Annotated in this window: 88 protein-coding genes, 3 tRNA genes and 5 pseudogenes; 19 read left to right on the top strand and 77 right to left on the bottom strand. The window is 50.5% G+C overall.

What is annotated here, in order from left to right:
- Positions 1–308 precede the first annotated feature (308 nt).
- The 3 genes from ACTQ1N_RS08475 to ACTQ1N_RS08465 are packed head-to-tail and all read left to right on the top strand — an operon-like array spanning position 309 to position 2055.
- Complete coding sequence (locus tag ACTQ1N_RS08475; protein ID WP_441956333.1) at positions 309–1043, top strand: S24 family peptidase; 735 nt, start codon at positions 309–311, stop codon at positions 1041–1043.
- Positions 1044–1088: 45 nt separating this feature from the next.
- The gene (locus ACTQ1N_RS08470; RefSeq protein WP_441956332.1) at positions 1089–1298 is read left to right on the top strand and encodes a helix-turn-helix transcriptional regulator; all 210 of its coding nucleotides are present in this window, start codon (positions 1089–1091) and stop codon (positions 1296–1298) included.
- A gap of 19 nt (positions 1299–1317) precedes the next feature.
- Complete coding sequence (locus ACTQ1N_RS08465; protein ID WP_441956331.1) at positions 1318–2055, top strand: DUF5131 family protein; 738 nt, start codon at positions 1318–1320, stop codon at positions 2053–2055.
- A 114-nt stretch (positions 2056–2169) separates the two neighbouring features.
- On the opposite strand, the gene ACTQ1N_RS08460 is transcribed toward ACTQ1N_RS08465, so the two are convergent.
- From ACTQ1N_RS08460 to ACTQ1N_RS08280, 37 genes and pseudogenes are all read right to left on the bottom strand, one after another.
- Positions 2170–2484 carry a hypothetical protein gene (locus ACTQ1N_RS08460; protein ID WP_441956330.1) on the bottom strand — a complete coding sequence of 105 codons (315 nt, stop codon included), beginning with the start codon at positions 2482–2484 and terminating at the stop codon, positions 2170–2172.
- Positions 2485–2530: 46 nt separating this feature from the next.
- Complete coding sequence (locus tag ACTQ1N_RS08455) at positions 2531–2917, bottom strand: iron chaperone (RefSeq protein ID WP_441956329.1); 387 nt, start codon at positions 2915–2917, stop codon at positions 2531–2533.
- A 38-nt stretch (positions 2918–2955) separates the two neighbouring features.
- Entirely contained in the window at positions 2956–3162 is a 207-nt protein-coding gene (locus ACTQ1N_RS08450) for a hypothetical protein (RefSeq protein WP_441956328.1), read from the bottom strand.
- Between the two features lie 326 nt (positions 3163–3488).
- Positions 3489–4478, bottom strand: a complete 990-nt coding sequence (locus ACTQ1N_RS08445) for a helix-turn-helix transcriptional regulator (protein WP_441956327.1) — start codon at positions 4476–4478, stop codon at positions 3489–3491.
- Between the two features lie 305 nt (positions 4479–4783).
- Complete coding sequence (locus ACTQ1N_RS08440; RefSeq protein WP_441956326.1) at positions 4784–7891, bottom strand: type III restriction-modification system endonuclease; 3108 nt, start codon at positions 7889–7891, stop codon at positions 4784–4786.
- Positions 7888–8949 carry a PDDEXK nuclease domain-containing protein gene (locus ACTQ1N_RS08435; RefSeq protein WP_441956325.1) on the bottom strand — a complete coding sequence of 354 codons (1062 nt, stop codon included), beginning with the start codon at positions 8947–8949 and terminating at the stop codon, positions 7888–7890. Before ACTQ1N_RS08435 ends, ACTQ1N_RS08440 begins: the two co-directional genes overlap by 4 nt.
- Positions 8950–8962: 13 nt before the next feature.
- Positions 8963–10972 (bottom strand): site-specific DNA-methyltransferase, encoded by a 2010-nt coding sequence (locus ACTQ1N_RS08430; RefSeq protein ID WP_441956324.1) that lies wholly within the window; start codon positions 10970–10972, stop codon positions 8963–8965.
- A gap of 2 nt (positions 10973–10974) precedes the next feature.
- On the bottom strand, positions 10975–11838 hold the full coding sequence (locus ACTQ1N_RS08425) for a toll/interleukin-1 receptor domain-containing protein (RefSeq protein WP_441956323.1): 864 nt from the start codon (positions 11836–11838) through the stop codon (positions 10975–10977).
- Between the two features lie 3 nt (positions 11839–11841).
- A complete protein-coding gene (locus ACTQ1N_RS08420) occupies positions 11842–12495 on the bottom strand; it encodes a DUF4391 domain-containing protein (protein WP_441956322.1) in 654 nt (217 codons plus the stop codon).
- Between the two features lie 11 nt (positions 12496–12506).
- A complete protein-coding gene (locus tag ACTQ1N_RS08415; RefSeq protein WP_441956321.1) occupies positions 12507–15740 on the bottom strand; it encodes a helicase-related protein in 3234 nt (1077 codons plus the stop codon).
- A gap of 378 nt (positions 15741–16118) precedes the next feature.
- Positions 16119–16418, bottom strand: coding sequence for a hypothetical protein (locus ACTQ1N_RS08410; RefSeq protein WP_441956320.1), 300 nt, complete (start codon positions 16416–16418; stop codon positions 16119–16121).
- Positions 16419–16449: 31 nt separating this feature from the next.
- The gene (locus tag ACTQ1N_RS08405) at positions 16450–16803 is read right to left on the bottom strand and encodes a DNA topoisomerase (protein ID WP_441956319.1); all 354 of its coding nucleotides are present in this window, start codon (positions 16801–16803) and stop codon (positions 16450–16452) included.
- 177 nt (positions 16804–16980) lie between these two features.
- A complete protein-coding gene (locus tag ACTQ1N_RS08400; protein WP_441956318.1) occupies positions 16981–18252 on the bottom strand; it encodes an ATP-binding protein in 1272 nt (423 codons plus the stop codon).
- A gap of 572 nt (positions 18253–18824) precedes the next feature.
- Positions 18825–19190, bottom strand: a complete 366-nt coding sequence (locus tag ACTQ1N_RS08395) for a hypothetical protein (RefSeq protein ID WP_441956317.1) — start codon at positions 19188–19190, stop codon at positions 18825–18827.
- Between the two features lie 6 nt (positions 19191–19196).
- Entirely contained in the window at positions 19197–19439 is a 243-nt protein-coding gene (locus ACTQ1N_RS08390) for a hypothetical protein (protein WP_441956316.1), read from the bottom strand.
- A complete protein-coding gene (locus ACTQ1N_RS08385; protein WP_441956315.1) occupies positions 19436–20683 on the bottom strand; it encodes an ATP-binding protein in 1248 nt (415 codons plus the stop codon). Before ACTQ1N_RS08385 ends, ACTQ1N_RS08390 begins: the two co-directional genes overlap by 4 nt.
- Before the next feature lie 281 nt (positions 20684–20964).
- Positions 20965–21657: pseudogene (locus ACTQ1N_RS08380) on the bottom strand (carboxymuconolactone decarboxylase family protein); the annotation flags it as partial.
- A gap of 51 nt (positions 21658–21708) precedes the next feature.
- Positions 21709–22104, bottom strand: a pseudogene (locus ACTQ1N_RS08375) (TetR/AcrR family transcriptional regulator); the annotation flags it as partial.
- 142 nt (positions 22105–22246) lie between these two features.
- Positions 22247–22399: a hypothetical protein gene (locus ACTQ1N_RS08370; RefSeq protein WP_441956314.1), complete on the bottom strand. Its 153-nt coding sequence runs from the start codon at positions 22397–22399 to the stop codon at positions 22247–22249.
- Positions 22400–22569: 170 nt separating this feature from the next.
- A complete protein-coding gene (gene lysS / locus ACTQ1N_RS08365; protein ID WP_441956313.1) occupies positions 22570–24798 on the bottom strand; it encodes a lysine--tRNA ligase in 2229 nt (742 codons plus the stop codon).
- A gap of 25 nt (positions 24799–24823) precedes the next feature.
- Positions 24824–25306, bottom strand: coding sequence for a transcription elongation factor GreA (gene greA, locus ACTQ1N_RS08360; protein ID WP_441956312.1), 483 nt, complete (start codon positions 25304–25306; stop codon positions 24824–24826).
- A 134-nt stretch (positions 25307–25440) separates the two neighbouring features.
- On the bottom strand, positions 25441–26442 hold the full coding sequence (dusB, locus tag ACTQ1N_RS08355; RefSeq protein WP_441956311.1) for a tRNA dihydrouridine synthase DusB: 1002 nt from the start codon (positions 26440–26442) through the stop codon (positions 25441–25443).
- Complete coding sequence (locus tag ACTQ1N_RS08350; protein ID WP_441956310.1) at positions 26439–26843, bottom strand: DUF6145 family protein; 405 nt, start codon at positions 26841–26843, stop codon at positions 26439–26441. The genes dusB and ACTQ1N_RS08350 overlap by 4 nt, the downstream gene beginning before the upstream one ends.
- 19 nt (positions 26844–26862) lie before the next feature.
- Complete coding sequence (locus ACTQ1N_RS08345) at positions 26863–27846, bottom strand: biotin--[acetyl-CoA-carboxylase] ligase (RefSeq protein WP_441956309.1); 984 nt, start codon at positions 27844–27846, stop codon at positions 26863–26865.
- 100 nt (positions 27847–27946) lie between these two features.
- Complete coding sequence (locus ACTQ1N_RS08340; RefSeq protein WP_441956308.1) at positions 27947–28288, bottom strand: hypothetical protein; 342 nt, start codon at positions 28286–28288, stop codon at positions 27947–27949.
- 57 nt (positions 28289–28345) lie between these two features.
- The gene (gene argF, locus ACTQ1N_RS08335) at positions 28346–29329 is read right to left on the bottom strand and encodes an ornithine carbamoyltransferase (RefSeq protein ID WP_441956307.1); all 984 of its coding nucleotides are present in this window, start codon (positions 29327–29329) and stop codon (positions 28346–28348) included.
- Positions 29330–29450: 121 nt separating this feature from the next.
- Positions 29451–30509 (bottom strand): SPFH domain-containing protein, encoded by a 1059-nt coding sequence (locus ACTQ1N_RS08330; RefSeq protein ID WP_441956306.1) that lies wholly within the window; start codon positions 30507–30509, stop codon positions 29451–29453.
- Between the two features lie 343 nt (positions 30510–30852).
- On the bottom strand, positions 30853–31386 hold the full coding sequence (gene moaC, locus ACTQ1N_RS08325; RefSeq protein WP_441956305.1) for a cyclic pyranopterin monophosphate synthase MoaC: 534 nt from the start codon (positions 31384–31386) through the stop codon (positions 30853–30855).
- Positions 31387–31409: 23 nt separating this feature from the next.
- Positions 31410–32453 (bottom strand): molybdopterin-binding protein, encoded by a 1044-nt coding sequence (locus ACTQ1N_RS08320; RefSeq protein ID WP_441956304.1) that lies wholly within the window; start codon positions 32451–32453, stop codon positions 31410–31412.
- Between the two features lie 22 nt (positions 32454–32475).
- Positions 32476–33528, bottom strand: a complete 1053-nt coding sequence (locus ACTQ1N_RS08315; protein ID WP_441956303.1) for a molybdenum cofactor synthesis domain-containing protein — start codon at positions 33526–33528, stop codon at positions 32476–32478.
- 6 nt (positions 33529–33534) lie between these two features.
- Positions 33535–34668, bottom strand: a complete 1134-nt coding sequence (locus tag ACTQ1N_RS08310; protein ID WP_441956302.1) for a GTP 3',8-cyclase MoaA — start codon at positions 34666–34668, stop codon at positions 33535–33537.
- 7 nt (positions 34669–34675) lie between these two features.
- On the bottom strand, positions 34676–35602 hold the full coding sequence (locus ACTQ1N_RS08305) for a peptidoglycan-binding domain-containing protein (RefSeq protein WP_441956301.1): 927 nt from the start codon (positions 35600–35602) through the stop codon (positions 34676–34678).
- A gap of 124 nt (positions 35603–35726) precedes the next feature.
- The gene (locus ACTQ1N_RS08300; RefSeq protein WP_441956300.1) at positions 35727–36578 is read right to left on the bottom strand and encodes a hypothetical protein; all 852 of its coding nucleotides are present in this window, start codon (positions 36576–36578) and stop codon (positions 35727–35729) included.
- Positions 36575–37033 carry a cytidine deaminase gene (cdd, locus tag ACTQ1N_RS08295; protein ID WP_441956299.1) on the bottom strand — a complete coding sequence of 153 codons (459 nt, stop codon included), beginning with the start codon at positions 37031–37033 and terminating at the stop codon, positions 36575–36577. The genes ACTQ1N_RS08300 and cdd overlap by 4 nt, the downstream gene beginning before the upstream one ends.
- A 135-nt stretch (positions 37034–37168) precedes the next feature.
- Positions 37169–37945, bottom strand: coding sequence for a uridine phosphorylase (gene udp, locus ACTQ1N_RS08290; protein WP_441956298.1), 777 nt, complete (start codon positions 37943–37945; stop codon positions 37169–37171).
- A 71-nt stretch (positions 37946–38016) separates the two neighbouring features.
- The gene (locus ACTQ1N_RS08285; protein ID WP_441956297.1) at positions 38017–40461 is read right to left on the bottom strand and encodes a DEAD/DEAH box helicase; all 2445 of its coding nucleotides are present in this window, start codon (positions 40459–40461) and stop codon (positions 38017–38019) included.
- 9 nt (positions 40462–40470) lie between these two features.
- The gene (locus tag ACTQ1N_RS08280) at positions 40471–41934 is read right to left on the bottom strand and encodes an ATP-binding protein (protein WP_441956296.1); all 1464 of its coding nucleotides are present in this window, start codon (positions 41932–41934) and stop codon (positions 40471–40473) included.
- A 188-nt stretch (positions 41935–42122) separates the two neighbouring features.
- On the opposite strand from ACTQ1N_RS08280, the gene ACTQ1N_RS08275 reads away from it, so the two are divergent.
- From ACTQ1N_RS08275 to ACTQ1N_RS08255, 5 genes are all read left to right on the top strand, one after another.
- Positions 42123–42827, top strand: coding sequence for an AzlC family ABC transporter permease (locus ACTQ1N_RS08275; protein ID WP_441956295.1), 705 nt, complete (start codon positions 42123–42125; stop codon positions 42825–42827).
- Positions 42828–42832: 5 nt separating this feature from the next.
- Positions 42833–43159 carry a branched-chain amino acid transporter permease gene (locus tag ACTQ1N_RS08270; RefSeq protein WP_441956338.1) on the top strand — a complete coding sequence of 109 codons (327 nt, stop codon included), beginning with the start codon at positions 42833–42835 and terminating at the stop codon, positions 43157–43159.
- 139 nt (positions 43160–43298) lie between these two features.
- The gene (locus ACTQ1N_RS08265; protein ID WP_441956294.1) at positions 43299–43634 is read left to right on the top strand and encodes a PadR family transcriptional regulator; all 336 of its coding nucleotides are present in this window, start codon (positions 43299–43301) and stop codon (positions 43632–43634) included.
- A complete protein-coding gene (locus ACTQ1N_RS08260; protein WP_441956293.1) occupies positions 43631–44635 on the top strand; it encodes a permease prefix domain 1-containing protein in 1005 nt (334 codons plus the stop codon). Before ACTQ1N_RS08265 ends, ACTQ1N_RS08260 begins: the two co-directional genes overlap by 4 nt.
- A complete protein-coding gene (locus tag ACTQ1N_RS08255) occupies positions 44632–45411 on the top strand; it encodes a DUF4097 family beta strand repeat-containing protein (protein WP_441956292.1) in 780 nt (259 codons plus the stop codon). Before ACTQ1N_RS08260 ends, ACTQ1N_RS08255 begins: the two co-directional genes overlap by 4 nt.
- Positions 45412–45542: 131 nt before the next feature.
- On the opposite strand, the gene ACTQ1N_RS08250 is transcribed toward ACTQ1N_RS08255, so the two are convergent.
- From ACTQ1N_RS08250 to ACTQ1N_RS08235, 4 genes are all read right to left on the bottom strand, one after another.
- Positions 45543–46808 (bottom strand): MFS transporter, encoded by a 1266-nt coding sequence (locus ACTQ1N_RS08250; RefSeq protein WP_441956291.1) that lies wholly within the window; start codon positions 46806–46808, stop codon positions 45543–45545.
- 79 nt (positions 46809–46887) lie between these two features.
- Entirely contained in the window at positions 46888–47091 is a 204-nt protein-coding gene (locus ACTQ1N_RS08245) for a Fic family protein (protein ID WP_441956290.1), read from the bottom strand.
- Positions 47088–47606 carry a pyridoxamine 5'-phosphate oxidase family protein gene (locus ACTQ1N_RS08240; protein WP_441956289.1) on the bottom strand — a complete coding sequence of 173 codons (519 nt, stop codon included), beginning with the start codon at positions 47604–47606 and terminating at the stop codon, positions 47088–47090. The genes ACTQ1N_RS08245 and ACTQ1N_RS08240 overlap by 4 nt, the downstream gene beginning before the upstream one ends.
- A 103-nt stretch (positions 47607–47709) precedes the next feature.
- Positions 47710–47889: a hypothetical protein gene (locus tag ACTQ1N_RS08235; RefSeq protein ID WP_441956288.1), complete on the bottom strand. Its 180-nt coding sequence runs from the start codon at positions 47887–47889 to the stop codon at positions 47710–47712.
- A 286-nt stretch (positions 47890–48175) separates the two neighbouring features.
- Between ACTQ1N_RS08235 and istA the strand changes: the two genes are divergently transcribed.
- From istA to ACTQ1N_RS08220, 3 genes are all read left to right on the top strand, one after another.
- On the top strand, positions 48176–49756 hold the full coding sequence (gene istA, locus ACTQ1N_RS08230) for an IS21 family transposase (protein WP_441956287.1): 1581 nt from the start codon (positions 48176–48178) through the stop codon (positions 49754–49756).
- Positions 49746–50486, top strand: coding sequence for an ATP-binding protein (locus tag ACTQ1N_RS08225; RefSeq protein WP_441956286.1), 741 nt, complete (start codon positions 49746–49748; stop codon positions 50484–50486). Before istA ends, ACTQ1N_RS08225 begins: the two co-directional genes overlap by 11 nt.
- A 260-nt stretch (positions 50487–50746) precedes the next feature.
- The gene (locus ACTQ1N_RS08220; protein WP_441956285.1) at positions 50747–51025 is read left to right on the top strand and encodes a hypothetical protein; all 279 of its coding nucleotides are present in this window, start codon (positions 50747–50749) and stop codon (positions 51023–51025) included.
- Positions 51026–51137: 112 nt separating this feature from the next.
- On the opposite strand, the gene ACTQ1N_RS08215 is transcribed toward ACTQ1N_RS08220, so the two are convergent.
- The 14 genes and pseudogenes from ACTQ1N_RS08215 to ACTQ1N_RS08150 all read right to left on the bottom strand — a co-directional run bounded on the left by ACTQ1N_RS08215 (position 51138) and on the right by ACTQ1N_RS08150 (position 61286).
- Positions 51138–52850 carry an exonuclease domain-containing protein gene (locus ACTQ1N_RS08215; protein ID WP_441956284.1) on the bottom strand — a complete coding sequence of 571 codons (1713 nt, stop codon included), beginning with the start codon at positions 52848–52850 and terminating at the stop codon, positions 51138–51140.
- A 160-nt stretch (positions 52851–53010) separates the two neighbouring features.
- Positions 53011–53325: pseudogene (locus tag ACTQ1N_RS08210) on the bottom strand (cupin domain-containing protein); the annotation flags it as partial.
- A 67-nt stretch (positions 53326–53392) separates the two neighbouring features.
- Entirely contained in the window at positions 53393–53926 is a 534-nt protein-coding gene (locus tag ACTQ1N_RS08205) for a flavodoxin family protein (RefSeq protein ID WP_441956337.1), read from the bottom strand.
- A gap of 35 nt (positions 53927–53961) precedes the next feature.
- The gene (locus ACTQ1N_RS08200) at positions 53962–54483 is read right to left on the bottom strand and encodes a cyclophilin-like fold protein (protein ID WP_441956283.1); all 522 of its coding nucleotides are present in this window, start codon (positions 54481–54483) and stop codon (positions 53962–53964) included.
- A gap of 46 nt (positions 54484–54529) precedes the next feature.
- Positions 54530–55486: an alpha/beta hydrolase gene (locus ACTQ1N_RS08195; protein ID WP_441956282.1), complete on the bottom strand. Its 957-nt coding sequence runs from the start codon at positions 55484–55486 to the stop codon at positions 54530–54532.
- A 19-nt stretch (positions 55487–55505) separates the two neighbouring features.
- Positions 55506–55658, bottom strand: a complete 153-nt coding sequence (locus tag ACTQ1N_RS08190) for a hypothetical protein (protein ID WP_441956336.1) — start codon at positions 55656–55658, stop codon at positions 55506–55508.
- A gap of 66 nt (positions 55659–55724) precedes the next feature.
- A complete protein-coding gene (locus tag ACTQ1N_RS08185) occupies positions 55725–56132 on the bottom strand; it encodes a MerR family transcriptional regulator (protein WP_441956281.1) in 408 nt (135 codons plus the stop codon).
- Between the two features lie 318 nt (positions 56133–56450).
- A pseudogene (locus ACTQ1N_RS08180) lies at positions 56451–57096 on the bottom strand (AAA family ATPase).
- Between the two features lie 446 nt (positions 57097–57542).
- The gene (locus ACTQ1N_RS08175; RefSeq protein WP_441956280.1) at positions 57543–58277 is read right to left on the bottom strand and encodes a carboxymuconolactone decarboxylase family protein; all 735 of its coding nucleotides are present in this window, start codon (positions 58275–58277) and stop codon (positions 57543–57545) included.
- Between the two features lie 14 nt (positions 58278–58291).
- Positions 58292–59338 carry an aldo/keto reductase gene (locus ACTQ1N_RS08170; RefSeq protein WP_441956279.1) on the bottom strand — a complete coding sequence of 349 codons (1047 nt, stop codon included), beginning with the start codon at positions 59336–59338 and terminating at the stop codon, positions 58292–58294.
- A gap of 25 nt (positions 59339–59363) precedes the next feature.
- Positions 59364–59843, bottom strand: a complete 480-nt coding sequence (locus tag ACTQ1N_RS08165; RefSeq protein ID WP_441956278.1) for a flavodoxin — start codon at positions 59841–59843, stop codon at positions 59364–59366.
- Between the two features lie 63 nt (positions 59844–59906).
- Complete coding sequence (locus tag ACTQ1N_RS08160; protein WP_441956277.1) at positions 59907–60449, bottom strand: flavin reductase family protein; 543 nt, start codon at positions 60447–60449, stop codon at positions 59907–59909.
- Between the two features lies 1 nt (position 60450).
- Positions 60451–60615 (bottom strand): hypothetical protein, encoded by a 165-nt coding sequence (locus ACTQ1N_RS08155; protein WP_441956276.1) that lies wholly within the window; start codon positions 60613–60615, stop codon positions 60451–60453.
- Positions 60616–60662: 47 nt separating this feature from the next.
- Complete coding sequence (locus ACTQ1N_RS08150) at positions 60663–61286, bottom strand: TetR family transcriptional regulator (RefSeq protein WP_441956275.1); 624 nt, start codon at positions 61284–61286, stop codon at positions 60663–60665.
- A gap of 666 nt (positions 61287–61952) precedes the next feature.
- Here ACTQ1N_RS08150 and ACTQ1N_RS08145 point away from each other — a divergent pair.
- Positions 61953–62429 carry a pyridoxamine 5'-phosphate oxidase family protein gene (locus ACTQ1N_RS08145; protein WP_441956274.1) on the top strand — a complete coding sequence of 159 codons (477 nt, stop codon included), beginning with the start codon at positions 61953–61955 and terminating at the stop codon, positions 62427–62429.
- Between the two features lie 146 nt (positions 62430–62575).
- On the opposite strand, the gene ACTQ1N_RS08140 is transcribed toward ACTQ1N_RS08145, so the two are convergent.
- The 9 genes from ACTQ1N_RS08140 to ACTQ1N_RS08100 form a co-directional block, all read right to left on the bottom strand.
- Positions 62576–62980 (bottom strand): YhfC family glutamic-type intramembrane protease, encoded by a 405-nt coding sequence (locus tag ACTQ1N_RS08140; protein ID WP_441956273.1) that lies wholly within the window; start codon positions 62978–62980, stop codon positions 62576–62578.
- The gene (locus ACTQ1N_RS08135) at positions 62977–63702 is read right to left on the bottom strand and encodes a MerR family transcriptional regulator (RefSeq protein WP_441956272.1); all 726 of its coding nucleotides are present in this window, start codon (positions 63700–63702) and stop codon (positions 62977–62979) included. The genes ACTQ1N_RS08140 and ACTQ1N_RS08135 overlap by 4 nt, the downstream gene beginning before the upstream one ends.
- A gap of 97 nt (positions 63703–63799) precedes the next feature.
- Positions 63800–65371, bottom strand: a complete 1572-nt coding sequence (gene rlmD, locus ACTQ1N_RS08130; protein ID WP_441956271.1) for a 23S rRNA (uracil(1939)-C(5))-methyltransferase RlmD — start codon at positions 65369–65371, stop codon at positions 63800–63802.
- Positions 65372–65522: 151 nt separating this feature from the next.
- Complete coding sequence (locus ACTQ1N_RS08125) at positions 65523–65792, bottom strand: hypothetical protein (protein ID WP_154527499.1); 270 nt, start codon at positions 65790–65792, stop codon at positions 65523–65525.
- 103 nt (positions 65793–65895) lie between these two features.
- Positions 65896–68442 carry an ATP-dependent helicase gene (locus ACTQ1N_RS08120; RefSeq protein WP_441956270.1) on the bottom strand — a complete coding sequence of 849 codons (2547 nt, stop codon included), beginning with the start codon at positions 68440–68442 and terminating at the stop codon, positions 65896–65898.
- A gap of 41 nt (positions 68443–68483) precedes the next feature.
- Positions 68484–68714 (bottom strand): hypothetical protein, encoded by a 231-nt coding sequence (locus ACTQ1N_RS08115; protein ID WP_205839857.1) that lies wholly within the window; start codon positions 68712–68714, stop codon positions 68484–68486.
- A gap of 113 nt (positions 68715–68827) precedes the next feature.
- Positions 68828–69169, bottom strand: a complete 342-nt coding sequence (locus tag ACTQ1N_RS08110; protein ID WP_154527480.1) for a YerC/YecD family TrpR-related protein — start codon at positions 69167–69169, stop codon at positions 68828–68830.
- A gap of 31 nt (positions 69170–69200) precedes the next feature.
- A complete protein-coding gene (locus ACTQ1N_RS08105) occupies positions 69201–70829 on the bottom strand; it encodes an SH3 domain-containing protein (RefSeq protein ID WP_441956269.1) in 1629 nt (542 codons plus the stop codon).
- 128 nt (positions 70830–70957) lie between these two features.
- The gene (locus ACTQ1N_RS08100; RefSeq protein WP_441956268.1) at positions 70958–71809 is read right to left on the bottom strand and encodes an SH3 domain-containing protein; all 852 of its coding nucleotides are present in this window, start codon (positions 71807–71809) and stop codon (positions 70958–70960) included.
- Between the two features lie 297 nt (positions 71810–72106).
- On the opposite strand from ACTQ1N_RS08100, the gene lepB reads away from it, so the two are divergent.
- On the top strand, positions 72107–72775 hold the full coding sequence (gene lepB / locus ACTQ1N_RS08095) for a signal peptidase I (protein WP_441956267.1): 669 nt from the start codon (positions 72107–72109) through the stop codon (positions 72773–72775).
- A 116-nt stretch (positions 72776–72891) separates the two neighbouring features.
- On the opposite strand, the gene ACTQ1N_RS08090 is transcribed toward lepB, so the two are convergent.
- Positions 72892–74313, bottom strand: a complete 1422-nt coding sequence (locus ACTQ1N_RS08090; protein WP_441956266.1) for a radical SAM protein — start codon at positions 74311–74313, stop codon at positions 72892–72894.
- Positions 74314–74641: 328 nt separating this feature from the next.
- On the opposite strand from ACTQ1N_RS08090, the gene ACTQ1N_RS08085 reads away from it, so the two are divergent.
- Positions 74642–74995: a hypothetical protein gene (locus ACTQ1N_RS08085; RefSeq protein ID WP_441956265.1), complete on the top strand. Its 354-nt coding sequence runs from the start codon at positions 74642–74644 to the stop codon at positions 74993–74995.
- An 83-nt stretch (positions 74996–75078) separates the two neighbouring features.
- On the top strand, positions 75079–75696 hold the full coding sequence (locus tag ACTQ1N_RS08080) for a glycerol-3-phosphate acyltransferase (protein ID WP_441956264.1): 618 nt from the start codon (positions 75079–75081) through the stop codon (positions 75694–75696).
- Between the two features lie 108 nt (positions 75697–75804).
- Here ACTQ1N_RS08080 and ACTQ1N_RS08075 read toward each other — a convergent pair whose 3' ends face one another.
- Positions 75805–77745 carry a polysaccharide deacetylase family protein gene (locus ACTQ1N_RS08075; RefSeq protein ID WP_441956263.1) on the bottom strand — a complete coding sequence of 647 codons (1941 nt, stop codon included), beginning with the start codon at positions 77743–77745 and terminating at the stop codon, positions 75805–75807.
- 296 nt (positions 77746–78041) lie between these two features.
- Here ACTQ1N_RS08075 and ACTQ1N_RS08070 point away from each other — a divergent pair, with 296 nt between their 5' ends.
- Complete coding sequence (locus ACTQ1N_RS08070) at positions 78042–79004, top strand: SH3 domain-containing protein (RefSeq protein ID WP_441956262.1); 963 nt, start codon at positions 78042–78044, stop codon at positions 79002–79004.
- Positions 79005–79107: 103 nt separating this feature from the next.
- Here ACTQ1N_RS08070 and ACTQ1N_RS08065 read toward each other — a convergent pair whose 3' ends face one another.
- From ACTQ1N_RS08065 to ACTQ1N_RS08050, 4 genes and pseudogenes are all read right to left on the bottom strand, one after another.
- Positions 79108–80325 (bottom strand): AI-2E family transporter, encoded by a 1218-nt coding sequence (locus ACTQ1N_RS08065; RefSeq protein ID WP_441956261.1) that lies wholly within the window; start codon positions 80323–80325, stop codon positions 79108–79110.
- 12 nt (positions 80326–80337) lie between these two features.
- The gene (locus ACTQ1N_RS08060) at positions 80338–80979 is read right to left on the bottom strand and encodes an AAA family ATPase (protein WP_154527488.1); all 642 of its coding nucleotides are present in this window, start codon (positions 80977–80979) and stop codon (positions 80338–80340) included.
- A gap of 107 nt (positions 80980–81086) precedes the next feature.
- Positions 81087–81299 (bottom strand): annotated as a pseudogene (locus ACTQ1N_RS08055) (heavy-metal-associated domain-containing protein); the annotation flags it as partial.
- A gap of 104 nt (positions 81300–81403) precedes the next feature.
- Entirely contained in the window at positions 81404–81730 is a 327-nt protein-coding gene (locus ACTQ1N_RS08050; protein WP_441956335.1) for a metal-sensing transcriptional repressor, read from the bottom strand.
- A gap of 286 nt (positions 81731–82016) precedes the next feature.
- Between ACTQ1N_RS08050 and ACTQ1N_RS08045 the strand changes: the two genes are divergently transcribed.
- The 3 genes from ACTQ1N_RS08045 (at position 82017) to ACTQ1N_RS08035 (ending at position 83596) form a co-directional block, all read left to right on the top strand.
- Complete coding sequence (locus ACTQ1N_RS08045; protein WP_441956260.1) at positions 82017–82502, top strand: MarR family winged helix-turn-helix transcriptional regulator; 486 nt, start codon at positions 82017–82019, stop codon at positions 82500–82502.
- 145 nt (positions 82503–82647) lie between these two features.
- On the top strand, positions 82648–83007 hold the full coding sequence (locus ACTQ1N_RS08040; protein WP_441956259.1) for a hypothetical protein: 360 nt from the start codon (positions 82648–82650) through the stop codon (positions 83005–83007).
- A gap of 31 nt (positions 83008–83038) precedes the next feature.
- Positions 83039–83596: a DNA-deoxyinosine glycosylase gene (locus ACTQ1N_RS08035; protein ID WP_441956258.1), complete on the top strand. Its 558-nt coding sequence runs from the start codon at positions 83039–83041 to the stop codon at positions 83594–83596.
- On the opposite strand, the gene ACTQ1N_RS08030 is transcribed toward ACTQ1N_RS08035, so the two are convergent.
- The 7 genes from ACTQ1N_RS08030 to ACTQ1N_RS08000 all read right to left on the bottom strand — a co-directional run.
- A complete protein-coding gene (locus tag ACTQ1N_RS08030; RefSeq protein WP_441956334.1) occupies positions 83565–84248 on the bottom strand; it encodes an endonuclease III domain-containing protein in 684 nt (227 codons plus the stop codon). The genes ACTQ1N_RS08035 and ACTQ1N_RS08030 overlap by 32 nt on opposite strands.
- 179 nt (positions 84249–84427) lie before the next feature.
- A complete protein-coding gene (locus ACTQ1N_RS08025) occupies positions 84428–85477 on the bottom strand; it encodes an aldo/keto reductase (RefSeq protein WP_441956257.1) in 1050 nt (349 codons plus the stop codon).
- The gene (locus ACTQ1N_RS08020; RefSeq protein ID WP_441956256.1) at positions 85474–86154 is read right to left on the bottom strand and encodes a TetR/AcrR family transcriptional regulator; all 681 of its coding nucleotides are present in this window, start codon (positions 86152–86154) and stop codon (positions 85474–85476) included. The genes ACTQ1N_RS08025 and ACTQ1N_RS08020 overlap by 4 nt, the downstream gene beginning before the upstream one ends.
- Before the next feature lie 183 nt (positions 86155–86337).
- A tRNA-Cys gene (locus tag ACTQ1N_RS08015) sits at positions 86338–86408 on the bottom strand.
- Positions 86409–86415: 7 nt separating this feature from the next.
- A tRNA-Glu gene (locus ACTQ1N_RS08010) sits at positions 86416–86487 on the bottom strand.
- Positions 86488–86505: 18 nt separating this feature from the next.
- Positions 86506–86577: transfer RNA gene (locus ACTQ1N_RS08005), tRNA-Asn, on the bottom strand.
- A gap of 41 nt (positions 86578–86618) precedes the next feature.
- The coding region (locus tag ACTQ1N_RS08000; RefSeq protein ID WP_441956255.1) for a hypothetical protein at positions 86619–86807 on the bottom strand (189 nt) is incomplete at its 5' end.

Here is an 86807-nt window from a genome sequence, read left to right as displayed (position 1 = left end):
CAAATCTGGCATCTGGTGTACAAAACTGGCGTTTCGTTTACAAATATGCAGTTTTCAATTTACAAACAAGCATCTCGCCTTACAAACTGGCGTCTCGGATTACAACTCAGCGTTTCTCTCTGTATGGCCAGTATAACGCTATTATTCGTAGTTTAAAATGGACGCTTTAGCCAATATTTACTTTTAATAGTGGTATTTCTCTTGACTTTGCCGTACAGGGTGCTATTCTGTAGGGGAGAGGATAAGACCTGCGCGCGATGGGATATCCGCTGTGGAACGAAATCAGAAATGTCAGAAAGAGGTGTTCTATGGAAAATATCGGTGCAATCATCACAGCTTACCGGAAGAAGGCACACATATCCCAGACTGAACTTGCGGAGAAGCTTCTTGAAGAAGGTATTGAGGTCAGCCAGAAGAGCGTTTCCGCCTGGGAGACCGGGAGAAATGAGGTCTCCGCGCGGATTTTCCTGCACATCTGCCGGATTCTGGAGATCCCGGACTGTCTGGAGGAATATTTCGGAAGCAACCCGAAGGATCCGCTGGCCTTGCTGAATGATGAAGGAAAGCAGAAAGCGCTCTCCTACATTGATCTTTTGATTCATCCGGTCAGCTACGTCAAGGAAACGAACGTGATCCCATATCCGGCAGTTCCGGCGGACGAGCCTGCCATGGCCCGGATCCGGCTCTACGATGCAAGAGTATCCGCCGGACATGGTGATTTTCTCGATTCCGATTATTACACGACCATAGAAGTGCCCGCCAGGGACGCAAAGGGTGCGAATTTCGCCGTTACCATCAGCGGAGACAGTATGGAGCCGGCATTTCATGATCACGATATGGTTTATGTGCACCAGCAAGAAACACTGGATGACGGGGAAATCGGGATCTTCTCGTTGAATGACAACGCGTATATCAAGAAGCTGAAAAATGACAGCGACGGAACGTTTCTCATTTCCCTGAATCAGAAATACGCACCAATCCCGGTGCATCTCGACCGTGATGACTTCCGCATCTTCGGAAAAGTTTGCAGAGCCACCCGGTAAGGATCGTGGTAGGTCAGTCAGAATCTTATGGGGAGGTGATGCAGCTTGGAAGAAAGGCCAAACAACCTGCTGGAGGCCAGGAAGTCCGCCGGGCTTTCCCGGAGCAAAGCCGCCGATGACCTCAAAGTGGATCCGAAAACGCTCTATCGATATGAAAACGGGACGCAGTGCCCGAATGTCTATGTGGCGATCCGGCTCTCCGAATACTATCACCGGGCCGTAGAAGAACTGTTCCCGCCAAAAGATGGGATCTGAACAGAGAAAGGAGGCACTCATGCCGCTCTGGAATCCATGGCACGGCTGCACCAAATGCAGTCCCGGTTGCCGAAACTGCTATGTTTACCGGCGTGATGCCGAGTTCGGCAAGGACGCCTCCATCGTAAAGAAAACCGCCTCTTTCAACCTCCCGGTCAAAAAAGACCGTCATGGGAACTATAAGCTGAAGCCGGAAGACGGCACGGTCATGACCTGCTTCACCTCGGACTTCTTTCATCCGGACGCCGATGCATGGCGACCCGAAGCCTGGCAGATGATGCGGAAGCGTTCTGACCTCTCGTTCTATTTCATCACCAAACGCCCGGAGCGGTTCTACGAAGGACTTCCCGCAGACTGGGGCAACGGATATGAGAACGTCCACATCTGCTGCACCTGTGAGAACCAGTACCAGACGGACCGGCGTCTCCCCGTCTTTCTGAATCTTCCGATCCGCCACAAGGAAATCATTCATGAACCGATGCTTGAGGAAATCCATATTGAAAAGTATCTGGCACAGTACCACGATCAGATCGAATGTGTCTCCTGCGGCGGAGAATCTGGGGAGGAAGCCAGACTCTGTGACTATGGCTGGATCATCATCACCAGAATGCAGTGTGACGAATACGGTGTGCCCTTTCACTTCCATCAGACCGGCAGCCTCTTCAAGAAAGGAAGCCGGATCTATCGTATTGACCGGAAGGATCAGGAAGAACAGGCTAGAAAATCCGGGATTGATACGCAACGCTCTCCGATTTGATGATTGGTCTCACTCTACTGGTCAGATGTGCTCAACTTCAACACTCCAGCCCTTCCGGGTCTCCGGATGATCGTCGTAATTGTCAATGACAGAAGCGTGTCTGCACGATTCCGTTTAAAAGAACAGTGCGTCCCACTTCTCTATCTCATCAATCCACGCCAGCGGATCATAATATTTTTTCTTTTTCCCGTTTGAGCGGATCTCATACCGGAGCGTTCCGCCGCCCAGGAAAGCATCTACGCTGATCACACAGTCAAGATATCCGTCATCGTGCCGGGTCTTCTCAATACTTACCCTGACGTTGGAATACGGCTGCAGAAGAGCTCTGACCACCGGGAGATCCTGCTCATTGACGTACTCTCGGTCAAGGAATGTGCTGTGAATATAAGAGGCAATTTTCCCTTTTACTTCGCTGATCGAAGCCTTCATTCAACCGCCTCCTTCAAAACCAGGCTATCACGCTAGGATCGGATCATCACATCTTCTGCAGCGTTTTTAGCACGCCCCCTTCAGAATTGCGTTCCCCACACCAGCGGGAAATGTCCGCAATCAGATCAAGCGGAAGGTTATCGCCATAAGGAATCTGAATGGCTCCCTTGCTGAATTTTAAACCGCGTTTCATGAGTTTTCCGGCGAAATGTTCCACCGCCTCAGGTCCCGGATAGATCCCAATATGTCTCTTTGCCGCCGCAAAGTGGATAATGTTGCGTCCTTTCCACCACGTCGGCATTGACCAGGAGATTTTCTCTTCCGCAAATGGCAGCTGCTCCCTGATCGTGTCCCGGACAGCATACAAATTGCTCCTACGCGCCGGATCCTGGTTGTTGATATATTCGTCAATCAGATTTGTTGTTGAACTCATAGTTTTATGTTGTCAATGGCTTTCCAATCGCATTGCAATCACTTAAAAAGCTTAAACAGATCGCCCAGACCAAATGTGGTCTTTCGATAGACTTTGTTATAGATTGCCTTTTTCGGATGAAGAATTCCCATTCCCTTCTTGCCATAGCCCGGGATCAGCGCCTTTTTCACGGCGCGGGTTGCTCTTCCCTTCGTCCTGGCGCTGAATGATTTCTTTAGACTTGGTTTCCTCATTCCGTATTTCATCTTATCTGCCTCACATTCCGCAAAATTGCAGCCAAGGGTCTTTACAAATCAATATCAAGTCTCGGTGATCTCGAGATTTCAACAACCAGATTCCCGCCAATGATCAGCATATTGTCCGCTGCACATTGCAGATGCAGGCACTGGCAGTATTGATATTCATGTTCAATTCCGACATTCTCATAGTAGAGGTTGTTCCAAATGGTTATATTTTCATCGGCCTTGTACAGATCCACAAACGGCTGGACGGGAACTGGGGCGACGGTCAGCTTGCAGATCTAGCACCTTGGAATTTGAATCTGATATCCCAAAAAACTAATCGAATGGATCTATATGGCCCCATTTTCTTTCGCTGCAAACCTGATTCGCTCTCGATACTCCCCAACAGTTTCTTCCGGTCCCTCAATCCATATGCTCCCAGTAAATCCGAAGACCCAGCGATAGAAGGTCGTACTTGTGCAAACGCGGACTTTTGCCCGGAAATGCTCTTCATCTACAGGTTCGGACCAGAAACGCTGTCCGAAATTGTCAATCAGATACTTCATGGCGGAGACATGACAGAAGAGGGTGACTTCCTTCGGCTCGTCTGTATCATACATACGAAAAACAGCCTTATGGTATTCCTCCGGATTGTAGTTGTCCGGCGGTGTCACGGCAATTTCATGCAAAATCGTCGGCTGCCCCTTGATCCGATCCAGCCGAAACGTCCGCATTGCCTGCCTCTCATCGCAGAATCCGCGGACATAGTAGTAATCGCCATCCCAAGTCAGCTCATAGGGACTGATGGTGTATGGCTTTCCGTTATTCGTAACATAGCGCTTCTTATTCACATCAAAATCCGTGTAATAAAACCGGATCTTGCGATGCAGATCGACGGCATTGTTAATCACGTCGACGCTGTAGTAGCCGGAATGATTGCTGCTCTTGTAGCGGTCCGTGACGGAAATATGCCGCCGGAGCCGCTGTGCATTTTCTTCAGTCGTCAGCGTAAGCAGCTTCGCAATCAGATTGCTGGAAATATTCGGTGTTATGAACCGGGCAGAAGAGAGTGCATCAATCAGGATCTTCAACTCACTCACTTCAAATGGCCGGCCGTTGTAAAAGTATTTATTTTGCGTCGACTCAATATACTCAATATGCAGATCCGATTCCCGGAGGATCGCCAGATCATTGCTGATCGTATTCCGGGAAACCTTCAGATCATAATCATCCTTGAGCATCTTTGTTAGCTCGGCCGTAGACTGCGGATGATCCGGATCCGTATGCTCCAGAAGATATTGATATAAGTATAAAAGCCGGATTTTTGTACCATATTCCATGGTGCACTCCTTCATGTGTTACCTGAGCCATCATGAAACGGAGGCTTGAAAAGCAATAGATTCACTGCTCTTCAGGTCATCATCTACACTTGTAGCATATCGTGATTTAACCCTGTATCCGAGAGATGATCATGTTCAGGTTATAATAAAGTCATTTCCCGAGAGACGGTTCTGTCGCCCTCATTTTGAACTGTTCGGAATTTCCGAACGGTTGACTCCTGATCAAGTTCCATGGTGAATTCCATAATCTCACTTTTGCTTTTCAACCTGTCGGGAAATCCGACAGGTTGAACGTATCCTTTATCTCACTTCATAACCTTCTCCATTAGAGACTTATAGCTGTCAACTACATCGTAGACAACTTTGTCACTTGAGATAGCCTTAAAGTGTTCTCTTGCACAGTGGATCTTCGATTCCTCTATCAACCGGAGTTGCATAGACGACATGGATCCCTTCGTCTCGGCGACGAAGTATATATGCTTGACCGAGCCTTCATAGAATGCAATGGCCCAGTCTGGATTATAATGACCAACCGGAGTGGAAATATAAAATCCGTCCGGAAGTTTTACGTACACCGCAACATCTTTGCTGGCATCCAATTCTGTTGCGAAATCACGCTCATTTGTAGAATCATAAACAATATGATCATACAGATGTTTCTTAGCTTTCATGGCATTTGTACCGAGCTTTCCTTTAATCGTCGGCTCTGTGAAAACATCCGTTCCGTAATGATCATCCATCACATTGTAAGTGATGTGTTCAATGATTGCCGTTGCTTTCTCGTCATTGATCAGTTGTGATGCCTTCAGAATAAATTCCTCCGGATTATACTTGAACTGATCAAATGTAGGTTTATGAATGCCAGTCAAAATTTGGATGACAGCCTTTCGTGTCAAGCCTGTGGAATCCACAATTCTACCAACAAGATCGTAAGTAACATTTTTACTGGCTACAATGGCGTGTTTGGCATTAAAGGTAGCTGTTTCTTCTTTTACAAATGCCTGTCCGGACTGTAACTGCTCCCTGGACTTAATTTCACCCATTGATCCAGACTCAACTTTAAAATAAATCTTTGCTACATGAAGTTTAGAATCAAGAGAAGCAATTGACTTGCGAACCAGTTCATCCGTATCAAAATCCACTACATAGACAGATTTTGAATTAATTCGGGACCAGAGGGCTTTGAACTCCTTGCTGTTCAACTTCTCCTCATCTACATGAAGCTCCACATTATTGCTTCGGGCGTTCTCCGGTGCCATTGCCTTCGGATCATAAATCGAATCAATGATCTGAATGACAGATTCTTCACATCCTTTGACTTCCTCTGTTATTTTCAGCCCACCGTTAGCTTTGTCTTCATAGTATTTATCTGTCAGGCAGCCTTTGCGGTCTACATATCTGTTAACTGTCATGTCATACATGATCGCTGAAGCTGTATCTTGGTCGATAACCATCTCGTTGCCACGCGCATCTGTAATCACTTTGTTCAGGAATAGCTCCATAGTGACAGCGCGAGGCCGATCCGCGATGTCTTCTGCAATCTCTGATTGCAGTCTTTTGGCAAAACTTTCATAGCTTTCACTTGCAATAATGGTCAGCACATTGATATTTTGCACATCATTCCCAAGCACGGCTGCATCCTGGCGTTCTCCGTCCTGATTGACACACAGACGCATACCACGTCCAACTTCCTGACGTTTTCTAATCTCACTTGAAGAGGACTTCAATGTGCAAATCTGGAAAACGTTCGGATTATCCCATCCTTCTCGCAGTGCAGAATGTGAGAATATGAATCGCACTGGAGACCGCTTGGGATCCTGATCCAAAAGAAGCTCCTTGTTCTTCATAATCAGATCGTATGCATCGATATCATCAGAGGTTGTTTCCTTCCTGCCGACCTTGCTGTCGATCATATGGCCTTTCTTGTCGATAGAAAAGTATCCGGCATGTGTTTTCTCTACTGGAATAGCTTCCAGATACCGCATATACTCTTCATCACCGATCTCACGTTGCAGATGTCTTACGACATCCTTGTATTCCTGTTCGAACATTTCAGCAAAGATGCCATTCTGCGGCTGACCATTTTTGTCATAAATTCGGTAATGATCCACCTCATCAATAAAGAACAAAGACAATACCTTAATGCCCTTATCGAACAGCTCGCGTTCCTTTTGAATATGAGAAAGAATAGTTTCCCGTATCTGAATCCGGCGTAGCTGATTTTCATCCACTTTACCGATCACATCACCTGCAAACAGCTTGATTCCATTCTTGAATTCAACAGAATCATCGCGCCCATCAATGTGCACTACCACATATCCTTCACGATACTCCGGCAGTTCTCCAGAATTATCAAAAAGATTGTAGCCTTCTGTTACGGTACGGCTGACTGGACGGATTCCAGTTTTTCCCATGCAGTCAAATTGGATTGTTGCCGTAGGCGCGGACTTTGAAAGATTCAGACCTTCCAGATATACAAAGCTCGTAGTTGCGGTTGTTCCGCTTTCTGTAATACCCTTAACCGAAATCTTTTTGACAAGTTTCTTGTTATAGGCATCCATCGCATCAAGGCGATAGATTAGGTTATACATTTCTTTAGGCGTAGCAGAATAACGCAATGTCAATAGAGGATTAAACAACTTCAGGTTTCGTTTAGAAGCAGGTCCCTCAACAGATTGCGGTTCATCAATAATCACTATTGGATTTGTCTTTGCCAGAATGTCAATAGGTCGGCGAGAGCGAAAACTATCCAGTTTTCTAAATATAACAGCTGCATTCTTATCAGCTCTCTTGCCGCTCTCCAGCTTCTCATTTGCATCAACAGATTTGTTAAATGCTTGCACATTGATGATCATCACATTAATAGAACTGTCTGATGCAAAGCGATCAATCTCTGTTAGCTGTGCAGAATTGTAAATAAAAAATCGAATCTTCTTTCCATATTCTTCCGCAAAATGATCCTGTGTCACCTGAAATGATTTATAAACGCCCTCGCGGATCGCAATACTTGGCACAACCACAATATACTTTGTCCATCCGTATGCTTTATTTAGCTCATACATCGTCTTGATATAAGTGTAGGTTTTTCCGACTCCGGTCTCCATTTCTACCGTTAGGTTATACTTTCCCTCAAGACTCTTTGACGGCTCAATCTGATTATTTCGCTGAATCTTCTGAATATGTTCAAGAATCTGTTTTTCAGAGAGCTCTGGAACAATTCTAGCATTTGACCATCCTGTAAAGTCTTCTTCATTTCCGAACTCTGTTGTATAGCCTGACATTCCATAACGATCTCTCGCAACACCTCGATCTATCATATAGGTTGGTGTCAGGTAAGGCTGACCAGCGAAGACGTCTACGACGGCTTTTGCGGCATCAGCCTGAAATTTCTGATGCTTAAATTGCAGTTTCATTCGTTTTCGCCTCCCTCCAGTTCTTTTGTCCATTGCTGCAGCTTTTTCTTTAGTTGTTCCTTATCGGGAAGATAGAGCTGATATTTTGATGCATAAATGTTGGAATCTTCCGGCAACGTTAGATCCACCATCGCATCATCTTTGTCCTGACAGAGTAAGACCCCGATTGTTGGATTTTCATAATCTTGCTTTTCATAGCGGTCATAATAGTTTACATACATTTGCATCTGACCAAGATCCTGATGTTTCAGTTTCCCAATCTTAAGATCAAAAAGCACAAAGCATTGCATCAAGCGATTGTAAAAAACCAGATCTACTCGGAAATGGTCTTCATGAAATGTGAACCGCTTCTGGCGTGCAACAAACGTATAACCAGCACCGAGTTCAAGTAGAAATTTCTGCAGATTATCAATTAAATGCGATTCCAGATCACTTTCAGAATAGGACGCCTTTTCTTCCATCCCTAAAAATTCAAGCACATATGGATCCTTAACTGCATCCGACGATCTTTCGATTATCTGACCTTTTTCTGCCAGTTTGCGCATTCCTTCTATGTCTGTGCTTAGCGCTAGTCTCTCATACAAGCCACTGTCGTACTGCCGGTTCAGCTCGCGCAAGCTCCAGTTGTTTTTAGCAGCCTCAATTTCATAGAAGTGACGTTCATTCACATCGTCAATTCTCATCAGCTTCAGATAATGCGACCAGCTAAGTACAAACTTCCGTCCTGTACTCACTGCAGGGAGATCCTTGAATTGGTCAGACAGTGTCTGACCAATCTGGTCCTGCGCATAGGTAAGGTAAAATTGGCGCATTTGCTTTAAATTGGTGACAGAAAAACCATTACCAACGTGATGCGTTAGATAGTCAGAAAGATCTTGTATTAAATGGATGCCATATTTAGCACGAACGTCCCCATTCTGTTCTTCTTCTGCAATTCGCTTTCCAACCTCAAAATAAGAATAGACCATGACGAGATTGATCGCTTTACCCGCCCGATCCCTCGCATGTCCAAGAATATCCGATATTTCCCGGAAGAATTTATCCTCACTTTCTTTCATGACAAATTCCTCCTTAAATCACTTTCACTCTGGTATCAGGCGCCAGCAGTTTAAAAATTTCTCCAACATTAATTTTCTCCGGACTGCTGGAAAAACTGGAGTCACGGAACACAGCACGAAGTGGCTTCCTCCTGGCAATTTCTTTCACCACCGATTCGGGAATCTTTTCGTCAAAGCATGCAATCAGATCCCCGTCGTTATAGGTATGCACCATGCAGCCGTCAATTGTTTCCGAAGTATATGGAAGCGACAACGGAAGTCCCCAATCAAGCAGGCATCCAAATAAAAGATCAAGATCAGTTCGATCAGGCTTCACGTTAGACTCAAGCATAGAAACCAGATCTTGAGTATAGTCTTCTGCTGCATAGTAAACATCTTTCATGTTTGTATCGTCTAGCTTCAGGACACGAAAACCGTCGTCAAACGTTGCGTCGGGATTATCCTCGTGGAGCTTCTTCGCAGCACGGCGAATGCGTTCCTTGCCAATCTCACAAATATTATGAGGCTTATCTATGCTATCAAGTAATGCTATTGCATTTTTTGCAACCTTTTTACTGCGCTCTGCGGTCGACTTCGATGGATCAATAGTTTCCGGTAATTGTACGAGAATAAACTTGCGTCTCTTATTTTGATGGAGATTTGCCAGAAATACAGCATGCGCTGTTGTTGCGGACCCTGAAAAGAAGTCCATGACAATATCTCCGTCATCAGTACCACACATCTCAATTAACCTTTGAATTATTTCTTCATCCTTTGGATTCTCGAAAACTTTATCTCCCATTAGTGTTGCCAAACGTTTAGACGAGGCACGCCCATCTTTATAAAAAACACTATAAGGAACCGCATACTCTTTATCTTTCAAATACGACTTTAACGTCGGAACATATGTTTCGTCTTTTCCGAAATCGACTCTGTCTTCTTCGATCCACTCGTGCATAGTTTTTTCGTTTGTCAACCAGCCCCGAGATGGAATTTTAACCGGCTTACCGGTTACTGGATGTAAGAGGTTATATTTGGGGCCGCCCCCACCTGGCCATGAAATATCAGCTGAAAAATAAATTCCTTTTTCATCTACTTTGTTATAATGTGCATGCTCTTTGGCTGGTGAACTATCCGGAAGGTTTTTATACCAACTCCTTAATTCATTTTCAATTTTCGCGTAATCTGTGCCATAGAGTTTTTTAAGTGAATCAAATTCAGTATATATGTCATTTAGGCCTTCCTTTTTTTCGCGCCAAACGATATTGTGATCTTTTATGAACTGAGCATCTTTAAAATAGCAAAAGATATACTCATGCGAGACAGATATGTATTTTGAATCATTTTTTCTTCCGGCACTCCATACTAACTGAGCGATAAAATTTGACTCTCCAAATACTTCATCACATATTAATTTGAGTGTTCCGCTTTCATTCTCATCGATTGAAATAAAGATAACGCCATCGGATGTAAGGAAATTCCGAGCCACTAACAGTCGTGAGTAAATCATCGAACACCAATCCGAATGAAAACGGCCGTTCGAGTCTGTATTCTTAAATAAACGATTCCCATCTTTATTTATCGTACCAATTTCATCCGCATATTCTTCACCCGACATTTTGAAATCATCATTATATATGAAGTCATTACCTGTATTGTAGGGCGGGTCGATATAGATCATCTTAACTTTGCCAAGATAGCTTTCCTGTAAAAGCTTGAGGACATCGAGATTATCCCCTTCAATATAAAGATTCTCTGTGGTGTCCCAGTGGACGCTTTCTTCCTTACACGGACGCAGAGTCTTGCGAATTGGTTTGTTAGCTTCGACAATAGACGCTTTTTTTCCAACCCATGTAAACTCATATGCCTCGTCACCCTCAGTTATAGAACCAGATAGCATCTGCCGAAGTAGATCAAAATTAACTGCTTTATGTAGCTTCCCGTCCTCTCCTCGTGTCTCTGTTACGCAGTTGGGAAAGAGTACCTCAACCTTCTTGACGTTGTCCTGTTGTATGTTCTCGGATTCCATTCTCATTTTATCCATATTTAAAGTACCTCCGTCGTGTTCTCATCCTGCTTGAGTAATGCTAGCTCCCCCGCGATGTCCTTTGCAGTCATAGTCGCAGTGGTCATTGCTTTCCTATTGGCAATTATAGGGCTGAAATTCATAACATCCTGCTTTGTAAGATTGTGCCAGATAGGAAGAAGCATCTTACCATTTATGCTCTCCAACGAAAAAAGGGCATCAAGTTCCGCTTTTGTCCAATATTTACCCGGCGCGATATAATTCGGTGAAAGAACAACGATGCCGAACTTGGAGTGGCTGAGTCCTTCATCAATTTTCTGTCGCATCGAGTCACCCCACTTAATTCTATCCGTGTCGTACCAAACCTTGAAACCAGCTTTACGTAGCTCAGTGGCAAGCTCGTCTACAAAATTGGCTTTATCCTCCCACGCATGTGATATGAAGACATCATACTCAGGCTCTGGTTGTCTATCATAGAAATTGGCAGGCTGTACAATCGGTTTACTTATTCTTTCGAGCTCCGCAATCCTGTCTTCATACGCTTGACGCATGCTCTTTACCACTTTATCCTGCTTTTTCTGTTCGATCTGTTGTTCCTTCTGTAAGCGAATATACGAGTCATTTCTTTTCTTTCGCTTATCAGCAATTTTCTTCTGTAGCTCGGCACTGTCTGCCCGAGCCTTTGCGGCCGCTTTCTTATGTGATTCAATCTGGCGCATCTTGCTTTTTATAGTTGACTCCGAAGCATTTCTCGACCAGTTAACCCCGTTTGCCTTTGATTCTTCGTCTGCAGCCTTTTTATCTGCAGATGCTTTTTTCTTCTCCAGCTCCGCAATATCCTTATCAAGTGAATTTACACTTCTCTGATATTGATCCACACTCATCTATTACAAGTCCTCCAGTTTTCTCCTTAATTTCTTCAGTTCTGTATTCATCTCCATCTGCCGGTTCAGCTGTTTTTCTTTGCGGATCTTTGCCTGTAGCTTGTCAATCTGTTTCTTCAAATCTTCCATGCAGTCATTTCGTTCAACAGATTTTTTCAACGATTCCTGCGGCTCACCAGGCATTAACATGTCTCCAGCCACTTGTCGGACGAAATTCTCATAAACAGCATCTATAGATAGTCCTTCAAGATGTACTGGAAGTTCTTCCTCATTCATCCAGGCTGTTTGATAGTATCGGTCGACTTTGAATGCAGCTTTACCGCTACCCGAGGCCTCCTTGTATCCAATCACTGCTTTATATTTTCCGTCATACTCCAGTACAAACAGGATATGATACGGTATCTCCCGGTCGATCTGCTTCAGCACATTCTCGTCAAGCGTGTCCTGGTTCAGGCGGATCAGGAACACCTCAATCTCTGTTACGGCTTTTCCTGCCGCTAGATTGACGGTTGATGGTGCGATCTTGTTCATCCAGTAGATGATCCGTATCTGATCGACAAAGCTACGTTTCAGGGCGGGGCTGACTGTCAGGTTATCGTAAAACTTCTGTTTTGGGATTCGCTTATTGAATTCTGTTGATTTTGGCAGTCCCAGCATAGGATCCTCCTTTACATTACCACGAGGAAGGTCACCAGCTCGAAGTCGTCGATGCCTTTTACTTCCGAAAGTAACGCAGACGTGCCGCCGCTCTTAAACAGGCTGTCGATGTCGCTTTCCTCCTTGGTATCTATGATTGAATTGATGGCATCGGACAGTAGCGCGGACATTTCACTCATATTCCTGCCATCATCAGTTTCTTTGTTAAAACGGGTATAAACCTCCGCAATCGGTTCGCTTTTTCCACGGCAAAGAAGCCTCATATCATCAAGCAGCTTCTTCGGATTCAGATAATCGCAGACGATTTCACCCTCCAGACTGATATAGACCATGTAGAACGGGTGAATGCGGTTCAGGCTGTCAATGTTCACACCATTATTGCGATTCTTCAATACAAACAGCACACCCTCCGGGAGGTCGTCCGTTTTCTTTGCCACAGAGTACATCCCGAACGGCATGCGGTCGAGATTCGGATGCGTCTTGATGTATTCCAAAAGATCAAGCCGGAACTCGTTAAGTCCCAGATCCATAATGGAAATGCCGCCAGACATATCCTCCAAGTCAACGACCTCTGTCTGCAGCTTCTTCAGCTGTTCGCGGCGGTATTCAAGGTCGCCTTTCTCTTCCGGGCTGATCGGATTGTCGTCGCCGGTGGAAGTCAGAACGGAAATCTTCATCCTCGTTTCCACGCGGGCTTTCAGATTAATGTATTCATCAAGCGTCAGATCCGGCCAGAAGTTTACAAGCTGAATTTGCGCGTTGTGGCTGCCGATACGGTCGATTCGTCCGAACCGCTGAATGATGCGCACCGGGTCCCAATGAATGTCGTAGTTCACGCAGTAATCGCAGTCCTGCAGGTTCTGTCCTTCGGAGATACAGTCGGTCGCAATCAGGATGTCGATATCCTTCTTGCTCCCCGGCATCAGCACATCCCGGTCTTTGGAAACCGGAGAGAAACAGGTCAGGATGTTGTTGAATGTACCTTTAAAGTTCTTCAACGTCGTTCTGCCGTCAACTGTGCCGCTGATCATGCCCGTATTCAGGCCATATTTATCCATAACAAATTTGCTGACATTGTCATAAAGATACTCCGCTGTATCAGAGAAGGCTGTGAAGATCAACACCTTCTTGTTCCCTGGATTGATTGGATTCTCGATCTTCTGGGAGATGAGCTTATACAGCTCCTGCAGCTTCGTGTCGTGCTCCGGTGTGATATCTGCTATCATCAGAATCAGGAGTTCAAGCGTGTCGGCATCTTTCTGCAGGACTTCCTTCCAGCTCTTGTAATCCATATCGGCAAGGTCGATCTTTACCTTTTTGCCGACAGAGAAATAATCGGTGTTCTGATCCTCCATATCGAAGTCGTTTGAATCTGCCTCGTACATGTCGATGTTGGCTTCACCGTACTTTTCATACTGGGTGATGCCATTTATGGTCTCCATGATTAGACTTCGGATACGCTCCAGCGTTAGCCGAAACGATGATACGGAGCTTTCCAGCCTTTTCAGCAGATTCACACTCATGAGTCTGCGAATACCTTCCTCACGACCAGACTGTGTCAGATTATTTCCCTTGTGGTGTGTCAGATCTATGTATTTCTGCATCCGGCTTGGAAAGATATAAGCGGAAGGTGTATAGATTTCCAGTTGTAGTTGCGAAAGCTGTTCATATATCTCGTTATAATTGATTGCACTGGGTAGATCCGTAAGACTGGGACGAAGAGAAATTGGTTTTCGACGCTCCGGAAACTTTCCAATTTTCTCAGTATTGTAATATTTCTCTATATGCTTTCTGGATCGCGCAATCGTAACAGAATCCAGCACTTCAAAAAAATCGAAATCCAATCGACGTAGTAAATTATCTGTCGTTCTTTCTTCAGATGGGAGCTTGCTCCAGGCATTAAATGCTGTCTGAGCCTGACGGAAAATTTCATCAATTGGCTTAGATGTATTCAGCTTCTCATCCATAAGCTCCGGAGTTCCTTCATATGCCAGAGCAAGCTGGTTCTTCAGATCATTGAACCGGTTATTTACTGGCGTTGCCGACAGCATCAGGACTTTTGTTTTTACACCAGTGCGAACGACCTTATTCAGAAGTTTTAGATAACGGTTCTCTTTCTGATCCTCACCGGAAAGTTCTCCACCATTTCTGAAATTATGTGATTCATCTATGACAACAAGGTCATAATTTCCCCAGTTGAGCCGATCGAGATCTATTCCATTGGATTTTCCGTGGTCGCGGGATAAATCAGTATGAAATAAGACATCGTAATTCAGCCGATCCTCTGCAATTGGATTATTGACATAGTTGCCCTTGTAGGTGTTCCAGTTCTCAGCCAGCTTCTTCGGACAAAGCACAAGAACAGACTTGTTTCTGTTTTCGTAATACTTAATGACAGCAAGTGCTGTGAACGTTTTGCCGAGACCAACACTGTCGGCAAGAATGCAGCCATTATACTTCTCGAGCTTATTAATAATGGCAAGTGCTGCATCTTTCTGGAAATCGTAAAGCTTATTCCAGATTTTGCTGTTTCTAAAACCGGTTGCCTCATTTGGCAGCACATCTTCTGATACATCTTCCAAGAACTCACTGAAGACGTTATACAGAGTAATGAAATAGATCAGCTCTGGTGAATTCTCATTATAGGCTGTCGTAATGTTTTCCAGGACTACATCAGTGACATCCTGCAGCTTTTCTCGATCATTCCAAAGTGTATCAAAGAGTTGCAGATACTGAATTGCAAATGGTGTATCCAAGCTGTTGACCATGTTATAGCTGTTATTGCCACGATCACAACCAATATCCACCGTTGTAAATCCGTTCAATGGCATATAAGCCGTTTTCTCCACACCTGCGTCAACGGTCATGAATCCACTCATGTTTTCTCCGGTGGTATTGGATTTAAAGGTAGCCTTTCTCCTGATCCAATCTGCGCATTCTTTTGCGATAGCCTTCTGCGTCATCTCATTACGGAGCTTAATTTCAAATTCTGTGCCGTACAAACTCTGTTCCCTATTGAAACGAGGAATATAAAACTCCCGCTTTTGTTTCTTTGCTTTCTCGGTAACAAAGGTAGGCGACGTAAATATGAAGCGGAATTCATCAACACTTTCAAGCTGCTTTTTCAGTTCATTGTAAGCATACATAGAAAAGCAGGCTGCAGCGATAGAGACCTTGCTGTTCTTCTTGATTGTTTTTTCCATATCGTCACGTACGATGCTCGTGACATTATCAAATAATTTCATTTTTCCCCTGATATTTGCTTAACAGAAAACTTTTTGTGAGAGTAAATTCCTTTAAGCGTGTAGATTCTATAAATGTTCGACATAAACGCTGAGATTATAGTTACATTCTAATCATGTCACAGAATATTATCAATCAATTTACCGTATTCTTTTGCTCAAAATATTGGTCACCTCGCTAACTGGCAAGCAGTGTCCTTTTGTACAAAAAGGCCTCCGCTTGTTGGTGGGCATCCCCCAATCCCCCGAGAACTGTCCTGCGGACAGGCTGCGCGCCAGACAAGTCTGGCACTTTCTATGGCGTTTATTTCGCGGCAAACAAAAAAGAGGGCAGACAGCAGCCTCATGACTGCCACCTGCCCGTTGATCGTCGGTGTTTCCTTATCTTGTTTTCTCCTGCTGTCTCCTCTGCTCTTCATCAATCTTCAGAAAGCGGTCGATGTCCTGAAGCCTTGCTTCCTTCTCCTTGATGGCATCTGACAGCTCGTGAGATTTCACCGCACTCGACTTTGTCATTTCCTGCAAAGCGTCGTAATCGCGGATGTCATGTTCCTGAAGATAGAGCAGGACCTTAGACATCTGTTTTACATTGAAGATCTTCGCCCAGCGCTCATATCCTCTGCACTTTCCTTCCTGCATCTTCCGGTTAATATCGATCAGGAGATCAAAGTCCTTACCCACACCGGAGCGATACTTTCCGTGCTGCGCCGAATCATGATCCCCACTCTTTCTTTCCCAGAATCCAGCTCTCCATTTCCTTCCAACCAGGATCGGTGATCCTCTTTGCGGACGCCTTGAAAATCTGTCCGGCGGCTGTAAGTTCCAGATGGTACCCGGTAAACCGGCAGGGATTTCCGAGTGCGGCAAGAAGTCTTGCCGCAAGAAGGGAAAGAATCTTCTGTTCCCCTTCGGGAAGATCACCGAAAACAGCGTCATAGACATTCTCCGTCGGGAGGATGGCGTGATGGTCACTGACCTTGCTGCTGTTCAGAACTCTTTTTGTGTTCAGCGGGACAAGTTTTGTGTAACCCCACTTATCCTTCATGAGGCAGGCAAGGCGATTCATTTTCTGTTCTATCTCAAAAGCTCCGATGAATAATGCGTCGGAATTCCACAGTAATTCCCTTCTCCATCCGCTGGAAATGCATACGTTCTTTTAAAAATATTCTTTTCTGTAATCATATTTCCTCATGTTTTTTGTCTGCTCCATCAGTCAACTTACATGCATCGACTGTCTTACGAATCAGAAGATCGTTTCTTGGCCAAGCAGGAAATCCAGTACATTAATATGACGAATGCCGTTTTCATCCGTAAAGGATGCCGGAATATCTCGACGCATGATGATTTTATCAAAGAAATCATTCGTCAGTCGCAGAGAGTCCAATTCGCTTGCTGTTTTTTCTACGTGAGACATTTCGTAGGCGGATTGGATATATACCTTTTTGTCTCCCTGGTTGACAACAAAATCAATTTCTTTTTGCACCTTCTGATTTTTTCGCCTATCCAGGACGACTCCAACGTCAACGGAATATCCCCGTATAATCAGTTCATTGTACAGGATGTTTTCCATGATATGTCCAGGATCAAATTGCCGGAAATTGACACGCGCATTACGGAGTCCGATATCCGTGTAATAATATTTGTTTGGATACTGAAAATATCGTTTTCCCTTGATATCCCAGCGTTTTGCTTCGCTAATCAGAAAAGCATTCTTCAGGTATTCCAAATAACTTGAAACAGTTTTAGGGCTGATATTCGCTTTTCTTGTACTGTTCAGTGTGTTCGCAATATTGGTAGGATTTGTCAGTGAACTGACAGATGATGCAAGAAAGTCCAGAATGTCTGAAAGCACATCAGGACGTTCAATTTCCTCACGCTCAACGATATCCTTGATATATACCTCATTGAAAAGCTGTGTCAGATAGTCTTTTTGCTGTCGGTCTTCCTTCAGATTCAGAAGATATGGCATCCCGCCGTAAAGCATATAGCGGTCAAATGCATCTCTTTTATCTCCGCCCACAGCTGCAAAGAACTCCCGGAAAGAAAAAGGATATACATGGATCTGCGAAGAGCGTCCGCGAAATTCTGTAACAATGTCGCTTGACAGCATCCTGGAATTGCTTCCTGTGACATACACATCAAGATTTTTGTATCCTCGCAGTTCATTCAGCATATCATAGATTGTTACCTTTTCGCCGGGCAGATCTGGATCGGGAACGGAAACAGACAGTTGAATTTCATCGATAAAAAGATAGTACTGTTGTGCGCTGTTTTGTATCTTTGCCTCGATCATACTGCTGAGAGCAATCGGGTTGCGGTATTTTACATCTTTGCGTTTATCAAGTTCGATTTTAATGATGTTCTCGGAACTCGTCCCCTGTGACAGCAGATAGTCACGAAACAGTTCGAATAAAAGAACGGACTTTCCGCACCGCCGGATCCCGGTAATGACTTTGATCTGGCCATCCCACATATAAGAAACAAGTTGGTGAAGATAAAGATCACGTTGTATCATCGGCACCTCCTGAAATTACGCGCTTAGGCCGTAATCGTCTTAAGATAGTAATTCAAGTATAGCCTGTTGAGCCGCGTGATTCAATATAAAATTACGCACTTGAGACGCAATCGGCCTAAGGTAGTAATAATCCTCCTTTCACGGACATATGTAAGATAGGCAATAGCTGAAAAGCACGACCTAAAGTGAGAAAAGCCGTATATCACCAACCAGACAGGCTTGTCCGGTTGAAAATGTCCACACAAGAAACCTGCTTCAAAGTATAGCAGTACTCGATTTCGTTAGTCTCTGCCTGCCCGGTCCGCAATCTCGATGCAAAATACTGTACACGGTCTCTGCCCCCTGCAGTTACATCAGGGCCCGCGATGCAACATATTGATACTTTTCCTTTTCATCGATGCGCTAAAACAAAAGAGGCACCCCCCTTCCCAGATTGATTCTGAAAAAGGAGTGCCTCTATGGACTGCAAAAATCTGCAAAGAGTCAAGATGCAGAGCTTACGTTGATTACGGAGTGTTATTCTGCGTTTGTACAGCAAAGCATCCGGACTGTCATTTCGTCAGTGTGCCAGATCAGTCGTTCGTCGCCTTGTATGCCTCGATCATCGAATTGAACAGGTCGTCCAGAGAAAGCCCGTTCATCTCGGCGCCGCGGGTGATATTGTCACGGTCGCAGCCGGCAGCGAAATGCTTGTCCTTGAATTTCTTCTTCACGGACTTGAGGTTCAGGTCCTGTGCGGAATGAGACGGATACATGAGGGCAATCGCGCCAAGAAGACCTGAGAGCTCATCAACAGCGAAAAGCACTTTCTCCATCTTCACTTCCGGCTTCGGAAGTCCCGGGACATGCTCATTGTGCGTCTGGATGACATGCGTCACCTGCATGTTCACGCCGGCTTCCTTCAGCAGGTCTGCCGCCTTGACCGTATGGATCATCATGTCGTTCTACTTTTCCCAGTCAAGATCGTGGAGCAGCCCGCAGATTACCCAGAATTCCTCATTCTGCGGATCATACTTCTTCGCATAGTACCGCATCAGCTTTGAGACGGTCTCGCCGTGGGTGATGTGGAACGGATCCTCGTTGTACTTCTTGAGGAGCGCAAGAGCATCATCGTAGGAAATGCCGAATACTTTCGTGTCAGAATTCCTGACATCTGTTTTTCGCCGGAATAACATTCTTTTTATCAATGCATGAGGCTTTCCGGATCAAGCATAAAATCCATAGCGCCGATTACCAATATCCCATCTTCTGTCCGCCATGGTTTGATATGATCCTTTACCACAATGATTTTTTTGAAATTATCCCCAATGTGATTCAAGGATTTGCTCTCCTGCAGCGTCTTCTCCTGCGTATCAAGGCGAAGCGCAGACTGTATATAATACCGATTACTGTCTTCATTGCATACGAAGTCCACTTCCGTGTTTTTTCGCCTGCCTTGTTCTCGAATTTCGACAACTCCCACATCGACATGGTATCCGCGGAACAACAGTTCATTATACAGTGCGTTTTCCATCAAATGGATTTCTTCCTGCTGCCTGAAATTCAGTCTGGCATTTCTCAACCCCAGATCCGTGAAGTAATACTTCTGAGGGGTGCTGATATATTTCCGTCCTTTGATATCATAGCGTTCCGCTCTGCTCACAATAAATGCGTCTTCCAAATAAGAAAGATAGGAGCTTATCGTATTGATTGAGAGCTCTTTCTCTCCATTACTTTTGAATGTGTCATATATTTTCTGCGGATTCGTCAGGGAACCGACCGAAGCGGCAAGAACATTTACCAGGGAATCTAATATATCCTTTCTTCTTATATCGTATCGCTCGAGTATATCTCTGAAATATACCTGTTCAAACAGATCCTTCAGATATGCCGCCTTGTCTTGTTCCTCCTGTATAGATACAACAAAAGGCATCCCACCATATGTCATATACTCATTCCATGCATCATACTTGTCTTCTATACCACATGCAGGGAGATACTCGGAAAAAGCAAGCGGCTGCACCCGGATCTGATCTCCCCTCCCGCGGAACTCTGTAATGATATCCGATGACAAAAACTTGGAATTGCTGCCTGTTACGTAAACGTCAAGATTTTTTTCATAAAACAAACCGTTTAAGATATATTCAAAATCATCAACCAGCTGTATTTCATCCAGAATGATGTAGTACATCTGTTCATCTTTGACAAAGGAACGAATATATTGATCAAATGCTTGAGGATCGTGATAATACCCGCGCATGGATTCTCTGTCCAGTTCGATCTTTATAATATGATCCTCCCGGATTCCCTCCGACAACAGGTAATTTCGAAAGATCGGATCCAGAAGATAAGATTTACCGCTTCTCCGGATTCCGGTAATCACTTTGATAAGCCCGTTTTCACGGCGTCTGATCAGCCTGTTCAGATAGATGTCGCGCTTGATTTCCTTCATATGTCCACCTGCAAATGAAGATTTTTGACATTTATTACATTTTTCTTCAATAGCAATATATCACTCCTGCATCGGTTCCGCCAGCATCCGATGAAGTTTTTTGCCATTTTGGGCGCTTTTCTTCATCACTATTGCGGGCGGGAAATGCCGGATACTTTCGTGTCAGAATTCCTGACATTCAGGTTTTCATAGATCATCTATGCGTCTTCGCTTTGGGCGTGAACGAAATGTTTAAAACCATATCCATTCCATCTGCAAGCCTTTGAAGAATGATGCTGTTTTCACTTTAATCTGCTGTATTCTTCATCGGTAACCGGTTCAAGCCACTCATTGGAAGTGTTCTCTCCGGGGATCTCAAAGGCAAGATGTGAAAACCAGGAGTCTGCCGCAGCTCCATGCCAGTGTTTCGCATTGGCCGGAATCTCGATCACAGTACCAGGCGTCATTAGAACCGGCTTCTTGCCCCATTCCTGATACCATCCCTTGCCACCGACACAAATCAGCATCTGGCCACCGCCCTTATCTGCGTGATGGATGTGCCAGTTGTTACGGCAGCCAGGTTCAAATGTGACATTGAAAATCGGGAATGGCGCATCTGCCACCGGTGCAAGGTAACTCCGTCCAATGAAATATTTGGCATATGCGTCATTCGGGTTACCGATTGGGAAAAAGATGGTCTTCTGATATTCCTCCATGTCCTTGTCATCCGGGACATTCTCATCCTCTGTCCAGATTTCCTTTGCCATATTGAAAACAGCCCATGCAACCGGCCAGCCTGCATAAAAAGCCGCATGTGTGATAATTGCTGCTATTTCTCTCTTTGTGACGCCATTTTTCTTCGCCGTCTGCAGATGATATTTCAGGGAGCTGTCCACAAGCCCCCGTCCCATGAAAACAGAAATCACGACAATGCTTCTCGTCTTCAGGTCAATATCCTCATTATTCCAGTTCTCCCCAAACAGCACGTCATCATTATCCATGGCCTTCATCTGCTTCTCTGTGGGATATACATATGGATAGATCCCATACATAAACGGGAAAAATGCATAGCGGATCTCTTCAATTCTTTCATCCGAAAGATCCGGAAGGAACTTCCTCAGGCACTCTTTTACTGCTTCCAGAGAATCGAGAAAAGCTGTCTTAAATTCCACAAGATTCTCCTCTCTGCTGTTATCTTCAATCTCATACAGATTCATGGCAGAAATCTTCAGCAGGAATTTTCTTGGTTCCAGCGTCTGCGCGAGCGAATACGCCAGCTCATCGGGAGTAAGTTTCTTATTCTTCGCACTCACTTCCCGTATATCTGCTGTCCATTTTTCATACTCTCTTTTCAGAAGCGCAAGAAAAATCTCCTCTCTTGTTTCGTAATAGTTGTAAATCGAAGGGCGGGACATCGATACTGCCTGTCCGATATCCTTGATCGTAATGTCATGGAAGCCCTTGGTCTGATACAGCTTTTCACAGGCATCGACAATCTCTTTTTTTTCTGTTCTCTGTTAATTCCTTTGAACCCTTCGGCATATAATCTGCTCCTTCGTTTGTTACTTTTTACTGGAAAGACAATCATCCATTTCTTCCGTATGCATCCAGCGTGATGACAACATCTCCATTGCCTAGAAGCTCCCTCATCTTATCCTGCGAAAGGTTCACATGGCCGAGCCTGGTATACGCCCAGGAATTGGATCCGTAGAATACAACGCATCGGTTCGTTGCCATGCTATGCGTCGACTGTCTTACGAATCAGAAGATCGTTTCTTGGCCAGGTATCTGCTGGAAGGGCTCAAGAACAAAAAACGCCCGGAGCGGGCTGCTGCAGGAATCACCTGCTGCACAGTCACGCTCCGGGCGTTTATATTCCGCTTCTATTCTGTTTCTCAGGCGTCTGTTCAGTCGTTTGTCGCCTGATAAGCCTCGATCATATCTGCAAAAAGCGTATCGAGGTCTACATGGTTCAACTCTGCACCGCGGGTGATGTTGTCTCTGTCACAGCCCGCCGCAAAGCGCTTGTCCTTGAACTTCTTCTTCACGGACTTAAGGTTCAGATCCTGTGCGGACTTTGACGGATACATGCGGACTATCGCGCCAAGGAGTCCTGACAGTTCATCGCAAGCCCACAGGACGCACTCCATCTGATGCTCCGGCTTTGGGAGCGCCGGATTGTTGTCGGAATTGTGGGTCTCGATGGCATGCGCAACCATCGGGCTGACGCCGGCTTCCTGAAGCAGCTCCGCCGTCTTGACGGTGTGCTGCACGGCATCCTGCCACTTCTCCCAGTCCAGATCATGGAGAAGACCGCAGATCTTCCAGAACGCTTCGTTTTCCGGATCATATTTCCGGGCAAAGTATCCCATCAGTCTCGCAACCGTCTCGCCGTGGATGATGTGGAATTCATCCTCATTATACTTCTTCAGAAGCGCCAGCGCATCCTCATAGCTGATCCCGGCGTCAAGCTTCTCTCCTGCCGGGACAGACGGCGTCTTCGGAACGGAAGAAGACGCATCCTTTTCATCTGCATCGGGAGCCGTCGAAGCCGTCTCTGCTGAAGCATTGTCAGCTTTATTCTCTGCTGCAGGCGCATCTTTCTTCGGCGCTGCGCTTTCCTCTGCCGCTCCCTTGTCCTTCTTCGCGTTGAGGGACTTCATGGTCGGGAACAGGAGCACATCGCGGATCGCGGAGCTGTTCGTCAGCAGCATCACAAGTCTGTCGATGCCGTAACCGATTCCGCCTGTCGGCGGCATGCCGATCTCCATGGCATGAAGGAAGTCTTCATCGGTGTGGTTGGCTTCCTCATCTCCAGCAGCGGCAAGCGCATCCTGTGCCTTGAAGCGTTCTCTCTGATCAATCGGGTCGTTCAGCTCGGAGTATGCATTGCACATCTCACGGCCGTAGATATACAGCTCAAACCGCTCGACAAGGGACGGATCCGACGGTTTTCTCTTGGTCAGCGGGGAAATCTCAACCGGGTGATCCATGATGAAGGTCGGCTGGATCATCTTCTCCTCGCAGAACTGCTCAAAGAACAGGTTGATGATGTCACCCCTCTTATGGCGCTCCTCGAACTCCACATTGTGAGCTTTTGCGGCTGCCTTTGCCTCCTCGTCAGTGCGGATCGTGCTGAAGTCCACGCCGGCATATTCCTTCACGGCATCGATCATGGTCAGCCTGCGGAACGGCTTCGACATATCAATGACCGTATCCTCGTACTGGATGACGGCGCTTCCGCAGACCTTCTCCGCCAGATAGCGGAACATGGACTCGGTCAGCTCCATCATGCCATTGTAATCGGTGTACGCCTGATAGAGCTCCATCAGCGTAAACTCCGGGTTGTGGCGGGTGTCCACGCCCTCATTCCGGAAGACGCGGCCGATCTCGTAGACTCGTTCAAAGCCGCCGACAATCAAGCGCTTCAGGTAAAGCTCCAGTGAAATGCGCAGTTTGACATCCTCGTCAAGGGCATTGTAGTGCGTGACAAATGGGCGAGCGGCGGCACCGCCGGCATTCTCGACCAGCATCGGTGTTTCAACTTCCATGAAATCGCGCTTGTCAAGGAAATTGCGGATCTCCTTGATGATCTGGGACCGCTTCTCAAACGTTGCGCGGACATCCCGGTTCATGATGAGGTCCAGATACCGCTGGCGGTACCGGATATCGGTATCCTGAAGGCCGTGGAACTTCTCCGGCAGCGGAACCAGGTTCTTGGAGAGCAGCGTGACCTGATCAGCGTGGACCGAGATCTCGCCCATCTTTGTGCGGAACACGGTGCCCCTCACGCCGATGATATCGCCGATATCATACTTCTTGAAATCCTTGTAGGAATCCTCTCCGATCTGATCGCGCGCCACGTAAACCTGAATACTGTCATAGCGGTCCAGGACATCACAGAAAGAGGCCTTGCCCATGACACGCTTGGACATCATGCGGCCGGCAATCGACACTTCCTTCCCTTCCATCTCCTCAAAGTGATTCTTGATGTCGGTAGAGTGCTCTGTCTGGTCGTAGGTCGTGATCCGGAACGGATCCTTTCCTTCCTCCTGCAGGGTCTTCAGCTTCTCTCTCCTGATCTTCAAAAGCTGATTGAGGTCCTGCTCTCCGCTGTTCTGTCTCTGGTTTGCCACTTTCTGCCTGTCCTCCGTCAATTCCTTACTGCTGATTTCTCTCCACACTCAGGATTTCATACTCGATGACCCCTGCCGGCGTCTCAACTTCAACCTTGTCGCCCGCCTTTTTGCCGGAAAGCGCCTTCCCGACCGGGGAGTCATCCGAGATGAAGCCCTCCAGCGGGTTGGCCTCGGATGAGCCGACCACGTTCAGCTCCATCGTCTCGTCCATCTCGATATCTCTCACGAGCACCTTGCAGCCGATTCCGATCCTGCCGTCCCCGACATTGGTGACGATCTCGTGGTTCTTCATGATCTGTTCGATCTCTTCGATGCGGCCCTCCATCTCGCTCTGCTCGTCCTTCGCCGCATCATACTCTGCATTCTCCGACAAGTCGCCCTGCGCTCTGGCTTCCTTGATCTTGTCGGCGATCTCTTTGCGCTTGTTGACCTTCAGGTCTTCAAGCTCCGCCACCAACTTATCAAATCCTGCCTGCGTCAGGCGCGTCTTTTTGATCTCTGCCATCTTGCGTTACACCTCTCCGGAACCCATGTTTTCCGCCTTTTTGACGGTTTTTCCATCTGATCTGCCGTCCCCTTTGCACCGGGAACCCGCACAGTCAGAGCAGAATTATAGCGTAATGCAAGGGTAAAGTCAACTTAACGAATGGGTTCCACGTCCGTCCGCGCTGCTCCGTCTCCCGCTCTGTCAAGCAGGTTTTCCAGCTCATCCAGCGTGGAAATGGAGCTGGACGCGCGCCTCAGCATGGCGGAGTGCGGCATGCCGGCCGTGTACCAGGCGATATGCTTCCGCATCTCGCTCATGGCTGTCCGCTCGCCCTTCTGCCGGACTGCCATCCTGGCATGCCGGAGGATCTCAGCCTTCACTGTCTCCATATCCGGCTGTCCCGGATCGACGCCGGTCTCCTCATAGGTCAGGATCCGGTGAAAGATCCACGGGTTGCCGCGCGCCGCCCTGGCAATCATGATGCCGTCACACCCCGTTTCGCGGACGAGTGCCCCGGCCGACTGCGGATCGGTCACATCTCCATTTCCGATGACCGGAATCTGAACAGCTTCCTTTACCTGCCGGATGATCTCCCAGTCCGCCTGGCCCGAGTAGAGCTGCTCCCGCGTCCGTCCGTGAACCGCGACAGCCGCGGCTCCGGCCTGCTCTGCGATCTTTGCGATCTCAACCGCATTCACATGGTTTGCATCCCAGCCCTTGCGGATCTTCACCGTCACCGGCTTTTGCACACGCTTCACCATGGCGCTCACAATGTCGTAGACCAGTCTGGGATTGTTCATGAGGGCACTGCCCTCACCGTTCTTAACCACCTTCTGGACCGGACAGCCCATGTTGATATCGAAGAGGTCAAATGGCCGGTCCTCGATTCGCTCCGCCATCGAGGCCATGATCTCCGGATCATTTCCAAACAGCTGGAGCGAGACCGGACGCTCCGCCTCGGTTGTGGCCATCAGCTCATCCGTGTGTCTGTTTCCATAGTAGATGGCCTTCGCGGAGATCATTTCCATGCAGACGAGTCCGGCGCCCTGCTCCTTGCACAGAAGGCGGAAGGACAGATCGCTGACGCCGGCCATCGGTGCCAGGATCAGGTTGTTGGGGAGTGTGACGCTCCCGATCTGCAGTGTCTTCCTCATTCCAGCTGCCATGCCTCCAGGTCAAGCGGCTGATGCAGGACGACTGCCTTATAGTAGAGCTCCAGCCCGTTCATCATGTCACGGCGCTGTTTCTGGATCTCCTTGATCTCCAGAGCGGCGCCGATCTCATCGTAGTTGTAATCGGACGCCTTCGCCTCCGTGCGGATGCTCAGTTTCCCATCCTTGTCGAACTCGAACAGGATGATGCCCCCGATATCCTCCGTGAACAGCACACAGATGATATGAAGCTGGTCCTGGATATCCTTCGGAATGCCTTCAAACGACTTGTTGAAGAAATATTTCTTTTCATACGCGCTGGCTGCGCACAGGACAACGGTCCCTGCTCCGGCACTCTGCCCGGACTGAACCGCTTCCTTTGTTTCCTTCTGATTCTCTGCCATTCTGTTTCCTTATATTTCCTTATACGTATCCGTAAATGCCCCGCACGGACACCTCGCCTGACCAGACCTTCACCGTCTGCCCGTCGTCATCCCGTTTCACAAGAAGCTCGCCCTCCGGGTCAATCCCAAGCGCAGTCCCGGTATAGGCGCCCTTCGGATCCAGCACACGGACCTTCTGGTTCAGATTCAGCAGCTCCTTGTTGTACATCTCCTGAAGGTCGGTCAGATCGCCCCGCTTCTCGAACAGCTCGTAGTACTGCTCGAACAGCTCGATGACCCTGCACAGCACCTGTGCGCGGTCGACCGGATGCCCCAGCTCAATCTCCAGTGAGGTCGCGATATCCCTGATCTCCTCCGGAAATGAAGTCAGATTCGCATTGATGCCGGTTCCGATGACGACATAGTGGACGCCGTCCATCTCCGCGCTCATCTCTGTGAGAATGCCGCAGATCTTCCTTCCATGGATCACGACATCGTTCGGCCACTTGATTCCTGCCGGAAGGCTGTAGAGCTGCCGGATGGCATTGCAGACCGCCAGTCCCTTGACAAGCGTCACCATGGAAATGCGGGATGGCGGAAGCTTCGGCCGCACCAGGATGGTGAATGCAATCGCGCTTTTCGGCGGCGTCACCCAGTGACGTCCGCTCCTTCCCTTCCCGGCGGTCTGCTCATCCGCGATTACAATCGTCCCGTCCGGAGCCTGCTCTTCCCCGAGCTTCTTCGCATACTGGTTGGTGGAATCAATCGTAGAAAAGTAATAAAGCTTCTTTCCCATCCATTTCGACTGAAGTCTGGAAGCAATCTCCTCCGCCGCGATCGTATCCGGGCAGCCTGTTATGCGGTACCCCTTGTTTGGAACCGCTTCTATGACATATCCATCCTCCCGAAGAGACTGGATCGCTTTCCAGACCGCTGTCCTGGAAACTCCAAGTTTTTCACAGAGCGCCTGACCGGATACATAGGCATCCTCATCTCTCAGCGCCCGGAGCACCTTTTCCTTCATGAGCCTGCGCTCCCCCTTCAACCAAAATCTCTCTGCCTTCATTCAGACAGATCTGTGCCAGAAAGCAGGCAGCCGCTTTCAAAAACCAGGCCCCCGGCTCTCAGGCAAACAGCTGCGTTCCGAGTACAAGCCCTGCTGCCACCGCGACCAGCATCGCGAATACCGCGAATGTCCACTTTTCCCGTAGGCTGAACTCCACGGCCAGGCTGACATTCAGAACAATGCCAAGGAATGTCACGATCTCCTCCTTCAGCAGCTCTTCCCGGTCTCTTGTCAGGAACATGATGCCGAGTGCCAGGATGAAAAGCGCCAGGAAAAGTGTGGCCTGCTCTGCGGCCCGCCGGTATTTCAGCTGTCCTTCCCTGAGTTTCTCCTCGTCTTCCTGCATTCCCTTGCCCTGTCCTTCCTGAACATCTCCAGCATCTCCATCCGGATCTTCCACTGGCGGCTGTCCCTGCACCGCATGCCCCCGAAGCCGTTTTCGCTCTTGTCTGCCGGCTTACAGCGTCAGATCCATCACAGCCTTGATGGTGTGCATCCGGTTCTCGGCCTCGTCGAACACGACCGACTGCTTCGACTCAAAGACCTCGTCTGTGACCTCCATTGCATCGAGTCCGAACTTGTCGTGGATCTGCCTCCCGATCCCAGTGTTCAGATCGTGGAATGCCGGCAGGCAGTGCATGAAGACGGCCTCCGGCTTTGCATTCGCCATGGCCTTCGCGTTCACCTGGTACGGAAGAAGGGCGTTGATTCTCTCCTCCCAGACGCTGTCCGGCTCGCCCATGGAGACCCATACATCGGTGTAGATGACATCCGCCCCGCTCGTTCCTTCCCGGACGTCCTCCGTCAGCGTGATTGTGCTCCCGCTTGCCTTTGCGTACGCCTGGCACTCCTCGACCAGCTGCGGGTTCGGGAAGTATTCCTTTCTTGTGCACGCCGTGAAATCCAGTCCCAGCTTACTGCACGCAACCATCAGGGAGTTGCCCATGTTGTAGCGGGCATCGCCCATGTACGTCAGCTTCAGTCCCTTCAGTTTTCCGAAATGCTCGCGGATTGTCAGCATGTCCGCCAGCATCTGAGTCGGGTGATATTCATTCGTCAGGCCATTCCAGACCGGGACGCCGGCATCCTTCGCAAGCTCCTCCACGATGTTCTGTCCAAAGCCCCTGTACTCAATTCCGTCGTACATGCGCCCCAGGACTCTCGCGGTGTCCGCGATGGATTCCTTCTTCCCGATCTGGGAACCTGTCGGATCCAGATAGGTGACATGCATGCCAAGGTCGTGTGCCGCAACCTCAAAGGAGCATCTGGTTCTGGTGCTGGTCTTCTCAAAGATCAGCGCGATATTCTTTCCCGGGTGATTCTGATGAGCGATCCCCGCCTTCTTCTGCTGCTTCAGCTCCTCCGCGCGATCGAGGAAACAAAGAATCTCCTCCGGCGTAAAGTCCTTCAGTGTCAGAAAATTTCTGCCTTTCAGATTCATATCAGGCACCTCCCTTTTGCGTCTGTCTGCGATTCGTTTCATCTTATCGCAAATAAAACCCTCCCGCAAGGGGAGGGTTCCATACACAGTCAGGCCTGCACGGTTAGAGCGGGCAGCCGTCTCAGGACTCGCTTCTGCTCTGATGCTCAAGGTCAGCGCTGATCTTCTGGGTTGTGACCGCCGCGCGCACGCCTTCCACGCTGGTCTCGGAGGACAGACACGGATCCTTCTTCGGAGTCTGCCTGGGCTTTTCGCTGTGGTCAATCTTCGTCGCATCCCCGATCCCGATCGCCTCACCGGCAACACCGAGGGCAGACACGAGGTTTGAGATATCAGACGGCATGAAGATCTTGGTCGCACGACCGTCCGCAACATTCTTCAGCGCCTCAATGCTCTTCAGCTTCAGGACGGTCTCGGAAACATTCGCATTCTTGAGGGCTTCCAGGCCGTCCGCCTCTGCCTGATAGACCAGCTGTATCGACCTTGCGCGGCCTTCCGCGAGCGAAATCTGCGCGTCGCGCTCTGCTTCTGCGGCAAGGATCTTCGCCCGCTTGTCACCCTCCGCCCGGGAAACGACTGCCTCCTGGTGCGCCTGCGCCTCCAGAACGGTCTGACGGCGTTCGCGCTCTGCGCGCATCTGCTTCGTCATGACCTCCTCGATCTCCTTCGGAGGCTGGATGTTCTTGATCTCGACACGGGTCACCTTGATGCCCCAGGCATCCGTTGCCTCATCCAGCACCTTCTGCATCTTGGCATTGATCATTTCCCGGGATGTCAGCGTCGCGTCAAGTTCCATGTCACCGATAATGCTCCGGAGGGTCGTCGCAGAGAGATTCTGGAGTCCTGCCATCGGATTTTCCACCCCGTAGCAGAACAACTTCGGATCAAAGACCTTGCAGAATACGACAGAATCGATCTGCATCGTGACATTGTCCTTCGTGATGACGGGCTGAGGCGGAAAGTCCAGCACCTGTTCCTTCAGAGAAACGCTTTTGACAACACGCTCGATGAACGGAACCTTGAGATGAAGACCTGCATTCCAGGTTGTCTTGTAGACCCCCAGCCGTTCAATGACAAATGCCCTTGCCTGCGGCACGATCCGGATGTTTGAGAAAACCAGCATCAGGATAATGACGGCAAGGAAGACCCCAATCACAATTAAAACTGTAGAATCCATCATGCATCTCCTTTCAATTTGTGTACTGTCTATCGATTAACACACTGTTTTTCATCGCACAAGCAAACGAAAGTAGTGCATGCGTTCACATTTTGTTCACAAATACATCATATGCTTTTCACAAAGACCCGCTATAGTGTGAACCATCAAATCAAGTGTTTCACCTGATTTGATACTTTTCATACTTCAGCCGGTCGGTGAAATTCCGGCCGGCACTCCCTCCAACTGAAACATACAGAAAGTGCCGCGGATGCCGTGATCGGCATCGCGGCACTTTCCTGTCTTCCGGGAAATTTCCGGGCCGTCATGTCTGAATTCTGAACATAGTGGCTGATATCTGTGCGATTTATATAGATTCTATCACATGAGGGACTCTTTCGAAAAGTCCGGATTTCCCGCCCGATTTTCTGACAAGTCGGATCTGTTCCATTTCCATGCCGCGGTCAACCGCCTTGCACATATCGTAGATCGTGAGCAGTGCAACGCTCACGCCGGTCAGCGCCTCCATCTCGACACCGGTTTTCCCGCTGCACCGGACTGTGCAGAGTGCCCGGATGCCGGGACGCGTGCCCTGGGCTTCCGGCATCAGCTCAAAATCCACCGAAGCCTTTGTCAGGTTCAGGATGTGACAGAGCGGAATCAGCTCTGCTGTCCGCTTCGCACCCATGATGCCCGCAATCCGCGCTACACCCAGCACGTCGCCCTTCTTCATGCTCCCGCTCCTGACCAGCTCGAAGCACTGCTGAGACATCCGGATGACACCCTCCGCCGTCGCCTCCCGGAGCGTGACATCCTTTCCTGAGACATCCACCATCACGGCATTTCCCTGCGCATCAAAGTGCGTGAACGCCGGCTCTGTATTTCTGTTTTCCTCCTGCACGCTCTCCGTCTCCTCCCTGTCTTTCACACACCGAAGCCGCAGTTTGGCCAGATACAGGTGCTGCAGCCCAGGCAGAGTCCGCCCTCCCCGAGCGCGGCAATCTCGTCCGCCGTGATCCGGTCATCCGCGAGAATCCGCGGCAGCATCAGGTCGAAGATGGTACGCTTTGCATACATCACGCAGCCCGGAAGCCCGCAGACCGCCACGGTTCTTTCCCCTTCTGTCTGCAGATAGGACAGCAGGAACATGGCACCGGGCAGAACCGGTGCGCCATACGTTACAATTTCCGCTCCTGTATTCCGGATTGCGAGCGGGGTCCGGTCATCCGGATCGACGCTCATGCCGCCTGTGCAGAGTACCACGTCCGCCCTGAGACCGATCATCTTCCAGATGGCATCTGTCGTCATCCGGTCGTCGTCATCTGTGACCTCATATCCGACCACCTCTGTGTCGTACTCCTGAAGCTTCTTTTCGAGGATCGGCGTGAACGAATCCTTGATCCGCCCCTTGTAAACCTCAGATCCCGTTGTCACAATCCCGATCCTCTTATGGACAAATGGATGAAGCGACAGGATCGGCCTGCCTTCTGTTGCCTCACGGACAGAGGCCGACAGGCTGTTCATTTTCTGCTCCTCGATCACGAGCGGAATAATCCTCGTCCCGGCAAGCTTGTCTCCCTTCCGAACCGGCGTGTTTCCATGCCGCGTCGCGATCATCATCTGGGGTGTCCGGTTGACCAGCCGCAGCGCCGCCGAGTCAACCTTGAACAGGCCGTCACAGTCGGCAGTCAGCTCGATCTTCCCTTCCTTTGGCTCGCCTGCACTCATGTGGGCGCCGATCGCCAGATCACGCAGGACGGCAGCCGCCTCATCTTCATGAAGCATGCCTTCCTTCTTCTCCCAGACATAGAGATTCTCCTTGCCGATGCTCAGAAGCACCGGGATATCTTCCTTTGTAATGACATGCCCTTTGCGGAATGCAGGTCCCTTGAATGTTCCCGGAATGATCTGCGTCACATCGTGGCACAGTACCGCTCCTTCCGCATCGACTGTCCTGATCAGTTTCATCTTATCCTCTCCTGTTCTCTTCTCAGTTGTCTGCAGTCCCGCGCAGAATCCCCAGTCCGTGATCCAGTGCTCCCATGATAAATCCAAGGCTCTCCTGCACCGCTTTGACCGATCCCGGCAGGTTGACAATCAGTGTTTTCTTCCGGATGACAGATACGCCTCTCGACAGCATCGCATGGTCGGTCACCGCCAGCGACTTCACCCGGATCGCTTCCGCGATCCCGGGCGCATTCCTCTCCGCAACCGCCATCGTTGCCTCCGGCGTGCGGTCCCGCTCCGAGAACCCGGTTCCCCCTGTCGTCAGTACCAGGCTGACCTGCCTCTGGTCGGCGAGCCGCTCGAGCTCCCGCTCAAGCCTGCTCTGGTCATCCGGAAGCAGAATCGTCTCGACCACATCATAGCCTGCTGCCTTCAGTACTTCAGCCGCCTTCGGGCCGCTTCTGTCTTCGTAGACGCCGGAGGAGGCGCGATCGCTCAGCGTGATCACCGCCGCTGTATAAGGTCTGTCCGGGTCGGGCGGAAGGACCCGGACACGGTCTCCCGGCCTCACCGTTCCGCCCCGGACAACCTTTGCAAACACCCCGTCTGTCGGCATGATGCAGACCCCGACACGCTTCCTGATCTCGCAGGAGTGATGGCAGGCCTTTCCAATCTGTGTCAGCTCGAGGAGAGCGGTTCCGGAAGCTTCCCCGTTTTCCATGCGGTCCGCATGGACAGCCTTTTCAGACGAATCGTTCCCGCCTTCCTGCACAGACTCCTCCGTCAGGCTGTCTGCTGCCGCATGGACAGCCTTCTCAGCCGGACAGATCAGGAAACGCGTCCCGACTGGAAGACTCCTGAAGTTGATCCCGGACACAAGCAAGTTCTCCCCGAAGTCCCCGTCGCTCACGCCTGCTCCGCTCCTGTTGAACTCCTGAACCTTTTCCCAGGAAAGCAGGCTGACCTGCCTGTGCCATCTGCCGGCATGGGCATCCTTCTCGATGCCATAGTCCTCAATCAGATGTGCCTCCTTCACCGGCTCCTTCCGGACGCCCTTCACGCTGCTGGTGCAGACCGCCTTTACCGTTCCCTCCATGTCTGGTTATCCTCCAATCTGGCTCATTTCATGATGCTCCGTCATCTGGTCAGGCGTCTCAAAACAGTGGGCGGCCGGCTTGTTCAGAATCGCTGCCCGCATGACCTCCTCCAGCCGCAGATCCCTGTCGGGTTCCGCGCAGCCAAGGGTCCGTCCCGCCTGCCCGCGGCCGTCTGCCTCGGGCGAGGGTCCTCCGTCCGGCGTCATCTCCCTCAGCACTGCCCGGAGGTCTGCGCCCTGATCGTAGCAGAGGCAGGTTTTCAGAAACCCGGTCGACGTCAGCCGGATCCGGTTGCAGGAGGAACAGAACTTCCCGTGCACCGCGCTGATAAAGCCGACGCTGCCCTGATACCCCGGGATGCGGAAGTACACTGCCGGTCCTTCCCCGTGCTTCTTCGTTATTCTTTCCTGAGAATGACGCTCTGCAAAAGAAAAAGCCCTCTTCCTTCCCACAGCTTCCAGAAGCAGCTCCAGTGCGGCTTCACTCTCAGGCTCCATATCCGGGAACACCTCTGCGAGCCGGGCCAGCAGCCTTCGGTTATCCGAATCCGGAAACAGGCGGCCGTACCCGATCGGCATCATTTCTATAAAACGCACATCCACCGGATGCTCCCTTGCATATGAGATCAGGCTGAGAACATCTGTCCCGGGCATCGTCACGGCATTCACCTTGACCCGGATTCCCCGCTCCGCCGCCGCAAAGACCGCCGCGGAAACCTCCTCTACGCCGCCTGTCCCGCTGTCCCCGGTGATCAGCCGGTACTGCTGCGGATCTGTCGTGTCAAGACTCACGTTGATCCCGTCCACGCCCGCCTGCACAAGCGCATCCAGATTCTCTCTCAGAAGGAGCCCGTTTGTCGTCAGCGTCACCGTCTGGATGCCCTCGACCGCCTTCAGCGCGCCGATGAACGCCGAACACCCCCGCCGCACCAGCGGTTCTCCGCCTGTTACCTTCAGATGCCGGATTCCCAGCCGCGATGCCGCACGCACAATCCGGAGAAACTCCTCGTACCGCAGGACATCCTCATGACACACCTTGCCGGACATGCCGTCCGGCATACAGTACCTGCATCTCAGATTGCAGCGATCTGTAATCGAGATCCGCAGGTAGTCTATCTCTCTTCCGAAACAGTCTTTCATATCCCACTCACGCGCCCTGCCGGTTCAGCATCTCCTGCATCTGACTCAGCAGCTCGTCGTCGATCAAACCGTCCGCCGGCTCAAACCCGTACATGGTCTGAAACCGCTCGATGCAGCTTACCGTCTGACGTCCGCAGATCCCATCCGGTGTCCCGCATAAGAATCCCAGTGCATTCAGAAGTTCCTGCACCTTCTTCACCGTTGTGCTGTCTGCCGAAGCGTTCTTTGTCTCCGCGCCTGCGGCAGCATTCATCTTGTCGACGGCATCCTTCAGGTCCTGGTAGCCGTCCGGCAGCTCCAGACTGTAGTAGTCGTGAAGCTCCACCAGCGCATAGGCGCGGTTGTAATAGCCTGCCGAATACAGCTGACTGGTCTTGTCCGCATCCTGCGTATCTTTCCAGGTTGTCTCTGCCTTGTACTGCTTTCCAAGCCCCGCACGATACTCGTCGCAAAGATACTGAAGATTCAGGCTCCCCAGCTGTACCCCCTTGTACGCCTCATAAAAATCCCGCTCCGCCTCCGCGCACCTGAAGCGGTATGCCCACAAATCTGCTGCGGACATCTGAGCGATCTGATCTGCGCTGCAGGTTCCGGCCTCCGCCTGTCGCTTTTCAAATGAAGCCGCAATATCCTTCAGAAATGTGGCTGTGTCCTTTCGCTGCGTCTGTGCGCTTTCTGCGCTGCCGGCAGATGTTCCGCCGTCCGCTGGCGTCCCGCCGTTATCTGCGCCGCTTCCTGTATCTGTCTGCGCCTGCAGCTCCTTCAGCTGCGCGCGCAGACTCTCATTCTCAGATTCAAGACTCTGATAAGCCGCCTTCTGCTGCGCATTCGTCAGATCTTCCCACTTCACCGCCACTGCCGATGCCGGATATGCCAGAAGTGCCGTACCCGCCGCGCATGCCGCAACAAGCAGCGTCCATCTCTTCCCCTTCATGCCATCTTCCCCTTATCAGCTGTCTCCCGCGGACCCCTCATCCCACGGTGTATCCTGCCCCTATCTTATCATCGAAGACAACCTGCGGCAACCACACAAGGCATGGCGGGCCGCGCTTTGCAGCTCAGAGAAACAGCTTCAGCAGCTGCATTTTCTCGAGGATGAAAATCGAGAGATCCATGAAAAGATGCGCAATCAGGGTGCTTACAAGCACGCCATTTGAAGTCAGCAGAAAATCCACCTTGAATCCGTACCAGCACATGAACGCCGAGTAGGCCAGAAGGAGCAGCATGACTGGAAGCTTTGACAGCACGCCGGAGAGCGTTTTAGTAAAATCCTGCCATGAAAAGTCAAAGTAGATGAACCGGCCCAGCGACAGACTGATGAAGTAAATGATCATCGAGTCATAGTTGGCATCCTCATAGATGAACTTGATGTAGAGCAAAATCAGGATAATATAGAGGTTGCTGACCAGCCTCAGGGCTCCCTTGTCTTCATCCGACAGGTGCGGGAGCTGCACAAGGAAGCGGTCAAGGATGTTTGCGAAGAGCACCGAAAACATCAGGAAAATGACAAGGATCAGATCCTTGTATTTATCCCAGACTGCCCAGACCTGCGGCATATGCCAGTCCACAATGTTGTAGAGACTCAGGAACAGCAGGATCGATGTGCTTGAGAACACGAGCTCGTAGAAGCTCTCGATGATGCTGATCCCCCTGTGAGCAGCTGCCCGTCTCCGGCTGTAGATGCGGCTGTTGACCGCCTCCCGGTAGCGGGCGTCATGCGCGTACGCCTCCCGGTCATACGAAAAATGTTCCCGGATGCTTCTCTCGGTCGCCTGTCTCTGCTGCCAGGCAATCGTCAGCATGACGGCCATGACGGCCGCAAGGCCGATGATTGCCACAATCAGATACTTCCCGAAATTTGCCAGGTTGAAATAGTGCTGGACATAGTATCGTCCCAGATCTGATGTCATATCTCACCTTTCCTGAATTGTTCCGCCCTCCCGGAAGGCGCCCTCAGGTTGCCGCCTCCAAACGCTTCCGGCAGCAACTCCTGAAGTTCATACCGGCGAAAGTCTGTCTCGGACTTTGCCAGATAGATCGGGAAATGCGGCGGGCAGAATTCCTGAAACGCCTGCCTGCAGACACCGCAGGGTGCACAGTACTGAAGCGCTCCGCCCTCCGGTCCGCCGGCGATGGCAAGTGCCTGAAATTCATGTTCCCCCTCTGAGACTGCCTTGAAAAGCGCTGTCCGCTCCGCACAGACCGAAACCGGATAAGATGCGTTCTCGATGTTGCAGCCCGTGTAGACCTGCCCGCTCACTCCAAGCAGCGCCGCTCCGACCCGGAAATGCGAATAGGGCGTATACGCCCGCTCCCGCATGCGGACCGCCAGCCTGCAGATCTCCCGGATCTCCTGCTCTGTCATGTTTCTTCCTCCTGTCACATCACGCGGACATGTCCTGCGCGATGGCCCCCTGCACGGACCGCCTTAACGCCTGCCATGCCCTTCATTGCGATGGTTACACTCAAACAGCCTTCCGGTCAACGTCAGCCTCTCCCATCAGGCATTGTCACGTGCAATCAGAATCCGGATCGCTTCAATGGCCGTGTCGATCGCTCCCTCGGTGTCGTGGACCTGCTCATTGTCCAGTCCTGCCTTTGCGCGCTCCTGATTCGCGATCGCGAGCAGCACCGTCCCGACCCGGACATGGAGCGCAGACGCCACGACAAAGAGTGCCGCTGACTCCATTTCCGAGGCCAGGGTCCCGAGTTTCAGCCAGGCATTCCACTTATTGATCAGGTCATAGCCCACTGGCTTCGCCTCCGGCTCATGCTGACCGTAGAAGGAATCCTTGCACTGAACAACCCCCGTGTGATAGTGCCTGCCCAGCTTCTGTGCCGCCTGTGTCAGGGCGCAGACAACATCGAAGTCTGCCACCGCCGGGAACTCGATTGGCGCATACTCCCGGCCGGTTCCCTCCGCACGGATCGCGCCGGTCGCGATGACCAGGTCTCCGCCTTTGACATCCAGTGCCATGCCTCCGCAGGTTCCGACCCGGATAAAGGTATCCGCGCCGCACCGCTTCAGCTCTTCCATCGCAATCGCGGCGGAAGGGCCTCCGATTCCGGTCGATGTGACAGAAACCTTCACCCCGCCGAGCGTCCCTGTGTAGGTCGTGAATTCACGGTTGTCCGCAATCAGCTTCGCGTCGTCAAAGTGACGCGCGATCTTCTCGCACCGTTTCGGATCCCCGGGTAGAATGACATACTTCCCGACCTCTCCCGGCGCCACCTGGATGTGATAAAGTTTCCCGGACCCTTCTGAATAATCAATCATGTCATGCATCTCCTTTCCATCTTGTTTCCCTCATATCTTCTTACGCCCTCACAGAATCGGACTTCATCTGCTCAGGCTTCTTGTCCGTATCGGTCTGCCCATCCGCGGACCCGCTTCTTCATGCCTTCGATGTCCAGAACTCCATATGCAAAGCCCTTCCGGACAAGTTCCTCCGGAAGCAGGTCGTCATACTTGTCAAAGACTGGTACCTCCTTCGGATAAAGCAGCTCCATCGGGTCAAATGGCTTTTCTGCCTCCTCCCCCAGAATCCGGAAGAACTCCGCTTCGCTGACCCCGAGCGTAAACTGAATAAAATACGGTCTGACAGAATTGAACCCCTTCAGCCCGAGCCTGTCGGCACACCGGAGCCGCAGCAGCCGCTCCAGCGCCAGAAATGCATAGCTTCCAAGCCACGGAAACAGGCAGTACATCCGCTCACCGAGACAGATCAGCGGCCTGTCATTCATCCCGGAGGCCACTGCCGCCCTTCTGGCTGTGAGCAGACGGGCCTTCGCGTGCGGTCTCAGATAAGGATAGGTTTTGTTCTCGCACAGCACCTGCGCCATCCGCTCCAGAATCCTTGTGTGGATATCTCCCGGCTCATCCCCAAAATAAGCCGGCACGCTGCCCCTTATCATGTGGACATAGACCTGGTGGTGCACCCGGTCAACCTCCTCGCAGACCCACACATGCCCTGCAATCGCGATCCGCTCCCCTACTGGCGGCGGCTTCACGATGGTTCCGATCTCCTCTGACTCGCAGCGGACGCTGTACTCCTCGTTCTCCTGAAATACAGCGTAGAACTTGAACGAATTTGTGATCCGTTCTCCGGCCAGCCCGACAATCAGCCCGCCCTCCTCTGTCCACTGGATCTGGTCTGTCTCCAGCAGATGATGCAGCAGCACTTTGTAGTCTCCGGCTGTGATATTGTGGAAATACGCCAGTGTCAGGACACGGGAGGCAAGCTCCTGCGGTGTCATTTCCCCGCAGGAGGCAAGCGTCGACATCGTCTGGTGATAAAGCAGGCTGTAGGGCAGCCGCCCGTCTCTCGGCGGCTCGACCCAGCGCTCCTCCAGATACAGCTGCACCAGCGCAATCCCCTGAATCAGGGACCAGGGAATCGTGTCCGGAAACAGGTCACGGGGCTCCGCATGCTCCTCGCGCATGACAAACCACATCTCGCAGGGCTCCCCACGCCTGCCCGTCCGGCCCATCCGCTGCAGAAATGACGATACCGTGAAGGGTGCCTCTACCTGAAAAGCGCGCTCCAGTCGGCCGATGTCAATCCCGAGCTCCAGCGTCGAGGTTGTACAAATCGTCATACGGTTGTCGTCATCCTTCATCTGCTCCTCCGCGCTCTGGCGGAAGGAGGTCGCGAGGTTTCCATGGTGGATCAGGAAACGGTCCGGTTCGTGATTTTTCTCGCAGTACTGGCGAAGCGTTGACGTGACAGCCTCGCACTCCTCGCGCGAATTTGTGAAGACCAGGCACTTTTTGCCCCGTGTGTGCTCGAAGATATACCCACAGCCCGGATTCGCCGCATATGGCGCTTTGTCTGTTGGTTCACCGGGCGGCGCCAGGATCGTCGGCTCCGGTTCTTTCTTTATAGCACCCAGGTGTGATGCAGCTGTGTCCTGTCCCTGGGAGCCTGACCGTGCGGCTGCCGGACTGATCTGCCCCTGGCCACCTGACAGTGCGGCAGCCGGACTGATCTGCCCCTGGCCGCCTGACCGTGCGGCTGCCGGACTTGTTGTCTGTGCGGTTCCAGGAATCAGGGTGTCGGTTCCGACATACCATGCCTCGTCTGCCTGCGGAGTGCTGTTATAAAAGTGTTCCATCGACAGCCGCCACTGCACCCCTTTTGCCTCGATCCTCGGGATCACGCAGCCCCTTCCGGAACCGGCGGACAGAAATGCTCCGGCTTTTTTCGTATCGCCGATGGTCGCTGACAGCCCGATCCGCCGCGGCCGGACGCCTGCAAGGCGTGAAAGCCGTTCAATCAGGCACAGGGTCTGCCCCCCGCGGTCTCCCCGCAGCATGGAATGAATTTCATCGATCACAACAAACCGCAGATCACCGAACAGACTCGGTATATCCGCATGCTTGTGCATCAGAAGCGCCTCCAGTGACTCCGGCGTGATCTGTAGAATCCCGGATGGCTTTTTCATCAGGCGTTTCTTCTCCGAAGCCGGCACATCTCCATGCCAGTGCCAGACCGGGATCTGTGCATCCCGGCACAGATCGTTCAGTCTCAGAAACTGATCATTGATCAGCGCCTTGAGGGGTGCGACGTAGATGCAGCCCACCGATCTTGGCTCATCCTCCGAAAACAGCGTTAGAATCGGGAAGAATGCCGCCTCCGTCTTTCCGGATGCCGTCGAAGCACAGAGCAGGACATTCTGGTCAGTGTTGAAGATGGCTTCCCCTGCCGCAACCTGGATCGCCCGCAGATTCTCCCATCGATTCTCATAGATAAAATCCTGTATGAACGGTGCATAGCGGTCAAAGATATCCATAGCCTGTCCTTACAGCGTAAATGTGGTCAGCTCGTTCTCATCATCTCTGCCGGCCTTCTCCGGCCCGGCGAATGAACTGTCCCCGGCGCTTCTGCCGGCCGTGTGTGCGTCTGTCTTCATAAACTGCGAGGTACCCGCTGACATATCCCCAAGAACCTGGCCATTCAGCAGCTCCCCGGCTGTCTTCTCCGGGTGCTGGTACAGGATATCCAGAAGCTCGATGAAATCCCGGATGATCTCCCGGGGCGTGATGTGCGAATCCGCTCCGACCCGGCTGTACTCCATCTGGATAAACTGCACCCGCTCCTCCTGCCTGATGCGGCATTCATATCCGTAAAGCCCCGCATGCATATCTGTCAGCTTCTCCGTCAGGACAAGCATTTCCTCCGGGGAAAGCGGCTCCAGACGGATGACCGGCGCCATCATATCCCGGGTCCCCTCCACCGAGAACCTGCCCTCCTGGAGACGGGAGCGGAGTGCCTCATAGCTGTAGACACCGCGGCGCGTATCCTCGATGCACTGAGGCGTGCCGGACATCAGCATCCCGATATAGTGCGCCTTTCCCTGGAGCGCATCATTGTACATCGTCAGAATCTTCTCATAATTGTTGTTGCGTGCGACCGAATTCGGGATCTTGTAGATGTTGACCAGCTCATCGACAAAGACCATCAGTCCCTGGTATCCAGCCTGCCGGAAGAAGAACGCGAACAGTTTCAGGTAATCGTACCAGTCCTCGTCCGTGATGATGACATTCACCCCCAGATCCTGTCTGGCCTCCGTCCGCGTCGGATACTCTCCCCGGAACCACTTGAGAACCTTCGCCTTCTGTGCGTCATCGCCGCTTTGCTCTGCCTCAAAGTACAGCGTCAGCAGTCTTGCGAAATCAAACCCGTGAACCATCCCGCTGATTGAATTCACCACCAGACGGATTTTCTCCGCCACGCGCCCGCTGAATGCTGGCGAGCCGGCGGAAAACGTGCCTTGCATGGTTCCCGGCACCGGCTGGACAGAGGAAGCTGCTTTGCTCATTTCCGACTGCACCTGCATCTGGATACCCGAAATCCACCTGTCCAGCACCAGTGACAGAGCACCGCCCTCCGGCTTCGTCCTGGTTGCCAGATTCCCGATCAGCTCACGGTATGTAGCCAGCCCCTGCCCCTTCGTCCCGGTCAGTTTCCGCTCCGGGGACAGATCCGCGTCCATCACCACAAAGTTTCTGTCCATGACGTAATTCCGGATCGTCTGCAGCAGGAAGCTCTTTCCGCTTCCGTAGCGTCCGACAATAAACCGGAAAGACGCCCCGCCCTCCGAAATCACATCCACATCCGAGAGCAGCGCGTCAATCTCCGCCTTCCGTCCAACCGTGATATAAGGCAGACCGACCCGGGGAACGACGCCACCCTTCAAGGACCCAATTACTGCCTGCGCAATCCGCCTCGGCACCCGTCTATTCGTCTGATTCTCAACTGGCATGCACTGCTCCATTTCTCAAAAAACAAATCCTTTCAGTCTCTATGATACATCACGCAGGCAGTCCTGGCAAAGAAAAGCACCCCCGCCGCAGCGAGGTGCCAGATCATTCATCCTGTTGTTTTGAATGTTTTCAGTGCTATACTCTTTCTTTACAGACAATGATCTGCAATCACCATAAGGAGATCTTTATGAAAACCAAAGCCTTGAAAGCCGCATTTCCATATACCATCCCCATTTTCGCCGGGTTCTGGTTTCTCGCGCTTGCCTATGGAATTCTGATGAACGTCAACGGCTTTTCTTTCATCTACCCCATGTTGATGAGCCTGCTGATCTATGGCGGCTCTCTCGAATTTATTGTCGTGACGATGCTGATGTCCCCTTTCGCCCCTCTGTCGACCCTTGCCGTGACACTTCTGGTGCAGTCGAGACATCTTTTCTACGGAATTGCCATGCTGGATCGTTATCGAGGCATGGGGTGGAAAAAATTCTATCTGATCTTCGGCATGTGCGATGAGACCTTCTCGATCAACTATTCGGCGGACATTCCGGAGGGGGTTGACCGAGGCTGGTTCATGTTTTTTGTCACGCTGCTGGATCAGCTCTACTGGGTTTCCGGTGCTGTCGTCGGCGGCCTCATCGGATCCTTTCTGAAATTCAACACAAAAGGACTGGACTTTGTGATGACCGCCATGTTTGTAACGATCTTCATGAACCAGTGGATGAAAGAGAAGAAAAAATACACCGGTCTGATCGGTATCGGTGCAACCGCCGCCTGCCTGGTCCTGTTCGGTTCCAAATCCTTCATGGTCCCGGCAATGGTGGCAATCCTGATTCTTCTGACCATCTTCAGAAAACCCATCGAACAATCCTATCAGGAGGTAGAGATACAATGAGTCCAATGACCATTCCCCAGCAGATCATCACAATCGCCATCTGTGTCCTTGGTACGATGCTGACAAGGTTTCTCCCGTTCCTGATTTTTTCTTCGAAGAAACCGACCCCGAAATACATCGTGTATCTGGGAAAAGCCCTGCCATGCGCTGTGTTTGGCATGCTTGTTGTCTACTGCCTGAAGAATGTTTCCATCCTCTCCGGAACCCACGGCCTTCCGGAATTGCTTGCCATCGCGGTCACGGCAGGGCTTCACCTGTGGAAAAAGAATATGCTTCTGTCCATCGCGGGCGGAACCGTTGTATATATGCTGCTGGTACAGCTCGTATTTTGACAAAGATGGCCGATTCTTTCTCTTGACATACTTCGGCTGTCGTAGTACATTCAGTTTGTCAGATATACTTCGTCTGTCATAGTATGTTAGTCGTAGTACGACAGGCGAATAATCCAAGACCTGACAGAAAGGAGATGCCATGGGAATCAGCAGTGATGTCATCCGCGGATGCAATGACACAATCATACTGTGCCTGCTGCTGGACGGTCCGTCTTACGGATATGAAATATCCAGAAGAATCCGGCTGATGACAGAAGATGCTTATATCATAAAGGAAACCACCCTCTACTCGGCATTCACCCGTCTTGAAAAAGCAGGCTGCATTGAGTCATTTCCGGAATTTGCAGAAAACGGCAAACGGCGCACCTATTACCGGATCACGGAATCCGGACGCCGCTACTATCGTGAAAAATGCGAGGAATGGGTCCTGACGAAAACTGTTGTAGAGAAATTTATCAGGGAGGAGAATCCATGAACACCATACGCAGTTATCTGGAATCGATGTTTGCAAAGCTGCCGAATACGCCGGACGTCATCAAGGCAAAGTGTGAGCTGGGCCAGATGATGGAGGACAAATATACTGAGCTGGTCAACGAGGGACAATCGGAGAATGAAGCCGTTGCGCAGGTGATATCAGAATTCGGAAATCTGGATGAACTTGGCGACGTTCTCGGCATCAGCAGTATCCTGAATCATGAATCCGGAAACTTCACCGCCGGACGTCAGGTAACACTTCAGGAGGCACAGAGCTATCTTGATGATAAGGCCCGTTATGGCCTGTTTCACGGGCTTGGAACCTTTTTCGCCATCATCTGTTCCTGCGGAATCATTCTGGCCGGTTCACTGGAAAACGGTTCACAGAAAACCATTGTATCCGGACTGCTTTTTCTGTTCATCTCCATCGCGGCCTGCGTGGCATTTCATACCTACAGCAGCCTGCAGATGAACAAATGGAATTTTCTGAAAAAGGAGCCCTGCAGCATTGATTACGGTACTGCCGGGATGATCAATGACTTGAGACGCAGCACGCACGATACGTCCATTCTTCAGCGGACGATTGCCATTCTGCTTTTCTGCACCAGCTACATTCCGCTGATTGTTCTGTCTATGCTGACAGGTCAGAGTGTGTTTGTGGGACTGGGTGTTGACATCCTGCTTTTTATGGTCGGTCTGGGCGTTCTGATTCTGACCGTCAGCTCCTCCCGTGAGGACGGTTACCGCACTCTTTTGAATCTGAACAACAGCTCCTGTTCCTCCGAATATTACAGCCGGAACAATGGAGAAAACTACTATGAAAACAAAACCGTGCGCATCATCATGTCTGTTTTCTGGCCGACGGTAACATGCGTGTATCTGATCTGGAGCTTTCTGTCCTTCGCCTGGTACATCACCTGGATCATCTGGCCGCTGGCCGCCGTCGCCGACTCCTTGATAAAAGCCATTTTCGGAACAAGAAAAGAGGAGGATCGATCATGAAGAAACGAAACATCTACCTGATCCTGATGTCACTGGCCACCGCAGCTGCAATCATCCTGGGAACGCTGTGGCATGTGGGGAAACCTGTCTTTTCACATTCAGATCATAACTTTTCTTTTTACTTCCAGGGGAAAAACAACACGGAGACAACAAAAAAACTGGAATCCTTCACCGGACTTCAGATCCGTCTGCAGAATGATGACATTCAGATTGAAACAGGGACAGAATATAAAATGACCTATACAGGTCCGAAAGATGCCGTTCCCACCGCCGAAACGGCAGACGGCATCCTGACTGTCCGCAACAGCGGAAACAGATCCGACAGAACCGGCGGAATACTGACGGTTACTGTTCCGTCCGATCTGAAAGCGCTGCAGGATGTTTCCCTGGACACCAGCAATGGTGATATTTGTATCGAGCCGAACGATACGATCACGGTAAAAAGTCTGACACTGACAAGTGAAAACGGAGATCTCTCGCTGGAAAAGTGTCATGGCTCCGTCCTGAAAGCCTCCACAGACAACGGAAATATCGGTATGGAACACGTAAGCTTTGAGCAGTCAGACCTGAGCAGTGAAAACGGAGACCTTATTGTCAATTTGGATGACAGCATAAAAAACTACACGATATATCCCTCGACCTCATCCGGTGATATCACCATCGGAGACACCTCATACAGCACGACGAACGGAGCCGAAAACCAGATCACCATCGGCAGCGGTCAAAAGGTTCTGAAAATACGGACACAGTCCGGTGATATCGAAATAGAGAACTAACTGCACTTGACCGAATTTCATACACTGTCATACCTGACCAGGTTTCCTATCTTCAAAAATCGGCACCCGCCTCTCCTTTGGAAAAGACGGGTGCCGCAGAAATGGCTCACCAGTGTATGGACCTGCAGCAATCACTTGTACAACTCACCGTACTCTCTCTTATCAGTAAACACCAGAACAAACGAAGCAATCACAGCGATCATCGTCATTGCAACAGAAAAAATCCATGCCGGTGCAGAACCATAATGATCAAACAGCCATCCGCTGTTCCACTCCACGATCCCCGTCATAAAAGCTGCTGAAAAGCTGGTTATGCCATATATTCTTCCTCTAAAATTTGCTGAAACCCTGTCCGCAAGAAATGCCCCCGTTACGATCGTCGTCAGTATCTCTCCCAGCGTAAAAAGTGTTATTGAGACATAATATCCCGCAATCACTCCAAATGAAAGCGCAAATGCTCCAAAGCTCAATGCCTGCAGGATGATTCCAAGCAGATATTTCTTTGTCATAGCCACTTTTTCCATAGCCATTGTTATTACAGGTGTAAGTACCACTACAATGATACAGTTCAGGCTGGTCACTGTTCCATAAATAATGGATCCATTCTCAGGATATGCCTTTGAGATATCAAGCGGCATCAGATAACTGAATTGGGAATAAGCCCCCTGATAAAAACTCATGGCAATCAGAAAAAGAATCAGAGTTGCACTGTTTTTTACAACCCTTAAAATATTCCCATCCTGTCCCTTAACCTCTTCCCTGGATTCTTTTCTTATTCGTTCCGTTGTATCCTTTATAAAGAAAGCGATCAGGACTGTTGATACCGATATAGACACTCCACTTATTACAAAGCAGAGCCAGAGATAATGATTAAAAAGTATTCCTGCAATGGTTGGCGACAGTATCAGTCCAATGTTCCCGCCCATGTAAAGCAGTGAAAATGCTTGTTCTCTTTTATCTGATGGAGTGATATCTGCCACCATAGCCTGATATACAGGTCCTTCCAGTGTCTGAAAAAAAGCACCTGTCAGGGTCACACATAGCGTATACAAAGTGAGTGGGAGAAAACCGCTTATTACAAACGATACAATCGAAACGACGTCACACAATATGATTATCTTTTTTTTACTGAATCTGTCTGCAAGCTGTCCGCCCCATATATTTGCAGGTAAAAACATAAATCCGGTTATTATAAAAAACAGTGCTGTCTGCGTTGCATCAAGTCCCAGCTTCCTATTTAGTATCAATGTCATCATTGGCCATATCATTGCGCCAAGATTCGTTACGATCTTTCCAACGAAAAGGATGAAGTTCCCTCTTCCCAAACCTTTATACTGTGAAAATATTTTCATACTACCCGTTTCTGTCATATTTCCAAAATCCCACTCAGGATTCATGCCCTCTAAGGAGCTATTCAAGTTCTAGGCCCAGTATGCCGTTAACTTGGTCGGCATCTTGGTCGCTTATCTTGGTCGGTCACCGATCAAGTTGCTTTCTCCTGTACCTCTGATTTCGGCTGTTAGGCTTGTCGGGAATTGTCATTTCGATAACTCCTTGTGCTAATGCCGGATTCAGATTGCCATGCGATAGCACTTTGATCCTGCCGATCTGCTCGCTGATATCTCCCACAAGATTGGTTGTCTTATCCGTCATGTGAAATGGCGGTTTATACTCATTCATGAATGACACCTCTTCCATATCTGCCTGCTGCCAAATCCGTCTTTCTTGAAATCTGAATTCAGGCAGGTGATCTCTGTTGGTATGATCTTCAAAAGCCACATAGGCTCTTCGAGTTTCTTCAATGTTTCCATCGGTATCTTTCTGAACTCCGCGGCATTCTTATATTCATCGGAGAACAGCCCGACAAGCTCCGCTGTTCCTTCGATCTGCAGTGACCTAAGTCCGCCAAAGGACGCGCCCGTCTCGAAGACCGCTGCCGCGATACGCTTATTCTCCTTCAAAGCTTTGAACTTGAGCCCGCCTTCGGTGAAGATCCAAAGTGCTCCCGCATACCAACTGTACTCAAGCGGCGTGCAGCGAATACAATCCTTCGCGGCAGTTGCCAGGGCAAGAACCTTATGGGACGATAAGAACTCGTCTATCCAGCTATACAGAGCATCATCATCCAGCTTCTTTTCGGTTTCATCTTTTCGAGTCCAGAAGGACTCAGCCTGTGCGTACTGTTCGTCAGTCATTTATTCCTCCTCCTACAATAAGTCCGCTTCTCCATATTCTTGTTCTATTTTTTCGCCAGTTTCAGATCCTTCTTAAACTGATTTGTAAACTTTACTTCGTACTTCATTCTTCCAGTGCCGACTTAAGATCGTCCATATTGCTATAACCTTTCACACTACTGTCGTAAGCAATACGCCTTCCCTCTTCGATTGCGGCAGCGGTCGTTTTGTTTGGTACATCCAGTGTAAGGGCAAAAGGAATTCCGTTTTCCCTGATCGTTGTTCTTTGGTCTATTTTTTTCATCTATCCATTTATTCGGAATATTTTCTTGCAGCGGAGCCTTTACCCGTAGCTGCCGCCTGCTCAAACCCAGTAGCTGTAGATCCAGTGATTATTCCGGGCCTCCGGCCCACCCCGGCCGCAGTTCAGCGCAGCCTGACCGCGCTTCAGCCCATTTGATACGATCCGCGGTTCAGCCCATGCTGGCCGCCGGTCAGCACACCTGTTAACTCTTGTTCTTTTTGCTTTTTCCTTCGTTAGAATTACACCAGGAGTATCGCTCCAAATCTAACGAAGGGAGGCCAGAAGAATGGCCAGAAAAATCAACGTGAAGCTCATCATGGAGCTTCGGGATGCCGGATTGTCACGAAGTACGATCGCATCCACCAGACACATCTCAAGGCATTCCGTCAGTGAAGTCTTCAACATCGCTGACGAGAAGGGCATTCGTTACGACGATGTCCGCGCCCTTGAGGAAACAGAGGTCTATCGCATCTTCTATCCGGAAAAGTTCGCGAACGAGACCATGTACGGTGATCCTGACTACGAGCATGTACATCAGGAACTGAAACGCGTAGGTGTCACCCTCAAGCTTCTCCATGAGGAATACATCGAACGCTGCGAACGTAACGGCGAGATCCCCATGGGCAAGACAAAGTTCAACGAAGGGTATGCCGAATTCACCGTCGCAAACCGCCTCACCAACCATCTCGAACACAAGCCCGGAGAGCGAGCGGAAGTCGACTGGTCCGGTCCGACTATGCACTACGTGGACATGAACACCGGCGAACTGATCACGGTCTACCTGTTCGTCGGAACGCTCCCCTACAGCCAGTATTCTTACGTTGAGCCGTGCCTGGACATGAAGATGGACACCTTTATCCGGTGTCATATCCGCATGTATGAATACTTTGGCGGCGCTCCGGTACGGACCGTGTGCGACAACCTTAAGACCGGTGTCGTATCTCATCCCAAGGAAGGAGAGATCATCCTGACTGATGATTATGCGGCCCTGGGTTCACATTACATGACGGCGATCATGCCCGCTGGTGTCAGAAAGCCGAAGCAGAAGCCTTCTGTAGAAGGCACTGTCGGTAAGATCGCCACCGCCATCATCGCCCGGTGCAGGAATGACGTGTACTACTCCTTCGCGGAACTCGGGAAAGGAGTTGCAGACAAGCTCTATAAGTTCAACCATGAGGCTTTCCAGAAGCGCGAAGGCAGCCGTTATGAGGTGCTTCAGGAAGAAAAGGAATTCCTCCGCCCGCTTCCAGATGTCCCTTATGAGATTGCCGAGTGGGTCTATGGCAGGGCTGTCAACCTCGACTTCCATGTCGTGTACAAGAAGAATCGGTATTCCTGTCCGTATCAGTACGTGAAAAAGAAGGTTGACCTGAAGATCACAGACCGCTTCGTGGAGATCTATTACAAAGGCGAGCGTCTGACAACACACAACCGTTTTCCGAACTATATGAAGAACAAGTACTCCACACACCCGGAAGACATGCCGCCGGCATTCCGGAACATCGTCCAGTGGGATGACGAACGGATCCGGAACTGGGCGAGTTCAGTTGGGAAATATACCCGGCAGGTCATCGACCGGATCTTCGGCAGTGTCAGCATAAAAGAACAGGGCTATAATCCCTGTCTCGCCGTTCTCCGTCTCAGCAGGACGTATACAGATGCCCGTCTGGAAACCGCCTGTGAGCTTGCCATCAGCAGAGGGATTAAGGTGCCCCGTTACCATCACCTTAAAGCAATCCTGACGGCGAATCAAGACATCACTTACAAAGAGCAGCTGGAATCCGAATCCTCCACCGACGACTCCTCCATGGGTTATCTGCGCGGCAGCGACTACTACCGGAAGGGAGGCGATCCTGATGCTGAATGATGAGACCAGAAGAAAGCTCCGTGTTCTGAATATCGGCGAATTCATAGAGGAACTCGAAATACAACAGCAGGATCCGCAGACGCTGGCACTTCCGTTTGACGACCGTTTCCAGCTGCTGACAGACGGTGTCTATCAGAGGAAATACAACGACAAGGTACGGAGGCTGATCAAGAACGCGAAATTCCGCCTTCCGAAAGCCGATATCCATGACATCCTGTATATCGACAAGCGTCCCCTCAACCGAGGCATTATCGCCGATCTGGCTAGCTGTCGGTTCGTCGACGACTGCCGAAGCATCGTATTCCAGGGATATCCCAGCTCCGGCAAGACCTTCCTTGGCTGTGCAATGGCAAAAGAAGCCTGTCGAAATCAGCATAAGACCAGATACATCCGGCTCCCGGATCTCCTGGAAGAATACGCTGAGAAGTCGGTGCTTCCCGGCGGCAAGAACAAAGTGTTGAACAAGTATGCAGCTTTCAAGGTGCTCGTCCTGGATGAATGGCTCATGCCGGAACTGTCCAAGGCAGATGTCGAATTCCTTTTGGAACTGACAGAGCGCCGCTTTGACAGCACATCCACGATCTTCTGCACGCTTTACAAGCGCGAGGACTGGGTGAAGCGCCTTCGCGGCGGAACCTATGCCGAATCTATCGTGGAGCGCTTCGCACACAACACCACCTGGGTGGAAACCGGCGACGTAAACATGCGGCAGTACTTATCCCATGCCTGACGGCCTGGGTTGAACTGCGGCCGGACTTTGCTAAACGGCGATTCCCGTGCGCTGAACGCGCTTCAGCGCATGGGCTGATCGCCCGGAATAATCAGATCCAGGGCAAAACGCCCTGAATTGTCGGATCTCGGTATCTCCGTATGCCGGCCATTTTGTCCTGAAAGGCGGCATCTTTCTGTACGCCATCTTCAACAGGAAGTACGAGCGGGCCACGACAAATGTTGACCTGCTGTCCAGGTATCTCAAACAGCGCTGAGGAAATGAAAACTGTCTTCCATGATATCTTTGCCCAGGACACCGATGATGCTCTTGTTTTCGACCATGATTCCATTACAGCGGAAGATATCACAGAATTCAAAGAATATCATGGACTGCATAGTTCATCTATCCGGCAATTTCTCGATACGCATGAGAAAAAGAAGAGTCTCGTGACAGAGTTCGACGCCACCCAGTTCCAGAGCCTCGTTGATTTTATCACAGTTTACAGCAAGGAAGACATCCGGGTAACATTCAGAAATGGAATGGAAATCAAGGTCTAAAAGACAACCTGAATCAAAAGGTTAATGAACGCCACCTACGATAGCCTGTAGGTGGCGTATTATATCAATTTGTTTCTCCGGTCTTCAAGCAATAGGATCTCAAATCATTATCTTACGCGTTCGAATCCAAATATCTCCAAACATATCCAGCTGCATGCTTTTGCCTGCCGGAAGCCGCATCACGAATACTCTTTTGGCTAATACCTACTGCTATAGAAGCAGATGTAACGCTTTCATATTCTTGAAGAAGAATCATGTTATCATCATATCTTCCTATTTTTCGGCCTTTGCTCTTTGTTATAGGTTCAGGATGCTTTTCTGCTTTCTCCGCCCGAAGTTTTCTCGCAAGTCGGCGTTCTTCCTTTTCTTTTTCAATAGCGGCTTTCTCTGCTTCATGTGCAGCTTTTTGGTCTGCCTTTTTGTCCGCCCTGTTTATACAGGCAGCAACCAGAGATTCGACTTCATTGTCAACGATTTGAAAGGTATAGTCGGCATCTTGCTGCACCCATCTGGTATGATGATAGAAATCTGTAATGTTTTTCCCATCGCGCTTATAGGCCTTCACAATAGAACCTTCCAGAAGCTCAATTTGCTTTGGATGTTTCAGATTTACACGAACCGAATTTGCTTCCCCATTGTGATAATCCGTATCCTTTGTTTCCAATTCACAATGAACATAGTCAGACTTATCAAAGGTAAAGTACATCGGCTTATTCTTAAGTATCTTAAAGCTGGTAAAACCGTATGGATATTTTGCCTTGATAGTCCCTCCGCTTTTCTTTTCAAAACGAAGTCTTGCAGTATCTTTTCCCGCATCCATAAGAACTTTTTTGATGTATGCACAAATTTCACGTTCTTCGTCTGTGGGTAGAGAGTTCTCTCGTGCAATACGACCACGCTCAGCTTCATCCTTCATGTTTTCCAATAGTTGTACAAGGATCTTACCACAAGTTAGGGCATCGCCTTCAGCACGGTGCTCATCATCATTTACTATTCCATAGAAATCAGCTACTGTTGGTTGCTTATAGTTCGGAAGAGTAAGATATTTTCTGGAAAGAGCCAGAGTATCAAAATACCGTAAAGTTACATCCTCGTTATACTTGAGCCGTTTCAACGAATTAATGATAAATGCCATGTCAAATGAGGCATTGTGAGCTACCATACAGATATTCCCCGCAAGAGTATCCTGCCCTAAAAAATCTGTGAATTGATCATATGCAGAAATCTCATCTTCGCCATAGATTTCCAGATCTTCATCAGTAATACCATTTACTCTCGATGCAGCTTCAGGAATGTGCTTGACAGAAGCCACCAACGTAGAATATGAATCGACGGGGACACCATTCTCAAATTTTACAGCAGCAATTTCGATGATTCTGTTTCTTTCGGGACTTAACCCTGTAGTCTCAACATCAACAGCAAAGAACACATCCTTTAAAGAATCAATATATGTATTTCCAGCAGGAACAGACTGAATTATCTTTTTTCGCGTAGATTCTGTTAATCTCTTTATGTATTCATCAATATCATTCTCTGATTCTGACATTGATAAGTTATCCTTAATCGGAGAGCTTTTCTCCGACGTGGTTGACTGAATGGTTTGGCTTACTACATCGTGGCTATCTATAGATTTCGGCTCAGATAGCGGTACTTCATTATTCAATGGTACAATTGTTCTGGCTTTCTTTTTCTTCTTTTCAGCAATAAAAATAAGAAGCACGCCAGGAATAATAAAAACCAGACTCGCACCTCCCGCACCACCTAAGAGTGCAAGCACTCCTAATACAGTGACAATTATTCCCGGTATCAACATTAGCCTATACATGTATTTTCCTTCCAACTATATCTTTTTTCAAATCCACAATGCACCCTTTTTTTCGACCTTGCACCCTTTTTTCATGCGCACATTCTGGAAATGTTAAATTGTATCATTTTCGGTCGAATGTTTTCCAATATCGTTATGGATTAGTGCTTCTTATTCCGTATTATTTGGATGCTTCCAGCCACTCTGTGGATGTTTCTTCACCCGGAACTTCTATTGCCAGATGTGAGAACCAGCTGTCCTCTGCTGCGCCATGCCAATGCTTCACGCCAACAGGAATGTTTACGCAGTCACCCGGCTTCATCGCAACCGGTTCCTTGCCCCATTCCTGATACCACCCTCTGCCCCCGACACAGATCAGAATCTGGCCGCCGCCGCTTTTAGCATGATGGATATGCCAGTTGTTCTGACAGCCCGGCTCAAAGGTAACATTGTGGATTCCGATCTGCGAAGCGGAAACCGGTGCTAGAAACTTCTGCAAGTCTGTCTCTTCCCGCCGTCTGTACAATCTTACCGTCCATGCTTCCGTTTCTCCTCTACTCCCTTTAAATAATTGCCTTGCCAAACTGGTAAGCCTTCTCCTGAATATCAGAATTCTCCGCTGCCTCTCCCGCATCGTTCAAGCCGCCACAGAATAAAGTTCCGGCAAGACGCGCCTTAGGAAAGCAGTCAATCCATCCCTGCAGACCGCTGACTGTCCTCTCCGGTGTGCTGGATTCATCTTCTGCCGCGACGGTTAACAGATAAACATTCCGGAACTGATAATCGGAAGGATACAGCGGATTCATCCGATCAAGCAAGGTCTTCATCTGTCCGCTCAAGCCGTAATAATAAATCGGTGTTGAAAACACCAGTGTATCTGCCATCTTTACCTTTTCCGCGATCCAGACCGCATCATCATTCAGAACGCATTTCTGCGTCTTCTGACAGACGAGGCAGCCGGTGCAGAACTTCAGGTTTTTACCTTTGAGACTGATTGTTTCCACTTCATGGCCAGCTTCCCGGATACCCTCTGTCATTTTTTCGGTTAGGAATTCTGAATTACTATGGCTCCTGAGACTAGTTGAAATTACAAGCATTTTACTCATGGATTGGTCCCTTTCTGATGTTGTTCTCAATCTGTCTGTATCGTTATCTTTACATCACCTTTGCCAAGCAGTTCAGACAATTCCGCTGTCGTCAGGTCCGTAATTCTGCCAAGTCTTGTATAAGCCCATGAATTGGACCCATAGAAAACTACCAGCTGATTTCCAGAGTAAAGAACAATATCTCCAGCAGAGGTCGTTGTCTCTGCATCATCTCTTGGAAGCGATGTCCCGATCGGTCCAACCTGCTCAAAGCCGCCATACATTGACATGTGGATCTGAATTGGTTCTTTCCGCGCAAGTTCTCTCAAAGCTGTTACGGATTCATTGTCTTCCCATGTAATCCGGACAGGCGTATTTTCTATTGTCATCCTTATAGCCGCAGATTCCTCCGACATTGATTCATCCATATTTTTTTTCATCTCATCTCCAGCATTGCTTTCCGATGGAGGATCTGTTTCCTTGATGGTTTCCTCCGTATCCATTCTGAAGCCGCACCCTGAGATAAGTAACATGAAACTGAGCATTCCGGCCAATACAAACCTGTTCATTTCTTTCCGTGCGCTCCTTTCACTCAATCAGGCTGCTTTCCATTCATCACTTTAACGAATCTTTGAAGAAATTCTCCAGCTTATCAAACGGAATCTTATCCACTTGATCATAAAGATCGATATGCTCCGCATCCGCAACAATATACAGTTCTTTCGGCTCCGCCGCCTTCTCGTACGCTTTTTCTGAGAAAGAGCGAGAATGAGCATGATCGCCTGCTACAAAGAGAATCGGACGCGGCGAAATTTCATCAATATAATCAAGGCACTTAAACTGCATCATGGCCAGATTGGAGGTAGTAGTAAAACCGCCTCTCGCGTTCGGATGATGCCCCCGCGGCACTGCATAGAAGCGATTCCATTCATTGGTGATCCGATCCGTTTCCGGCAGAGCTTCCACGGAAGGATATGGCGTTTCCGGAAAACTGGGAATATATTCCGGCTGACCTTGTTCAAAGTCCGACCATCTCTGTTCGGCAAGCTGATGCTTCATCCCATCGATCTGTTCCTTCGTCAGGTTCATCATGCCGCGAACGTCGGAAATATCATACATGGAAGTCGTAGCAACCGCTTTGATACGGACATCAACTGAAGCCGCAGAGAGTGCAAATCCGCCCGATCCACAGATGCCGATCACACCGATCTTCTCCCGATCCACATAGGGAACCTTCACGCCAAGATAATCGACCGCCGCACTGAACGACTCTGCAAACAGATCCGGCGAAGAAACATTCCTTGGCTCTCCTGCGGATTCTCCCATATGTACCTGATCAAACGTCAGAACCACAAACCCGCGCTGCACCAGTTCATTTGCATAAACACAGGGTCCCTGTTCTTTCACGCCGCCATAGGGTGCGCCGACAATCAGCGCCGGATATTTTCCGGATTCATCCAGATCCTTTGCCCGGTAAATATCTGCCGCAATCGCAATCCCATAGCGGTCATTGAAACGAACATGTTCCCTTATGACGTGTTCATTCAGTTTTGCAATATATCCGTATGCCATTTTTAATCTCCTTTGTCATTCATAAGGATGCTCTGAATATGTCTGCAATATCCTTCTCAGTCAGCGGTGCCCATGCACTTTCAAGTCCTTCATTTTCTGCTACATGATGTGCCATCTCATCAATGCGGCTTTCATCAATGCCAACTTCCTTAAGATGCATCGGGATACCGATTGATGCGAAGATCTTGTTGGTGTAACATAATCAAAATTCTGCATGTTTTTCTCCTTCGAATCCCTCTTATTGGCTTGAGGAATCCTTCTTGTTATCTTCAGCATCCCAGCTGAGGACACCCGTCTTCACGGCTTCTTCATACCGGGAAATCTTGTAATTGAGCCGGTTCATCGTTTCCTGATACTGATCCAGTTTTTTCTGAATTCCACTACGAACCTCCAAAAGAAGATCACGTCTTGCCTCAATCGTTTCATCACCCATCTGAAACAGCCGCACATACTCAATGAGCATCTCGATGGGGACTCCGGCACCTCGCATACAGACGGCATTTTCAACCCAGTTGACATCATCCTGTGAATAGTCTCGAATCCCGCCTTTTGTTCTTCTGACTTCCGGAATTACACCTGCGCGCTCATAGTAGCGCAGCGTGTCCGGAGAAAGATTGAATTTTTCGCAAACTTCTTTTATCGTCATCTTCATCACCCCTCTTTACAGTTTGCCGCTTGCTTTGTCATCTGTAACTGGACTATATCCCTTGGAGTTAGCTCCAGGTCAAGTACTATTTGAAATTATCGTGGTTTTTCTTACAAAAAAGCATCAGCAGAATCTCTTCAGACTGAAAAACGAAGGCGTTCCTTTGGCGTCTCCGCTCTTCACTGTATGACTGCCGGATGCCAATGCAATGCTTCGGAACGGTAAAACGAAAACCATAAAAAATCAGCCTCTCACTGGATGTGAAAGACTGATATGTTCGTGTGATTGATTCTTCATTCCGCCGCTCTCCTGAGGCCTTTACTCATGTTTCAGCAGCCAATCTGATAAATTATGAATCCTGATGCCTTCATAGTCATAGGTCTCATGCCTGGTATTGGCCAGAATAAGCTTGGGATACGCATCTTTGATCTTAAGCAGGGGATCATACTCACGTTCAAAGGTCTCCGGCCGAGATATATCGTCACTTACCTGGATATACATCTTTTCATCGCCGCGGACGGCAACAAAATCCACTTCTTTCTGATACAGCTTTCCAACGTAAGCCTCGAAGCCACGCCGCATCAGTTCGATACAGACAATATTTTCATACATCCGGCCATAATCAAGATTCCGTCTGCCAAGTCTGGCAAAACGTATGCCGGTATCACTCAGATCGTATTTCACATGCAAGCTCAAATTTCTCGCACAGCTGCACTTCATCCACGAATACATAGTTCTGTTTTCCGGCAGCATAATGGCTTTCAATGTAATCATACAGAGCATGATATTCCTTTAATCTTTCATATTTCAGGTTAAAGAAATCCACAAAGATAATATTGGCCTCTGGCTGAATCTTGCTGATTCTGCGGATATAAGCTTTCATCAATTCAGACTTGCCGCTGCGGCGCACTCCGGTAATGATCTTGATATCCGGGGTCCCCATAAGATCAAGAAGCCGCTGCATATATTCTGGTCTTTCAATATTTCATACTGTCACTTCCGAAATTGAAATTTTCTTAAAGTTTCGCACCTGTGTCCGCGGTTTACTCTGAATTGCCCTGCTTGTCAATGTGAGAAGGCCTTTCTATAGGCATACTGATAGAACTTACTCAGAGCATCCAGATTTCCGTTTACACCATAGTACTGGCAGTGACCCATAAGCTTTTTATTCAGTAAACGCATTGTCTCGTCCACCGGCATTGTCAGCCGGGAAAGCAATTACTTGAGCTACTGTGCGAGCCGTGTCTTTGTAATACAAAGCCAATTTTAGCTCGTTGTGGAAGCACCCCAATCCCCTTGAACATCTCCAGCGGAGATGGCTGCGCGTTACTCCGGAACACTAAAAAAGAGTGATGCCAGTTACCCGGTATCACTCCTATATCGTTATTGATTACTTTTATTTGTTCCGTATTATTTAGACGCTTCCAGCCACTTCGTGGATGTTTCCTCACCCGGAACTTCTATTGCCAGATGTGAGAACCAACTATCCTCTGCCGCGCCATGCCAGTGCTTTACATTTTCCGGGATGTTGATCACTGTACCAGGTGTCATCTCTACAGGATCCTTGCCCCATTCCTGATACCATCCTCTTCCGCCGACACAGATCAGAATCTGACCGCCGCCACTTTTGGCATGATGAATATGCCAGTTGTTTCGGCATCCCGGCTCAAAGGTCACGTTAAATATCGGGATCTGATTGGTGGATACCGGCGCGAGATAGCTCTGACCGATGAAATACTGCGCATAGGCATCGTTCGGGGCTCCGATCGGGAAGAAAATCGTGTTCTGGTATCTGTCTTTATCCGTCAGCACCGGTTCTTCTTCATTCCAGACTTCCTTTGCAAGACGGAATACCGCCCATCCCTTCGGCCAGCCTACATACATGGTGGCGTGGGTGATGATGGCGGCGATCTCTTCCTTCGTTACGCCATGGGCTTTCGCGTTCTGCAGATGATAGGACAGGGAGGAGTCTGTGATGCCGGAGGCCATCAGGGACACAACAGTAATGATGCATTTCGTCTTCACATCAATTGCTTCCTCGTTCCACACTTCACCGAAAAGCACGTCATCGTTAAGATGCGCAAACATCGGTGCGAATTCTCCCAGCTGGTTTCTTCCTGCAGTCTGTACGATCTTTTCAGCCATTTTGTTCCTTCCTCCTACTTTGCGATCTTCTGGTCGCCCGTAGACCAGACATGTTTTTCTTTTGCGGCGGCCGGTTTGTTCTGTGTCATAACTCCAGCCAGCGGATGCGGCACATAGGGCTCTTCCAGATACAGAATCTCTTCTGGTGTCAGTGAAAGATCCAATGCCTTTACCGCGCCTTCGATATGATGAAGCTTTGTCGCTCCGACCACTGGGGCGGTCACCTTTGTGAGCAGCCACGCCAGTGACACTTCCGTCATGGTCACGCCGTGCTTTTCGGAAAGCTCAGCAACACGGGAGATGATCACATTATCCTGTGCAGCTGTCGCATCATATTTGAACTTCGCATAGGTGTCCTCTTTTGCTCGCTTTGTTCCGCCTTCCCCCGGGCGTCTCGATAGTCTTCCTGAAGCAAGGGCGCTGTAGGGAGTAAGAGCGATATTCTCTTCATTGCAGTACGGCACCATTTCCCGTTCCTCCTCGCGGAAGATCAGGTTGTAATGTCCCTGGATGGAAACGAACTTCGGAAAGCCTTCTTTTTCTGCCACAGCATTAGCCTTGGCGATCTGCCAGGCAAAGCAGTTGGAGATGCCGATGTATCTGGCTTTACCGGCCTTAACGATACGGTTCAGGCCGTCCAGGATGTCTTCGATTGGTGTCTGCCAGTCCCACATGTGATAGATATAGAGGTCCACATAGTCCATTCCAAGATTCTGCAGGCTTGTGTTGATCATGTTTTCGATGTGCTGCTGACCACTGACGCCGTTTTCGATTTCTTCCTGTGTTCTTGGAAGAAACTTGGTAGCAACAACTACATCTTCACGCTTAGCAAAATCCCGCAGGGCACGTCCTACGTACTGCTCACTGGTGCCGCTCTGATAAGCAATAGCTGTGTCATAAAAGTTAACGCCCAGCTCCAGCCCGCGTTTTATGATTTCTCTGGTATGCTCCTCGTCGATGGTCCAGCTGTGCTGGCCCCGTCCGGAATCACCGAATCCCATGCATCCCATGCAGATCCGGGATACGTTTAAGTCACTGTTTCCAAGTCTTGTATATTTCATTCCGGCTCACCTCCGTTTCGTATTCTTACAGAACTTCGTCAAGCCAGCGGCGGATCTCCGCCTCATTCGGTCGATTGATCTGTTTGCCCTTTGCCCACTTCACATCGCCGCTTACATCCTTATGAAGGGCCGTGTCACTTCTGCCGACCCCGCTTCCGCCGGACGTGCAGAAGGGAATGATCTTCTTGCCGGAAAAATCATAGCTTTCCAGGAAGGTATCGATGATCCTGGGAGCAACACCCCACCAGATCGGGAAGCCGACGATCACAGTATCATAGGAAGCCATGTCGGCAACTTTGCCATTGATCTCGGGTCTTGCAGATGGATCGTTCATCTCGACGCTGCTGCGGCTTTTCTTGTTCATCCAGTCCAGATCCGCCGATGTATAGATCTCCTTTGGTGCGATCTCGTAAAAGTCTGCGCCAGCAATCTTCGCGATCTCTTCACCGACTCGTTTTGTTACGCCACTGGCGGAAAATACCGCCACCAATGTTTTGTTTGCCATTTTCTTTCTCCATTTCAAATATGGGTACAAGCCTCCGAGTTTTCCTCTGAGGCTTGTCTGCAATCAGTTCATCTTACCGCAGTTGCCAACTTTTTCGCCTGTCACGAAATATTCATAGGTCGGGAACTCGAAGAGCACCGGCTTAAAGGTGTGGTAGTCGATCTTGCCCTGCTCGTTCAGTACGGTTTCATCCGCATAGGTCGCAAGGATCTTGCAGATGAAATGATCGAAATGCTCCAGCTCGTAGTTGCCGTCCACCTCACACTCGATGGAAACCTTCGCCTCATCGATCAGCGGAGCGCCGTTTTCACCCATTGTCCAGGCAAAAGCTTCTGACTTGTCCACCTTACTGCCGCTAATAGTTCCCATCCGATCCGCATCCTTCAGCCAGGACTCGTCGACCACATTGACGGAAAGCTTTTTGTTCTCACGGATCCCCTGATTGATGTAGTGTGCCTGCACAAGGGATACCATCAGGTGGCTATGCGCCACGGTGCCGGCATGGGCGACAAGCGTCCAGGTCGGCTTATTATTTACCATTGCCCCGACTACGATGACCGGGCAGGGATACAGTGCAAGTGTTGCTCCGATATTTTTCTTGCTCATCTTATTTCATCTCCTTTTCCCACATGCGGATGACGTTCAGATTCAGGCCGTTTGCCATCGCCGTACCAAAGATTGACTTCAGACTTTCCGCTGTCAGGCTGTTTCCAAATGTTCCGTCGTTTCCCAACGCCCATGCGCCAAGTGCGATTTTCGGTAATTTTGCCATTGCTTTTGTCTCCTTTATTTTTGATAGTCTTTATAGTTACGCGCCCCTTACTCTCCGAGCAGCCGGATCAGGCAGCTGTAAGTGAGCTCGTAGACACTTTGATATACATAGTTGATCCCCGCATCCTTCATGGCCACTCTCTGTTTTTCTGTGACTGCGGTGTATGGGTAGATTCCGAACATAAAGGGATAGAAGATATAGATGAAATTCTGAATGTCAGTCACTCCCATGTCCGGGCAGAACTTCTCCAGCAGCATGCACATCAGATGCATCGAGCGCCCATAAGACTGTTTGAAGGCAGTCAGAAGCTCCTGTCGGCTGTTTGCCTCCATATCGTAGTTATTCATGGAAAGAAGCTTTAAGAGCTGCTGCCGTCCTGCAAGAGAGTTTGCGATATGATCCGCCAGTTCTTTTTTCGTCAGCTGGTCATTCCCGTTCAGTATGGCGGTCAGATCCTCATTCCAGCGGTCATATTCCCTCTGGAAAAGTCCCAGAAAGATCTCTTCCTTTGTCTCAAAGTAGTTATAAATGGTGGGACGGGAGAAGGATGTGATATTCCCGATCTCCTTAAGCGTGATCTCCCGGAAACTCATTTTCTGATAGAGCTGCTCACACGCATTGATAATCTCTTCCCTTTTCTGAACAATCTGTTCACGCGTCGCTTTTCTCATCTTATGTACCTTATCATTTCACGTATTTCTGACACCGTGTCAGCATAGCCATTATATGCATATTCTGACACCGTGTCAATATATTATTCATATGTGATTCTCACACTTCCAGAGATGTAATTCTGAAGCATGCAACGGACTGCCTGCGGAAACCTTCAAAACGTCGTATCGATCGTCAAATATTCCGGAACTGATAATGGGGGTGCGAACATTTTCTTGGGCTGCCTAAGTAGCAATTTCAAAATCTTTCCTGCTTTATGCAGCTGATCCAAACGGATTTCCAAGATAGGCCAGAAACACATCACCCCGGTGGTATATTCTTTCGTTGCCGCCGCAGGAGGGGAAGCCCCTCCTACAGTTCCAATTTAAGGTTCATGGAAAGCTGAATTTTAGCGCCTGAATCGACCAGTCACCATTCTTTATACGACCGGTACGATCTCTGATTCACGCCAACTGTATTTTGACTAGAATGATGCTATATCCCGGATCAGAGCGTTTGTAACGCCCCTTCTTACTCAATCCAGTGTGCCAGTCACTGAATGGGATCCGAACGAAAGATGCTGGAAATAAACCATTATCGGTGAATCAAACACAGGTTATATGTGTTATTTTAATTGTAGTTGGAATTGTCGGATTAAAAATATTAACAAAGGATTAAGGTGAACTATGTTTAGAAAGATGAGAAGATTTAAGCAACAGATTACAGATGAACAGTGCATTGAGGTGCTGAAAAATGCAAAGCGCGGTGTACTATCCCTTATTGGTGAGGATGGTTACCCGTATGGTTTGCCCGTTAACCAGTGGTATTGTGAAGAGGATGGGAAAATCTATTTTCATGGAGCTAAGGAAGGTCACAAGATTGATGCAATTAAGGCTTGTGATAAAGTAAGCTTCTGTACATGGGATGAAGGCTATCGGAAAGACGACGATTGGGCTTTAAATATTAACAGCGTAATTGTATTTGGCAGAATCAAGCTTGTTGAGGATGAGGATACTGCAATAAAAATCTGTACCAATCTCATAAAAAAGTTCACAGATGATGAAGAGTATTTACAAAAGGAATTGAAAAATGCTCTGCCGAGAGTACAGTGCCTTGAACTCATTCCTGAGCATATGACAGGGAAGCTGGTTAATGAATCATAAATAGTGTCTGCTCTGAACCAGCTGGTCGAGCACCCTCGCTTCCCGCAGCTGCTGCTTGATCTTTGCTTCATTTCCGGCAAGCGGCATTCCAGTATAGCTTAGCCGCAATAAGCATAATCATCAGTGTCCAGAGGGCAGTCCATATTTCAACTGCCCACAGAGGCAGAATGCCTCTCTGATACAGCGCCGGAAAGGTATCTGCCAGCATATGCAGCAGAATGGCCGCTGGCAGGCAGAAGGACCGTCAGGATCTCGATCCCACCGTGGCCGATTCCGTATATCACCGCATTTTCACGGGTACAGTACTTTTTCAGAATGTATTTCAGAATGATAAGCCGTCCGCATTCTTCGAAAATCCCTGCCATCGTGATCCCATAAAGGACGAAGGCGGCTGTGTTTCCGTTCATGAAGCGCGAAACAGGATTGTCTGCCACGATGCAGAAATAGTGTACGCCCACTTCCAGCATCCGGGCAGAAATGACAAAGCCGACAGCACCGGCAATAAGCCAGCTAATCTTTGTCTGTTCTTTATTATTCTCAAATACGCTCATGCGCCATCACCTCCCCAGACTTCCACACAGAAGCCTCTGTGACCGCAGGAAGTGCAGGTAAGCTTTCGGGCTGTGGGGGTATGATTTGCCCAGAAGGCTTCCTTCAGTGTGGGTTTAAATACCTCATGGCATTCCGGACAGATGTATTTCACATGTGCGAAATAGTATCGGCTGATCAGGATCCCCCAGGGGATCGCCACCAGGAGCCAGATAATGAACGGCCACCAGATACCTTTGACGATCCAGAAGATGATGGAAAAACACTGCAGCGCCGTGACCGGGAGCCCGGTCAGGAGCATCATCAGATGCAGTTTCTTCAGTTTTTTCTTGCCTTCCATAATGACGGCTATGTCACCGATCGTTTCGAGGGAGAATTCTGTTTTGCCTTTCAATCCGTTTTTCAGCTCACGGAGCTTCAGAAGCTTTTCCTCTTTATCAGTGATTTCATCTGAAAGAGCCTTCTCCTGCTGTTCTATCAGCAGGGAGATCACCTTTTCAGGATGCTCTTCCTTCAGGATCTGAGCAATCGCGCCGATGGGAAGATCCAGTTCACGCAAAAAGCAGATAATCTTCATGCGCTTCAGATCGTCTTCCGAGTAGAGCCGTCTCCCGCCTTCGGAAAGTTCGCTGGGAATCAGGATCCCTCTTGTATCATAGTACTGGACCGTCCGGACAGTGACGCTACAGAGCTTTGCAATCTCTCCTGTCGAGTATTTTGACATAGCCTTCGCCTCCTTTCGCCATGCATTATGCAACATGACGCAGCGTAACAAGCAATACCTTACGCAGGGAGATTTTTCAAAAAAAGACAGAGAACCATCAGATCATTTGAAAATGCCTGAACGCCTCTATGATCGCGTCTTCCTTTTCCTTCGGCGTCTCCGGCGACCGGCTGTCCTCACTCTCCGCCGCCGTCACATCCATCTCGTCCATATCGACCTTCACGCTGATGTGATTCTTTGTCTCAGAAAGTTTGGACAAAAGACATACCGTCTCGACATGCTCCGTGCCGGGGAAGAGGTCCACCCCGCACATCTTTTCAACTCTGTACCCTGCCATCTGCAGCGGCTGCAGGTCTCTTGCCAGACTCGTCGCCTTGCAGGAAATGTAGACAATCCGTCTGACACCGAACGCTATGATCTTGGGCATCGCCTTCGGATTGATCCCTTCTCTGGGCGGATCAAGCACAATCAGATCAGGCTTTTCCGGAAGCTCATCCACCACTTTCAGGACATCGCCGCAGATGAAATCGCAGTTGTCAAGCCCATTCAGCCTTGCACTTTCCCTCGCACTCTCCACTGCCTCCGGGACAATCTCCACTCCGGTCACATGGCTCGCAGCCGGTGCCAGTACCTGCGCAATGGTTCCGGTTCCGCTGTAAAGATCAAAGACCGTCTTTCCAGTTGTATCGCCAATATACGATCTGACCGTCTCATACAGCACTTCCGCCCCGCGGGAGTTTGTCTGAAAGAATGAGAATGGTGTAATCCGGAAGTTCAGCCCAAGAAGGTTTTCCGTGATAACGGCGCTGCCGTACAGTACCTCTGTCCCGCCGTCATTGATCGCATCCGCCACGCTGTCGTTTACCGTATGCAGGATGCCGGCGATCTTCCCTTCGACTGGAAGCGCACGCAGACGATCCGTGAGCCGGTTCAAATCCGCCTCAGCCTGCGAGGTTGTGACAAGATCAACGAGAATCTCCCCTGTATTCGCTGTCCGTCTCACCAGGAGATGTCTGAAATAACCCTGGTGGGTTACTCTGTGAAAATGAGGCAGCCTGGTTTCTCTCGCCCACTCCAGAACACACTTCAGAATCAGATGAAAGTCCGGATCAACAATCCGGCAATCATCTGTCGTCAGGATGTCATAGAAGCTTCCCTTCACATGCAGTCCCAGCTGAAGCTCGCCGCCCTTCTCAAGGTCTCCGAATGAGAATTCCATCTTGTTGCGGTATGCCGGGAAATCAGGACTGGCCTTGACACCCTGAAACCAGACCGGCCGGCCTCCCTTCTGGCAGGAGACGGCAGCAGCATCCGTCTGACCGTCCGCCCCGGAACCGGGCGCCTCTTGCTTCACGACCGGCTCAAACAGTCTGATCAGCTGATCTTCCTTCAGTTTGAGCTGATCCTGATAAGACAGGGTTCTGTAGCTGCATCCACCGCACCTTCCAAAATGCGGACAGTCCGATACAATCTCGTTCCCCGCACGTTTCATCACATCCAGCAGCATTCCCTCGCAGCGGTGTGAATTCTTTTTTGTTATCCGAAAGCGGACCGTCTGACCCGGGAGCGCGTCCTTCACGCGTACCTCGTGCTCCCCTTCCAGCACAATCCCTCTGCCCGGATATTCTGTCCGCAGAACCTCGCCCTCGTATACCTCACCCTTCTTCACAATATCCTCCCTCGCACACCGGACAGACTGACCGCCTGCCCTGCACCTGCAGAACGGCCTCCCGGTCTCCCTCCCGAAAAACAAGAGGGGCTGCCGCCCGCGGCAGTCCCTCTTCTATACCAGGTTCTTATCTACTCAAAACCGGCCCGGTTTACTCGTCCTTCTTCTCCTCGGACTCCTTCTTTTCGTCTTCCTTGCCGTCCTTTGCCTGCTCTTCATCATCGAAGAAATCGTCAAAGTCATCGTCGAAATCATCGTCGAAGTCTTCCAGATAATCCGGTGTCAGATAACGATATACTGCATAGGCAACCGCTGCAATTGCTGCGATTGCGCCAACCACTGCAAGCACCCAGAGCACCGCGTTCTTATGGTTCTCATTGTCACGATCCTTCAGCGCCTTAATCAACTCGTCTTTTTTCATGTTCGGAGCCCGTCCTTTCGTGTATTCCCTACAGGCCATCTGGCGCCTGCAGCCTTCGTTTTTTCGAGTATAGCACACACTTCCGTTATTTGCCACCATTCGTTTACAGCTTCTTCAGTTTTGCAAAGCCCGCAAGCATCTTCTTGACGCCGAACCGGTCAAACTCGACGGTCACTTCCTTGTCGCGCGTGCCGTCCGCGATTTTCCGGACGGTTCCTTCCCCGAACTTGATGTGCTGTACCCGGTCACCTTCCTGATAATCAAGATCCGCCGTTCTCTGCAGATTACTGCCCTTGAGAGCGCTCAGATCCACCTTCCCGAACGTTACGCTGCCCTGCCCTTTTGCAGATGATCCGGCAGCGCGCAGGCCGGTTCCGGCAAATGAACCTGTCTCTGCCCCTTTGCTGCTGCCCGTGCGCTGACTACTCCCGCGCATGTAGAAGGGCTTTGCCCGGAATTCCTCGTGCTCACGCTTCCGCTCCGCCTGTGCCTTCGACAGCATGTGGTAGGAATCATTTTCTTTCTGTCCGCCTGCCGCCTGTCTGTTCCGGTTGTCATCAAGCAGTTCCTCGGGGATCTCATCAATAAAACGAGAAATCCGATACCACTCTGTCTGCCCGCGCAGCATCCTCGCCTTGGCTGAAGTCAGCGTCAGCCGTTTCTTTGCACGTGTAATGCCGACATAGCACAGCCTTCTCTCCTCTTCCAGGTCCTCCTTCTCGCCGCTGGAAATCGAATGGTAGCTGGGGAACAGGCCGTCATCCATGCCGGCAAGATATACGTTATCGAACTCAAGCCCTTTTGCGGCATGAAGGGTCATCAGCACCACCTTGTCGGCATCATCCGCAAGACTGTCGATATCTGCGACAAGTGCAACCTGCTCAAGAAAGTCCTGCAGAGCCGGGAGACCGGTGCGCATCTGTCCCGTACGCAGCTTTGACCCGGACTGAACACTGCTTTCGCCGTCCCCGGTCTCTTCAGCCGCTCCTGCTGCATCTGTCTGTCCGTCTGCCTCTGTTTCCATACCTGCATCCTCTGCAGAGTTTGTTCCCATTGCGCCGTCGGCTTCCGGATCCGCCGCCTGGTCAAACTGGGCAGCCTTGCTGATCAACTCGTCAATGTTCGCAATCCGGTCAAGGGCTTCATCAGTACGTTCCGCTTCCAGCTCCTCGACATACCCCGTCTCCTTGACGACCATTTTCAGGATCTCGGCAACATTCTTTCCGGCGCTCTGACTCCGCAGCCTCTCAATCAGACGAACGAATTCCGTAATCTTCGAGGCACTTCTCCCAAGCCCGGGCACAGCAGCGGCGTGGCCCGCTGCCTCCAGGAAGCTAGTCTCGCAGGATGCCGCATAGTCCGCCATCCGCAGGACAGTGGTCTCACCGATTCCCCGCTTCGGCGTATTAATAATCCGCCTGACAGAGAGATCATCTGTTCCGTTCGCCATCGTACGCAGATAGGCCAGGATATCCTTGATTTCCTTACGTGCGTAGAAATTCACGCCGCCGATGATGGAATAGGGCACATTTTCCATCAGAAGCTGCTCTTCAAGTGCGCGGGACTGGGCATTTGTCCGGTACAGGATGGCACACTGCCCATAGTTGAAGCTGCCCTTTCTTTTGAGCCGTGCGATATCATCGACGATGTAGTATGCCTCCTGCTGCGCCGTATCAAACCGCTTCAGCGTGACCTTTCCGCCCTGCCCATTCTGCGTCCAGAGTGTCTTCCGCATCCGTCCCTGGTTGTTCGCGATCACTGCGTTTGCCGCGTCCAGGATGGTCTGCGTTGACCGGTAATTCTGCTCCAGACGGATGACCTTCGCATCAGTAAAAATCTTCTCAAAATTCAGGATATTTCCGATATCGGCGCCCCGGAAACGATAGATCGACTGGTCGTCATCTCCGACGACGCAGAGGTTGCGGTACTTCTGCGCGATCAGGGAGACGAAGACAAACTGCGCCTTATTCGTATCCTGGTACTCGTCGACCAGCAGATACCGGAACCTTTCCTGGTAATAAAGCAGTACTTCCGGATCCGCCTGAAACAGCCGGACCGTGAGCCCGATCAGATCATCAAAGTCGAGCGCATTGTTGTTTTTCAGCCGCCTCTGATATTCGGCGTAAACGCCGGCAATGGTTACAGCCTCCTGATCATTTCCCGCCCACGCCGCATAATCTGCCGGATAGATCAGCTCATCCTTTGCCGCCGAGATGCGCGACAGAATCATTCGTTCCTTGAAAATCTTCGTATCGACGTTCTGGTCCCGGCAGATCTCCCGCATCAAGGACTTCGAATCATCCGAGTCGTAGATCACAAAGTGGTTATCATAGCCGATCCGGTCAATGAACCGGCGCAGGATCCGGACGCAGGTCGAGTGAAATGTCGCAACGTTGATGGCTTCCGCTCCGAAGCCGACCATCCTGTTGACCCGTTCTCTCATCTCCCCTGCAGCCTTGTTTGTAAATGTAATCGCGCAGATATTCCAGGGCTTGACCTGTTTCTCCGCGATCAGCCAGGCAATCCTGCTCGTCACAACTCTGGTCTTGCCAGAGCCTGCTCCTGCAAGAATCAGCAGCGGCCCGTCTCCTGCCGTCACAGCTTCAAGCTGCTGTGGATTCAGGCTGCCTGTTATCTGCTCCTGGTTCATATGTCTCTCCTCCAATATTCGTCCCGCTGCGGCTGTTACGCTCACTCATCAAATTCACAGGTAACCGTATATCCGCTCTCGTCTTCCCGGACGGATACCACTGTCCCGTCAAACACCTTGAGCCGCTCTCTCATTCCATAGTTGGCGCTCATCGCAACCGCGGGTTCGATCGTGTAATACCAGGTTTCCGGAAGCTGACCTTCCGTCACATGAATTTTGTCTCCCGGCTTCACAAGATTCTCCCGCTCCATCTTGAATTCCATCTGACGCATGTTGCATCCGCCTCCCATATATGCATGCAGATTGTTATCATCCTGTCTTCTGTCAGGTCAAAAGAAACCGGCGGCTTTCACCGCCGGTCTGATCTTTTTCACTTGCACTCCGTTCATCTTCCTTCGGTTTTCCTGCCGGATTCCTTCTTCTCCTGCTCCTTCTTTCCGGTGATCCCCATCCGGCTCAGAACAACCTCATAGCCATCCGCTCCATAGACAAGAGAGCGGTTCACCCGGCTGACCGTCGCCGTAGAGGCCCCTGTCTCATCTGCGATCTCCGCATATGTCTTGTCTTCCGTCAGCATCTTCGCAACCTCAAACCGCTGAGAAAGTGCCTGAAGCTCATTGACTGTACAGACATCCTCCAGAAACTTGTACGTTTCCTCCCGGGTCTTCAGTGTCAGTATGGCGTCGCAGAGATCATCCACTGCCGGCGTTCTGACCGGTTTACTCATAATCCTCGTCTCCTTCTGCTGCTCCCCTGCCTTACTCGCCTGTCACGGATGTCGCGTACTTCGTCCCGTCCGAGGCGGTCTGGGAATTGTCAACGGATGCCGATATGTGCAATCCGGAGTAAAGTCCGTCAGCCGTTGTAATGTCTGCATCCCCTGTATAAATCGTATAGGTTTTGCCATCGTCTCCGGCGACTGTCACGCTATTCGCAGAGGACGAAGTCACCGTCCCGGTTATGGTGGATACACCGCTTGTCTGCGTCCCGCTTCCGGAACCGCCGCCTGAACTGCCTGTGCTGCCTGAACTGCTGCCTGTACTGGTCCCGTTTCCGTTCCCTGTACTTCCGGTACTGCCTGTGGAGCTGCTGCCGGAAGCGCCGCTTCCTGCCGGCGCCTTGGAAGACAGATACGACTTGGAGATATACCCCTTACCGGAGCCGGTCGAGACAATATACCAGTTGTCTGTCTCGCCGATGACTGTCACGGCGCTTCCCGCTCCCAGTGTCGCCAGCACGCCGGAGCCTGTCCCCGGATTCGCCCGCACATTCACACCATCTGTCGTATACAGCGTTGAAGCGCTGGAATAATTGGAGGCGCTGGCAATCTCCGCAGCCGAAGCTGAATCCGAAGTGGAGTTCGCCGCAGAAGTCGTGGAAGGTGTCGTCGTCTGCGTGCTTGTCAGAAAATCCTTTCTGATGTAACCGGTCACCCCATTCACGCTCACCTGGTACCAGCCGCTGGTTTCTCCCGTGACCGTGACCTTTCCTCCTGCCGCGAGCGTTCCGACAATGTCCGCATCTGTCCCCGGCCCTGAGCGGATATTCACCACATCACTGTCAGCCAAGTACATGGTCGTCTGCTGTGCATACGTTGAAAGGGTCGAATTCTCACCTGATGCTGTCGGAGAAGCCGTCTGCGCCGTTGTCTGCTTTGTTTCGGCAGACGCGGTCTCGGACTCTCCTGTCATCGCATCCGTCACAGCCTTCAGCTCCTCATCCTTCAGCACGGAGAAGCTGTATACAGAATCTTCCACTGCCTTCAGCAGGGTGGTATTGTTATCTGTAATGGTGCCTGTGATGACGTAGGCCTGGTCGGGTGCCACAATCCCATAGGTGACGGCATAGGCCCACATTCTGGCGTCCGCATTATACCGGACGACATAGCGGTAGACATTCACACTGCCGACCGTCTTTGTCTCATAGCTTTCAATATTGAAGGCGCTGGCTTCTGAATACTGGCTCAGAAGAGCCGCCTGGAGGTTCTCCTTCGTCGTCTGGACAGTCAGTGTCTTCATCGCCGCCTCTGTGCTGGCATGAACGATGTTGATCATCGCGTCATTCCCGGATGAGAAAACCCGCATCTCATCCGCATCCTGTGTCACCTTCCAGGTATTATCCGGCAGTGTGATCTTTACTGTCCCATCCTTCGACGTATAGTCAACGGACGTGATCAGCTTCTGTGTCTCCGGTGTCGTTTCTGCCTCTGTCTCCGACTCAATGATCACACGAACAACCTTCGCCTGCTCGCTCGAGGCTGCCGTCTTCTCACTGTCGGCACTTCCTGTACTCCCACCGATCCTGGCTTTGCCACATCCGGAAAGCATCACCGCAGCAAAGAGCACACAGGATAATCCGGCATACGCCGCCCTGCTTCTCTTACTCAAGTTGTTTTCCTCCATATCGAATCTATTTCGCAAATCATTCTTTCGATATTTTATCACGCGCCATATGCCTCATCAAGAAAAAAGAAAGCGGCATAAACAGCCGCTTTCCCTCCTGTGTGCAGCGCTTCTCAGCCAACCAGGTTCTTATTCACATAACCTGTGACGCCATTGTACTCAACCTGATACCAGCCATCCGCATCGCCGGTGACCGTCACCTTCTCGCCTGCGCTGACCGTTCCGACAACATCGGATGTCTGGGATGCGTCAGCCCGGATATTCGCATCTGATGCCATCGTGACCGTATTGCCGCCAGATGACTGACTGGAAGAAGGCGATACGTTCTGCGCGGAGCCGGTGTCCGTATTCTGTGCTGTCCCGTCTGCCGGGGCGGTTGTCTCTCCCGCTCCGCCTGCCGCCGCAGCCCGCTCCTCGTCCGTCTTCGGCTGTACCTCTGTCTCAGACAGAAACTCCTTCGAGACAAAGCCTGTGTACTCCTGCGGATTTCCGTCATTATCCGTATACGGAATGGACACCTCATACCAGCCCGGCGTCTCTCCGATGACGGTTGCCGTCTGTCCCTGATCGAAGCTGTAGGAGATGTTCTCCTCCTCTGTTGTCGGCGTATCACGGACGTTCACATCATCCTTTGCCCACATCGTCTTTGACTCTGTGTACTTTGTCTCCTGTGCCATCTCCTGCTCCTTCGTAAGCGGCGCAGAAGTCTGCGGCTGTGTCTCTGACTGCGGAGCCGGTGTCTCAGTCTGAGGCGCCTGCGTCTCGGTCTGCGGTGCCTGTGTCTGCGGTTCACTCTCCGTTTGAGGCGCTTCCGTGATCTTTTCCGTCACACGAATGACCGGCGCCTGTGTTTCCTTTGTTGTGGACGCTGTTCCTGTTCGAGCCTGTCCGCAGCCGGTCAGTGCTGCTGCAGCCAGGATTGCCGCAACTGCTGCAAGCATGATCTTCCTGATATTGTTCTTCATTCGTCTATCCCCCTTACATCTGAATCCCTTTATATTATAACCCCATCGATGTCCATCTATCTGTCAGGAACTTCAAGTGAGTCTTATCATACCATCTGAAGCGGTTAAAAACAAGCCGTCGATCCCCTTAAGAATACCTTAAGCCATGATTGCGCAGGGGCGCGTGTCCGGATATTTGCTGTGCCGTTGGACGATCCGCGCTGTGGGTGATATACTAGGTCTGTTTCTGTTCAGGATTTCGCCGATGTTTTTCACAGTGAAGGCAAGATCATATTCATGAAAAGAAGGGGTTTCCACATGCCGAAGAGCACGGACAAAAACCAGAAATCAGCCGGAGGGCCTTCCGGCGGGAAAGGGGAGCAGTCGATGCTGAAGGAAGTCCTCAGCTGGGTCGAGGTGATTGTCATTGCTGTCGCCCTTGCTTTCTTCATCGACAATGTCATCATCATCAATGCGACCGTCCCGAGCGGCTCGATGGAAAAAACCATCATGACCCACTCGCGGGTCCTCGGAACGCGTTTTGCATACTGGAAGAGCAGTCCGAAGCGGGGAGACATCGTTGTCTTCCGCTACCCGATTGATGACGCCCTTGGGAAAAATACGCACTATATCAAGCGCATCATCGGACTTCCCGGAGAGAAGGTTGAGATCAGGGAAGGGGCCGTCTACATCGACGGAAAAAAGCTGGAGGAGTCCTATATCAACGGTACCTGGACTGTCGAGAACGACGGCTTCACATTCGAGGTTCCGGAGGGAGAATATCTGATGCTTGGGGATAACCGGAACAATTCCAACGATGCCCGCTACTGGCCGTCGCTTGCGATTCGGGAAGGACTTGCCGCGAATGAGAAGGAAGCCATGCAGTTTGCCTTTGTCCCGAAGAATAAAATCCTCGGCAAGGCGTATATCTGCTACTGGCCGTTCAGCGATTTCGGTTCTCTGTATTCGGAAAATCGCGGTAAATGAAGATACCAGATACCCGTTACCAGCTATGAAAAGGGCTCCGGTGCTGCAGTTGTGCAGCACCGGAGCCCTTTTCTGTCTGATCCCTTCAGGAATCTTGTCCCTTCACAGCTTACTTCTTACTTCACAGCCTGCATGGAACCCTCTTCCTTGCCGTCGCTTCTGGTGAAGTGCTTCTCCTCCCACTGCTTCTCGGCAACAGGCGCCCACTTCTTTGCATAGTCCTCGCACTTGTCGCAGAGCGCATCGACATCCTCCGGTGCTTCCATATCGGTGGACTTTGCGCCGCTGGCCTTGACCATCGCACGCAGCTTCTCCGGATTCTCAAGCATCGGACACGGCTGCAGATAGTTGTGGTTGAACGGCTGATTCTTCCTGTACTCCATGAACAGCGGCTGCTGAAGCGCCTCAAGCAGCGTCTGATTCTTGATGTTTGCAGAAGAGTAGTGGATGAAGACACACGGCTCCACATCCCCGTTCGGGTTAATGTGCAGGTAATACTTTCCGCCTGCGATGCAGCCATGGATATATTCACCGTCATTCTGGAAATCGATTGCCATGATCGGCTTTCCGGTATGGTAACCGCGGATCCAGCGGACTCTCTGAATCATGTACTCGCGCTCTTCCGGTGTCAGGAGAAGATCCGTGCTTGCTCCGCATCCGACCGGCATGTAATGGAAGTACCAGAGCATCTTGCAGCCCTTCTCGATCAGCATATCCAGGAACTCGTCGCTGGTGACGACCTTGTAGTTGACGGATGTGTAGCAGATGGATGCCCCGAACAGGCACTTGTACTCCTTCATCAGGTCCATCGCATGCATGATCTTGTCGAAGGTTCCCTTGCCGCGGCGGCTGTCGTTCGCCTCCTCAAAGCCCTCGATGGAGATGTTGGGGCTGACATTGCCGACACGAACCATCTCCTTGCAGAACTCCTCATCGATCAGTGTTCCGTTTGTGTAGAACAGGAAATAGCAGTCCTGGAATTCCTCCGCAAGACGGATAATGTCCTTCTTGCGCATCATCGGCTCCCCGCCGGTCATGACATAAGCATGGATGCCCAGCTCACGTCCCTGCTTTACGATGCTCTCAAGCTCCTCATATGTCAGCGCAAGCGTATGACCATATTCTGCCGCCCAGCAGCCGGTGCAGCGGAGATTGCATGCGGAAGTCGGATCCATCAGGATGACCCACGGTACATTGCAGTTGTACTTCTCTGCCATCTGGCGGGTCTGCTTATAACCACGGATACCTGCCTCATAGCCGACATTCACCGCCAGCGCCTTCATCTGCTTCGGTGAAATATCATCGAACAGACCGCTGATATACTTGTACCACTTTGTGTCGGTGGTCGCGATGGCATCGCGCATTCTGTCATAAGCCGCCGGATCCCAGGTGTCCCCGATGAACTTCTGGGCAAGATCGATGAACTGCATCATCGCCTTCTGTCTGTCCTTGTTCGTATGCTTGATCGCAGCATCTACAAGAAGCTCGACACCCTTACGCTCTGCCTTGTGCGCAAATGAATCTGGATTGTAAGCCACTTCTATATCCTCCCATATCTTTGCATTGCATATTCACGCTGCAGTCTCCATATCAGGACCTGCATAGTGACTGATACTGCCTTGAAGTGTACATCCTGCGTCTTTTCCGTGGCAAGCGACAATGTCTCTCTTTTGTCAATCATCCGGGAGGCTTCCTGTTTTCCCGCATCTCTACAGATGCCTGAGCAGATGGCTGAACGGCTGTCAGACGCCCGGGGCTGCAGTTGCCCCCTCCACCGCGCTCAGGTATAATGTACCCGAATAAGCAGATTCGGCAGAGCCGGACAGGATAAGGCACGTACAGCAGGTTTAAAAGAGGTACAGAATCATGGCAATGATGGATCAGATCAGATCAGATATGAAAAAGGTACACCTGGCATATGCGCCAACACAGCAGGATGCCGACACCTGGATCAGTTTGCTTGAGAAGTCGGGAATCCATGCAGAAAAGGGCAGCGGGATCCGGGATCTGTACGCAATCGGCAGCCCGGTTGGCATTGAAATTCTTGTTTCCGAGGAGGATGCTCCGGAAGCGCAGGAACTTCTGAAGACACAGGCCCATCTGCCTGATTCTTCCGGGGCGGCTCCCAATGCAGCGGGAAAGACTCTGAGGTGGGTTGCTGTCAGCGTCATTGCCATCGCAGCGCTGCTCTTCGTCCGGGTCCTGGTTCTGCGGCAGTAAGGCTCCAGTGCGATACCGCCGCAGCACATGACCCGGTCTTCCCGTTCCCTGACTACTTTTCAATATGAATCCGGAGGTTCCATATGGCAGCAAAACTGATCAGTCTCCTGATCGGCTATCTTTTCGGTACGATTCTGACAGCCGATCTGGTGGTTCGCAAAGAAACTGGGAAAAATGTCTTTGAGGTTGGTTCCGGGAATCCCGGTATGGCCAATGTCATGCGGCAGTTTGGTTTCAAGGCCGGTGCCCTCGTTCTTTCAGGAGACCTTCTGAAGACGATTGCCGCTGTCCTCGTCACCATGCTGCTGTTCCAGAAAGGAGCTCCGATTCTCCGGCTGTATACGGTCCTCGGATGCACGGCCGGTCATAACTGGCCGCTCTGGCACCGTTTTCGCGGCGGAAAGGGTGTCGCCACAACCTGCATGGGGATCTTCCTGTATGCCCCGCTCCTCGGGCTGATCTCCGATGCTGTCGGGATGTTCGTCGTCTTTTCCACCGGCTACCTCCCTGTGGGCGCTGTTGTGATCACCACTCTCTTTGCTGTCCTGGCATTCCTGTTCAAGGGTCCGGAAGCCGGCGTGCTTGCTCTGGTGCTTGCTGCCATTATGTTTGACAGGCATCTCCCCGGACTGATCCGGGTTGCAAGGGGCGAGGAAAAGCGCAACGCCCAGTATTTCAAGAAGCATTCTGAAAAAACATGATCCTGTCAGGGGCCAGACATTGTCTCTGCCGCAGTCTGAGAAAATTCTGAAAAAGGGAGAGTCGGCCGTCCCAATCCGGACGACCGGCTCTCCCTTTTCATCTTCGTTTCAGGACTGTCCATTTGCCACAACCGGCGTCGGGCGCTGGTCGTTAAAAATCCCGGATGTGTCAATCAGCTTGCTGAGCGAGGTGTCCTGCCCGTTCTTGCACAGCCACAGCCGGTATCCGTCGACATCGATTCTGCCCTGCCGTACATACTTGTCTGTTATCTGCACCCAGTGCGGAACCGACCCGTCTACGTTGCAGTAGAAGTGATATCCGGCGCTGTTGTAGTACGCGTATTTATCATTATCGTCGGAATAGCCGGTCCAGTCACCGATATCATTGCCATGTGCAAAGATGATCGTATCGGTTTTTCCGACAATCGGCTCGACAGTCGCAACCCATCGTTCATTGTCCGTCTTCAGCTGTTCGGCTGTCTTGTCCGTGACAGACAGATGTCCCCATGTGTGGGACGCAAACTCCCAGCCTTCATCCTTCAGCGCCTGTGCAATCACCTTCGCATCTGCCACATCCTGATCGAAATTGTATTCCGGATGCGCCTGAAGCCACTTGGCCTGGTCATCCTCCAGATGCTCCTTCTTTACATAGTCGGTATCTGTCCGGTAGCCAAAGACGCCGTTATATCCGGTCATCGCCATGATGCCCCTTGCTCCCTTGTAGCAGCCGTCCGGATGCTGCGCCAGAAATGTGTTGAGCCTCGGCACGACATCATAATCCCCGACAGACTCCTGCCCGTTTGCGTCAACATAGTGGCACTTGACCTGTCCGTTCTCATCCAGGACAAGCTTGTCCGGGAACCCTGCAGGCTCATAGGAATGGTAGTAGCTGCAGTCGTCGACGGAAAGGACAATCGGCTTCTTCCCCGGCGGAAGCATCAGGCTGGTGTTGGGCGTAAAGTGCGGCGTGCCGTCCGCGTCCGTCGTCTCCACAACCAGGTCGCGCAGCCGTACATAGACATAGCCCGCATCGTACAACCGTTGTGTCACCTGATCAAACTCGTCGGTTGTCACCATCCAGGCATTGAAGCCGTCCGCCTGAGACTGTCCCAGCACGCTTGCGTTGAACGCTCTGGACGGATCATTGACCAGCGAATGATAGAAAATGTGCGGCACCGTCGTCACGTCCGCTGCCACACAGCTGGCCTTTGTCGTCTGATACTGAGAAATCGCGTCCGTGATGGTCTGGTCATTCTGATAGTCAGGAATGCTCTGAAGGAGGCTGATGGCGCTGTCGTAGTCGTACTGCTCCGCCATCAGCTGCGCCTTCGCAATCGTGTCTGCATTGGCTCCTGAGGCAGCTGCCTGCGCTGTCTCAGGCGTCTCCGTCGTCTGGACAGGCGCGGCCTCCGTCTCCTTTGCCTCCGTTTCCAGGCTCAGCTGCGGTGCCTGCGTTTCCTTCACAGCCACACTGCTGCCGTCTGTATCTGCTTTACCGCTTCCGGTTTTTCTGTCTAAAAATGATAGCGCCGCCGGCACTGTGTCCGGTCTGCTCCCCAGGAACGACGGCCAGGGCAGATCACTGTCCTGCGGAACAAGCACCCTTGCATAGGTGAAGCAGGCAAGAAGGGCGATCAGAACAATCACTGCTGTGATAAACAGATTGCGCGTCCTGCGCTCTCTTCTTCTTCGCTGCGCCCGGCGCGACATCGCATCATCAATCCGCGCATCAATCTCCGGATCGTCCTCATCGATCAGTCCCCCGGGAGCGCCCTGCATCCTGGCTCCGGCCATTCCGCTGTCCTGCGCCTGCCAGCCCTGCGTCCCCCCGGAACGGGACCCTGATTCTGCATTCCGCACCGGGTCCTCTTTTCTGCTGCGGCCTTTCTGGTTCTGCTGACTTTCCCGGAACGCTCTCATCTCCTCCGGGTCGATATCCGCGCTGTAATACTTCTCCTCCTCCTCGGTGATCAGATCGTCATCCAGATATCCGTCAAAACTCTGATCGACCAGATGCTCACCTGACTGTCCTGTCTTCTTATCCGACATCTTTCCTCCCAAATTGTTCTTTCTCCATGCCCCAGCATGTTCGTGTGATCGAATTAGTTATGAAGCAGCGAACCCGTACGTCATCAAAATTAAATACAAACCGGTACTGATTTATTCTAGCATATCCGTCTTATACGGGGCAAATCTGTCCCTTATATCTCTCCGATCATTTCTGCGTCAATTCTGCAACAAATCTGGACTTTCTGCCTGTCAGATCGCGGCTTGAAAGAATACGCTAAATCGTCTAAAATGACGGTTATCTATGGCAGCAAGAATGAATCAGGAGGGTTCACCACATGAGCAACAAACACACAAACAAGTCCCAGGGAGACAGCTCCTTCCGTGAATGGCTGTCGGATAATCTCCGGTATCTTGTTCTGATCATAGCCGCGCTTCTGATCGTCGTCGTCATCGTCATGGTCACAACTCTCGTCGGGCAGTACCGGAACAAAAAGCCTGCCAAATCCGGGCAGAATCCGGCCTCCGATATCGTCATCATGTCTGAGTCCATAACAGAAGCGTCGGCACAGTCCGGATCTGAAAAAGCGGCGCAGAAGGCGACCGAAAAGGCCACAGAGCGTCAGACAGAAAAGGGGACAGAAAAAGCCACCGAGAAAACGACCGAAAAGGTGACCGAAAAAACAGGCACAAAATCCACTGAAAAAACGGCTGCAAAAGCGGCGCAATCCGCCGCTTCGTCCGGTTCAAAGGCCGGCGCTTCCACCGTATCAGGCATCGGAACAGCAGATCTTGACAGTGCCACATCGAAAAGCACCACAAAGGAAACAACCGCTCCTTCTGTAAAGACCAGTTATCTTGCCGGCGGTTCTTCCTCTGTGAAGGGGAATGCCTCCTCCGTCACGAATATGGATACTGGTTCCTCCGTTGGAAACTATACAGCTCCGGCAGTCAGTGCCTCCAGCTCAGCATCCGGCTCGTCTGCAGATACCGGTTCTTCATCCGGAAGTTCCGATCAGATCGTCATTCTTCCGGGAAGCTCCGCTTCTCAGGAGGGCGGCGATGAGAACGGTGCGGACGAAGCACAGCCGGAGCAGCCGGTTCAGCAGGAAACTTCCGCTCCCTCGACGGCAACAATCACAAGTGCCTGCTACATCCGGAGCGAGCCTGGCTACGGTGACAATATCATCGGTTCCCTGTACGGCGGTGAATCTGTCAATTACTACGGCATCGTCGAAGGCTGGGCAAAGATTGAGACCGGCGGTGTTACCGGATACATCGGGCCGAAGTTCATCGGATGAATCCAACATCCGGAATATCAAAAAGGATCCGTCTTGCCGGCGGATCCTTTTTCGTGCCCTTTTCAATCCCGGATTGACCGGTCCTCTCTGTCTGTCAGCTCATTCAATCCTTTCCTGACCGTTCCGTCTGACCTTTCTGCCTCTCCCGGGCCGACACCTCGGCTCTCTCCTTCTTCTCCTGATCCCTCTTTGTCCTCCTGGCTTCCAGTTTCGGGAGAATGCCATCTTTATAGATATAGTCGATGATTGCTGCAAATGGAATAGACAGCAGCACGCCGACCGCTCCGAACATTCTTCCGAACACAATGATTGAAATCAGGATTCCGATCGAAGGAACCCCGAGCGTATTGCCAAACAGCTTCGGCTTGATGACATAACCGTCAACCGTCTGCAGCGCGATCGTAAAGATTAAAAACACCAGCGCATACCACGGATTAATCAGAACCAGAATACCCGCCCCGATCACGGCCCCCAGAATCGGACCGAAGGTCGGCGCCAGGTTCGTGATGCCGACAACAACGGAGATCAGGGGGATATACGGATAACCGACAACCAGCATAAACGCTGCATTCGCAATTCCGATAATAAAGCCATCCAGAAGATCGCAGAGAATGAAGCGGATCATGATTTCATTGCATCTTCCCAGAAAATGATTGCTTTTCTGATATCCGCTGTCACTGACGATTGCCTTCCACAGCCGGTGCGCCCCTTTCCGGATTCTGACCTTGTCCATCAGGAAGTAAATTGCGATGATGACCGCGATCACGCCGTCAAACACATTCTTTCCATAGGTGATTGTCGTATTCAGAATCCCGTCTACACTCTTCGGAAGCCGGCTCGTAATCAGCTGAACCGCATTGGTCCCGACAGATGTATACTGCGAGATGTCAACGTTGTGCGATGAAGCCCAGTCGTTGAGCTGCTGCATCAGGCCACTAAAGGCCGAGCTGTACGAATCCAGATTGGATATAAACAGGCGCACGCTCGAAATGAGCTGGGGGATCAGCGCGACCAGAATCAGAACGATAAACAGGACGATGCTGAAAAATGTAAGCAGGACGCCCAGTCCTCTCCGGACAGTGTCCTGCCTGACCTTTCTGAATACCTTCTGTTCAAAAAAAACAACCAGCGGGTCTGTCACATATGCAATGATCAGCCCGATGAGGACGGGCTTGACAAAGCCGATCAGATCGCCGATCCCTCTTCCGATCATCCTGAGATTGGAGAGGAACAGAAACAGTACCACTGCGGCGCAGGCAGCGAAGGTCATCGCTGCCCACGGCTGCTGAAGTGCTTTTTTAAAGCGTTCTCTTTTGTTCATTCGAAAATTGTCTCACAGGTTCGGATTCTCATAATCCGGGAACCGGACTCTGATATAATCTTTGATCGCCTGCTCCGTTCCCTCGAAGCCAAGCTTCCCGCTGTTGATGCATAGATCATAGTTGCGGACGTCATTCCAGTCGTGCCCGGTATAGTACTTCGTGTAATCCGCCCGATACTTATTAATCTCGTCCACATATTTCATCGTCGTACGGCCGCCGTTTGCCCCGCGCAACTTTGCCTGCTGCAGACAGTATGCCGGAGATGCATAGACGAATACGCTCATGACATTCTCCCTGTCTTTCAGGATGTAGTCTGCACAGCGCCCAATGATTACACAGGATTCCTCCTGGGCAAGTCCCTCAATCACCTTTGCCTGATAGTTAAACAGGTTGCGGTTGGAAAGGAAATCTCTCCCTTCCGGCGGGATCAGCTCGCCATGGTATTCTCTCCTCATAATCCGGAACAGCTGCGTTCCCCGGAGCTTCTCGTCCGCATTCGCAAACAATGCCTCATTGATCCCAGAATCTTCTGAGGCAAGCCGAAGAATCTCCTTGTCATAGTAGCCGATCCCGAGATCCTTTGCCAGCATCTGTCCGACTGTCCGGCCGCCGCTTCCATAGTAGCGCGCAATGGTAATGACGATGTTCTTCATATATGGATTCACCCCTTTCTGAAGACAGAAAGTGCCTGTGCGGCTCTTTGCTTTGTACAAAAAAAGTATAGCACAGGCACTGATTTCTGTCGATTGTCAGTCTGCCCTCAGGAGATGATTCCGGTCACCTTATAGTCTTTATCTTCGACTGCCTTCCTCAAAGCGGCATCGTCAACATCTGCGTCAAGGCTGACAACTGCCTCCCCTTTCTCATGGGAGACCTCCGCGCTGCTGACACCCTCAAGCTTCTCCAGCGCTTTCTTCACAGTCATCTCACAGTGTCCGCACATCATTCCCTCGATCTTCAGTGTTTTTGTCATCACATATCCTCCTCTCGATGTTCCGTGCTCATACATACAGCAGGCTTCCATATGATTCTTATCCATATGATTCTGGGCGGCTGGAAATCCAGACTGAAAAAGCTTCATTTCATCAGTTTCTGAAGCAGTCTGACCAGCTCATCGATCGTTGCGTCATCCCCTGCCCGGATATCCTCGGCGACACAGGTCCTGATATGGGACGCCAGCAGCTCTTTGTTAAATGCATTCATAGCCGCAGTGACGGCAGATGACTGAACCAGAATGTCCGGACAGTAGGCGCCTCCTTCAACCATGCTTCGGATGCCGCGGATCTGTCCCTCTATCCGTGAGAGACGGTTGGTCAGTGACCGGATTTCCTCCGGTGACCGTTTTTTATACCTTCCGCTCCCACAACAACATTGAACATCCTCCGGCTTCTTCTGCTCCTGCATCTGTTCCATATGCAGTACCTCCTCGTTTTCTCTTCTCCCGATTCTTTTCCCGATCGATCGTCTGCCTGAATCTGTCAGGCCCTGCTTTAATACCCTTCCTGGGTATATTGCCTGCAACTGCTACTATATACCCATCTGGGGTATCTGTCAACGATATGCCATCTTCCTGCAGACGCAAGCATCTTTTTATTGACACTTCGTGGGTTTTCAGATAAAATGCATAAATAGATTGTGCTCAATAAAATTGATTGGTCACATCAACATCCGTTCAACAGGAGATGAAAACATGGATATTTGTTATGACATGCTCCGTCTGAAAAACCAGCTGTGTTTCCCGCTGTATGCCTGCAGCCGTGAGATTGTAAAAAAGTACAAGCCCTTTCTGGACGAACTCGACCTGACGTACACTCAGTACATCACGATGATGGTGATGTGGGAGCGCAGACAGCTTTCTGTCAAGGAGCTGGGCGAATGTCTCTTCCTTGATTCCGGGACGCTGACCCCGCTGTTAAAGAAGCTTGAACAGAAGGGATGGGTCACGCGGAAAAGAGCCCACAAGGATGAACGTGTCCTGATTGTCACGTTGACAGAGGAAGGCGAACGGCTCCAGGAACGCGCAAAAACCATCCCGGAGAAGATGTCCCGCTGCGTCAATAACTTGACGCCTGAAGAATCCGACGAGCTCTACCGGCTGCTCTACAAACTGCTTGGCTGCGGCTGCACGCATGAGCAGGAATCGGCTGCGGGGTCTGATTCCCCCCTTTCGGAATGACAATTCTACGAATCATTTCGAAGCTTTTACCAGAGTCTTACACAGTTTACAGAATGACTATTGCGCCCTCCCAGCGTGCATGATATGATGAATACAGAAAATGAATTTGTTTAGACATGCATTCATTTTCAAAGGAGGGATTATCATGAAGGGACTGAAACTCTGGGCAGGCATCGCTGGAATCGTGATTGCTTCCTACATTCTGGTTGTATCGGGATATGAGGCTGCATGGAATGTGCTGACAACGAGCGGCCATTTTAATGGCATAATCGGTATCGTGATAGCAGGCCTTCTTCTGGCGGGCAGCATCGTCAGAGTTGCGATGCACAGTTCGGAAGATGATTCCGGCTCGATTGTCTCGCTTGTGCTCTTCGCCGTTGCGACAGCACTTGCGTTCTTCATCTCCCCGCTCTATCATTACATGAGGGGATGGGCAATCATCTGCCTGGTCATGGCCATCATCTCGGTGGCAGCCATCATGATCAGAGACAGAAAGCATTCATAAGACAATAAAAAGCCCATCCGGAGGCATCCGCATGGCAGACTATCAGACATTGAAACACACATTCGGACCCCTGTATGACAGAGACAGCAGACTCCTCATACTGGGGTCTTTTCCTTCTGTGAAAAGCAGGGAAGCAGGCTTTTTCTACGGTCATCCGCAAAACCGATTCTGGAAGGTGATCGCGGCGCTGACCTCCTCCGACGTTCCGACAACCATAGATGAAAAAAAGTGCCTCCTTCACGATTCTCACATTGCGCTGTGGGACACAATCTGGCAGTGCGACATCATCGGCTCCAGTGACAGCTCGATCCGGAATGTCATTCCGACCGATCTGTCGCAGATTCTGAAGGAGGCTGACATCCGCCAGATCTTCTGCAACGGCGCCACAAGCGCCCGTCTTTTCAAGCGCTACCAGGAGCCGGTTCTTGGAAGAAGCGCAATCCGGCTGCCCTCTACAAGCCCCGCCAATGCCGCCTGTTCACTTGATCGTCTTATCCGGGAATGGGAGCCCGTCCGCACTGTCCTTTCCGGCGGGCAGACTGAAGGCGGCAATGCCTTCAGCGCTTTGAAGCCGGTATCGGGAATGTAAATGCGCTTCTGCAGATATCAGACAGACAGCAGCGTCCGCAGAACGGGCTGGTACGCGCTGTACAGACCTCTCTTCCGTGAAGCACAAACCGGTGGCAGAGGAGATTTCCTTCCTCCGGAGGTATGATTTTCCAAAGCGCCATCTCCACACGCTTCGGATCCTTCAGGTTGTCGACAAGTCCGATCCGGTTGGATAACCGAATGCAGTGTGTGTCCGTCACAATGGCCGGTTTTCCGAACACGTCCCCCAGCACAAGGTTTGCGCTCTTGCGTCCGACACCAGGAAGCCGCAGCAGCTCCTCCATCGTATCCGGAACCCTCCCGCCGTATTCCGTCACCAGCATCCTCATACACCCACTGATATCCCGGGCTTTGCTTCTCCCAAGGCCGCATGGACGGACAATCTCCTCGATCTCCTCCGGTGATGCCTTTGCAAGCGCTTCCGGAGTTGGATACCTTGCGTACAGATCCTTTACGACCACGTTGACTCTGGCATCCGTACACTGTGCTGCAAGCCTGACGCTGACAAGCAGTTTCCAGGCATCATCATAATCCAGTGTGCAGTCTGCATCCGGATATGCCTGACGCAGCCGTTCAATCACCTCGAGCGCCAGTCTTCTTTTCCCCTCAAGATTTTCGTCGATTTCTGTCATATCCTTTTTCTGCATCTCTGTCCCGCTCTCAGCCTGCCCGCCGTTCTCCCCCGGAATCCCGCCGTTCATCCTGGCAGACCCAAAGTCCCTCACAGCAGCATTCAGCATGTGCGCAGCCCTCCTCTTTCCGCTCCCTGTTTCCGCTCCTGCAGGCAGCTCAAATCAGTCTCATCTTCGGCTTACGAGACGCTTACTTTGCCTGCAAGCACCTCCTGGTAATCCTTCAGATTCGCCCGTAACAGATTCGGGATATCCAGCTCATACGGGCAGCGGGTCGTACAGACTCTGCAGTCCACGCACTCGTTAATTTTCTCCATTTCCGCCTGCCAGTGCGGCGTCAGCCATGCCTGTGACGGCGCGCGCCTGAGCATCAGACTCATTCTATTGCACTGGTTGATCGTAATTCCTACCGTACAGGGCATACAGTACCCGCATCCGCGGCAAAAATTACCGGCAAGCTCCCGCTTTTCATCCTGAATGTAAGCTTCAAGCTCTGGCGTCATCTCCGGTGTTCTGTCCATGTAGGCGAGCCACTCCTTCAGCTCGCTCATCCGCTGAATTCCCCAGATCGGCAGCGCATTGTCATATTGTGCCATGAATGCCATCGCGGCCTCACTTCGGTTGATCAGTCCGCCGGCGAGTCCCTTCATACAGATAAAGCCCATCCCGCTTTTCCGGACCTGTCTGTAAAGTTCCATCTCCTTCTCTGTCGCAAGGTAGCTGAATGGGTACTGGATTGTCTCATAGAGACCGGACTGTACAATCTCCACCGCAACCCCTAACTTATGCGTTGTGGCGCCGATATGACGGATCTTCCCCTCCGCCTTCGCTTCCAGCATGCATTCGTACATTCCGGTACCGTCCCCAGGTTTCCAGCATGTGTCCATCTGATGAAACTGATACACATCAATATAGCCGCAGTTCATCATCCGGAGAGAGGTCTCAAGATCATGCTGAAACTCCCGGGGAGTCTGGGCATGTGTCTTCGACGCAATGAAAATGTGCTCTCTTCCAGTCTTGAAGAGGCCGCCCTCCCTGCCAAAAGCATATCCGATTTTCTCTTCCGAGTCACTGTATGCCCTTGCAGTGTCAAAGTACCGCATCCCGCCTTCGTAGGCGCACTGAAGGAGGTGTGCGGCCTCCTCCTTTGAAACTCTCTGGATTGGCAATGCTGCGAATGCATTCTGCGGGACTGTGATCCCGGTCCTGCCAAGCGTAATGGTCCTCATGCTTCAAATTCCTCCTCTGCAGACCGTCTGTTCCTGTTGGGGTTGATAAAAATAGCGCTTCCCAGCAGATCCCGGATAAGTGCCTTTGCATCCCGCCGGGTTTTCATCATATCAGTTCCATCCGTGCGGGAGAACACATACCCCCACATTCCCATTGCAATAAATGAATTGACCTGCTGAATCGGGTATTGCGTCCAAAAGCGTTCTTCCTGCAGATCATCCAGAATCTCACTTTCCCTTTCCATCTTTTCCAGGCACTTGATAATGAACTGATAGAGTTCATACATCATTCCGGAGTTTCCAATCATCTTCGCCGTCAGAAAGCTTTGGCTTCCAAGCACATCGATGATTACGTCTGTGTAAGCCTCCATCCAGCACAGGAAACAGTTCAGCCTTGGCGGAAGATCCGTTTCTGAATCCTCTGAAATCTGCGGCAGTCTTCCCCGGATAGTCTCTCCTTCTTTCCGCATCCTGCTCATAACCTCATCCTGCAGATCCTGAAAACAATCTTTCATAAGCTCATTCTTATCGGAATAATACTTATAGAATGTCAGCCGTCCGGTTCTTGCATGCTCACAGATCTCAGTCACCGTGATCTCCTCAAACGAATGGTCCTCAAGAAGGTTAAGCAAGGCATTCTTCAGGCCCTTCCGGGTCTTCATGATTCTTTTATCCATCGCACATCCCCCTTTCGTCCGGCAGAAGCGCACTGGAGCAATCAGTTTCCGCACAGTTTCTGTCCTATATTGTATCTTACATTGCTTTACTTGATGAAACAAGTCGGCATGTTAGATTCTTGATCAGGAAGGGAGGGGTGATTCTATTAAAAAAACCCCCACTCACAAAGAGTGGAGGTTTCAAGGCGTCAACCAGAATCGAACTGGTGATAGAGGTGTTGCAGACCTTTGCCTTACCGCTTGGCTATGACGCCTTATCAGTGACCCCTACGGGATTTGAACCCATGTTATCGCCGTGAAAGGGCGGTGTCTTAACCGCTTGACCAAGGGGCCAGATCCTTCAAGGATAAACTCCCCAAGTAGGGCTCGAACCTACAACCCTTCGGTTAACAGCCGAATGCTCTACCATTGAGCTATTGAGGAAAACTGCACAACACTTATTATGTCACAAGAGAAGTCATAATTCAACAGGATTTTTTATCCTGCCGCTTCCATATCGCTTCCGCCTGCTTTTCATACCGTGCTGTGTGATCCGCACCTTCAAAACCGCACACAAAATCGTTACCCTGACATTTCCCTTTTTCTATCCGTTTTCCAAACTCACTTACCATTGTGCCTTTTGGATAAGCCTGCGACCGATTAGTAACAGTCAG

The sequence above is a fragment of the Porcincola sp. LCP21S3_C12 genome, assembly GCF_052118625.1.
In the GTDB taxonomy this organism is placed as follows: domain Bacteria; phylum Bacillota; class Clostridia; order Lachnospirales; family Lachnospiraceae; genus Porcincola.
This window is presented reverse-complemented; position numbering and strand designations above follow the sequence as displayed.

What these genes read in the sequence shown, in the direction of transcription:
- ACTQ1N_RS08330 (WP_441956306.1), bottom strand. Translation starts at nt 30,509, where the DNA reads ATGATGGATTCTACAGTTTTAATTGTGATTGGGGTCTTCCTTGCCGTC.
- ACTQ1N_RS08235 (WP_441956288.1), bottom strand. Translation starts at nt 47,889, where the DNA reads ATGAAAAAAATAGACCAAAGAACAACGATCAGGGAAAACGGAATTCCT.
- ACTQ1N_RS08085 (WP_441956265.1), top strand. Translation starts at nt 74,642, where the DNA reads ATGGCAATGATGGATCAGATCAGATCAGATATGAAAAAGGTACACCTG.
- ACTQ1N_RS08135 (WP_441956272.1), bottom strand. Translation starts at nt 63,702, where the DNA reads ATGTCAAAATACTCGACAGGAGAGATTGCAAAGCTCTGTAGCGTCACT.
- ACTQ1N_RS08165 (WP_441956278.1), bottom strand. Translation starts at nt 59,843, where the DNA reads ATGGCAAACAAAACATTGGTGGCGGTATTTTCCGCCAGTGGCGTAACA.
- ACTQ1N_RS08400 (WP_441956318.1), bottom strand. Translation starts at nt 18,252, where the DNA reads ATGATACAACGTGATCTTTATCTTCACCAACTTGTTTCTTATATGTGG.
- ACTQ1N_RS08025 (WP_441956257.1), bottom strand. Translation starts at nt 85,477, where the DNA reads ATGAGGACCATTACGCTTGGCAGGACCGGGATCACAGTCCCGCAGAAT.
- ACTQ1N_RS08215 (WP_441956284.1), bottom strand. Translation starts at nt 52,850, where the DNA reads ATGTATAGGCTAATGTTGATACCGGGAATAATTGTCACTGTATTAGGA.
- ACTQ1N_RS08245 (WP_441956290.1), bottom strand. Translation starts at nt 47,091, where the DNA reads ATGAATGAGTATAAACCGCCATTTCACATGACGGATAAGACAACCAAT.
- ACTQ1N_RS08200 (WP_441956283.1), bottom strand. Translation starts at nt 54,483, where the DNA reads ATGAACAGGTTTGTATTGGCCGGAATGCTCAGTTTCATGTTACTTATC.
- ACTQ1N_RS08385 (WP_441956315.1), bottom strand. Translation starts at nt 20,683, where the DNA reads ATGAAGGAAATCAAGCGCGACATCTATCTGAACAGGCTGATCAGACGC.
- ACTQ1N_RS08225 (WP_441956286.1), top strand. Translation starts at nt 49,746, where the DNA reads ATGCTGAATGATGAGACCAGAAGAAAGCTCCGTGTTCTGAATATCGGC.
- ACTQ1N_RS08170 (WP_441956279.1), bottom strand. Translation starts at nt 59,338, where the DNA reads ATGAAATATACAAGACTTGGAAACAGTGACTTAAACGTATCCCGGATC.
- ACTQ1N_RS08255 (WP_441956292.1), top strand. Translation starts at nt 44,632, where the DNA reads ATGAAGAAACGAAACATCTACCTGATCCTGATGTCACTGGCCACCGCA.
- ACTQ1N_RS08285 (WP_441956297.1), bottom strand. Translation starts at nt 40,461, where the DNA reads ATGGATATCTTTGACCGCTATGCACCGTTCATACAGGATTTTATCTAT.
- ACTQ1N_RS08270 (WP_441956338.1), top strand. Translation starts at nt 42,833, where the DNA reads ATGACCATTCCCCAGCAGATCATCACAATCGCCATCTGTGTCCTTGGT.
- ACTQ1N_RS08175 (WP_441956280.1), bottom strand. Translation starts at nt 58,277, where the DNA reads ATGGCTGAAAAGATCGTACAGACTGCAGGAAGAAACCAGCTGGGAGAA.
- ACTQ1N_RS08100 (WP_441956268.1), bottom strand. Translation starts at nt 71,809, where the DNA reads ATGAAGAACAATATCAGGAAGATCATGCTTGCAGCAGTTGCGGCAATC.
- ACTQ1N_RS08110 (WP_154527480.1), bottom strand. Translation starts at nt 69,169, where the DNA reads ATGAGTAAACCGGTCAGAACGCCGGCAGTGGATGATCTCTGCGACGCC.
- ACTQ1N_RS08240 (WP_441956289.1), bottom strand. Translation starts at nt 47,606, where the DNA reads ATGACTGACGAACAGTACGCACAGGCTGAGTCCTTCTGGACTCGAAAA.
- ACTQ1N_RS08160 (WP_441956277.1), bottom strand. Translation starts at nt 60,449, where the DNA reads ATGAGCAAGAAAAATATCGGAGCAACACTTGCACTGTATCCCTGCCCG.
- ACTQ1N_RS08115 (WP_205839857.1), bottom strand. Translation starts at nt 68,714, where the DNA reads ATGCGTCAGATGGAATTCAAGATGGAGCGGGAGAATCTTGTGAAGCCG.
- ACTQ1N_RS08415 (WP_441956321.1), bottom strand. Translation starts at nt 15,740, where the DNA reads ATGAAATTATTTGATAATGTCACGAGCATCGTACGTGACGATATGGAA.
- ACTQ1N_RS08050 (WP_441956335.1), bottom strand. Translation starts at nt 81,730, where the DNA reads ATGCAGGAGCAGAAGAAGCCGGAGGATGTTCAATGTTGTTGTGGGAGC.
- ACTQ1N_RS08045 (WP_441956260.1), top strand. Translation starts at nt 82,017, where the DNA reads ATGGATATTTGTTATGACATGCTCCGTCTGAAAAACCAGCTGTGTTTC.
- ACTQ1N_RS08120 (WP_441956270.1), bottom strand. Translation starts at nt 68,442, where the DNA reads ATGAACCAGGAGCAGATAACAGGCAGCCTGAATCCACAGCAGCTTGAA.
- ACTQ1N_RS08450 (WP_441956328.1), bottom strand. Translation starts at nt 3,162, where the DNA reads ATGAAATACGGAATGAGGAAACCAAGTCTAAAGAAATCATTCAGCGCC.
- ACTQ1N_RS08345 (WP_441956309.1), bottom strand. Translation starts at nt 27,846, where the DNA reads ATGAAGGAAAAGGTGCTCCGGGCGCTGAGAGATGAGGATGCCTATGTA.
- ACTQ1N_RS08455 (WP_441956329.1), bottom strand. Translation starts at nt 2,917, where the DNA reads ATGAGTTCAACAACAAATCTGATTGACGAATATATCAACAACCAGGAT.
- ACTQ1N_RS08440 (WP_441956326.1), bottom strand. Translation starts at nt 7,891, where the DNA reads ATGAAACTGCAATTTAAGCATCAGAAATTTCAGGCTGATGCCGCAAAA.
- ACTQ1N_RS08420 (WP_441956322.1), bottom strand. Translation starts at nt 12,495, where the DNA reads ATGCTGGGACTGCCAAAATCAACAGAATTCAATAAGCGAATCCCAAAA.
- cdd (WP_441956299.1), bottom strand. Translation starts at nt 37,033, where the DNA reads ATGACAGAGCAGGAGATCCGGGAGATCTGCAGGCTGGCGGTCCGCATG.
- ACTQ1N_RS08080 (WP_441956264.1), top strand. Translation starts at nt 75,079, where the DNA reads ATGGCAGCAAAACTGATCAGTCTCCTGATCGGCTATCTTTTCGGTACG.
- ACTQ1N_RS08315 (WP_441956303.1), bottom strand. Translation starts at nt 33,528, where the DNA reads ATGGAGGGAACGGTAAAGGCGGTCTGCACCAGCAGCGTGAAGGGCGTC.
- ACTQ1N_RS08220 (WP_441956285.1), top strand. Translation starts at nt 50,747, where the DNA reads ATGAAAACTGTCTTCCATGATATCTTTGCCCAGGACACCGATGATGCT.
- ACTQ1N_RS08430 (WP_441956324.1), bottom strand. Translation starts at nt 10,972, where the DNA reads ATGGATAAAATGAGAATGGAATCCGAGAACATACAACAGGACAACGTC.
- lepB (WP_441956267.1), top strand. Translation starts at nt 72,107, where the DNA reads ATGCCGAAGAGCACGGACAAAAACCAGAAATCAGCCGGAGGGCCTTCC.
- ACTQ1N_RS08425 (WP_441956323.1), bottom strand. Translation starts at nt 11,838, where the DNA reads ATGAGTGTGGATCAATATCAGAGAAGTGTAAATTCACTTGATAAGGAT.
- ACTQ1N_RS08305 (WP_441956301.1), bottom strand. Translation starts at nt 35,602, where the DNA reads ATGAAGGGGAAGAGATGGACGCTGCTTGTTGCGGCATGCGCGGCGGGT.
- argF (WP_441956307.1), bottom strand. Translation starts at nt 29,329, where the DNA reads ATGAATCTGAAAGGCAGAAATTTTCTGACACTGAAGGACTTTACGCCG.
- ACTQ1N_RS08205 (WP_441956337.1), bottom strand. Translation starts at nt 53,926, where the DNA reads ATGCTTGTAATTTCAACTAGTCTCAGGAGCCATAGTAATTCAGAATTC.
- ACTQ1N_RS08260 (WP_441956293.1), top strand. Translation starts at nt 43,631, where the DNA reads ATGAACACCATACGCAGTTATCTGGAATCGATGTTTGCAAAGCTGCCG.
- ACTQ1N_RS08265 (WP_441956294.1), top strand. Translation starts at nt 43,299, where the DNA reads ATGGGAATCAGCAGTGATGTCATCCGCGGATGCAATGACACAATCATA.
- greA (WP_441956312.1), bottom strand. Translation starts at nt 25,306, where the DNA reads ATGGCAGAGATCAAAAAGACGCGCCTGACGCAGGCAGGATTTGATAAG.
- ACTQ1N_RS08435 (WP_441956325.1), bottom strand. Translation starts at nt 8,949, where the DNA reads ATGAAAGAAAGTGAGGATAAATTCTTCCGGGAAATATCGGATATTCTT.
- ACTQ1N_RS08320 (WP_441956304.1), bottom strand. Translation starts at nt 32,453, where the DNA reads ATGAAACTGATCAGGACAGTCGATGCGGAAGGAGCGGTACTGTGCCAC.
- ACTQ1N_RS08155 (WP_441956276.1), bottom strand. Translation starts at nt 60,615, where the DNA reads ATGGCAAAATTACCGAAAATCGCACTTGGCGCATGGGCGTTGGGAAAC.
- ACTQ1N_RS08040 (WP_441956259.1), top strand. Translation starts at nt 82,648, where the DNA reads ATGAAGGGACTGAAACTCTGGGCAGGCATCGCTGGAATCGTGATTGCT.
- ACTQ1N_RS08020 (WP_441956256.1), bottom strand. Translation starts at nt 86,154, where the DNA reads ATGGATAAAAGAATCATGAAGACCCGGAAGGGCCTGAAGAATGCCTTG.
- ACTQ1N_RS08405 (WP_441956319.1), bottom strand. Translation starts at nt 16,803, where the DNA reads ATGAATCGCCTTGCCTGCCTCATGAAGGATAAGTGGGGTTACACAAAA.
- ACTQ1N_RS08460 (WP_441956330.1), bottom strand. Translation starts at nt 2,484, where the DNA reads ATGAAGGCTTCGATCAGCGAAGTAAAAGGGAAAATTGCCTCTTATATT.
- ACTQ1N_RS08475 (WP_441956333.1), top strand. Translation starts at nt 309, where the DNA reads ATGGAAAATATCGGTGCAATCATCACAGCTTACCGGAAGAAGGCACAC.
- dusB (WP_441956311.1), bottom strand. Translation starts at nt 26,442, where the DNA reads ATGAGGAAGACACTGCAGATCGGGAGCGTCACACTCCCCAACAACCTG.
- ACTQ1N_RS08060 (WP_154527488.1), bottom strand. Translation starts at nt 80,979, where the DNA reads ATGAAGAACATCGTCATTACCATTGCGCGCTACTATGGAAGCGGCGGC.
- ACTQ1N_RS08150 (WP_441956275.1), bottom strand. Translation starts at nt 61,286, where the DNA reads ATGAGAAAAGCGACGCGTGAACAGATTGTTCAGAAAAGGGAAGAGATT.
- ACTQ1N_RS08465 (WP_441956331.1), top strand. Translation starts at nt 1,318, where the DNA reads ATGCCGCTCTGGAATCCATGGCACGGCTGCACCAAATGCAGTCCCGGT.
- ACTQ1N_RS08035 (WP_441956258.1), top strand. Translation starts at nt 83,039, where the DNA reads ATGGCAGACTATCAGACATTGAAACACACATTCGGACCCCTGTATGAC.
- ACTQ1N_RS08075 (WP_441956263.1), bottom strand. Translation starts at nt 77,745, where the DNA reads ATGTCGGATAAGAAGACAGGACAGTCAGGTGAGCATCTGGTCGATCAG.
- ACTQ1N_RS08195 (WP_441956282.1), bottom strand. Translation starts at nt 55,486, where the DNA reads ATGGCATACGGATATATTGCAAAACTGAATGAACACGTCATAAGGGAA.
- ACTQ1N_RS08395 (WP_441956317.1), bottom strand. Translation starts at nt 19,190, where the DNA reads ATGATGATCCATACGGTCAAGGCGGCAGACCTGCTGAAGGAAGCCGGC.
- ACTQ1N_RS08350 (WP_441956310.1), bottom strand. Translation starts at nt 26,843, where the DNA reads ATGGCAGAGAATCAGAAGGAAACAAAGGAAGCGGTTCAGTCCGGGCAG.
- ACTQ1N_RS08070 (WP_441956262.1), top strand. Translation starts at nt 78,042, where the DNA reads ATGAGCAACAAACACACAAACAAGTCCCAGGGAGACAGCTCCTTCCGT.
- ACTQ1N_RS08445 (WP_441956327.1), bottom strand. Translation starts at nt 4,478, where the DNA reads ATGGAATATGGTACAAAAATCCGGCTTTTATACTTATATCAATATCTT.
- ACTQ1N_RS08280 (WP_441956296.1), bottom strand. Translation starts at nt 41,934, where the DNA reads ATGCCAGTTGAGAATCAGACGAATAGACGGGTGCCGAGGCGGATTGCG.
- ACTQ1N_RS08275 (WP_441956295.1), top strand. Translation starts at nt 42,123, where the DNA reads ATGAAAACCAAAGCCTTGAAAGCCGCATTTCCATATACCATCCCCATT.
- ACTQ1N_RS08300 (WP_441956300.1), bottom strand. Translation starts at nt 36,578, where the DNA reads ATGACATCAGATCTGGGACGATACTATGTCCAGCACTATTTCAACCTG.
- ACTQ1N_RS08125 (WP_154527499.1), bottom strand. Translation starts at nt 65,792, where the DNA reads ATGAAAAAAGACGAGTTGATTAAGGCGCTGAAGGATCGTGACAATGAG.
- ACTQ1N_RS08250 (WP_441956291.1), bottom strand. Translation starts at nt 46,808, where the DNA reads ATGAATCCTGAGTGGGATTTTGGAAATATGACAGAAACGGGTAGTATG.
- ACTQ1N_RS08370 (WP_441956314.1), bottom strand. Translation starts at nt 22,399, where the DNA reads ATGGCAACGAACCGATGCGTTGTATTCTACGGATCCAATTCCTGGGCG.
- ACTQ1N_RS08140 (WP_441956273.1), bottom strand. Translation starts at nt 62,980, where the DNA reads ATGAGCGTATTTGAGAATAATAAAGAACAGACAAAGATTAGCTGGCTT.
- ACTQ1N_RS08310 (WP_441956302.1), bottom strand. Translation starts at nt 34,668, where the DNA reads ATGAAAGACTGTTTCGGAAGAGAGATAGACTACCTGCGGATCTCGATT.
- ACTQ1N_RS08030 (WP_441956334.1), bottom strand. Translation starts at nt 84,248, where the DNA reads ATGACAGAAATCGACGAAAATCTTGAGGGGAAAAGAAGACTGGCGCTC.
- ACTQ1N_RS08065 (WP_441956261.1), bottom strand. Translation starts at nt 80,325, where the DNA reads ATGAACAAAAGAGAACGCTTTAAAAAAGCACTTCAGCAGCCGTGGGCA.
- udp (WP_441956298.1), bottom strand. Translation starts at nt 37,945, where the DNA reads ATGATTGATTATTCAGAAGGGTCCGGGAAACTTTATCACATCCAGGTG.
- istA (WP_441956287.1), top strand. Translation starts at nt 48,176, where the DNA reads ATGGCCAGAAAAATCAACGTGAAGCTCATCATGGAGCTTCGGGATGCC.
- ACTQ1N_RS08145 (WP_441956274.1), top strand. Translation starts at nt 61,953, where the DNA reads ATGTTTAGAAAGATGAGAAGATTTAAGCAACAGATTACAGATGAACAG.
- ACTQ1N_RS08185 (WP_441956281.1), bottom strand. Translation starts at nt 56,132, where the DNA reads ATGACGATAAAAGAAGTTTGCGAAAAATTCAATCTTTCTCCGGACACG.